Source organism: Spirosoma harenae, from assembly GCF_054776975.1.
On record NZ_BAAHBD010000054.1, the window covers coordinates 115,343 to 230,685 of the forward strand.

95 protein-coding genes, 1 tRNA gene, 1 pseudogene and 1 riboswitch (2 of these 98 running past the window's edge) are annotated in these 115,343 nt (G+C 45.2%); of the genes and pseudogenes, 70 read left to right on the forward strand and 27 right to left on the reverse strand.

The genetic code is table 11. The annotated features are described in order from the left end of the window. Nucleotides 1-319 carry the 5' end (the start) of a RagB/SusD family nutrient uptake outer membrane protein gene (locus ACYVE4_RS32715; protein ID WP_461044637.1) on the reverse strand. 1,172 nt of this gene lie to the left of the window's left edge, so only the first 319 of its 1,491 coding nucleotides appear in the window; its start codon is at nt 317-319; its stop codon lies beyond the left edge, outside the window. A gap of 126 nt (nt 320-445) precedes the next feature. Continuing rightward, the gene (locus ACYVE4_RS32720; protein ID WP_461044638.1) at nt 446-3,565 is read right to left on the reverse strand and encodes a SusC/RagA family TonB-linked outer membrane protein; all 3,120 of its coding nucleotides are present in this window, start codon (nt 3,563-3,565) and stop codon (nt 446-448) included. A gap of 482 nt (nt 3,566-4,047) precedes the next feature. Here ACYVE4_RS32720 and ACYVE4_RS32725 point away from each other — a divergent pair, with 482 nt between their 5' ends. After that, nucleotides 4,048-7,002, forward strand: a complete 2,955-nt coding sequence (locus ACYVE4_RS32725; protein WP_461044639.1) for an FAD-binding and (Fe-S)-binding domain-containing protein — start codon at nt 4,048-4,050, stop codon at nt 7,000-7,002. Nucleotides 7,003-7,227: 225 nt separating this feature from the next. Beyond that, nucleotides 7,228-9,786 (forward strand): GEVED domain-containing protein, encoded by a 2,559-nt coding sequence (locus tag ACYVE4_RS32730; RefSeq protein ID WP_461044640.1) that lies wholly within the window; start codon nt 7,228-7,230, stop codon nt 9,784-9,786. A 15-nt stretch (nt 9,787-9,801) separates the two neighbouring features. On the opposite strand, the gene ACYVE4_RS32735 is transcribed toward ACYVE4_RS32730, so the two are convergent. Together ACYVE4_RS32735 and ACYVE4_RS32740 are read right to left on the reverse strand one after the other, a co-directional pair. Next, complete coding sequence (locus tag ACYVE4_RS32735) at nt 9,802-11,169, reverse strand: APC family permease (protein ID WP_461044641.1); 1,368 nt, start codon at nt 11,167-11,169, stop codon at nt 9,802-9,804. 143 nt (nt 11,170-11,312) lie between these two features. After that, nucleotides 11,313-14,339 (reverse strand): TonB-dependent receptor, encoded by a 3,027-nt coding sequence (locus tag ACYVE4_RS32740; RefSeq protein WP_461044642.1) that lies wholly within the window; start codon nt 14,337-14,339, stop codon nt 11,313-11,315. Between the two features lie 215 nt (nt 14,340-14,554). Between ACYVE4_RS32740 and ACYVE4_RS32745 the strand changes: the two genes are divergently transcribed. Beyond that, complete coding sequence (locus tag ACYVE4_RS32745) at nt 14,555-15,922, forward strand: Gfo/Idh/MocA family protein (RefSeq protein WP_461044643.1); 1,368 nt, start codon at nt 14,555-14,557, stop codon at nt 15,920-15,922. Nucleotides 15,923-16,012: 90 nt separating this feature from the next. Here ACYVE4_RS32745 and ACYVE4_RS32750 read toward each other — a convergent pair. The 3 genes and pseudogenes from ACYVE4_RS32750 to ACYVE4_RS32760 all read right to left on the reverse strand — a co-directional run. After that, nucleotides 16,013-16,819 (reverse strand): annotated as a pseudogene (locus ACYVE4_RS32750) (FAD:protein FMN transferase); the annotation flags it as partial. Between the two features lie 247 nt (nt 16,820-17,066). Continuing rightward, on the reverse strand, nt 17,067-18,146 hold the full coding sequence (gene aroC, locus ACYVE4_RS32755; RefSeq protein ID WP_461044644.1) for a chorismate synthase: 1,080 nt from the start codon (nt 18,144-18,146) through the stop codon (nt 17,067-17,069). 47 nt (nt 18,147-18,193) lie between these two features. Next, on the reverse strand, nt 18,194-19,663 hold the full coding sequence (locus tag ACYVE4_RS32760; RefSeq protein ID WP_461044645.1) for a BatD family protein: 1,470 nt from the start codon (nt 19,661-19,663) through the stop codon (nt 18,194-18,196). A gap of 113 nt (nt 19,664-19,776) precedes the next feature. Between ACYVE4_RS32760 and ACYVE4_RS32765 the strand changes: the two genes are divergently transcribed. Further along, nucleotides 19,777-19,986: a hypothetical protein gene (locus ACYVE4_RS32765; RefSeq protein WP_461044646.1), complete on the forward strand. Its 210-nt coding sequence runs from the start codon at nt 19,777-19,779 to the stop codon at nt 19,984-19,986. A gap of 75 nt (nt 19,987-20,061) precedes the next feature. On the opposite strand, the gene ACYVE4_RS32770 is transcribed toward ACYVE4_RS32765, so the two are convergent. Continuing rightward, the gene (locus ACYVE4_RS32770; RefSeq protein ID WP_461044647.1) at nt 20,062-21,456 is read right to left on the reverse strand and encodes an MBL fold metallo-hydrolase RNA specificity domain-containing protein; all 1,395 of its coding nucleotides are present in this window, start codon (nt 21,454-21,456) and stop codon (nt 20,062-20,064) included. A 150-nt stretch (nt 21,457-21,606) separates the two neighbouring features. Between ACYVE4_RS32770 and pbpC the strand changes: the two genes are divergently transcribed. From pbpC to ACYVE4_RS32785, 3 genes are all read left to right on the forward strand, one after another. Continuing rightward, a complete protein-coding gene (pbpC, locus tag ACYVE4_RS32775) occupies nt 21,607-24,027 on the forward strand; it encodes a penicillin-binding protein 1C (RefSeq protein WP_461044648.1) in 2,421 nt (806 codons plus the stop codon). Nucleotides 24,028-24,090: 63 nt separating this feature from the next. Beyond that, nucleotides 24,091-24,531, forward strand: a complete 441-nt coding sequence (locus tag ACYVE4_RS32780) for a nuclear transport factor 2 family protein (protein WP_461044649.1) — start codon at nt 24,091-24,093, stop codon at nt 24,529-24,531. Between the two features lie 91 nt (nt 24,532-24,622). Next, nucleotides 24,623-30,136 carry an alpha-2-macroglobulin family protein gene (locus ACYVE4_RS32785; RefSeq protein ID WP_461044650.1) on the forward strand — a complete coding sequence of 1,838 codons (5,514 nt, stop codon included), beginning with the start codon at nt 24,623-24,625 and terminating at the stop codon, nt 30,134-30,136. 242 nt (nt 30,137-30,378) lie between these two features. On the opposite strand, the gene ACYVE4_RS32790 is transcribed toward ACYVE4_RS32785, so the two are convergent. Then, entirely contained in the window at nt 30,379-31,332 is a 954-nt protein-coding gene (locus ACYVE4_RS32790) for a DUF4062 domain-containing protein (RefSeq protein WP_461044651.1), read from the reverse strand. Nucleotides 31,333-31,745: 413 nt separating this feature from the next. Between ACYVE4_RS32790 and rplC the strand changes: the two genes are divergently transcribed. The 30 genes from rplC (at nt 31,746) to carA (ending at nt 48,669) form a co-directional block, all read left to right on the forward strand. After that, nucleotides 31,746-32,366, forward strand: coding sequence for a 50S ribosomal protein L3 (gene rplC / locus ACYVE4_RS32795; RefSeq protein WP_461044652.1), 621 nt, complete (start codon nt 31,746-31,748; stop codon nt 32,364-32,366). Between the two features lie 3 nt (nt 32,367-32,369). Next, nucleotides 32,370-32,999: a 50S ribosomal protein L4 gene (gene rplD, locus ACYVE4_RS32800; RefSeq protein ID WP_461044653.1), complete on the forward strand. Its 630-nt coding sequence runs from the start codon at nt 32,370-32,372 to the stop codon at nt 32,997-32,999. Nucleotides 33,000-33,001: 2 nt separating this feature from the next. Further along, nucleotides 33,002-33,289 (forward strand): 50S ribosomal protein L23, encoded by a 288-nt coding sequence (gene rplW, locus ACYVE4_RS32805; RefSeq protein WP_461044654.1) that lies wholly within the window; start codon nt 33,002-33,004, stop codon nt 33,287-33,289. Nucleotides 33,290-33,318: 29 nt separating this feature from the next. Continuing rightward, nucleotides 33,319-34,143: a 50S ribosomal protein L2 gene (gene rplB / locus ACYVE4_RS32810; RefSeq protein ID WP_461044655.1), complete on the forward strand. Its 825-nt coding sequence runs from the start codon at nt 33,319-33,321 to the stop codon at nt 34,141-34,143. A gap of 9 nt (nt 34,144-34,152) precedes the next feature. Next, entirely contained in the window at nt 34,153-34,431 is a 279-nt protein-coding gene (rpsS, locus tag ACYVE4_RS32815; protein ID WP_176568964.1) for a 30S ribosomal protein S19, read from the forward strand. Nucleotides 34,432-34,508: 77 nt separating this feature from the next. Then, entirely contained in the window at nt 34,509-34,901 is a 393-nt protein-coding gene (gene rplV, locus ACYVE4_RS32820; protein WP_461044656.1) for a 50S ribosomal protein L22, read from the forward strand. Nucleotides 34,902-34,907: 6 nt separating this feature from the next. Continuing rightward, nucleotides 34,908-35,777, forward strand: a complete 870-nt coding sequence (gene rpsC / locus ACYVE4_RS32825) for a 30S ribosomal protein S3 (RefSeq protein ID WP_461044657.1) — start codon at nt 34,908-34,910, stop codon at nt 35,775-35,777. A gap of 88 nt (nt 35,778-35,865) precedes the next feature. After that, the gene (gene rplP, locus ACYVE4_RS32830) at nt 35,866-36,297 is read left to right on the forward strand and encodes a 50S ribosomal protein L16 (RefSeq protein ID WP_461044658.1); all 432 of its coding nucleotides are present in this window, start codon (nt 35,866-35,868) and stop codon (nt 36,295-36,297) included. 21 nt (nt 36,298-36,318) lie between these two features. Further along, nucleotides 36,319-36,507, forward strand: a complete 189-nt coding sequence (gene rpmC, locus ACYVE4_RS32835; protein ID WP_461044659.1) for a 50S ribosomal protein L29 — start codon at nt 36,319-36,321, stop codon at nt 36,505-36,507. Between the two features lie 12 nt (nt 36,508-36,519). After that, nucleotides 36,520-36,888, forward strand: coding sequence for a 30S ribosomal protein S17 (rpsQ, locus tag ACYVE4_RS32840; protein ID WP_461044660.1), 369 nt, complete (start codon nt 36,520-36,522; stop codon nt 36,886-36,888). A gap of 3 nt (nt 36,889-36,891) precedes the next feature. Then, nucleotides 36,892-37,260 carry a 50S ribosomal protein L14 gene (rplN, locus tag ACYVE4_RS32845; RefSeq protein ID WP_018618706.1) on the forward strand — a complete coding sequence of 123 codons (369 nt, stop codon included), beginning with the start codon at nt 36,892-36,894 and terminating at the stop codon, nt 37,258-37,260. A gap of 3 nt (nt 37,261-37,263) precedes the next feature. After that, complete coding sequence (gene rplX / locus ACYVE4_RS32850; RefSeq protein WP_461044661.1) at nt 37,264-37,620, forward strand: 50S ribosomal protein L24; 357 nt, start codon at nt 37,264-37,266, stop codon at nt 37,618-37,620. Nucleotides 37,621-37,640: 20 nt separating this feature from the next. Further along, nucleotides 37,641-38,195 (forward strand): 50S ribosomal protein L5, encoded by a 555-nt coding sequence (rplE, locus tag ACYVE4_RS32855; RefSeq protein WP_461044662.1) that lies wholly within the window; start codon nt 37,641-37,643, stop codon nt 38,193-38,195. Nucleotides 38,196-38,220: 25 nt separating this feature from the next. After that, nucleotides 38,221-38,490, forward strand: a complete 270-nt coding sequence (gene rpsN, locus ACYVE4_RS32860) for a 30S ribosomal protein S14 (protein ID WP_020600943.1) — start codon at nt 38,221-38,223, stop codon at nt 38,488-38,490. Nucleotides 38,491-38,580: 90 nt separating this feature from the next. Then, a complete protein-coding gene (gene rpsH, locus ACYVE4_RS32865; RefSeq protein ID WP_461044663.1) occupies nt 38,581-38,979 on the forward strand; it encodes a 30S ribosomal protein S8 in 399 nt (132 codons plus the stop codon). A gap of 13 nt (nt 38,980-38,992) precedes the next feature. Further along, the gene (gene rplF, locus ACYVE4_RS32870; RefSeq protein WP_461044664.1) at nt 38,993-39,550 is read left to right on the forward strand and encodes a 50S ribosomal protein L6; all 558 of its coding nucleotides are present in this window, start codon (nt 38,993-38,995) and stop codon (nt 39,548-39,550) included. 108 nt (nt 39,551-39,658) lie between these two features. Further along, a complete protein-coding gene (gene rplR / locus ACYVE4_RS32875) occupies nt 39,659-40,012 on the forward strand; it encodes a 50S ribosomal protein L18 (protein WP_461044665.1) in 354 nt (117 codons plus the stop codon). A gap of 3 nt (nt 40,013-40,015) precedes the next feature. Then, a complete protein-coding gene (rpsE, locus tag ACYVE4_RS32880; RefSeq protein WP_405517045.1) occupies nt 40,016-40,534 on the forward strand; it encodes a 30S ribosomal protein S5 in 519 nt (172 codons plus the stop codon). Between the two features lie 19 nt (nt 40,535-40,553). Further along, a complete protein-coding gene (rpmD, locus tag ACYVE4_RS32885; RefSeq protein ID WP_461044666.1) occupies nt 40,554-40,733 on the forward strand; it encodes a 50S ribosomal protein L30 in 180 nt (59 codons plus the stop codon). Nucleotides 40,734-40,827: 94 nt separating this feature from the next. Next, entirely contained in the window at nt 40,828-41,304 is a 477-nt protein-coding gene (rplO, locus tag ACYVE4_RS32890) for a 50S ribosomal protein L15 (protein ID WP_461044667.1), read from the forward strand. A gap of 31 nt (nt 41,305-41,335) precedes the next feature. After that, nucleotides 41,336-42,652 carry a preprotein translocase subunit SecY gene (gene secY / locus ACYVE4_RS32895; RefSeq protein WP_461044668.1) on the forward strand — a complete coding sequence of 439 codons (1,317 nt, stop codon included), beginning with the start codon at nt 41,336-41,338 and terminating at the stop codon, nt 42,650-42,652. Between the two features lie 32 nt (nt 42,653-42,684). Then, nucleotides 42,685-43,497, forward strand: a complete 813-nt coding sequence (gene map / locus ACYVE4_RS32900) for a type I methionyl aminopeptidase (protein WP_461044893.1) — start codon at nt 42,685-42,687, stop codon at nt 43,495-43,497. An 8-nt stretch (nt 43,498-43,505) separates the two neighbouring features. Continuing rightward, on the forward strand, nt 43,506-43,724 hold the full coding sequence (infA, locus tag ACYVE4_RS32905) for a translation initiation factor IF-1 (protein ID WP_009284801.1): 219 nt from the start codon (nt 43,506-43,508) through the stop codon (nt 43,722-43,724). A gap of 76 nt (nt 43,725-43,800) precedes the next feature. Continuing rightward, a complete protein-coding gene (gene ykgO, locus ACYVE4_RS32910) occupies nt 43,801-43,917 on the forward strand; it encodes a type B 50S ribosomal protein L36 (RefSeq protein ID WP_018618719.1) in 117 nt (38 codons plus the stop codon). A gap of 2 nt (nt 43,918-43,919) precedes the next feature. Further along, complete coding sequence (gene rpsM, locus ACYVE4_RS32915) at nt 43,920-44,297, forward strand: 30S ribosomal protein S13 (protein ID WP_020600934.1); 378 nt, start codon at nt 43,920-43,922, stop codon at nt 44,295-44,297. Between the two features lie 98 nt (nt 44,298-44,395). Further along, nucleotides 44,396-44,791 (forward strand): 30S ribosomal protein S11, encoded by a 396-nt coding sequence (gene rpsK, locus ACYVE4_RS32920; RefSeq protein ID WP_162388471.1) that lies wholly within the window; start codon nt 44,396-44,398, stop codon nt 44,789-44,791. A 77-nt stretch (nt 44,792-44,868) separates the two neighbouring features. Further along, a complete protein-coding gene (gene rpsD / locus ACYVE4_RS32925; protein WP_461044669.1) occupies nt 44,869-45,474 on the forward strand; it encodes a 30S ribosomal protein S4 in 606 nt (201 codons plus the stop codon). A 139-nt stretch (nt 45,475-45,613) separates the two neighbouring features. Continuing rightward, nucleotides 45,614-46,603, forward strand: coding sequence for a DNA-directed RNA polymerase subunit alpha (locus tag ACYVE4_RS32930; RefSeq protein ID WP_461044670.1), 990 nt, complete (start codon nt 45,614-45,616; stop codon nt 46,601-46,603). Nucleotides 46,604-46,682: 79 nt separating this feature from the next. Then, nucleotides 46,683-47,483 (forward strand): 50S ribosomal protein L17, encoded by an 801-nt coding sequence (gene rplQ / locus ACYVE4_RS32935; RefSeq protein ID WP_461044671.1) that lies wholly within the window; start codon nt 46,683-46,685, stop codon nt 47,481-47,483. Nucleotides 47,484-47,565: 82 nt separating this feature from the next. After that, a complete protein-coding gene (gene carA, locus ACYVE4_RS32940; RefSeq protein ID WP_461044672.1) occupies nt 47,566-48,669 on the forward strand; it encodes a glutamine-hydrolyzing carbamoyl-phosphate synthase small subunit in 1,104 nt (367 codons plus the stop codon). Between the two features lie 32 nt (nt 48,670-48,701). On the opposite strand, the gene ACYVE4_RS32945 is transcribed toward carA, so the two are convergent. From ACYVE4_RS32945 to ACYVE4_RS32960, 4 genes are all read right to left on the reverse strand, one after another. Then, the gene (locus ACYVE4_RS32945) at nt 48,702-52,721 is read right to left on the reverse strand and encodes an AAA domain-containing protein (RefSeq protein WP_461044673.1); all 4,020 of its coding nucleotides are present in this window, start codon (nt 52,719-52,721) and stop codon (nt 48,702-48,704) included. Nucleotides 52,722-52,796: 75 nt separating this feature from the next. After that, entirely contained in the window at nt 52,797-53,993 is a 1,197-nt protein-coding gene (locus tag ACYVE4_RS32950; RefSeq protein ID WP_461044674.1) for a PepSY-associated TM helix domain-containing protein, read from the reverse strand. 7 nt (nt 53,994-54,000) lie between these two features. Beyond that, nucleotides 54,001-56,379, reverse strand: coding sequence for a TonB-dependent siderophore receptor (locus ACYVE4_RS32955; RefSeq protein WP_461044675.1), 2,379 nt, complete (start codon nt 56,377-56,379; stop codon nt 54,001-54,003). Nucleotides 56,380-56,530: 151 nt separating this feature from the next. Beyond that, on the reverse strand, nt 56,531-57,595 hold the full coding sequence (locus ACYVE4_RS32960; protein WP_461044676.1) for a TerC/Alx family metal homeostasis membrane protein: 1,065 nt from the start codon (nt 57,593-57,595) through the stop codon (nt 56,531-56,533). 144 nt (nt 57,596-57,739) lie between these two features. On the opposite strand from ACYVE4_RS32960, the gene ACYVE4_RS32965 reads away from it, so the two are divergent. Then, nucleotides 57,740-58,480: a glycosyltransferase family 2 protein gene (locus ACYVE4_RS32965; protein ID WP_461044677.1), complete on the forward strand. Its 741-nt coding sequence runs from the start codon at nt 57,740-57,742 to the stop codon at nt 58,478-58,480. Between the two features lie 602 nt (nt 58,481-59,082). After that, nucleotides 59,083-59,340 (forward strand): YodC family protein, encoded by a 258-nt coding sequence (locus ACYVE4_RS32970; protein WP_461044678.1) that lies wholly within the window; start codon nt 59,083-59,085, stop codon nt 59,338-59,340. Between the two features lie 688 nt (nt 59,341-60,028). Here the strand turns inward: ACYVE4_RS32970 and ACYVE4_RS32975 are convergent. Continuing rightward, entirely contained in the window at nt 60,029-60,793 is a 765-nt protein-coding gene (locus tag ACYVE4_RS32975; RefSeq protein WP_461044679.1) for a carboxypeptidase-like regulatory domain-containing protein, read from the reverse strand. Between the two features lie 205 nt (nt 60,794-60,998). Between ACYVE4_RS32975 and ACYVE4_RS32980 the strand changes: the two genes are divergently transcribed. Genes ACYVE4_RS32980 through ACYVE4_RS33025 form a run of 10 tightly spaced genes read left to right on the forward strand, consistent with a single transcriptional unit; the run spans nt 60,999 to nt 68,658 of the window. After that, nucleotides 60,999-62,132 carry an NAD(P)/FAD-dependent oxidoreductase gene (locus ACYVE4_RS32980; RefSeq protein WP_461044680.1) on the forward strand — a complete coding sequence of 378 codons (1,134 nt, stop codon included), beginning with the start codon at nt 60,999-61,001 and terminating at the stop codon, nt 62,130-62,132. Between the two features lie 21 nt (nt 62,133-62,153). Continuing rightward, nucleotides 62,154-62,873 carry a methyltransferase domain-containing protein gene (locus ACYVE4_RS32985; protein WP_461044681.1) on the forward strand — a complete coding sequence of 240 codons (720 nt, stop codon included), beginning with the start codon at nt 62,154-62,156 and terminating at the stop codon, nt 62,871-62,873. Nucleotides 62,874-62,926: 53 nt separating this feature from the next. Further along, nucleotides 62,927-63,979, forward strand: a complete 1,053-nt coding sequence (locus tag ACYVE4_RS32990) for a type III polyketide synthase (RefSeq protein WP_461044682.1) — start codon at nt 62,927-62,929, stop codon at nt 63,977-63,979. Further along, nucleotides 63,973-64,770, forward strand: a complete 798-nt coding sequence (locus ACYVE4_RS32995) for an SDR family oxidoreductase (RefSeq protein WP_461044683.1) — start codon at nt 63,973-63,975, stop codon at nt 64,768-64,770. Before ACYVE4_RS32990 ends, ACYVE4_RS32995 begins: the two co-directional genes overlap by 7 nt. 9 nt (nt 64,771-64,779) lie before the next feature. Further along, the gene (locus ACYVE4_RS33000) at nt 64,780-65,226 is read left to right on the forward strand and encodes a 3-hydroxyacyl-ACP dehydratase FabZ family protein (RefSeq protein ID WP_461044684.1); all 447 of its coding nucleotides are present in this window, start codon (nt 64,780-64,782) and stop codon (nt 65,224-65,226) included. Continuing rightward, nucleotides 65,219-66,490 carry a beta-ketoacyl-[acyl-carrier-protein] synthase family protein gene (locus ACYVE4_RS33005; protein WP_461044685.1) on the forward strand — a complete coding sequence of 424 codons (1,272 nt, stop codon included), beginning with the start codon at nt 65,219-65,221 and terminating at the stop codon, nt 66,488-66,490. The genes ACYVE4_RS33000 and ACYVE4_RS33005 overlap by 8 nt, the downstream gene beginning before the upstream one ends. Nucleotides 66,491-66,497: 7 nt before the next feature. Further along, nucleotides 66,498-66,755 carry an acyl carrier protein gene (locus tag ACYVE4_RS33010; RefSeq protein WP_461044686.1) on the forward strand — a complete coding sequence of 86 codons (258 nt, stop codon included), beginning with the start codon at nt 66,498-66,500 and terminating at the stop codon, nt 66,753-66,755. After that, nucleotides 66,752-67,363, forward strand: a complete 612-nt coding sequence (locus ACYVE4_RS33015; RefSeq protein ID WP_461044687.1) for a 4'-phosphopantetheinyl transferase family protein — start codon at nt 66,752-66,754, stop codon at nt 67,361-67,363. Before ACYVE4_RS33010 ends, ACYVE4_RS33015 begins: the two co-directional genes overlap by 4 nt. Nucleotides 67,364-67,418: 55 nt before the next feature. Further along, on the forward strand, nt 67,419-67,928 hold the full coding sequence (locus tag ACYVE4_RS33020) for a gamma carbonic anhydrase family protein (RefSeq protein ID WP_461044688.1): 510 nt from the start codon (nt 67,419-67,421) through the stop codon (nt 67,926-67,928). A 58-nt stretch (nt 67,929-67,986) separates the two neighbouring features. Next, a complete protein-coding gene (locus ACYVE4_RS33025) occupies nt 67,987-68,658 on the forward strand; it encodes a HupE/UreJ family protein (protein WP_461044689.1) in 672 nt (223 codons plus the stop codon). Here ACYVE4_RS33025 and ACYVE4_RS33030 read toward each other — a convergent pair. Then, nucleotides 68,619-69,485, reverse strand: coding sequence for a hypothetical protein (locus ACYVE4_RS33030; RefSeq protein ID WP_461044690.1), 867 nt, complete (start codon nt 69,483-69,485; stop codon nt 68,619-68,621). The two genes, ACYVE4_RS33025 and ACYVE4_RS33030, sit on opposite strands and share 40 nt — an antisense overlap. Continuing rightward, on the reverse strand, nt 69,485-70,894 hold the full coding sequence (locus ACYVE4_RS33035; RefSeq protein WP_461044691.1) for an MBOAT family O-acyltransferase: 1,410 nt from the start codon (nt 70,892-70,894) through the stop codon (nt 69,485-69,487). Before ACYVE4_RS33035 ends, ACYVE4_RS33030 begins: the two co-directional genes overlap by 1 nt. Before the next feature lie 244 nt (nt 70,895-71,138). On the opposite strand from ACYVE4_RS33035, the gene ACYVE4_RS33040 reads away from it, so the two are divergent. The 3 genes from ACYVE4_RS33040 to ACYVE4_RS33050 all read left to right on the forward strand — a co-directional run bounded on the left by ACYVE4_RS33040 (nt 71,139) and on the right by ACYVE4_RS33050 (nt 76,136). Further along, entirely contained in the window at nt 71,139-73,529 is a 2,391-nt protein-coding gene (locus ACYVE4_RS33040; protein WP_461044692.1) for a M1 family metallopeptidase, read from the forward strand. A gap of 26 nt (nt 73,530-73,555) precedes the next feature. Beyond that, complete coding sequence (locus ACYVE4_RS33045; protein WP_461044693.1) at nt 73,556-75,964, forward strand: M1 family metallopeptidase; 2,409 nt, start codon at nt 73,556-73,558, stop codon at nt 75,962-75,964. Nucleotides 75,965-76,062: 98 nt separating this feature from the next. Next, nucleotides 76,063-76,136, forward strand: a tRNA-Pro gene (locus ACYVE4_RS33050). 1,094 nt (nt 76,137-77,230) lie between these two features. Here the strand turns inward: ACYVE4_RS33050 and ACYVE4_RS33055 are convergent. Then, a complete protein-coding gene (locus tag ACYVE4_RS33055) occupies nt 77,231-78,190 on the reverse strand; it encodes a LytTR family DNA-binding domain-containing protein (protein WP_461044694.1) in 960 nt (319 codons plus the stop codon). A gap of 394 nt (nt 78,191-78,584) precedes the next feature. Here ACYVE4_RS33055 and ACYVE4_RS33060 point away from each other — a divergent pair, with 394 nt between their 5' ends. Next, nucleotides 78,585-79,697 carry a lysophospholipid acyltransferase family protein gene (locus ACYVE4_RS33060; protein WP_461044695.1) on the forward strand — a complete coding sequence of 371 codons (1,113 nt, stop codon included), beginning with the start codon at nt 78,585-78,587 and terminating at the stop codon, nt 79,695-79,697. A gap of 91 nt (nt 79,698-79,788) precedes the next feature. On the opposite strand, the gene ACYVE4_RS33065 is transcribed toward ACYVE4_RS33060, so the two are convergent. The 3 genes from ACYVE4_RS33065 to ACYVE4_RS33075 all read right to left on the reverse strand — a co-directional run bounded on the left by ACYVE4_RS33065 (nt 79,789) and on the right by ACYVE4_RS33075 (nt 82,948). Further along, nucleotides 79,789-81,351 carry an Rne/Rng family ribonuclease gene (locus ACYVE4_RS33065; RefSeq protein ID WP_461044696.1) on the reverse strand — a complete coding sequence of 521 codons (1,563 nt, stop codon included), beginning with the start codon at nt 81,349-81,351 and terminating at the stop codon, nt 79,789-79,791. Nucleotides 81,352-81,729: 378 nt separating this feature from the next. Beyond that, nucleotides 81,730-82,572, reverse strand: coding sequence for a tetratricopeptide repeat protein (locus tag ACYVE4_RS33070; RefSeq protein ID WP_461044697.1), 843 nt, complete (start codon nt 82,570-82,572; stop codon nt 81,730-81,732). Nucleotides 82,573-82,645: 73 nt separating this feature from the next. Next, nucleotides 82,646-82,948, reverse strand: a complete 303-nt coding sequence (locus ACYVE4_RS33075) for an HU family DNA-binding protein (protein ID WP_461044698.1) — start codon at nt 82,946-82,948, stop codon at nt 82,646-82,648. 139 nt (nt 82,949-83,087) lie between these two features. Here ACYVE4_RS33075 and mutY point away from each other — a divergent pair, with 139 nt between their 5' ends. From mutY to gldE, 3 genes are all read left to right on the forward strand, one after another. Continuing rightward, on the forward strand, nt 83,088-84,197 hold the full coding sequence (gene mutY / locus ACYVE4_RS33080; protein WP_461044699.1) for an A/G-specific adenine glycosylase: 1,110 nt from the start codon (nt 83,088-83,090) through the stop codon (nt 84,195-84,197). A 74-nt stretch (nt 84,198-84,271) separates the two neighbouring features. After that, nucleotides 84,272-84,787 carry a single-stranded DNA-binding protein gene (locus ACYVE4_RS33085; protein ID WP_461044700.1) on the forward strand — a complete coding sequence of 172 codons (516 nt, stop codon included), beginning with the start codon at nt 84,272-84,274 and terminating at the stop codon, nt 84,785-84,787. A 37-nt stretch (nt 84,788-84,824) separates the two neighbouring features. Next, nucleotides 84,825-86,165: a gliding motility-associated protein GldE gene (gene gldE / locus ACYVE4_RS33090; RefSeq protein ID WP_461044701.1), complete on the forward strand. Its 1,341-nt coding sequence runs from the start codon at nt 84,825-84,827 to the stop codon at nt 86,163-86,165. 18 nt (nt 86,166-86,183) lie between these two features. Here gldE and ACYVE4_RS33095 read toward each other — a convergent pair whose 3' ends face one another. Beyond that, nucleotides 86,184-87,287, reverse strand: a complete 1,104-nt coding sequence (locus tag ACYVE4_RS33095) for an LBF_2804 family protein (protein ID WP_461044702.1) — start codon at nt 87,285-87,287, stop codon at nt 86,184-86,186. Nucleotides 87,288-87,466: 179 nt separating this feature from the next. Between ACYVE4_RS33095 and ACYVE4_RS33100 the strand changes: the two genes are divergently transcribed. Both ACYVE4_RS33100 and ACYVE4_RS33105 read left to right on the forward strand, forming a co-directional pair. Then, on the forward strand, nt 87,467-88,591 hold the full coding sequence (locus ACYVE4_RS33100; protein WP_461044703.1) for a DUF3500 domain-containing protein: 1,125 nt from the start codon (nt 87,467-87,469) through the stop codon (nt 88,589-88,591). Between the two features lie 156 nt (nt 88,592-88,747). Then, a complete protein-coding gene (locus tag ACYVE4_RS33105) occupies nt 88,748-90,352 on the forward strand; it encodes a S8 family peptidase (RefSeq protein WP_461044704.1) in 1,605 nt (534 codons plus the stop codon). A 109-nt stretch (nt 90,353-90,461) separates the two neighbouring features. On the opposite strand, the gene ACYVE4_RS33110 is transcribed toward ACYVE4_RS33105, so the two are convergent. Together ACYVE4_RS33110 and ACYVE4_RS33115 are read right to left on the reverse strand one after the other, a co-directional pair. Continuing rightward, the gene (locus ACYVE4_RS33110; protein WP_461044705.1) at nt 90,462-93,242 is read right to left on the reverse strand and encodes a S8 family serine peptidase; all 2,781 of its coding nucleotides are present in this window, start codon (nt 93,240-93,242) and stop codon (nt 90,462-90,464) included. An 84-nt stretch (nt 93,243-93,326) separates the two neighbouring features. After that, a complete protein-coding gene (locus ACYVE4_RS33115) occupies nt 93,327-97,376 on the reverse strand; it encodes a S8 family serine peptidase (protein ID WP_461044706.1) in 4,050 nt (1,349 codons plus the stop codon). A 222-nt stretch (nt 97,377-97,598) separates the two neighbouring features. Between ACYVE4_RS33115 and ACYVE4_RS33120 the strand changes: the two genes are divergently transcribed. The 3 genes from ACYVE4_RS33120 (at nt 97,599) to ACYVE4_RS33130 (ending at nt 101,461) form a co-directional block, all read left to right on the forward strand. After that, a complete protein-coding gene (locus tag ACYVE4_RS33120) occupies nt 97,599-99,047 on the forward strand; it encodes a DUF1800 domain-containing protein (protein ID WP_461044707.1) in 1,449 nt (482 codons plus the stop codon). Between the two features lie 115 nt (nt 99,048-99,162). Further along, nucleotides 99,163-100,374: a DUF1501 domain-containing protein gene (locus tag ACYVE4_RS33125; protein WP_461044708.1), complete on the forward strand. Its 1,212-nt coding sequence runs from the start codon at nt 99,163-99,165 to the stop codon at nt 100,372-100,374. Between the two features lie 142 nt (nt 100,375-100,516). After that, nucleotides 100,517-101,461, forward strand: a complete 945-nt coding sequence (locus tag ACYVE4_RS33130; RefSeq protein WP_461044709.1) for a sugar phosphate isomerase/epimerase family protein — start codon at nt 100,517-100,519, stop codon at nt 101,459-101,461. Here ACYVE4_RS33130 and ACYVE4_RS33135 read toward each other — a convergent pair. The 3 genes from ACYVE4_RS33135 to ACYVE4_RS33145 all read right to left on the reverse strand — a co-directional run bounded on the left by ACYVE4_RS33135 (nt 101,458) and on the right by ACYVE4_RS33145 (nt 103,252). Continuing rightward, nucleotides 101,458-102,225, reverse strand: a complete 768-nt coding sequence (locus tag ACYVE4_RS33135) for an SDR family oxidoreductase (protein WP_461044710.1) — start codon at nt 102,223-102,225, stop codon at nt 101,458-101,460. The genes ACYVE4_RS33130 and ACYVE4_RS33135 overlap by 4 nt on opposite strands. A gap of 119 nt (nt 102,226-102,344) precedes the next feature. Beyond that, nucleotides 102,345-102,881, reverse strand: coding sequence for a hypothetical protein (locus tag ACYVE4_RS33140; RefSeq protein WP_461044711.1), 537 nt, complete (start codon nt 102,879-102,881; stop codon nt 102,345-102,347). A gap of 17 nt (nt 102,882-102,898) precedes the next feature. Further along, complete coding sequence (locus ACYVE4_RS33145; protein ID WP_461044712.1) at nt 102,899-103,252, reverse strand: PadR family transcriptional regulator; 354 nt, start codon at nt 103,250-103,252, stop codon at nt 102,899-102,901. Between the two features lie 211 nt (nt 103,253-103,463). On the opposite strand from ACYVE4_RS33145, the gene ACYVE4_RS33150 reads away from it, so the two are divergent. The 7 genes from ACYVE4_RS33150 (at nt 103,464) to ACYVE4_RS33180 (ending at nt 113,036) form a co-directional block, all read left to right on the forward strand. Then, a complete protein-coding gene (locus ACYVE4_RS33150; protein ID WP_461044713.1) occupies nt 103,464-104,807 on the forward strand; it encodes a M16 family metallopeptidase in 1,344 nt (447 codons plus the stop codon). 58 nt (nt 104,808-104,865) lie between these two features. Next, nucleotides 104,866-106,242 (forward strand): M16 family metallopeptidase, encoded by a 1,377-nt coding sequence (locus ACYVE4_RS33155; protein ID WP_461044714.1) that lies wholly within the window; start codon nt 104,866-104,868, stop codon nt 106,240-106,242. A 227-nt stretch (nt 106,243-106,469) separates the two neighbouring features. Continuing rightward, nucleotides 106,470-106,678: riboswitch (cobalamin riboswitch) on the forward strand. Between the two features lie 50 nt (nt 106,679-106,728). Beyond that, on the forward strand, nt 106,729-108,708 hold the full coding sequence (locus ACYVE4_RS33160) for a TonB-dependent receptor plug domain-containing protein (RefSeq protein ID WP_461044715.1): 1,980 nt from the start codon (nt 106,729-106,731) through the stop codon (nt 108,706-108,708). Beyond that, a complete protein-coding gene (locus tag ACYVE4_RS33165; RefSeq protein WP_461044716.1) occupies nt 108,705-109,811 on the forward strand; it encodes a YncE family protein in 1,107 nt (368 codons plus the stop codon). Before ACYVE4_RS33160 ends, ACYVE4_RS33165 begins: the two co-directional genes overlap by 4 nt. 17 nt (nt 109,812-109,828) lie before the next feature. After that, the gene (locus tag ACYVE4_RS33170) at nt 109,829-110,539 is read left to right on the forward strand and encodes a Dph6-related ATP pyrophosphatase (RefSeq protein WP_461044894.1); all 711 of its coding nucleotides are present in this window, start codon (nt 109,829-109,831) and stop codon (nt 110,537-110,539) included. A gap of 251 nt (nt 110,540-110,790) precedes the next feature. Then, nucleotides 110,791-111,321 carry a gluconate 2-dehydrogenase subunit 3 family protein gene (locus tag ACYVE4_RS33175; RefSeq protein WP_461044717.1) on the forward strand — a complete coding sequence of 177 codons (531 nt, stop codon included), beginning with the start codon at nt 110,791-110,793 and terminating at the stop codon, nt 111,319-111,321. Nucleotides 111,322-111,323: 2 nt separating this feature from the next. Then, nucleotides 111,324-113,036, forward strand: coding sequence for a GMC oxidoreductase (locus ACYVE4_RS33180; RefSeq protein ID WP_461044718.1), 1,713 nt, complete (start codon nt 111,324-111,326; stop codon nt 113,034-113,036). A gap of 248 nt (nt 113,037-113,284) precedes the next feature. Here ACYVE4_RS33180 and ACYVE4_RS33185 read toward each other — a convergent pair whose 3' ends face one another. Beyond that, a complete protein-coding gene (locus ACYVE4_RS33185; RefSeq protein WP_461044719.1) occupies nt 113,285-113,560 on the reverse strand; it encodes a hypothetical protein in 276 nt (91 codons plus the stop codon). Between the two features lie 404 nt (nt 113,561-113,964). Between ACYVE4_RS33185 and ACYVE4_RS33190 the strand changes: the two genes are divergently transcribed. Continuing rightward, nucleotides 113,965-114,447, forward strand: a complete 483-nt coding sequence (locus ACYVE4_RS33190) for a DUF6252 domain-containing protein (RefSeq protein ID WP_461044720.1) — start codon at nt 113,965-113,967, stop codon at nt 114,445-114,447. A 686-nt stretch (nt 114,448-115,133) separates the two neighbouring features. Then, on the forward strand, nt 115,134-115,343 hold the 5' portion of the coding sequence (locus ACYVE4_RS33195; RefSeq protein WP_461044721.1) for an RNA polymerase sigma factor. The gene runs 363 nt beyond the window's last position; the window shows 210 of its 573 coding nt (coding positions 1-210); its start codon is at nt 115,134-115,136; its stop codon lies beyond the right edge, outside the window.

Consider the following 115,343-nt stretch of genomic DNA (forward strand, 5'->3'; position numbering starts at 1 on the left):
CATTAAACTGACCATTGTCCGTCACTGGATTCCAGGCGTGGGTATACAGACGCACCCATTTATCACCGTCTTTCCAGTCACCACCGCGTGTTGGTACGATTTGCTCGTCTGTTACGGTGTTGAGGTCGGCCAGGTTTCCCCAGTAGTCACCTAGACCATTATAGAGTGGCCCAATCAGGGCCGCTTGCTGTGCAGCTGTCGTACCGAAGTTTGATGTTGGAATTACGTCGTAGGTTGTTTCCGTAAGATCGGTACAAGCCTGACTTCCTAACACCAGCGCGGATAGTCCGAGAAGTGCTTTTATAGTTACTCGTTTCATGTAAGTTTTTGACAATTAATTTGTTACAACGTTCGCAATTCGTTTATACGTACGATGTCTCCATTTCAACTGCGTTCGCCAATCCGATTTTATTTTTTGTTAATCGGGTTGGCGAACGAAGCTGATTTAGAACGTCAGGTTCAGACCTAGTTGGAATGTACGGGTCTTTGGATAGATACCGTTGTAATCAAGACCAACTGTGTTTGGCGCTTGCTGAATAACGCCACCGTTCGTTTGTAAATCCGCTTTTACCTGTAGCTCAGGGTCGATACCTTTATAGCCAGTTAGGATAAAGAGGTTATTACCACCCAGATACACACGAGCATTCGTGATGTATTTGCTAGCTGGTAGTGGTATATTATAACCAATCTGCCAGTTATCGAACCGAACAAATGTACCGCTTTCAATCCATGCCGTCGATAGAACGTTCGTGCCATAGCCCGAAGGTAAAGTCGTTACATCCTTCAACATATTCGTTTCCAGAATTGATCCTGGAAGCATCAGAACTGACCGCAGGTTGTTCAGAATTTTGTTGCCAAACGTGCCACGCATCTGGAAGTACAAATCAAAACCTTTGTACCGGAAGGTATTTACAAACGAACCTGTCATGAACGGCTGTGGATTTCCTTGTTGCAAAGGAGCGCCTGCTTTGATAGCAGCCGCAGCATCCGCTAATGTTACATCGGTTACTGGCGTGTCTCCTGTGGCAGCTTTCAACAGCACCTTACCTGTTGCGTCGTAGCCAACGAAGGTTGGAACGTTGTTAAATTCGCCCAATGGCTGGCCCGGAGTCAGGTATGATGCATACACATCTGATAGACCGCGGCCACTGAATGGGTTAAAACGCACCTGGCCGTTGCTGAACTGATCATTCGAGAGCGATACAATGGTATTTTTGTTGTAAGCCGCTATTAAACGAGAGTTCCAGGAGAAATCACCTTTCTGAATAATATCCCCACCAAACGAAAGTTCGACACCACTGTTCCGCATTGACCCTACGTTCGCCAGAATAGTATTTGTATAGTAGGTAATACCGTCAGCAGGTACTGAGTATGGATACAACATGTCTTTAGTCAACTTGTTGTAGTATTCCAGTGTACCCGAGAAACGACCGCCGATTAATTGAAAATCCAAGCCTACGTTCGCCGTAGTCAGTACTTCCCATTTCAGGTTTGGATTAGCATTCTGTGTAATACCATAGCCAGGTAGGAAGTCGCCAATTGATCCGTCGTAGTAAGTTCCTTTCTTACCATACAATTGAAGCGAATTGTAAGCGCTGATACCTTCAGAGTTACCCGTTTGTCCCCAACCAGCACGCAGTTTCAGGAAGTTAAGCGTATTGCCTTTTGGAAAGAATGATTCGTTCGTAATTGTCCAGCCAAGACCTACTGATGGGAACATACCCCATTTGTTGTTGGCTCCGAATTTCGAACTACCATCCCGACGTAAGGTAGCGGTTACGTTATACTTATCATTCAGATTAACCGTAGCTCGACCGAAGAACGAAATCAGTTTTGCCTGATTGCGATACGATGTAGCATAGTTGTCAGAAGGTAATACCAGTGTACCTGATCCAAGACCTAGGTTGTTGATATTAATGTTCGTTGTCAGGAAACCATTGTTAGCAGCCCCAAAACCATCGTTGTCAAACTGCTGATATGAATAACCGCCCAAAAGACTGAAGTTACTGCTTTGCGTACCAAATCCTTTTGTGTAGTTAACGGTGGTTTCTAACAATTTGCTGTTCGATTCCGTGTAACTACGGCTAGCACGACCGTTATTACCTGCCCATTGTTTAACAGCTGGGTTTGTGTAATAATCGTTAATGGTATTATCGCGTTGCACTTGACCACTTACGCCAACAGTTAAACCGTCCAGAATTTCATAACGCAGGGTAACGCCACCTTGCAAATATTTCTGAACGCCGTTGTTTATAACGTTGTTCTGCATGGCAACCGGGTTAAACAGGTCAAAGCTACCATCCACTTCATAATAGCTGCCATCAGCCTTATAAATAGGCACAGTAGGCAGGAAGGTACTTGCCCGGAATAACACGCCACTATCGTATTTACGGTTCGTTTCTGAATACGATAAGTTGTACTGGATATTCAATCGGTTATCGAACGCCTTCTGATCAAGGTTAATACGGCCAGTCAAGCGATCCAGACCTGTATTTTTTACTGTACCTTGTTGATTGATATAGCTCAGTGAACCCCGATAGCTAAAGGTTGATGATCCACCAGCAACGGCAATATCGTGGTTGTTGATGTAAGCGGTCCGAGTCGTTTCCTTTACCCAATCGGTATTAAAGTTACCAGCAGGGAAACGTACACCGTCAGTTAATGACGATGCTCCTTTGAATTTTGTTACTGCATCCCGATATCCAGGGCCATCCAGTAAGTCTAATCGATTCGAAATTGTTGCCGCACTAACGTAGTTGTTAAAGGTTACAGTCGTTTTGCCCGATTTTCCACGCTTGGTGGTAACCAGAATAACGCCATTAGCAGCCCGCGAACCATAAATAGCTGCTGCCGAAGCATCCTTCAGTACGTCCATCGACTCGATGTCGTTTGGCGAAATCGTCTGGATCGGAACACCGATCATGCCGTCAACGACATATAGCGGATCGCTACCACCGGCAAGCGATGTATAACCACGAAGACGAACTGTTGGCGCCTGGTTTGGGTCGCCAGAAGGAGCAGTAATAACCAGACCGGCTACTTTACCCTGGATGGCTTGTAGTGGGTTTGGGTTTACTCCTGCGTTAAAGTCTTTCGAAGTAACCTGAACCACAGAACCAGTCAGGTCTTTCCGTTTCGCGGTGCCGTAACCAACAACCACAACTTCTTCGAGTGCTTTCGTGTCGTCGGCCATTTTTACGTCTACCGTTGCGCGATTCCCAACAGCAACTTCCTGGCTTGTATAGCCAATAAAGCTCAGCACAAGTGTTGCATTATCAGGCACGTTGGTCAACGAATACTTTCCTTCCGCATCCGTATTTGTACCGCGCTGAGTACCTTTAAGTTGCACACTGACGCCCGGTAATCCGGTACCTGCCGGATCGGTAACTGTTCCTGTTACAGTGCGTCCTTGTGCCCAGGCTGCTGAATTCCCTACCAGCAGCACCATTACCAGCATGGTCAGAAAGCTAACTAGCGCCTTCTGCACAACCTGCTGGGGTTGGGATTTCCCAACCAGACCTACGTACTCCCCGAAGCGGTTAATTTTGTAGGATTTGTCCATCATAGGTTTACAATAAAAATTGAGAGATAGGTAATTTTCCTGGTTTAAGTTAGTATACTATATGTTTACCTTCCAATGAGGAAATATGTGCTCTAAAATCGCTATTTCCCCTACTACTTGTAGGAACTTGACAGGAATTTATAGAATAAAACCTGAACCATTTAGCAAATTACAATAGGCTAGAACTAAAATACAAATGGCGTTAGGTTAAAATTTGATAGGTCATTGTCAAAATCGTATCATAATATTTCTTAAATGTCTGTATTGATTTTGTATTATTTTAATAATGAATAATTGTTGATAATTGATTTGTGGTTATCCATCAGCTATTTAATAATTGGATAGTAAAGACGAAATTGTAAATTTTTTTAGTGATTGAAATCTGGCATTTTTTAAAGGGCAAGGTCAGAAAATGGACAATTTGCTGTTAATTTTGCCAGACTATTTTTACTGATTGACTCTCAAGGTTGAGTCAATATGCTTCTATGAGTGCAGAACATTTCAAAACTCTTGCCAATCAGCTAACTGGCGATCTATTCGTCGATTCTACGCATAGAACGCTGTACGCAACGGACGCGTCGGCCTATCGGGAAATGCCAACGGCCGTAGCTGTGCCGAAAACCATCGATGATTTAAAGGTATTGATCGCATATGCCAGGCAGCATAAAATACCGTTAATTCCGCGTACAGCGGGAACATCTCTGGCTGGTCAGGTTGTCGGAAGCGGTATTGTTGTTGATGTATCGAAGCACTTCACGAAAATTCTGGAAATCAATCCTGAAGAGCGTTGGGTGCGTGTGCAGCCAGGTGTTGTTCGGGACGAGCTCAATCTGTTTTTGAAGCCTTACGGACTTTATTTTGGTCCCGAGACCTCAACGGCTAACCGGGCTATGATTGGGGGCATGGTTGGGAATAATTCCTGCGGATCTAATTCAGTTGTGTACCGGGCTACACGGGAGCATACAATAGCCGTGAAAGCGTTATTGGCCGATGGCTCTGAAGTTGAATTTGGGCCGATGAGTGGCTGGGAGTTGACCAAACAGGTTGGTGAAGCCAGTCGCAAAAATGGGTCGGCAACGCTGTTTGATAAGATCTTACTCAAAACCAATACGATCATATCTGACCCTGATAATCAGGGGGAAATTCGACGAAACTTTCCGAAGAAAACCATTGAACGACGCAACACCGGTTATGCACTGGATGCGCTGCTCGACATGGAGCCATTTACAGAAGGAGGGGAGCCTTTTAATCTGGCAAAATTTATTGCCGGTTCCGAAGGGACACTCTGCTTCCTGACTGAGATTAAGTTGAATATAGTGCCACTGCCACCTAAAGAAAGCGGTCTTGTGTGTGTGCATTGTCACTCAGTAGATGAAGCCTTACGGGCAACGCTTACGGCGCTGAAATACAGTCCTTACGCAGTTGAGTTAATTGACGATATTATTCTGGAACGGGCTGATGAGAATCCAGAGCAGCGAAAAAACAGCTTTTTTGTTCAGAAAACGCCTACCGATCATTTCCCTATTATTCTGGTCGTTGATCTGTCCCGGAATACCCGCGACGAAATCGAACAGGTAGCTTCCGTCATGATTGCGGACATGCAGCAAGCGAGCATGGGGTATCATTATCCGTTGCTCTTTGGTGAGGATACCAAGAAGATTTGGGCATTGCGTAAAGCTGGTTTGGGGTTACTGGGAAATCTGCCCGGTGACGCAAAAGCTGTAGCTGTCATTGAAGATACGGCGGTCGATGTGCAGGATTTGCCCGAATACATTCGTGATTTCAACGAAATTATGCATAAACACCAGATGCATTCGGTGTATTATGCCCACGCTGGTTCTGGTGAGTTGCATTTGCGGCCGATTATTAATCTTAAAACAGCTGAGGGCCACCGTCAATACCGACAAATTGCCGAAGATATTGCTATGTTGGTCAAAAAATACGATGGCTCTCTATCGGGGGAGCACGGTGACGGACGGTTACGGGGTGAATTTATTCCGCAAATGGTAGGCGCTCACAATTACGATCTGATGCGCCAGTTGAAACACACTTGGGACCCGGAGGGTATTTTTAACCCTGGGAAAATCGTTGAAACGCCCCCGATGGATACATATCTTCGGTATGAAGCGGGACAACAAACGCCTAATTTTCAGACCTATTTTCGGTATAAAGATCAGAATGTATTGCAGCATGCCGAGCAATGTAACGGATCGGGCGATTGCCGAAAAACACAGGCATCCGGTGGAACGATGTGTCCCAGCTACATGGCTACTCGAAATGAAAAAGATACGACTCGAGCCCGCGCCAATATCCTGCGCGAAATGCTGACTCGTTCGACCAAGGAAAATCGGTTCGATCACGCTGAAATTAAAGAGGTGTACGACCTCTGCTTGTCTTGCAAGGGTTGTAAGAATGAGTGCCCTTCGAATGTCGATGTTGCGAAACTGAAAGCTGAATTTCTACAACACTATTACGATTCAAACGGCGTACCAATTAGGTCGCGGCTAATTGCGAACTTTGCTCGACTGTCGGGATTGGCCTCTTTTGTTCCCTGGGCGTGGAACGGTGTTCTGGGTACCCATTCTCTCCGGCGAATTGCCAATAAAATGGTCGGTTTCCATCCTGATCGAACCATGCCTCTGATGAGCAACACGACGTTGAAACGTTGGGCAAAGGGAAGGAATCGAAAGGTAGAAGGGTCTAGTAATCAGCGCTCTTTGCTATTTTTCTGTGATGAGTTCACTAATTTCAATGATGTTGAAGTAGGCCAGAAAGCAATTCAATTATTCGAAAAGTTAGGCTACGAAGTTGTTATCCCTGAGCATGGCGAAAGCGGACGGGCAGCTCTCTCGAAAGGGATGCTGAAATACGCGAAGACGCTGGCTGAGAAAAACATCCATTTTCTGAAAGATATCGTAACGGAAGAAATGCCGTTGGTTGGTCTGGAGCCATCCGCGATTCTAACATTCCGTGATGAATATCCTGAACTGGTTGATGAATCACTCGTCGCTGATGCGAAGCAGATTGCTCAATATGCGCTGACATTTGAGGAATTTATCGCTCGAGAGATCGATGCTGGCCGGATTAAAGCAGAGCAGTTTACGGATGAAAAACGGCTGATTAAACTGCATGGCCATTGTCAGCAAAAAGCGGTGTCGTCTTTAGTGCCGGGTAAAAAAGCACTTTCATTACCTAAAAACTATACGGTTCAACTAATTCCATCGGGTTGTTGTGGTATGGCTGGATCGTTCGGTTACGAAGCCGAACATTATGAGGTATCGATGAAAGTTGGGGAATTGGTACTTTTCCCGACCGTTCGTCAGCAACCTGACGACGTTATTATTGCAGCAGCAGGTACATCCTGTCGTCACCAGATTAAAGATGGCACTTCCCGCAAGGCCAAACATCCGGCAGAGATTTTGTTGGAGGCTTTACTATAGACACTTTCGATCGTATAGTACTACCGACTAATAAATTATCTAATTCTCAGATATAATTGGAAAAATATCATATATCTCTATTGGCCTATAAAGGGGTATATCTAAAGATTAAACAATACTTATAGGTAACATAACAGATAATGTACGTTACCTATGAGTGACTTTCGGCATAAATGTTGTCTCTAATGTATACTACTCAACACATACGGCGGTATATACGTTTATATGGGGCACCCTTTACGCTTTTTCGCTCTTTTTCTATTTCTGCTAGTTTATTATCGTGTACAAGCTCAACTGATTGATTCAGTAGCCACAGGTTGTGGTATTCCCGGACTGACGGCTGCTCAACGAAAAGTGCTGGAACAAAAAACCTCCTTTGCATTACGCCGGAAAATGGCTTCTAATGCTGCTTTTGCTGCGATTACTTACGTTCCGATACGACCACATATTCTGCGTAAAAGTGATGGTACTGGAGGTATGTCGATCGCCAATATCAATCAGGTTATTGCCGTCACCAATAGCTATTACCTGCAAAATGGATTTGGCATTCAGTTTTACTTTGCCGGTACGACACCCGATTATGTTGATAATGATGAGCAGTATAGTAGCTTTAGTGATGAGGAAGCTGTCACGCAAGGACACGACGTTACCAATGCGCTTAATCAGTATTATGTTAACGCATTCGCGATTTCTGGCCTGGGTGGATATGCTTATTATCCCGCCGATTCGCTCTACTCGACCCGATCGTTTATCCTGAATGAATACTGGAATTTGGACGATCTAGGCAATCGACTTATTCCACATGAACTTGGTCACACCTTTAACTTGATTCATACGTTCGGCGATAATAACGGTGATGGAACATCAACCGAACTGGTAACCCATGGCGAGGGAGCCAACTGCACGACGGATGGTGATCTGGTTTGTGATACACCCGCCGACCCGTATGGCATTCCGGGCGCAAGATTGATTCGTGACAACAATAATTGCCCTAGTTACGATCCTACGAGTACGGCCCGAGATGCTCGTAATGAGGCATATTCACCTTCTATCTCCAATATCATGTCGTACTATTTCCCCTGTACGCATGATTTTACTCCTGGTCAATATGACCGTATACAGGCAGGGTTAGCCCTTCGTCAGTCGCATACGGCTTACACGCTTAACTATCCACCGACTATTGTAGCTGCACCTACTAATCTGACGGCGTCGATGAACAACGGAACCGTGGTACTTGCTTGGCAGGATAATGCTAATAACGAAATGGGCTATTTCGTTGAGCGTTCGACTTCTCCGAATACTGGATTCCTACCAATTGGAGGTGTTGGCCCGAATCAAACGACATTTGCTGACCCAAAAACAGTCTCGTTCAAAACATACTACTACCGAATTCGTCCGTCAAATGCGACAACAGTTGGTTTAAGTCAGGTCGTTAGTATTCATACACCACCCTGTCGGCCATCTTATACCTATGCCTGCTTATATCCAGTCGGCCTGTCTTCTGTATCGCTCAATAATAAGTTACTAAGCCAAAATTCGGGCTGTTCATCTGGTGGATATGGTACGCTTAGTGGCTCGACTACAGTTCAGCCTGGCTTGTCTTACCCAATATCAGCTACGTTTCTGTATGCATCTTATTATCAAGGTGTAAGTGTGTGGGCTGATTTGAATCGAGATGGTCAGTATGACGCTAATCTGGGCGAGAAACTCTTTCAGACGCCTGTAACCGTGTTGAGGCAGTTTTCTGGCACGATAACCATACCTGCCAATCTGACCAGCGGAGAACTTTCTATACGAATCATGACGATTTATGGTGGGACGCCTACGGATCCTTGTGGGTCTTATTCGTACGGAGAAGCGGAAGATTATTTACTTAACGTGGTTACACCAGCCGATTTGAGTTTAGCGCTTCAAACGAATACACGCATTTCTGAGTTAAATCAACCGGTTAGTTATTCACTCACTATCCACAACGCGGGCCCATTCAAGGCTACGGGAGTGCAGTGGATTAATCGTCTTCCAACCGGTTTGTCCTTTTTCAATGGGGATGCGGACATTGCTGGCTCGGCTACGGCAGTAATGGGTATCAATAGTAGTTCACTGGCCATTGGCGAATCTCGTACGTTTACGTACCAACTCAAGCCAACGTTACCCGGTACGTTTATCAATAGTGCCCAATTGGTAACCAGCGATCAGCTAGACTCCGATAGTCAGCCCAATTCAGGTACGGGCGATGGACAAGACGATCAGGCGTCAGTAGATATTCGCACGACTCTTGCCGGAGAATCAGTCTATACCTCTCCGAACCCTAATCAGACCCCCTTGCCACCGGTATTATCGAATCAACCAGTTCCCGACCCGGCCAAAGCGGATTTGTCGTTGATGATGCAGGTTGATCATCGAATTCTTAATCTAAATCAGCAGATAACCATTCGCATTCTGATTAGTAATCGGGGAGGAGCCTCAGCCTCTGCGATCGTAATAAGGGATACACTGCGGGGGCTAAGGTTTGTGTCATCGCCAACTAACATGAGTGTCGTGAGCAGTGGGGTCGATTATGTTATTCTGGAAGGTACCGTGAATTCCTTAGCCATGAATGAATCGGCGACGTTAATAGTCATAGCAACCCCATCATCGACAGGTGAGCTCATTAATGTGGCCCAAATCTGGTCGTCGGGCACAGCTGACTCGGATTCCAGGCCAGGATCATTAACACCAACCGCCAATAATCTAAACGGAGAAGACGATGTAGCTCAGATCGCTTTTAAAGTAATTGACAATTGACGCAGGGGAAAGTGATTAGATTTTCTCCAATGGCCATTGCTTTCGAATACCTGCCGAAATCAGAAAGGCTACAATACCTAATCCGATGACAGTCAGTCCCGATAGCATAAACGTCAATCCGGTTGAGAAGAAAATAAACAACCAAACGCCAATAGCCAGAATGACAGGTAATGGATAAAGGGGCATTCGGAATGGGAACGACTCTGGTTTTCTGCGTCGATGGAGTAGAAGCAAACCAACAGCCTGCCCAACAAATTGAATAACAATACGCATCGCCAGAATGGCTGTTATCACATCACCCAGCCGAAACAGCAAACTGAATAGGAATCCTAATCCACCTAAAAAAAGCAGGGAAACATACGGAAATTGTCGGGTAGGATGTAATTGAGCGAAAATCTTGAAGAATTGTCCATCGGCGGCTGCGGCATAAGGCACTCTTGAATAGCCAAGCAATACCGCAAATAACGACGAAAAGGCAACGAGCAGTACTAAAACTGTAGCTAGTTGCGCAGCACTATGTCCATAAAGCGTTTCGATAAATGTGCTGACAATGAAGCTGCTATCTTGCGCAATCTGCCAGGGAACGACGCTGACCACACTTATATTCATTAACAAATACAGTATGGCAATTCCTACAATTGAAACGAACATACTGATCGGAATATTCCGGGTAGGTTTCTGGATTTCCCCTCCCAGATGGCATACGTTGTAATAGCCTAAATAGCAGTAAATCGTCTTGACTGACGCATGGCCTAATCCAGCGGCCAGCAAACCACTGCTTCCTGCACCAGCAGCCTGTAAGGTTTCGGCCAGCGGAATCCGGGCATTGCTCAATCCACCAATAATGATCGCTCCTAAGGTGAGGAGAACTGCCCCCCACATCACCAGGCCAATTTTTCCAATCGAGTCTATTTTCCGATACAGGAGAGCAATGATGACCAAGACGACACCACCGGAAACGGCCTTACGCTGCCATTCATCCAAAGGCATTAAAAAGGAGGCATATTGCGCAAACCCAATGGCGCCCGAAGCCACAACCAAAGGAGCCTGAATCAGGGTTTGCCAGACGTACAGAAATGAAAGCAGGCGGCCCCAACGTTGCTCACCATAAGAAATTTTCAGGAAATTATAGCTGCCACCTGCCTGCGGAAAAGCGGCTCCTAACTCACTCCAGACAAAAGCATCGATCAACGAAACCACTGCGCCAAGTACCCAGGCCCACAAAAACTGCGAACCGCCCATTGTTTTGATGATCAGTGGCAACACCACAAATGGCCCAATTCCGACCATGTCGATCATGTTCAGTGCGGTACCTTGCAGGAGCGTTAGACTACGCGGAAGCACTTCGTCCGAAGTTGGGTTTGTAGAAGGTTCGTTTCTCAAAGGAGTAGAGAATCGCGAATTAAGTTAAGAAGCTATCAGTCATTTGATGAAAGGTTAGAACGTGTCTAAAAGTTCGATAACTATCAAACAAAAAGCCCCACACAACGAAGTAATGCAGGGCTTTCTTAAAAGGTGTTTAGCCGTTAGTTCATCAACTGATCAAACGTAAGGCTGAGGTAGAACATGGAACCAACTGTTGGATTGCCCCAACCTGTTGTATATTCTTTCTGAAGGATGTTACTGCCTCCCACTTTCAGAATGGAATGCACCGACGGAATTCGCTTACTGATCTGTGCATCGAGTGTGCCGTAAGCCGGGATAATTGGCCGATTTCTCACGTCAGACGTAATGTTGATCGTCGGATTGCCAATGGATGATTGCCATTCGAAAGCGTCTTGGTGTCGATAAACCACGTTGAAGCCCCAACCACTGCCTTTTATGTTCCGATTGCCGAAGGTAGCATTGTATCGATATTTTGGCGTATTGAAACCAACCTGAAAACCATCCTCCAGCGTATTTTTATTCATTTCGCTGCTGAATAGCCCAACACCGCCCGTATTCAGCGTGTTGTTCGATAGATTAAAGCCGATCAGGAAATTCTCAGGCAATACGTAATCCAGACCAATACCAAAGCCCTGCGTTTTAATTGGGCTCGTGTAATTTTTCGCAACAGAATAGACATTCCGAGTGGTAGCTCCTGTCGGTTGAATCAGGACAACCGAGCCAATAAAGTCGTGATACGTTGTATTGTAGTAATACACATCGATCAAGAGTCGATTGCTGATTAGCCCCTTATAGCCGAGTTCAACAGTAGAAACCCGCTCTGGTTTGAAGGTTGGGAAATCGTATCCTTTAGGCGATCCAGCCAGAATAGACTCATACGTAAATGTATTCGCCGTGGTCAGATTATACTTTTGAATTAATGGCGATAGCGCACCGATCAACCGGGCTTGGGGAGTGAGTAGGTCGATGTATTGATTCTGTAAGGTTGGAATCCGGAAGCCCGTCTGGAAAGAAGCCCGAATGTTGTTGTTGCGATTGACGCTGTAAACCGCCGACAGACGTGGGTTAAACTGACCCGTAAAATTCTGGTTCTTATCGAATCGTAAAGCACCTGTCAACCGCAGCTTGTCGGCAATGCTTTTTTGCAACTGGGCATAAATACCATACTCATTTACAGTAGGCTCCTTACCATTCTGGCTAAAGAAAATCGTACCGTTGGAGTTTAAATCATAAATCCGATAATTTCCACCAACCACAATTTCAACGGTTTTGGGATCAATTACCTTATTGAGATTATACATCGCTTCAAAATGGTAGAGATTTGTCCGGTCAAAGAACTTGGCACCTACACCGTTGGCATCGCCAGGAATAGCTTTGCCCGTAACCTCCTGTAGCTTTTTCTCGAACTCAGGTGTTCCAGGCTTGTAAAGTTGCCCATTTCCAACAGCCGACACAGCCTGGTTAAAATAAGCATCTGCCTTACTTTGGCTGGCTGCAATGGCTGCCTGATAGGCCACAAGCGGGTTTGTTCCGGCTGCCAATCGAGTTTGCAGATCAGCCGCAAAGGCAGGGAAACTTAAACCTGCATATGTACCCGCTAGTGAGCCAAAATAAGTAGCTGTTGGTGATGTGTCGACGATAGGTCCGGCAGCAGTTTGATTGACTACCCATGTGTTATTGAGTCCCAAACCCGCAATACCAACTGCGTAGGCATCACCCGATCGTTCCTGAGTTGTATAAGCTCTTACAAAGAAATTCGACCCACGAACTTCCAGTTTGTATTGGCCAAGTTTGAATTTATTTAAGTAATAGCGGTCAGCACCTGTATATAAAGCGGTTCCGGTTCCCCAGTTAGCCTGTAAAATGGCCTCTGCATTCTCGCTAATCCGGTAATGCAACGAACCATTTAGTTTTATACTTTGCGCGTTATAATCAACCAAATCGCGTTCGCGATAGCCAGTACGCGTATAGTTAAAATTAAGTGGTGACGAATATAGGTCCGTCAGAACGCGTTCATAGGCTTGTGCTGTCGTTAAACCCGCTGCTGGGCCAAACTGAGAAGCCAGTTGCATAATACCTTGATTCAATGGGAGAAGGGGAGAGCCAGAACCCGGTGTAGCGGTTGCCAGAGCGCTACGTAGAATTTGGTATTGTGTAAACCCTGGGTCGATATCGCCATAGATATTAATGCCATCATAACCTCGATTCGTAGCCCGCGTTCCCGACAATCCAGACCCATTGACTAAACTCTGATCCCGATAGTCCGTCGCTTGCCAATCCTGCGCTGATAAAATACCGGCATTGATCTTAAACGCAAACTTGTTGTTAAATGCCTTAGCATAGCGAATCGCAAAATCAGTATAGGGTGTTGCGCCAAGTTTTTCTTCGCTGTAGCGCTGGGTCCGATTGCTGGCGTTCATTACCCCAACTTTTGCGTTGGCGCTCAAACCCTGATATAGAAACGGACTTTTACTGGTCGTTAACAGCAGACCGTTAATGGCATTAGGACCATACAACGCTGAAGCCGCTCCGGGTAACAATTCCACACTTTCAACGTCCAGCTCCGACATCCCCACTATGTTCGCAACGGAGAAATTTAGTCCTGGTGCCTGGTTGTCCATGCCGTCCATCATCTGAACGATACGCGTATTGCCATTCCCCGAAAAACCTCTTGTGTTGAAATTGCTAAACGTGATACTCTGGGTCGACATTTCAACCCCTTTTAGGTTTCGTAAAGCATCGTAAAAACTGGGAGCTGGCGTATTCTGAATGGCTCGGATGTCCATTTTTTCAATGGAAACCGGCGATTGCATCACACTTTCTTCCACTCGGGAAGCTGCTACAACAACTTCCTGCCCCATCATGACCTGCTCTTTCAGTGCTACATTCAGATCATTACGGTTTCCGTTAATAGTGAGTTCCTGTGTTTGAAAGCCTACGCCTGATATGGCAATAACAAATGGTGTTGGGGTATTGGTTGTGAGCGAAAAATTTCCGCTCTGGTCTGTAATCGTACCCGCAACTTTACCTTTTACGGCAATGCTCATACCAGCAAGTCCGTCTTTTTTTACATCGTCGGTCACTTTTCCGGAAATGCGTGTTTGGGCCATTGCTGTAAAGCTAAACAGGCATAAGAAAATGACTGAATAAGTAATTAGTTTTCTCATAAATGAACAATAAAAGGTGATTAGATATAGCCTTAATTCCTTTGACGCTAAACTTACGGATAAGTCTGCGTTTTGTGCAAAAAAATCATGAAATTGATTAATTCATTTAAATCTTGTTTTGCTGTAAAATAGTAATTTAGTTCTCCCGATAGTAAATCCTGATTCATCTTTTCTTTTCTTATGTGGCAACTTTCTCAACCGAAATTTCTCACTATATGACAAACGAATCGAATCAGGATCGCCGGGAGTTTTTAAAAGCCTCGGGTTTACTTACAGGCGGGGCTCTACTAAGCAGCTTGCCATTCAGTACAAAGGCATCAGGACATCCGGGCTACCATTTTTCGGCCAATGATACCATAAAAGTGGCACTGATCGGATGTGGGGGGCGCGGTACGGGCGCGGCTCAACAGGCATTGAGCACCAAACAGAACGTAAAGATTGTCGCAATGGCCGATGCGTTCAAGGATCGTCTGGACGAATCGTATCAGAATATCACCAATTTCCTGAAGGCTAAAAACATAAAGGCCGCCGATGGATCATCCAAACTCGATGTTCCTGAAGATCATAAGTTTGTTGGCTTCGATGCGTACAAACAAGCCATGGCGCTGGCCGATGTAGTCATTCTGGCGACTCCTCCCGGTTTTCGACCCAGCCATTTTGAGGAAGCGGTTAAACAGAGCAAGCAAATTTTCATGGAGAAACCGGTAGCGACAGATGCCCCTGGCGTTCGACGTGTTCTAGCCGCTGCTGAAGAAGCCAAAAAGAAAAAACTGAATGTAGTTGTAGGATTACAGCGCCACTATCAGCCTAGCTATCGCGAAATGATCAAACGCATTCACGATGGAGCGATTGGTGATATCGTTGGCGGACAGGTGTATTGGGTAAGTGGCGGTGTTTGGCACAAGCCTCGCAAACCGAACCAGACCGAAATGGATTACCAGATGCGTAACTGGTATTACTTCAACTGGCTCTGCGGTGATCATATCAACGAGCAGCACATCCACAATATCGACATAGCGAACTGGGTGAAAAAGGGGTATCCTGTTTCGTGTCAGGGTACAGGCGGTCGTCAGGTTCGGAACGGCAAAGATGATGGCGAAATTTTCGACCACCACATTGTTGACTTCACCTACGCTGATGGTACGACGATCAATAGTCAGTGCCGCCATTATGAAGGAACCTACAGCCGGGTCGACGAAATGTTCCTGGGCACGAAGGGCAAAATTGAAGGGATGGAAAAGAAAACCAGTTCTTTAGTAGGTTATAATGGCCAACCGATCTATACATTCACGGCTAAGTCGGATATCAGCCCTTACCAAATTGAACACGACGAACTCTTTGACGCTATTGCCAAAGGAGAGTACAAATTTGCCGATGCTGAAAATGGCGCCAAAAGCACTATGACCGCTATTATGGGCCGGATGGCGACTTACTCTGGTAAAACCGTAAAATGGGATGAAGCGTTGAATTCTCAGATTGATCTCTTCCCGGCAACACTGGCTTGGGATGCGATGCCAAAAAGCGTACCTGATAAGGATGGTTGGTATCAAATTGCCGTTCCAGGCAAAACGATAGCCGTCTAGAGACGCAATCATTTGCCGCTCATAACCAGATGGTGGCAGTCGGCCCCGTTTATTTTCTAAAATCAATAAGTTGGTTTCCGGAAATCGATCCAACAATCGACGACTTTTGCGCAGTCCAGCAACGCTGAACACTTTTGTAAGTGCATCTGCCTGATAGCCATTAGGGGCCAATACCGTTGCGCGAACGAAATGACGCATGCCTAAACCAGAACGCGGATTCATAATATGAGAGTACCGATGACCATTATGTTCTAGAAAGCGGTATGTGTCGCCCGAGGTAGTGATCGCGGCATTTTTAAGGATAATCGTTGCGGTATCTTTGGTTGCTTCTGAACCGATACCGACTCGCCAGCCTTCTGTTCCGGGCGGAGCATCACTCACCAGAATATCACCACCAATATCAACAAGAGCTGAGAAAATTCCGAGACGTTGAAGCACTTGCTTCGCTTCGTCAATAGCAAATCCCTGCCCAATCCCCCCTACATCCAGTCGCATGCCTGACCGACGTAAGAGAATGGAATGGGTTACGCTATCTAATTCCATAAAGCGATATCCTACCACTCGTCTGGCCCGCCTACGCTCCTTCGATGAAGGAAATTCTTTTCGCCGAACCGCCCTCCGCCATAATAGAGATAACGGCCCGACAGTTGGGTCGAAGCGCCCGTTTGACAGCTGAGCAATTGTTTTGGCTTTTTGTAATACGTTAAATAAGTCTGATGAAACCGCTACCCATTTTCCCGATCCGGCCGTGGCTGATAGCCGATTAATTTCAGAACCATCCAGGTAATCACTCATCACCTGATTAAGCGAGTCCATCCGAGCCGATATAGCTGCATTGACTCGCTGAGCAGTTAGGCTATCGGGAGCATAAAAAATGAGATTGAATTGAGTACCCATCAACCCTCTATGGAAGCTGAAGCGAGTTTGAGCTGTTGTTAGAAATGGTACTAACAAGCTCAGGAAGCTATAAAAAAGCCGTTTGCGAATCCACAAACGGCAGTATACTTGATGTAGGGTTGTCAATTTATGCGTTGAATAAATCGTCAATTACAAATTGAAAATCAGGGACGACTGGAGCAGCCGAACAAATATCCTGACCTTTATAAACCTTAATGTCATCGGGTGATGTATAGGCATAAATTTTTTACACCTGCGACGCCTTGTTTCGTAAGTACATATCGACCAGCACTAGCGCAGCCATCGCTTCGACAATAGGCACGGCCCGAGGGACCACGCAGGGATCATGACGGCCTTTCCCCGAAACGGTCACCGGTTGACCATGAACATCTACGCTGTCTTGGTCTTGCATAATAGTTGCGACCGGTTTGAACGCCGTACGGAAATAAATATCTTCCCCATTGCTGATTCCGCCCTGAATGCCTCCTGAATGATTCGTTCGGGTACGAACGCTGCCACTAGCATCCATATAGAATTCATCGTTGTGCTCAGATCCGTATAACTCGGCTCCGGCAAATCCGCTTCCGTATTCAAATCCTTTCACGGCATTGATACTCAGCATGGCTTTTCCCAATTCGGCGTGTAGCTTATCGAAAACGGGCTCACCCCAACCGGCCGGAACACCCGTTATAACACAGTCGACTACGCCCCCAATAGAATCTCCCTGTTTACGCGTCTCGTCGATATAATCAAACATTTGCTGAGCCGTTTCAGGATCAGGGCAACGAACCGCATTTTCTTCCGCTAAAGCCAGCGTTAATTCCTGATAAGGCTTCTGCAATTTCAACTTCCCTACTTGCGATACATACGCCTGAATATGAACGCCTTGCTGAGTTAGTAATAGTTTGGCAACGGCTCCGGCTGCCACTCGTGCGGCTGTTTCGCGAGCCGACGAGCGACCTCCACCCCGATAATCGCGTGAGCCGTATTTGGTCTGGTAGGTATAATCAGCGTGAGAGGGGCGAAACTGCTCGGCAATATGCCCATAATCTTTACTACGCTGATCAGTATTGCGAATCAGTAAGGCAATAGGTGTACCCTGTGTTTTGCCTTCAAAAACGCCCGATAAAACCTCAAACTCATCGGCTTCACGACGTTGGGTCGTAATACGCGATTGACCAGGTTTCCGACGATCTAATTCGTGCTGAATAAACTCCGTGTCGAACGATAAACCGGCCGGGCAACCATCAATAACAACCCCAATGCCTGGTCCGTGCGATTCACCAAAGGTGGAAATTTTAAATAAGCTTCCGTATGTACTACTCATGCGTGTTGGGTAAGATAGATACCAGTCGGTAAAAGAGGCAGACTCTTTTACCGACTGGTATTCTGCTTTTTAAAGAAAACGAAAATCATTCCTAGTAACATAATTAGGATCAGTACATTAGCGATTGCTCGAATAAGTACCGAAATGCTAATTGGCTGACGAGTGCTATCCATTGTCGCAATTCCGGCGTAGATAGAGTTGTCAGTTTGTGGGCTTTGTGCTGTTTCACTGCCCAGACTCGAATTGCTGGTTCCTGCTGAAAGCTGACCATCCTCTTCAGGACTTTTATCGCCTACCAGTAGTCGCAATTTGGATTGAAGTGTGTCATATTTCGCAGTTCGCGGGTCGAAATAAATCCATTGAAAGTGATTTGCCAACGAAAGCTGACCATTTTGCCTGGGAACGATAAAATAAGTGAACGTTTTTCGACCCATAATCTGGTTCCCGATTCGCATCGTTGTGTGTCGTTCTTCGGGTGGGAATACATCCAGTTCGTTGACTTCGTTTAATAAGGTCGGGGTGGGGAGTGTCGCAATATTTCCTTCTCCTGTTATGGTAAATGTGTATCGGATACTCTGGCCAATCGTAACACCCTGTCGCTCTAAACCTTCTTCGAGGTGAAATGATCCTACTGGAGCTCGACCGCGTAAAGGATGTTTTGGTAAGGCGTCGACCCGGATGGTCAATGGTTTGCTGGTGAATAAAGCCTTCTCCAATTGCGCTGAGGGAGGCCCAATAACAGGTCTGGTACGAGTTAATTGAATTGAAACCGGCGGTAATTTTATATCCTGATTCGATAGAGGGAAAAAGATTGATTGATAGAGCCGGATCTCACGAAATTTTTTGCCTCTAATAGAGACTGGAATTGGTTTTAGTTCAGTAATGGGTAAATTTTCTTCCCAGGTATTCGTGGGCCGAATTTTCTTTGTGATCGTTTGTATTTGCTTATCAAGCCCTTTGAAATCAAGGGTGTATGGGTAATTGTCAGCCACGAAAAACGACAGCGCAAGGGTTAATCCTTCACCAGTGAACACATTAGCCTTAGAAGTTCGTATGTCAAGAAAGGCTGCCCCTTTTGTGTCGATATCGAGTGTGTTCAACGTCGTATTGAGCGGAGCCGACACTTTGGCTGATGGCTCTACAATCAATATGGCTCCCTCAGAAGATACTGTTTCCTTATTAACCTCTATGGTAAAAGGAGACAGGCGAAAACGACCAGGTGCTAATGCCTGATATGTTTGCATAATGACTTGACTGGTAACAGTTTTCCCGTTAACTTCACTTGGCGTTACACTCGTTGTTATCCCCTTTTTTGTGAAGCCAGGGATATCGGGGAAAGCAACGGTAGCTCTATCCTCACTATTTGGAATAATGACCGAAATCGTAAATGGCCGGTCGATAGAAAAAGTAGACGCGCTCAATTCAATAAAAGCAACGTTATCAGACACTTGTCCAAAAGCGATCGATACGCTTATAGAAAATAATACAAAAAAATTGCGGAATATTGCAAATGTCATTGTTATTTTGAAGCAACAATTTTGTTTCAAAGCCGTTACCGATATACAAACGAACCTGTTTAGCTATTTCGTCATTATATCAATAAACTTCCCTAACCAAAAAGTTATACCCTATGCTCTCTATGCTCGAATATATCAAAACCATCCTTCAGAAGGTGAGTTTTGATAAATCCCTCTTTGAAAAAGAATTAGCCAAAGCCATTAAATTGCTCATTCCGAAAGAAGTAAAGCAGCTTAGACGGTGGTGTTATTTGCAGTTTGGTAAAGTTTATCGATCTGTTTTAAACAGATGTTTTTCCCGGGCACGTGTCCGATTCACCTGAAGATATTATTGATCGCATAAAAAATGCCCCTGAGAATTGCTTAGGGGCATTTTTTATTTCGGATTCCCATAATAACTATAGTGTAAACTTCTGACGCATCTCCGGGATTTCGATCTGACTAAACCCGGCCTCTTGTAAGTGGGCTTTCCAGATTAGTTGCTTATCATACTCGCCATGAACCAGAAAGACTGTTTTTACTTGAGCGGCATTCTGACAACTTAAAAAGTGTAACATTTCACGATAGTCGCCATGTGCTGAGAACGAATCCATGATAGCGATATGGGCTAAAACAGGATATCGATCTCCAAAGATGGTGACTTCTTTATCTCCGCGTTTTAAGGCCCCCCCAAGACTGCTGGGCGATGCATAGCCAACCAGCAAAATGGTTGTATTCGATTTTGTTATATTGTTTTTGATGTGATGCTTAATCCTTCCTGCTTCGGCCATGCCTGATGCTGAGATGATAATGCAGGGTTCCTTGCTATCGTTAATTGCCTTTGAGTCAATTACATCAGTAATATAATGCAGGTTAGGGAAGTCAAATGCATTGCCATCTTTCTTTATATATGCCAGAATTTCCGGGTTGAAATCTTCTTCATGATCACTCATGACTTTCGTGGCCAGTACAGCCATCGGGCTGTCAATATAGACCGGCAATGTAGGTAATCTTCCTTCGCTCGAGAGCTGATCCAGTGCATAAATTAATTCCTGCGTCCGGTCGACGGCGAAGGCGGGAATGATGAGTTTTCCCCGATTGACAACACAAGTCTGCTCAACAATACGCAGCAGGTGCGATTTCATGTCAGGTTCTTTTTCATGCAATCGATCGCCATAGGTCGACTCACAGATGATGTAATCAGCCTGCGGGAATGTATCGGGCGAACGCAGGATTTTATCGTCAGGCCGACCAATATCGCCACTAAAAAATAGTCGCTTTTCGGTTCCATCATCCTTGATGGTCAGACTAACCGACGCACTCCCCAGCAAATGACCCGCGTCGGTTAATAAACCCGTGACTTCGTCGCAGATAACGAATGGGCTACCATACTGAACTGGCCGCATCTGATCGAGTGCTTGCTGTACATCACGTTCATCATATAACGATTCGAGTTCAGGTTCACCCCGACGTTGCCGTCGCTCATTCACACGTTCGAGATCACGTTCCTGAATTCGAGCACTATCCATCAGCATGATTTCGCAAAGATCAATGGTTGCTGAAGTTGTGTAAATTGGACCACTAAATCCCTGTCTGACTAGCCGGGGAATCAAGCCGGTATGGTCGATGTGCGCGTGCGAAAGCACCATGTAATCAACCTGAGAGGGGTCAAAACCAAATTGCTGATTCAGCTCATCGGTATTAATTCCCTGAAATAATCCGCAATCGAGCAGGATTTGTTTGCCATTGGCGGTAGTGAGCAGGTGCTTACTGCCTGTAACAGTTCGGGCTGCACCAAAAAATTGAATGGTCATGATTTAGGAAATGCTCAATGAATCTGTAGTTATTTTTGTAGTTTTCAGTGTGTAGTTTGAGGATTGATAAAGCATCAGCCAACGTCAAACTATACACTGAAAACTCTTTTTAGAGACGCACAAATAAACAGAGAGTTTCACGGACTTGTCATGTTGGCTGGCCAAAAAGGTAAAATCATCGTAAAACGGCTCTGGCGGTCGCATCTGGTAAAAACAGTCACAGTGGCTGTATTGATTTTTTTTTGTCTGGATTTTTTCTTTCCTCTGCGCCCTAACGTTCGCTATTCAACCCTAATTACAGCGCGTGATGGTTCCATCTTGCACGCTTTTTTGAGCCATGATGATAAATGGCGAATGTATGCTGAATTGCCAGAAATTACGCCTACGCTTCAAGAAGCTATTTTATTTAAAGAAGATAAATACTTCCGTTATCATCCTGGCTTTAACCCAGTTGCGATGGGCAGAGCCGCTGTTCGAAATCTACTGAAGGGTCGCCGAACATCCGGAGCGTCAACAATTACCATGCAGACCGTTCGGCTACTCGAACCCCGCGAACGAACTTACGGAGCCAAACTGATTGAGTTGTTTCGGGCTGTACAACTGGAAGTTCATTATTCGAAAGATGAGATCCTCCAACTGTATTTAAATCTGATTCCGTACGGCGGTAACATAGAAGGGTTGAAATCAGCTTCCTTGTTGTACTTTGGAAAATCTCCTGCACTCCTTAGCTTAGCTGAACTGACGACGTTGACCATTATTCCTAATCGTCCATCTAGTTTACGATTGGGTATTCGGAACCCTCTCGTGATGCAAGAGCGCAATCGCTGGCTGGACCGTTTTTTGAAAGGTGGCCTTTTTGATGCGTCGACCATTAGCGACGCGAAAGCTGAACCGCTTAACGCCTATCGACGCGAGGCTCCTCAAAAAGCACCGCATCTGGCACGTCGACTCAGGGCCGAAAATCCAGATACGCCTATTGTTCGTTCAACCTTAAATCCGTCGGCTCAGGCTACCGTTGAGCAGTTGGTACAGCATTATGCTGCTCGAATTCGAGCGTATAATATTCACAATTCGGCTGTGATGGTTGTGGATAACCAGACAAAGGAGGTCGTGGCGTATGTTGGTTCGTCGGATTTCAATAATGTTTTCGATGGGGGACAAGTTGATGGCGTACGTGCCGTACGATCGCCGGGGAGTGCGCTCAAACCATTATTATACGGGCTCGCTTTCGACGCTGGTATTATTACTCCAAAAACTAAACTGGCCGATGTGCCAGTTAATTTCGCAGGGTATCAACCCGACAATTATGATCGCCGGTTTAATGGACCCGTCACGGCCGAATTCGCCCTGGCAAACTCACTGAATATTCCGGCAGTCGCTCTGTTAAAAGAAATGGGTACACCAACGCTCGTTTCTACGCTTCAGAAAGCTGGTTTTTCGTCCATAAAAAAGCAGGTAAAAGAACTGGGCTTATCAATGATTTTGGGCGGTTGTGGTGTCACTTTGGAAGAAATGACGCGTTTGTACACCGGGCTGGCTAATGGTGGGAGTTTGGAAGCGTTGCGGTATACTGTTCCCTCACCCCCAGCCCCTCTCCCAAAAGGGGAGAGGGGAGCATGGAGGATATTACTCCCCTCTCCCCTTTTGGGAGAGGGGCTGGGGGTGAGGGAAACAAAGTTAATCTCCTCCGAAGCAGCCTATTTAGTTACCCATACTCTCACACAGATTACTCGGCCTGACTTACCAAACAACTTCGATAATAGCTATCATTTACCACGTATCGCCTGGAAAACAGGCACTTCTTACGGTCGACGGGATGCATGGAGTATTGGATATAATCAACGGTATACAATTGGCGTTTGGGTTGGGAATTTCTCAGGGGCGGGCGTTGCCGAACTGAGTGGAGCCAATACAGCTACACCGTTACTCTTTCAGCTTTTTAACGTGCTGGACTACAATTCTGCGACAGGTTGGTTCAAGCCACCGAAAGGCGAAAGTAAATTGTCGATGCGATTAATTTGTCCAGAAACGGGGGATGTGCCCGGTGAATTCTGCCAGAATCCGGTAACCGATTATTGCATTATGGGCGTTTCCCGGTATCGACGTTGTCAACACCAGAAAGCTATTTTTACCAATACTTCCGGGAGAATTTCCTATTGTGCACATTGCTTGCCCGATAGCGGATTCGTTCGAAAACTCTATCCAAATCTATCCCCTGAAATTATTGCGTTTTACCAGAGTCGCCATATTCCATTTGGGGCTGTTCCCCCGCATAATCCGGCTTGTGAACGGGTGTTTGGAAACGAAGGACAGAAAGGACCGCAAATAATTAGTCTAACCAACGGGAATGAGTATTTTATCAACCCGAAACAACCGGCTGAATTGGAATTAAGTTGTCAGGCCACTAATGATGTGCAAACGGTTTTCTGGTATTTGAATGATAAACTTCATAGTCGGGCCAAACCAACCGAAGCTGTCTTTTTCAACGCTCGGCCTGGCGCGTTGAAGATTTCCTGTGCCGATGATAAAGGTCGAAGCAGTGATATCCGGATACTTATCAAAAATGAGTAGTCGTTCGTGGAATTCCCTTTTTACGAGCGAACAAAACCTCCATAGTCTAATCTGAATTTACGTATGAAAACTCTTCTACTGCTCATTGCCAGCTTATTCGTGGCCATAGCTTCTTCTGCGCAACAAACTGCCGACCCGAATCAAGATCCGACAGCCTTAGGTAATGCTTTCTTTAAAGCCATGCTCGATGAAGACGCTACTACGCTGGGGAAATTGCTTGCCAATGACTTCACCATTATTGACTTCAAAGGTAATGCGATCGATGGAGCGCAATTGGTTCAAGGGGTTAGTGGAGGTTATGTGGTTGTCGAAACGAGCGTCGTATCAAATGCTTCGATACGTCAGTACAATACTGATTCTGCTGTTATGACGGGTAGTTGGAAGGCTAAAGGCGCGGTTCAGGGAAATGGATTCGACACCACTGTTATCTTTACAGTTGTCTGTGTGAAACAGAATGGGGCCTGGAAAATTGTTAATGTCCAGTTTACGGCCCAGCGTCAGTAACCGCTCAATAAGTCATCGACTGAAAATCAACCCACTCTACAATTTTCGAGTGGGTTTTTTCGTCTATATTCGGCCTTTCACTATATGTCTCATGCAAACGCATCGATTCCCTCGCCTACTACCGATTTTTACCTTTTTATCTCTGCTCCTTTTTGACTGTTCGCGTCTGTCTTTCAACGAAGTAGCTGTTGTTGGCCGTAACTTCGACGACGAAATTCAGCAGACCCAAAACCTGACGTTTACGTTCAATAAGAACGTTGGACCGACCAATCAATTTGATGAATGGGACTCTACCCAATACGTACGTTTTATTCCGGCTGTTCGGGGTAAATTTAAATGGGCAGCACCCAACGAACTGGTCTTTTCGCCAGCAGTTTCGTTCGATCCTGCCACCGATTACCGCGCTGAACTCACCGACGATATTTTGAAACGTTCGGAAAGTAAAGACCTAAAAGTTTCGGGCGATGATATCGAATTTCATACACCTTATCTGCAACTGACAAGTACTGAAAACTGGTGGTCAAAATCGCGGGAGACGGGTCAGCCTGTGGCGAAAACGCGGTTGAATTTTAACTATCCCGTTTCGTCGGCAGAGATAGCCAGTAAGATTTCGGCGACTTCGGAAGAAAAATCGCTTACCCTGCAAACAACTCAGAGCGATGGGCAAAATTCGATCGCTCTGGCTCTTACCAATGCACCCGTCGAGAAAAATGAACAGCCTCTGTCGGTAAAAATCGATAAAGGCATCAAAGTGTCCAATACGGCCTATGTGAGCAAAGAGGTTATTGAACAGAATAGTACGCTGCCGTCGCGATTTAAAATTGAGATCGCTGATGTACAAACGAGTTTCGAGAATAATAAAGGTCTTGTCCGCGTCATCACTACGCAGGAGTTGCAACCGGGGCAGTTAAGTCAATATTATACCATCCAGCCACAGATCGAAACAACGGCCGAACTGACCGAAAATGGGTTTGTGATTCGAGGGGATTTTAATGAGACAGATACCTATGTACTGACCCTGACTGATCAAATTCGGGGGGTGTTAGGCACAAAACTGGCAGAGCCTATGACGAAGGATTTGTTCTTCGGAAAAATGCCTGCCAGCATTCAGTTCGCAAATAAAAAAGCACTTTATCTGTCGTCGAAAGGATCACGAAACGTTGGCTTGAACATCGTTAACGTGCCGAAAGTACAGGTGAAGATTTCGAAGGTTTATGAGAATAATCTACTGAATTATTTTCGTACAAATCGGTACGAAGAGTATAAGGAAAACGCGAATGGCGAATGGGGACCGTCTGGGTCCTTTAATTATAGCGATGACGAGCAGGGCGACTTGAGTGATGTTATTGTCAAAAAAACGGTTGAAACTGCTGATTTGCCCAAGGTCCGGGGCGTTTCGGCCTTGAATCTTTCCTTGCCTGATGCTGTCCAGCCTGGTCAGAGCAATAATTTCCGTGGAGTGTATCTGGTTTCGGTCAATTCGAACGATGAAGCGTATTTACAGGCTAGTCAGTTAGTATCTATCTCGGATATTGGTCTCGTTGCGCATCAGACTAAAAATGAAGTGCTGGTTTGGGCGAACTCCATCCGAACTGCTGAGCCCCTGCAAGGCATCGAGGTAACGCTGGTGAGTAGCAATAATCAGTCGGTGTATACGCTGAAAACCGACGGAAGTGGATTTATTAAATTCGATAAAGTCACCGAGAAAGCGCCCGGTTTCAAGATTGCCTTGATTACGGCTCGCACGACTGATGATTTCAATTTCCTGTTTTTGCCCGATACGGAAGTCGAAACGTCGCGATTTGAAGTGGAAGGTAAACGCGATAACGAATCCGGTTTCGACGCGTTTGTGTACGGCGATCGGGATATTTATCGACCCGGCGAAACGATTCATTTCAATACGGTAATTCGGTCGCAAACCTGGCAAAGCGTTGGCGAAATTCCGATTCTGATTCGGGTGTTGGCGCCCAATGGTCGTGAAGTAGGATCGTTTCGTAAAACCACTAATGATCAGGGAGCCGTTACGACCGATGTGCCGCTGAATCCGGCTGCTGTAACGGGTACGTATACCGTTGAAGTATTCAACGCCAACAATGTTCTGCTAACGTCGGAGCCTATAAGCATTGAAGAATTTATTCCCGACCGGATCAAAGTTGATGTGTTGACCGATAAAACGGCCTACAAGTCAGGTCAAACCATCACACTTTCGGCCACGGCGATGAATTTGTTTGGTCCGCCGGCGTCGGATCGGGCGTATGAAATGGAGTTGCAACTGAAGCGCAAAGCCTTCTTTCCAAAAGGGTTTGGTGATTACGATTTCTCGATTCCAACGGGCTATTCAGCACCTTCGGGCGAGACGGCTGGTAAACCGGATGTTTTCCCGAAAGAACTCCGGCAAGGGCGCACTAATGCAAACGGTCAGGCTACGGAGAAATTTCCGATTTCGGCAGTGTATCAAGATATTGGGCTACTCGAAGCCAAATTGTTCGTAACAGTTTTCGATGAAAATGGCCGCCCCGTTAACCGACTCCGACGACTAGATATTCTGACACAGGAAACGTTCTACGGTGTACGCTTACCGGATAGCTATGTTGCCACTAATGCACCTGTAGCTGCTGATCTCGTTGCACTTGATCCCGCCGGAACGCTCCGTCCTTCGGCTTCGGCCAATGTAGAAGTTGTTCGATATGATTATCAGACCGTTATTGAAAAAGAAGGCGATGGCGATCAGGCTCGAATAAAGTATACGACCAAACGTCGCGAAAAATCGGTTTATACCAATTCATTGCTCTTCAAAGACGGCAAATCCAGCTTCCGCTACGTACCAACCGTTTCGGGCGAATACGAAATCCGCGTTCGGCGACCAGGTGGAACGAACTATGCTGCTACGAATTTTTATGCATACGGATATGGAAGTACATCCGCGTCGTCATTCGAAGTAAGTCAGGAAGGGCAAGTATTGATGACACTCGACAAGCCAAGCTACCAAACTGGTAATAAAGCGAAAGTACTATTCAAAGCGCCTTTCGAGGGTAAACTGCTAGTGACGGTTGAGCGCAATAACGTACTTGAACAACAGTGGCTAACCACAACGAACAAATCAGCCGAATGGAGTTTCTCAGTCGGCAGTGAGCATTTACCGAATGTGTACATCACTGCTACGCTTATTCGGGCGCTCGATAATACAAATCTACCGCTGACTGTAGCGCACGGTTTTGCTCCGGTCGCGGTGGAAGATAACGGTACCAAACTTCCCGTAACTATTACCGCTGTTGCACAATCTCGCTCAAAAACGAAGCAAACGATTCAGATTAAAACGGCCAGAAATGCACAGGTTACTGTAGCCGTAGTCGATGAAGGGATTCTACAACTGAAAAACTTCAAAACGCCCGATCCGCACGGCTTTTTCTACCAGAAACGCGCCCTCGAAGTAAGTAGTCACGATTTGTATGCGCTACTATATCCTGAGCTTTCGCTTAAATCATCGTCAAGCGTTGGCGGGGATGGCTACGATTTAGAAAAACGCGTAAATCCGTTAAGTAATGGTCGGGTTCGACTGGTGGCGCTGTGGAGCGGTATTTTAGAAACTGGTCTTGACGGAGAAGCGGAATTTACCGTTGATATTCCTCAGTTTTCAGGTGATTTGCGCGTTATGGCCATTGCCTACAAAGACAATGCGTTTGGATCGGCGAATACGAATATGAAAGTGGCTGATCCGATTGTGATCAGTACGGGTGTTCCACGTTTCCTTTCGCCTGGGGACAATCTTGAACTGCCTGTCAATCTGAGCAATACAACGAATAAGCCAGCGATAATTACGGCTAAAGTTAATCTGGCTGGCCCGTTGAGCATAGATAGTCTGAGTACTCAAAAATTGACGATTCAGCCAGGTCGCGAAGGGCGAACGACATTCCGAATTTCGGCTAAGCAAGCCATTGGTACAGGTTCGATTACCATAACGGCCAATGGATTGGGCGAAACGTTTACCGAAAAAACCGATATAACCATCCGACCGGCAGCGTCGTTGCAGAAAACAACGTTGTCGGGTTCAGTTGCTGGCGGTAATTCGCAGACATTGCAATTGGCTAGTAATTTCTTGCCTGGAACGGCAAAAGCCAGCGTAACGTTGAGTCGCTCGCCTGTCGCGCAATATGGACGTGAGCTGTCTTATTTATTAGGGTATCCGCATGGCTGTATTGAGCAAACGATTTCGAAAGCGTTCCCGCAATTGTATTTCGCTGATCTGGCCAAGCAGTTGTCAACAAACGTGTATTTTGTGCGTGCTGGCGAAAACGATTTGAATCCGGCAACCAATATTCGACGTGCTATTCAGACAGTGGAAGGGCAACAAGTCCCCGCTGGTGGATTTACGATGTGGCCTGGTATGCTAGCCGTAGGAAATCGCTCAAATATCGACGATTGGGCTTCAGCTTATGCAGTTCATTTCCTGGCCGAAGCGCAGGAAGCTGGCTATGAAGTTCGATCTTCTGTATTGAGTTCTGCCATCGATTATTTAACTACACTGACGAATAATCCAGCAACCGAAAATACAATTGTTTATGACGAAGCTGGCGTGCAAAAAACTCGTAAAGTTGCTGGTCGAACAGCAATTTATTCGCTATATGCACTCGCTATAGCCGGAAAACCCAATCGGGCAGCAATGAATTATTATAAACAGAATAGTAGCTTATTAACGCCTGATAGCCGCTACTTACTGGCCTCAACGTTCTTCCGTGTGGGCGACACTCGAAGTTTTGCGGCATTGCTTCCTAAACGATTTACAGATAATACGACAGTTCGTCAAACAGGGGATAGTTATGCATCACCCATTCGAAATATAGCTTTAGTGCTTGATGCTTTAGTCGAAACGGATCGCGATAATATTCAGATTCCGACTCTGGCTCGCCAGCTATCGGGTGCATTGAAACAAACTGCCTACCTAAACACGCAGGAGGCCGCTTTCGCATTTTTATCACTGGGTAAACTGGCTCGCCAAACGGCCAATAGTACGGCAACAGCTACGGTTTCTTCAGGCGGCAAATCGTTAGGGACAATGAGCGATGCTTTGTTGAATTTGAAGCGCGTTCCCACGAACGCACCATTGACCTTAAATGCAAAAGGAACAGGTAACGTTTATTACTTCGCGCAAAGTGAAGGAATTCCGGCTAGTGGAACGATTCCAGAAGAAGATAACGGTTTGCGGGTTCGTCGGGAATATTTGAGTCGGGATGGGCAAGCACTCAGCGATATTCGGCAGAATGATTTGGTTGTGGTAAAAGTTACACTTGTTAGTACCAACGGATTATCAGTTAATAACGTTGTCGTTACGGATTTGCTTCCTGCTGGTCTGGAAGTGGAAAACCCCCGATTGACGGAACCTCGCGATATGCCTTGGATTCAAAAACCATCAGTCCCCGATCACTTCGACCTGCGCGACGACCGGATTAATTTTTACACCACAGCCACCGGCAGCGAACAAACGTTTTATTATTTAGCTAGAGCTGTATCGAAAGGTCGATTTGTAGTTGGTCCAGTCTCTGCCGACGCGATGTATAATAGCGAATACAGGAGCTATAATGGGGCAGGTACCATTATAGTAAAATAGGTCGTAGATGGCGGATTTTTAAGATTTGCTCAGATCTTAAAAATCCGCATAGCCAGTCAATGCTGTTACTCTATTCACGTCCATGTTGAATATAACGAATTTGTAAGCGTGGCTGAATATAAAACAGCTCCTATCGTTCAGTCCATTCCAACCGAGGTAGCTGGTAGATGGATAAAGGCAATTTCCTGATAGAGACACTTTCTCTTACCAGCCAGAAACCATTGATTTTACTTGAAATAAAATTAGCCACGGGGTAATTCCCCTATAATCCTAAATGAGTTTTCAGATAGTCCAACTGCCTTCACAACTGATTTAGTTAACCTTTGAAAGCTATCAGGGCTTTGGTGAGTACCTAAGTATATTTTTGTTAATGGTATTTTATAAGGTCGACTTACCTTCTTTTCGTCAAAAGTGAAAAATAATGCTCTCTTGCTGTTTAGAGCGAACAACACATCTGGATCTTTTAATCTTTTATCTTCGGCTAAAATATCCAATACTTTAGTCAACATGTCTCTCCAATGTTCTACGGTGTACATTGTGCCTTCAAACTCAAATTGCTTTAATGAGCGTTTAGACTTTGATCCTGTTGATTTTCTTCTATTAATGTTCTTTAGCTGAAGTTTTAATTCATTATTCTCTTGAGTGAGTAAGTCAATCTGCTTGATTAGGGGTTTCACGTCAATTATTTCGTCGCCTTTGACCCAGCCTTTTAAGTCAAACCTATTCTGTATATCAAACAAGGACTGAATAACGGCTACTTTTATTCCATCATTGTTACTAAAAAACTTTACGGTTTTTGACTTAACAAACTTCTTGAACTTTTCATATTTGTCAGGATACTTTCTCTCAAATACATCCTTACCATCTTTTTTTACCTTCTCGTCTAAAAACTCGTCTGACATTACGACAGCAAAGAAAGGCTTCTTTTTTTCGAGTGCGTATCTATATTCTACTTCAGTATATGATAGTTTCGACTTCGGCTCCAGTGAGCCATACCTTCCTCCAAGAATAAGCATATAGACATCGCAATTGTCAATCCACCTTTTTATTGTTTCAAGCTGGCTCTCGCTTCCAGCGGCAAACAATTCCATACCAGCAGGAATATGTCCTGAACTTAGTATAGTTTCAACACAAGCCTGACGCTCTTCGAGTAAATCACTATATGTCGAGGAAACAAATATTTGTAACTTTTTCATTAATTAGTTAAATCTACGAATAAGGTTACAAGTTAAGTTTATATAAACTATCCATCAAACTAATCTATAATTATAAACTTTCTTTAAAATAATTTTTCATTTCTTCCTGTAATTCACTACTTTTGCACTCCCAAACTCGAAACGCCGAGTTGAACGACATATGTAAGGTGAAGGTCCGCTATACTGGAAACCACATCTGACTTTTCAGCAAACAAGCCTTGCCTTGCATCGTTTTGTCTGCTATTGAAGGTCAGGTGCAGCGCGCCCGACCTTTTTTTATGTTGTTTTCGGAGCTGATTTTTAGATAGATATAGGATTCATCTGATTAATTATCTAATTTTGCGGCCCGATTCGGATGGTCCGGGTTCGGGAATAGGTTCTAATTTTTACCTGCTTACTTTAAACAAACACAAATGTCTGGTTTAATTGGCAAGAAAATCGGGATGACCAGCGTGTACAATGCGGACGGGCAGGCTCTGGCATGTACAGTCATTGAGACGGGTCCCTGTGTCGTAACTCAAGTTCGTAGCGTCGAGAAAGATGGCTACAAAGCTGTGCAGCTGGGTTATGGCGACAAAAAAGAAAAGCACACTAACAAGCCGGAGTTGGGCCACTTCAAAAAAGCGGGTACCACACCTAAGCGTAAACTGGTTGAATTCAAAGAATTCACGCAGGAACTGAACTTAGGCGATACACTTACGGTAGCCGATGTATTTGCTGAAACTGACTTCGTTGACGTAGTCGGAACAGCAAAAGGTCGTGGTTTCCAAGGCGTTGTGAAACGTCATGGATTCGGTGGCGTGGGCGGTCAAACGCACGGTCAGCACAACCGGGGTCGTCACCCAGGTTCGATCGGTGCCTGCTCGTTCCCATCGCGCGTGTTTAAAGGTCTTCGTATGGCCGGTCGTATGGGCGGCAACCGCGTAACGGTGCAAAACCTACGTGTTCTGCGTATTCTGCCTGAGCAAAATCTGATTGTTATCAGCGGTTCAGTTCCCGGAGCTAAAAATTCATACGTTATCATTGAGAAATAGGCCATGGAAGTAATCGTATATAACAGCAAGGGCGTAGACACAGGAAAAAAGGTCACCCTTCCGGAAGAGGTTTTTGGCATCGAGCCAAACCAACACGCGATTTACCTCGACGTGAAACAGTACCTGGCCAACCAACGTCAGGGAACGCACAAAGCGAAAGAACGGGCTGAAGTTGCTCGCTCGACTCGCAAATTGAAGAAGCAAAAAGGTACAGGTGGTGCTCGTGCAGGTAGTGCAAAATCGCCCGTATTTGTTGGTGGTGGTACCATCTTCGGACCTCGCCCCCGCGACTATAGCTTCAAACTGAACAAAAAAGTGAAATCACTGGCTCGCCAGTCGGCTTACGCGGTTAAAGCAAAAGCTGAAAAGATTTCGGTTATTGACAGCATCACGCTGGAAGCTCCTCGTACGAAAGATTACATTCAATTCCTGAGTGATCTGAACTTAACGGGTCGCAAAACTTTGCTGATTCTGCCAGACGTTAACACGAATGTTGTTCTGTCGAGCCGGAATGTTCAGAAAGCAAAGGTGACAACAGCATCGCAGGTAAATACCTACGATCTGATGAACGCCGATCAGCTCCTCATTAGCGAAGAAGCGCTGTCAACCATTCAAACATTGTTCCAACAATAATCATGAGCGTACTAAAACGACCAATCGTCACTGAAAAAATGACGGGCCTTAACAAGCAAGGGAAGTATGCTTTTGAGGTTGATTTGAAAGCCAACAAACTCGAAATTGGCAAAGCCATCGAGAAAATGTATGGCGTAAACGTTGAGTCTGTGAACACGATCCGGGTTTTCGGAAAACGTCGTAGCAAAAACATCAACGGACGCATTGTATCGGGTAAAACCCCTACTACGAAAAAAGCAATCGTTACGGTTGCAGAGGGCGAAGTAATTGATATTTACGCTGACCTGTAAACCGAGCGCTGCTCTACAATTAATCAGTCATGGGAGTTAAAAAACTAAGACCCGTAACACCAAGTACACGCTTCCGCGTGGCACCTGATTTTGCGGAAATCACCACCTCCAAGCCAGAGAAAAGTCTGCTGGAGCCCCTCAGAAAAACCGGTGGCCGGAACAACGAAGGTCACCGCACTATGCGCTACATTGGTGGAGGTCATAAGCGGCATTACCGTATCATTGACTTCAAGCGCGACAAAGTCGGCCAACCTGCCGAAGTTTTGACTGTAGAATACGATCCAAACCGTTCAGCTCGTATTTCCCTGGTGAAATATGCTGATGGTGAAAAACGCTACATCATCGCCCCTCAGGGAATCACCGTTGGTCAGACGATTCAGTCAGGCGAAGGTGTAACTCCAGATGTTGGTAACGCACTGCCACTGGCGTCTATGCCAATCGGTACAATCGTCCACAACATTGAGCTGACACCTGGTAAAGGTGGTTCGATGGCTCGTTCGGCTGGTACTTATGCTCAGTTAGTTGGTCGTGAAGATAAGTACGCGATTCTGCGTCTTCCTTCAGGCGAAACTCGCCGGGTATTGAGCGCTGGTATGGCAACAGTTGGTTCGGTTTCGAACCCTGACCACATGAACGTTGTAACGGGTAAGGCTGGTCGTAACCGTTGGTTAGGTCGCCGTCCTCGTGTTCGTGCGGTTGTTATGAACCCTGTTGATCACCCAATGGGTGGTGGTGAAGGCCGGGCATCTGGTGGTCACCCACGTTCACGCAATGGCCAGTTCGCGAAAGGTCAGAAGACCCGTAATAAGAACAAGGCATCTGAGAGCATGATTATTAGCCGACGCAAAAAGTAACAGATAACAATGGCACGTTCACTTAAAAAAGGCCCATATATTGATTTCCGTCTGGATAACAAAGTACAGACGCAGAATGAATCGGGCAAGAAATCGGTCATCAAAACCTGGTCGCGTCGCTCGATGATTTCGCCAGATTTCGTAGGCCACACGTTCGCCGTTCACAACGGCAACAAGTTTATCCCGGTTTACGTAACGGAAAATATGGTAGGCCATAAGCTTGGCGAATTCTCACCAACGCGCAATTTCCGGGGTCACACAGCTAAAAAAGACAAGGGCAAACGATAAAACTAGTCTGAAGTTTGAGGTTTACAGTTCGACGATGTTGACACTTCAAACCTCAAACAACAAACTTCAAACTTAACATGGAAGCAGTAGCAAGACTTAGAGATGTGCCCACGTCGCCCCGTAAAATGCGGTTGATCGCTGACCTGATTCGTGGTCAGCGCGTCAGCCGGGCGTTGGGTCTGTTAAAATATCAGCCACAGGCTGGTGCCGCCGTATTGCAGAAAGTGCTTTTGTCGGCCGTTGCCAACTGGCAGCAAAAGAATGAGAGTGAGCGTATTGAAGACGCTGACCTCTATGTAAAATTAGTTTTTGTTGATGGCGGTCCAATGCTAAAACGCCTTCGTCCTGCACCACAAGGTCGTGGTCACCGGGTTCGGAAGCGGTCTAATCACATCACATTAGTGGTTGATAGCGCAGCACAAACCCTGCTCCAATCAGCAGAAGCAGAAACTCCTGAAAACGAACAATAATAGGAAATGGGACAAAAAATTAATCCAGTTGGCCTGCGACTTGGTATTGTTCGGGGCTGGGAATCGAGCTGGTACGGCGGAAAAGAGTTTTCGGACAAACTCGTTGAAGACGAGAAAATCCGGAAATACGTTGCCGCTCGTATTCCGAAAGGAGCCATTGCTCGGGTAGTAATCGAGCGCACGCTGAAGCGTGTAACGCTGACGATTCACACGGCTCGTCCGGGTATTGTAATTGGTAAAGGCGGTGGCGAGGTTGACAAGATCAAAGAAGAGCTGAAAAAGATCACGGGCAAAGATGTCCAGATCAATATCTTCGAGATCAAGCGGCCAGAAATCGATGCGAAACTGGTTGGTGAAGCAATCGCTCAACAATTACAGGCTCGTATTTCTTTCCGTCGTGCCATGAAGCAAGCCATTCAATCGGCTCTTCGCGTAGGTGCTCAAGGTATCAAAGTAAAAGTATCAGGTCGTTTAGGTGGTGCTGAAATTGCCCGCTCGGAACAATATAAAGAAGGTCGTGTACCTCTTCATACGCTCCGCGCCGATATCGATTACGCTATCTCTGAAGCCCAAACTGTATACGGTAAAATCGGTATCAAAGTGTGGATTTTCAAAGGCGAAGTTTATGGCAAGCGCGATCTATCGCCAGCTGCTATGATGAGCCAGGCACAAGCCGGTGAGCGTTCTGCTTCTTCGAATGATCGTGGTGATCGTCGTGGCCCTCGTGGTGACCGTGACGGTAATGATCGTGGAGGTCGTGGTGGCCGTAACCGTGGTGGAGATCGCGACGGTAACGATCGTGGTGGTAACCGTGGTGGCGGTGGTCAAGGTGGCAACCGTGGTGGCGGTGGTAACCGTGGAGGTCAGAAACGATAAATAAGTGATAAGTGATGAACGATGAGATATGAGTGTTAATAGCACTGACTTATCACTTATCACTCAACGCTCATAACTTCTAGTAAAGATGTTACAGCCAAAAAGAACAAGATTCCGCAAGCAACATAAAGGAAGGATTCCAGGTATCGCATCGCGTGGCCACGAGATTTCCTTTGGTACGTTCGCTATCAAATCGCTGGAGCCAGGTCGTATTACTGCCCGCCAGATTGAAGCTGCTCGTATTTCCGTAACACGGGCAATGAAACGTGAAGGCCAGGTTTGGATTCGTATTTTCCCAGATAAGCCGATCACGAAAAAACCAGCCGAAGTACGGATGGGTAAAGGTAAAGGAGCTCCCGAATATTGGGTAGCTGTAGTGAAACCCGGCACGATCATGTTCGAAGCGACGGGTGTTCCACTCGAAACGGGTATGGAAGCTCTGCGTCTGGCTGCTCAAAAGCTGCCTGTTCGGACCAAGTTTGTGGTTCGGCGAGATTATCAGGAGCAAGGCGAGGAATAAAATCCCTAAGCGACGAACAAGATGAAAAAAGAAGATTTGAAAGGTTTATCGGTCGATCAGTTGCGTACAGAGATTGGCGCAGAACAGGACCGCCTGCTGAAACTGAAATTTGCGCATGCCGTGTCTCCTATTGAGAACCCAATGCGTATCCGCGAGAGTCGTAAGCGAGTTGCTCGCTTGCAAACAGAACTGACAGCTAAGCAAGCCTAATAAGACACGACGATGGAAGAGCAACAAGCACCAGCACCACAGGAGGAAGTAGCAACCCCAGTGGTCGCAGCGACCCCAGAAGAGCCGAAAGCAGCCGCTCCCGCAACGAGCGAAACCAAGTCGGCATCGGAGCGTAACGCTCGTAAAGAGCGTATTGGACGGGTTACCAGCAATAAAATGCAGAAAACGATTACGGTTGCTATCGACCGTAAAGTGAAACACCCGTTGTACCACAAGTTTCAGACGAAAACGACGAAACTTACGGTTCATGATGAGAAAAATGAGTGTGGTATCGGCGACACCGTTCGCGTAATGGAAACCCGCCCATTGAGCAAAAACAAGCGTTGGAGATTAGTCGAAATCATCGAAAAGGCGAAGTAAGCCATGGTACAGCAAGAATCAAGATTAGGAGTAGCCGATAACAGTGGCGCGAAAGAAGTGCTGGTTATCCGCGTTCTGGGCGGTACAGGCAAGCGGTATGCATCAGTCGGTGACAAGATTGTCGTGACAGTAAAGCAAGCGCTGTCGTCCAGCAGTATGAAAAAAGGTACGGTTTCTAAAGCCGTTGTTGTTCGGACAAAGAAAGAAGTACGCCGGAAAGACGGTTCGTACATTCGCTTTGAAGACAACGCAGCTGTGTTGCTCAACAACAACGATGAGCCACGTGGCACCCGGATCTTTGGGCCAGTAGCCCGTGAATTGCGCGAAAAGCAATTTATGAAAATCGTATCGTTAGCCCCAGAGGTATTGTAAGCAATGGAAAAGAAAATAACGCTACCGAAACATAAATTCCACATCAAGACGGGTGATACAGTCGTCGTGATTGGCGGTAACTCGAAAGGCCAGCGTGGAGTGGTGAAAGAAGTGATCGTAGAAAAAGATCGTGCTCGTGTTGAGGGCGTCGCTATGATTACCAAACACCTGAAGCCGACCGCTTCGAACCCACAGGGGAGCCTGGAAAAAACGGAAGGATCGATTCATATCAGCAATCTGAAACTGGTTGATCCGGCTACTGGCGAACCTACCCGCACGGGTCGTAAGGTGAACGAAAAGGGTAAGCTGCAACGCTTCTCGAAGAAGACGGGCAACTTTATACCAGATGTTCGTAAATAACTTTAAGCAGGTCTAAGAAAATGGCAACGCCAAGACTGAAAGAGAAATATTTAAATGAGGTTGTGCCTCAGTTGAAAGACAAGTTCCAGTATAAGTCGGTAATGCAAGTACCGCGTCTGAGCAAAATTGTCATCAATAAAGGGATCGGAGCCGCTGTCGCTGATAAAAAATTAGTTGACGTAGGTGTCGAAGAACTAACAACGATCACCGGCCAGAAAGCCGTTGCTACGTTATCGAAAAAGGCTGTCTCGAACTTCAAACTTCGGGAGAAAATGCCAATCGGTGCAAAAGTAACGCTGCGTGGTGAGCGGATGTATGAATTCCTGGATCGACTGACGACTGTTTCGTTACCTCGAGTTCGTGACTTCAAAGGCATCAGCGACAAAGGATTTGACGGTCGTGGTAACTACACGTTCGGTGTGCAGGAGCAGATTATCTTCCCTGAAATCAGCATCGATAAAGTAGCGCGTATTTCGGGTATGGACATCACGTTTGTGACAACTGCTAACTCGGATAACGAAAGCTACGAGCTGTTGAAAGCAATGGGAATGCCGTTTGCTAAAAGTGGTAAATAATAACCGACACAAAGGCTAGAACAAAATGGCAAAAGAATCAATCAAAGCACGGGAACGGAAACGCGAAGCGTTAGTTGCCAAATATGCTGCGAAACGCAAGGCACTGAAAGAGGCTGGTGACTACATCGGTCTTGACAAACTGCCTAAAAATGCATCACCAGTTCGTCTGCACAATCGTTGCAAACTAACAGGGCGTCCTCGGGGCTATATGCGCAAATTTGGTATTTCACGGGTAACGTTCCGGGAGATGGCATCGGCGGGTAAAATTCCAGGTGTAACCAAGGCAAGCTGGTAATTCCAGATTCCATTTCTATTTGTAATTCAGTTTCCGTAATTTTGCGAACTTTCTTGGAAACAGGGGTTTGCAAGTAACGCAACGCTAAGAATGAATACAGATCCAATAGCAGATTACCTGACACGAGTCAGAAACGCCATCCGGGCTAAGCACCGGGTTGTGGAGATCCCTGCTTCCAATATAAAGAAAGAAATTACCAAAGTTTTGTACGACAAAGGCTACATCCAGAACTACAAGTTCGATGATAGCACACCACAAGGCATCATCAAAATTGCTTTGAAGTACAATCCAACAACGAAGCAACCAGCTATCGTTGACCTCCAACGCATCAGCCGCCCAGGTCTGCGTCAGTATCGTGGTGCCGATAACCTGCCCCGTATTCTGAACGGCTTAGGTGTTGCCATCATCTCGACCTCAAAAGGTGTAATGACGGATAAAGAAGCGAAGACGCTGAACGTGGGTGGTGAAGTATTATGTTACGTCTATTAATCCGAACTGAACGATGTCACGCATAGGTAAGAAACCAATTGCCCTGCCCAGCAACGTAACGTTGTCCGTCGACGCACAAAATGTTGTGACGGTAAAAGGGCCTAAAGGCACTCTGACTCAGTCGGTTGATCCGGACATTTCGGTAGCGATCGAAGATGGGCAGATTCAAGTAACCCGCCCAACAGAACAGAAGCGTCATAAGGCGTTGCATGGTCTGTATCGTTCCTTAGTGAACAATATGGTAACGGGCGTAAGCGAAGGCTACAAACTCAACCTCGAAATCATTGGGGTTGGTTATAAAGCTTCTGTTGCAAACAATGTTCTTGAACTCCAACTGGGCTACTCGCACAACGTGTATGTAGCGCTTCCAGATGAAGTGAAGGTAACAGCCGTTACGGAAAAAGGACAGAACCCCAAAGTATATCTGGAAGGTACTGATAAACAACTTCTTGGCGATGTAGCGGCTAAAATCCGTTCGCTCCGTAAAGTTGAGCCTTACAAAGGCAAAGGCATCCGCTTCGTTGGTGAGCAAGTTCGCCGGAAAGCTGGTAAAACTTCGTCTAAAAAATAAGGTTTGTGGTTTGAAGTTTGAGGTTCGACGTTTTATTGACGGCAACATCAAACTTCAAACATCAGACTTCAAACTATATAAACGCCTATTTGGTCGGAATCAAATAACATGGCAACGAATAAACAAGAAAGAAGACAACGGATTAAGTTCGGTATCCGGGCGAAAGTATCGGGAACGGCTGAGCGTCCGCGGCTATCGGTTTTTCGCTCTAACAAAGCGATTTACGCACAACTGATTGACGATGCAGCTGGTCGTACACTGGCAGCTGCTTCATCGGTTGAATTGAAAACCGAATCCGAAGGGAATACCATCGAAACGGCGAAGAAAGTGGGCCAGCGCCTGGCCGAGAAAGCAGTTGCTCAGAACATCAGCACAGCTGTGTTCGACCGTAACGGCTACTTATATCACGGTAAAGTAAAAGCACTGGCCGATGCAGCCCGCGAGGGTGGCCTTAAGTTCTAAGCGATGAACATTAATTCAGCAAGACCGACAAAATTCAACGAAGCCGACCTGAAAGAAAAGGTTGTAGCCATCAACCGCGTAGCGAAGGTGGTAAAAGGTGGTCGCCGGTTCAGTTTCTCGGCGATTGTCGTCGTCGGCGATGGTAATGGTGTTGTTGGGTACGGATTGGGCAAAGCCAATGAAGTAACCGACGCAATTGCCAAAGGTGTTGAGGACGCAAAGAAAAACTTGGTTCAGGTTCCCCTTCTGAAGCGTACAGTTCCTCACGAAATGGAAGGTAAATTCAGCGGTGGTTTTGTACTGCTGAAGCCAGCTGCTCCTGGTACAGGTGTAATTGCTGGTGGTGCTATGCGTGCTGTTCTTGAATCGGCAGGTGTACACGACATTCTGGCGAAATCAAAAGGTTCGTCGAACCCACACAACGTGGTAAAAGCTACGCTTGACGCCCTGCTGAAAATGCGTTTACCACACCAAGTGGCATTTCAGCGTCAGGTGAGTTTGGCAAAAGTATTTAACGGTTAATTTAAAAGGAGCAAGAGACATGGCACGAGTACGTATTACGCAGGTCAGCAGCACCATTAAGCGGCCGTTATCCCAGAAAAACGCGATCAAGTCGTTAGGCTTGGGCAAAATCAATCGCAGCGTTGAACTGGAATACAGTGATGCACTGAAAGGTGCTATCAATAAGGTGCAACACTTAGTGAAAGTTGAAGAAATTTAAGTACCTTTGCGATTCTTTTGGTTTTCAGGCTGCTTTGACCTGCTGTTAGAGCCGCATTGAGGAGCCAAAAGAATCACTTTTTACAAATAAACCAATGAATTTAAGCAACCTTAGACCGGCAAAAGGTTCCGTCAGAGAGCGCAAGCGAGTCGGACGCGGGCAAGGATCAGGCATGGGCGGAACGTCTACGCGTGGTCACAAAGGAGCGCAGTCACGCTCAGGTTATAGCCGTAAAACACACTTTGAAGGTGGTCAGATGCCGCTTCAACGTCGTGTTCCGAAATTCGGCTTCAAGAATATCAACCGCGTCGAGTACAAACCTCTCAATCTGGATAGTATCCAGGCACTGGTTGATGAAACCAAGGCTACAGTTGTTAACCTCGAATTTTTGCTTCAGCATGGTCTGGTTAGCAAGAAGGATCTGGTTAAAATCCTGAGCCGTGGCGAATTGACATCAGCGGTTGAAATCCACGCTCATGCCTTCTCAGCTTCGGCTAAAGAAGCGATTGAGAAAGCAGGTGGAAAGGCAATAGTGCCTACAAAAGAAGCGAACGAGGAAGCAGCCAATTAAGTTGTAGCACGGCCACAGCCGACCTAGCTTTATGAACCGACTCATCACCACGTTTAAAAATATTTTTGCAATTGACGAGTTGCGGAGTCGAATCCTCAACACTTTGCTGTTTATCACTGCGTTTCGGCTTGGCTCGGCGATTGTATTGCCGGGCGTTGACCCAAACAAGTTAAACATCAATACGGGAGGTTTACTTGGACTGCTCGATACCTTTTTAGGAGGAGCATTCAGTAAAGCATCGATTTTTGCATTGGGCATCATGCCATATATCTCGGCATCGATTGCTATTCAGCTCCTTACGCTGGCTCTTCCTTACTTCCAGAAAATGCAGAAGGAAGGAGAATCAGGGCGCAAGCGACTGAATCAGATTACGCGGGTACTTACGATTGGCGTAACAGCTGTACAGGCGATTACCTACGTAAGCACGACGATTCCAGCCGAAGCCTTATTAATTGACCGGGCTCTGTTCAGAATTGTATCCGTGTTTGTGTTAACCGCAGGTACTATTTTCTGCATGTGGTTGGGCGAGCGTATTACAGATAAAGGCATTGGTAACGGTATTTCCATGATCATTATGATCGGGATTGTATCACGGCTACCAGGTGCCATTATCGGTGAACAACAGTCGAGAGGTTCAGCAGGTATTCTGCTTTTCGTTCTGGAAATCGTTGCGCTCTATTTTGTTGTGATGGGTGCTGTTGTATTGACTCAGGCCGTCCGTCGGATTCCGATTCAGTATGCTAAGCAAGTCATTGGTAATAAAGTAGTCGGTGGTCAACGGCAGTATCTGCCACTTAAGTTGAATGCTGCTGGGGTAATGCCGATCATTTTCGCACAAGCCCTGATGTTCATTCCAACGTATGTAGCTGGTCTCTTCTCTGAGAAAAGTGATTTTGCCGCTAGCATCCAGAACGCTTTCCAAAGCTATACGACCTGGCAATACAACGTTCTTTTCGGGTTACTGATCATCATCTTTACGTTCTTCTACACTGCTATCTCGGTTAACCCGGTTCAGATTGCTGATGATATGAAACGTAGCGGTGGCTTCATTCCAGGTGTAAAACCAGGTCTTCAGACATCTGAATACATCGGTACAGTGCTTGACCGGATTACGTTACCTGGCGCAGTAATGCTTGCCATTGTAGCGATTCTGCCAGCCATTGCTAACCTGTTAGGTATGACTAGTGGCTTTGCTCAGTTTTTCGGTGGTACGTCGCTGTTAATCATGGTTGGCGTAGTACTCGATACACTTCAACAAGTAGAAAGCTATCTGCTGATGCGTCGATACGAAGGCTTAATGAAGTCAGGTCGAGTACAGGGTCGGACAAACGAGACAGTAGCCGCTTAATTGAGATGGCAAGTTCTGACAAAAAGGACAAAATGATTTATGTCAGAAGTGATGAAGAAATCACTCTGATGAAAATTAGTGCTCAGGTACTAGGGAAAGCACACGCTGAAGTAGCTAAGCTTATCCAGCCCGGTGTTCAAACGAAGGAACTCGACAAGGTAGCAGAAACGTTTATTAAGGATAACGGCGGTACGCCATCATTCTTGGGTTATAATAAGTTTCCTGCTTCGCTCTGTATTTCTGTCAACGACGTAGTTGTACATGGATTTCCAAGTCGCTACGAACTTCGCGACGGTGATATTGTCTCTATTGACTGCGGTGTTAAGTTAAATGGCTACCATAGTGATAGTGCTTATACCTATCCAGTTGGCAATGTCATTCCTGCAGTTCGTCGATTACTGGCCCGTACCAAAGAATCTCTTTACGTTGGTCTGGAAAAGGCAGTAGAGGGAAATCGAGTCGGTGATATTGGATATGCCATTCAGACCTATACAGAGAAATTTGGCTATTCAGTGGTTCGCGAATTAGTAGGTCATGGCGTTGGTCAGAACCTGCATGAAGCTCCGGAAGTACCAAATTATGGTAAACGTGGTCAAGGCCCGAAATTATATGAAGGTATGATTCTGGCTATCGAGCCCATGATCAACTTTGGTAAAAAAGGAGTAGTTCAGGAACGCGATGGATGGACAATTCGAACAGTCGATCGTAAGCCTTCAGCCCATTTTGAACACACAGTAGCGGTTCGGAAGGGAAAAGCCGAGATTTTGACAACGTTTGAATACATCGAAGCAGTCACCGCAAATACAAGCCTGATGGTTGAAACACCTGAATTGATGGCAGCTTAAAAGCGAATATGGCAAAACAGAATTCAATAGAGCAGGACGGTGTGATTTTAGAGGCATTATCGAATGCAATGTTCCGGGTTGAGTTAGCGAACAAGCATGAAGTAATTGCTCACATCTCCGGTAAAATGCGGATGAATTACATCAAGATTTTACCAGGAGATCGCGTAAAGTTGGAAATGTCGCCTTATGATTTGAGTAAGGCAAGGATAGTGTACAGATACAAGTGATTTGTGAATTACGATTTCATCAGAAGTCAAGATTTGTTAAGTCGTAATTCGTAAATCGTAATTCGTAAATCAGAACATGAAAGTTAAGGCGTCTATCAAAAAGCGCAGTGAGGACTGCAAAGTGATCCGGCGGAAAGGGAAGCTGTACGTGATCAACAAAAAGAATCCCCGTTATAAACAAAGACAAGGATAAGAATGGCACGTATTGCAGGTGTTGATATTCCAGATAAGAAGCGTGGTGAAATCGCGCTGACATACATCTTCGGCATTGGTCGGAGCCGGGCAAAGAAAATTCTGACCGACGCAGGTATCAGCGTTGATAAGAAAGCTAGCGAATGGACGGATGCAGAAGCGAGTGCCGTACGTAATGCCATTTCTAACGAATATAAGGTAGAAGGGCAATTACGTTCCGAAGTCCAGTTGAGCATCAAGCGTTTGATGGACATCGGTTGCTACCGTGGTCTTCGCCACCGGAAAGGTCTGCCAGTTCGTGGTCAGCATACGAAAAACAACTCGCGTACCCGTAAAGGGAAACGTAAGACAGTTGCTAACAAGAAAAAAGTAACTAAATAATTAATCGGTCGCTCATCGTCATACGAAGCATTTGTGGTCATTTAGTCTAAATGGCAAGTAATGCAAACCGGTGACACATTGACGATTACCTACAAACAATGGCTCAGGCAAAACGCAAAGACAAAGCGAAAAAGCGGGTAGTAGTTGTTGAATCAGTTGGCCAGGTACATATCCGGGCTACGTTCAACAATATTATCATCTCGATCACCAACATGAATGGTCAGGTTATTTCCTGGGCTTCTGCTGGTAAAATGGGCTTCCGCGGCTCAAAGAAAAATACACCTTACGCTGCTCAGACTGCCGCTCAAAACTGTGCTGCAGTTGCTCACGATCTGGGTATGCGCAAAGCTGAAGTTTTCGTAAAAGGACCAGGTTCAGGACGTGAATCTGCTATCCGTACGATTCAAAACTCGGGTATCGAAGTAACGACTATCCGGGATATTACCCCGCTGCCACACAATGGATGTCGGCCGCCAAAACGTCGTCGCGTATAATACGGATGGCATGAATAGGGGCAGGTGACATTTAGTTGTATCTGTCCAATGTTTCACAATTATTCATTCATTGAAGAATGGCACGTTACGTAGGGCCAAAAGCCAAAATTTCGCGTAAGTTCGGCGAACCTGTGATGGGTCCGAGCAAAGCGCTCCAGAAGAAAAATTACGGACCGGGTATGCACGGTCGGGGCCGCAAACGGAAACAGTCTGAATATGCGCTCCAATTAACTGAAAAGCAGAAAGTTAAATACACCTATGGTATTCTGGAACGTCAGTTCCGGGCCCTTTTCCACCGCGCACAGGTTCGGGAAGGTATTACCGGTGAAAACCTGCTTAAACTTTGCGAAGCTCGATTAGATAACACGGTTTATCGTCTGGGTATCGCTTCTTCTCGTCGGGCTGCTCGTCAGCTGGTATCTCACAAACACATTGTAGTTGATGGCGAGGTAGTAAACATTCCTTCTTATTCGCTAAAACCTGGTCAGTTGATCAGTGTTCGTGAGAAGTCGAAGTCACTCGAAGCGATTACGGCAAGTGTGGCTGCTCGCAATGTAAAGCGTTACAACTGGGTTGAATGGGATGCGCAACAATTAACGGGTAAATTCATTAGCTACCCAGAGCGCGATCAGATCCCTGAAAACTTCAATGAGCAGGCCATCGTCGAATTGTATTCGAAGTAATAAATGGTTTACGGTTTTTGGCTTTTGGTTGGATAACACAGTTCAATTTCGTAATCCCACCGCAAACAATAAACCGAAAACTAATAACTTATTTAGTCTTCACGCCAAGGCAGAGAACTGCTGTTAAATACGAAAACGTATGTCAATATTAGCGTTCCAAATGCCCGACAAAGTCGTAGTGGAGAAAGCTGACGACTTTCACGGGGCGTTTGAATTCAAACCCCTTGAAAAAGGATACGGTGTAACAATCGGCAATGCGCTTCGTCGTATTTTGCTGTCATCGCTGGAAGGATACGCCATTACAAGCGTAAAATTCCCCGGTGTGTTGCACGAGTTTTCTTCGATCGAGGGCGTTGTTGAAGATGTTACCGAAATTATCCTGAACCTAAAAATGGTTCGGTTTAAGAAAATTTCGGACATGGTTGACAACAAAATTACGGTCAACATTAAGAAGCAATCAGTCCTAAAGGCTGGTGATATATCTAAATTCTCTCCATCATTCGAGGTGTTAAACCCCGAACTCGAAATCTGCCATATCGACGATACGCGGGATTTTGAGATGGAAATTTTTGTAGAGAAAGGTCGTGGTTATGTACCGGCTGATGAGCCACGGGCAAACGAGCTTCCTTTTGGACATATCCCCATCGACGCTATCTATACGCCGATTAAGAATGTAAAATACGGTGTTGATAATACTCGTGTTGAGCAGAAAACGGATTATGAGCGTCTGTTGCTTGATATCGAAACGGATGGTTCGGTTCACCCCGAAATCGCTCTGCAAGAAGCGGCTAAGATTCTAATTCAGCACTTTATGCTGTTCTCGGATCAAACCATGACGTTTGAAACGGCGAAACCAGAAGAGGAAAACGTAGTAGACGAAGAAGTACTGCACATGCGCAAACTTCTTAAAACGTCGCTTGCTGACCTCGACCTGTCAGTACGTGCTTACAACTGCTTAAAATCGGCAGATGTGCGTACGCTTGGTGATCTGGTCCGGTTAGAGATTTCGGATATGATGAAGTTCCGCAACTTCGGTAAGAAGTCGCTGACAGAGCTTGAGCAATTAGTTGCTGAGAAAAACCTGACGTTCGGTATGGATGTCGCTAAGTACAGATTAGACGAAGATTAAGATTTGTGTTGGGCATAGGACTCGGGGCATAGGGACAACCACCTAAGCCCCATTCCCCAAGCCCTGAGCCAAAATAACAATGAGACACGGTAAAAAAGATAATCACTTAGGTCGTACGCATTCGCACCGCGAAGCGATGCTGCAGAACCTGGCTTCGTCGCTAATCATGCATAAGCGCATTGAAACGACGGTTGCTAAAGCAAAGGAACTCCGCAAGTTTGTAGAGCCAATCCTGACGCGGGCAAAAGACGATACGTACCAAAATCGTCGGGTTGTGTTTCAATCGCTGCACAACAAAGAAACCATCAAAGAATTATTCGGTACGGTAGCTGACAAAATTGCCAGCCGTCCAGGTGGTTATACTCGGATTATTAAATTAGGTAATCGTTTGGGTGACAACGCCGAAACCTGCCTGATTGAATTAGTCGATTTCAACGAATTGCTGATTGCTGCTGTTGCGGAAAAAGCAGCTGCAACAACAAAAACTCGTCGGAGTCGTCGAGGTACGGGTGCTCGCCAGGCAAATGCCGCAACAACTGAAACCCCTTCTGCTGAAGTTGTTGAAGAAGCTACTCCTGCTGTTGAAGCCGAAGAAGCTCCAGCAGCTAGCGCTGAAGGTTCTGATGATCTGACCAAGATTGAAGGAATCGGTCCGAAGATCGCAGAGTTGCTCAACAACGCAGGGATTACTACCTTTGCACAGTTGGCCGATGCGCAGGACGAAACCGTTCAACAAGTATTGGTTGATGCAGGTCCTCGGTTCAATGTACACGATGCAACAACCTGGAATGAACAAGCAGCTCTGGCCCGCGATGGCAAATGGGATGAACTTGCTGAGTTACAGGATCGTTTAAAAGGTGGTAAAGAAGCAACGGAATAGTGACTAACACACATGTCATATAGAAATGGGTTAACCGTCATGGTTAGCCCTTTTTTTTAGTCTTTCAAGCCAAAACGAATAGATGAAACATACAAAGCAACCTGAAGCATTATTGGTTTTACAGGACGGAACGGTTTATCGAGGTCTGGCACTCGGTAAAATTGGTACAGCCGCAGGAGAAATCTGCTTTAACACCGGGATGACCGGCTATCAGGAAATCTACACTGACCCTTCCTATTATGGCCAGGTAATCATTAACACAACCTCACACATCGGTAATTACGGGGTTCTGAACAATGCAGAGCAAGAGTCGAATAGTGTCAAAATTCGGGGAATGGTCTGTAATTTCTTTTCAAATATCCACTCGCGCTATACAGCTGATGGCTCGTTGCAGGATTATTTTGAAAAGGCAAATATTGTCGGCATTCACGGTGTCGATACGCGGCAATTAGTGCGATATATCCGATCAAAGGGCGTGATGAATTGTATCATTTCGTCTGAGATTCTAGATCCTGCCGCGTTGCTGGTTGAATTAAATAAAGTGCCTGACATGGCCGGACTGGAGCTTTCTTCTGAGGTATCTACTAAAGAGTCCTACGAACAAGGTGATCCAGAATCTGACTTGCGAGTAGCCGTGTTGGATTTAGGTGTAAAGCGGAGCATTATTAGCAACTTCAATCAACGCGGAGTATTCTGTAAAGTATTTCCAGCTCGGACTTCACATGCTGAATTAGATGCCTGGAAACCAAACGGCTACTTTATTGCGAACGGTCCTGGCGATCCAGCTGCTATGCCGTATGCCGTTGAAACAGTTACACAGGCATTAGAAACGGACAAACCGTTATTTGGTATCTGTTTAGGTCATCAGATTCTATCCTTGGCAAGCGGAATTTCGACCTATAAAATGCATAACGGTCACCGTGGACTAAACCACCCGGTTAAAAACCTGATCACGGGCCATTGTGAGGTGACGTCGCAGAACCACGGTTTTGCGGTAAAAGCTGACGAAGTGATGGATCACGCAAACGTCGAATTGACGCATATTAACCTCAACGATAAAACTATTGAGGGGATTCGTCGGAAAGACAAACCTGCTTTTTCGGTTCAATATCACCCCGAATCATCACCAGGTCCGCACGACTCACACTATCTGTTCGATCAGTTCATACAGATGATGAAAGAATAAAACGAAAGCCTGAGTTATCTCAGGCTTTCGTTTTATTCGTCATTTTTTCGCCAAAATTCTCGGCTCCAGATTCGCTCAAATGACCAATGGCGAGAGTTTAATGCAATAGGAAGATAAGCATGCGCCTGTTTCTGCGTTTGAGCATAATACGCATCATCATCTGTCAGAATAAGCGATTCGTATGTCTCGCCAGATTTAACGGTTAAATCAGCGAATGGGAGTTCAGGACGCCAAGTCGGATGCTGAGCCGATAATTTATCTTTTAATAAAGCGCTCGACGGTAAAACCGGATGTTGATGTGGTGTTGGCTGGAATTGATTTTGTGCTACGTTAAGAGCATAGCTTAAATAGGCTTTCAGAAGTTTTGGGCCTTGATTAGCCACTTCTGAAACAGCCAATTGTTCAGGCCACAAGCTTGTAACCACATAGACACGCTCACGTGCCCGTGTAATGGCAACATTCAGGCGATTTTCTCCACCTCGCGCATTCAGGCTCCCAAATTGGGAAGAAATGCGTCCACGTTCGTCGGGCGCATATCCTATTGAGAAAATAATGATGTCGCGTTCGTCGCCTTGCACGTTTTCGATATTTTTGACAAATAAGCCATTGGGTAATTTGACCGTATCGTCTTCTGGCCGTAGGTTTTCAGCGATACTACTTTCCAGCATATCCTGAATTAATTGCTGCTGCGGGTAGTTGAATGTAACGATACCAATCGAATGGCCCGGCATTTCAGTCGACAATTGATCGAGAAGCTCCAGAATGGCTTCAGCCTCCGCGGTATTGGTATTCTGACGCCAAGTACCTTTTACGTTTAAATAACGAATAGCCGGTTCGTGTCGATTGATGTCGTCAAAATGTGGAAGCAGCGACAGTTTACCCTCATAGAAATACTCGTTGGAGAATGTAATCAAATCGAGCGAATGACTGCGATAGTGTTCGGTCAACGACAATTGAGGCAATTGCTGCGAGGCCAGTTCAAGTAGCGACTCTACTTCCAGGGCTATTGGCGTTTCTTCTTCCTGATCTGAATCATCCATACGCGTTCGATACAGATCACTCGGACGAAGTTGTTGATTATCGCCCGTTACGACAACTTGTTTACCTCGAGCCATTGCAGGAACTCCATTTTCTGCAAAGCACTGCGAAGCCTCATCAAAAATGACCAGATCAAATAAATCATCGCGCAGTGGAAACATAGCCGACACAGATTCGGGCGAAGCTAACCAACAGGGAACTAGCTTAAATACCTCATCTGCAAATGATTCCATCAACTTCCGAACTGGCCAGATATTTCGCTTCTTTGTCGTTTGATGTAGCAAATCCCGATACGTTACGACATTATTTAGTCGATTCAGCAGAAGGTTTCGGTATGTCTGTTCGCGCAGTTTAACTAATAGAATATCGCGACTAAGCGTTTGCTTCCGGCTAACACTCTCTTGTAACGTCTGTTCCCACTGCCCCATTTTCAAGGACGAAACACTACGCAGTTGCGGGTAAATGTTTTCGATATGATCAAGCCAGGCTTGCCGTAGACTCGTTTGAAATACGGCTACCCATGTTGCTGAATCACGATCCTTAAGTCGATCAATAACGACTTTTTCATCTTCCGAAAAACCTTCGTGTAATCGATCTGACTCAATCATCAAATCAAAATCTCTACGGAGAATACGTCGAAATTCATTGGCTGCGGCATCGTTGTTCCAGCTTTTTGTAAGTTGATTGGCTGTTAAATACGTCAGGCTGAAATCTTGTTGCTGCGACACGGAAGCTGCCAGCGTCAGGATTGATTTTATCGTTTCAGTAAATTGCTGGTGCGTTTTCCAGGCAGATTCGGGCAGGTCTTGCAGAGATTCGAGCGAACCCAATCTTTCTATAAAATGCTGCGCCCGACGTAATAATTGTAAGCTAGCCGGGGCTTCTATAATCGATAATTCTGCCAGCAATGGGGTAGCCTCATAACGTATAGCTTCCAGTCGGATTCGCTTATCGACTTGTTGAGCTAATTTTTGTAAATCGGTTTCCGATAGTGTTAATCCGTTTGCCGAAACTACGGTTTGCAATTGGCTTTTTCCGGCGTTGGTTAGTTGCCACCAGTTCCAACTTATCCATGATGCTCGGGCAACTAACGCATCCGCTAACAGTGCTTTAAATTCGCGCAAGTCGGTTGTGGATAATGATTGCTCAGGGCCGGGAGTAGCTAGTGTCTCATTCCAAGCACTAGCTAATTGATCAAATCTTGCTTCGTCGATTGTTAATGCTGGATGGCTGGGAGATGCTCGCAACTGTTGAATTACATCCCAAAGAACTGTAGCATCCTGTACTTCAAGTAATGTGAGAAGCGCCGTTAAATCCCAGTCATGAGATTGCCAATCAGTTAGTTGGCTAAGCGAGAGAGTATGGCCTAATAGCTGTATCGTTTGCTCATTCGCCTGATTACGAAGGCCTTGCCATTGTACAATTGTTTGGTCTGCTTTCCCTAAATCAGCATTAGTAAATGAAGCAAAACTCACACGCTCGGCCCATATATGATCACGGCCTAATCGCTGTTGGTAAGCCGCGAAATCCGTAAGCTGTCGAATAAAGTTATCCACATTATCGAAGTGAAACTGTGGATAACTATCATTCATGTGGATATTATCGATAGACGGATCGATAGTCAGGTAAAGCTCTTTCGCTGAAACGCCACAAATACTAGTATCAAAAAGTGCGTCTTTAAACCCCTGTAACTCAGTAACCGTCTCATCAATTCGACGGCTTTCTACATCGAAATCACGCTCTAACAAGACTGCATTCAGACTATTATTTTGCTGCCGATACGTATCGACCTGATTGATCTGACTCGCAATCTGAGTATATAATGATCGGCGGTCGTCTTGAAAATCGTGAATTAAGGCCAGAAACGGACCCATTCCCACCTTTTCCAAACGTTCCTGTACCACATCAAGCGCAGCCCGTTTCTGGCAAACCAGCAATACCCGTTTTCCAGATGCAGCCGCATCAGCCATAAGATTCGCAATCAATTGTGATTTACCCGTACCAGGCGGCCCCTGTACCACCAACGACTGGCCAGCCTTCACCGCCCGCACAGCCGCTTCCTGCGACGCATCCATAGGCAACGGCGTGTGGATAGATTTTTCGGGTAAAGGGCGGAGAGCAGAGGGCATTAGGTTTTGGGCAGAGAGCTTTGGACCAGTTGAGGCAAATAAGTCTTGATCCTCTAGTTCACTAAATTCGGTATCTTGCTCCATTCCCTCTGCCCTCTGCCCTTTTTCCTCTGCCTGAGCTATTAGCTTATCATAATCAGGAACCAGAAATGAACCGGCTTGCGGGAAGATGCCTAATACGGCCTCTGGATATAATTTCAACTCACCAGTGCGTTCGAGTTGGGCGAGATCTTTGGTTGTTTGCTTATTAAAAAAGAGAAGCTTGTCGCCGAATAAATCCTGATTGAAATTGAGCTCAAGCGGTGTCGTTTTTAGCCATTCGTAAAGTTGTGTGCGGAATACGAGCGGATCACGGTCGAATTCATCCATCGTTTTTTCAACGACTTCATCGGGCAATTTTACCTGATTAAATTGACCGTACGCTAGCGCTAGCGTTGGATTTAAAAACGCTAATTCATCTCCTCTACGCGAAATTTTCCAGAATTTACCTTGTTGCTCAATCTGTACCGGAAAAAACAGCAACGGCCCATGAACAACCGTTTCATCCAGAAATTTGCCTTTTACAAACGGCCAGCCGACATATAAATCCTCCGTACCGCGCTCATCTTCAATAAATCGGGCTGTGCGATCAATACGCCGGAGTTTTCGGCTGACTTCGTTGCTGCGCTCCTGTCGAGGATCAATTACTTCACATAGTGGAATCGATTGCTTACGCGCAATCAAGTCAGAAATAATACTGAACGATGGCTTATTCAGCAAGAAATCGGTTTCGTGCAGATCTAGAAATTGGCTGGCAGGCAAATTCGTCAGCAATAACGATCGATTCCGGCTGCTAAGATTGGTTAATCGACGACGATACGTGCGTAGGACGTTTACAGATAACATGGGTGGAATCTACGATTCTATACCCAATAAAACGAAATCGCCCGGTGCAATCTTACTTATGTACTATGTGCTTAGCTATTGAACTTTCGAAACAGCGTCTACTTCCTTATCAAACTTTTTGCGAATAGTTTTTGAAGAACGAGGAACCGCTTTTTTTGATTTTTTCTTCCGTCGCCCCCACCAAATAATAAACCCAGTTACGGGTAAACTGGCGCAAACGAGGCTGGCAAAAAAAGCCAAAATTTTTCCGGGTAAACTCAATATCGCTCCTGTATGAATGTCGTAGTTCATTCGGCGGAGTTTATCACCGAAATTGGCTTTCGCATACGTACCAGCGTAAGGCCCATCGCCAGGGATTTCCTTCAACGTATTCTGATCAAAGGTGTAATAATCAAGTTTATGATATGTGCCGGGTATATAGTTTATGTATGCAAAAAAAGATTCAGAAGCCTTTTCAGGGCATGAGATATAAATGCCTGCTGTTTGTGGCTTGTTCACGGATAGCTTCTGCCAAACTACATCAATTGGATGCGTAAAACGCCGAGCAACTGTTGTATCTGACAAAGGAATTTGAAATTCAGGCGCTGTTTTCCCACCTGTGGTTACCCAGTAAACCGAATTCGCAAACCATTGAACGCCAAATATCATACCCGTCAAAGCCAGAATCAGGGCAAAAACTAAGGCGTAAAAACCAGGGACGTTATGCAGATCGTAGTTCACGCGACGCCATTGAGCTTTCCACTTAACCTTAAAACTCTTATCTCGATTGGCTTTTTTGAGATTTTTGGGCCACCAAAGTACAAGCCCGGTAATGAGCATGACGGTAAATACTAATGTACCATACGCTACCACCGGCTGACCGATTGATTCAGGGAGCCACAAGTAATAATGCCCGTGCAGAATGAAGTGAAAAAAGTCGGTTTCCTCGTCCTTTACATGCAGAATTTTTCCCGAATAGGGATTCATATAGACCTGATAGTAATAATCAGGAGCGGCACCGTAGAATGCGACAATCGCACTCCGTCCTGGATCGCCGTAGGTAACTGATTTCGCAGGTTTCCCTTTTATTTCTTTCTCGGCAATAGCCTGTAATTGAGAAGGCGGAAGTAGAGGTCTGCGCTCGGCTTCCGTAAATTGATAAGGACGCAGTAGAATTTTAATTTCCTGCTCAAAGGCTAAAACACAGCCTGTAATTGCTACGACAAACACCAATAGCCCGGACATCAGTCCGAGCCATAAGTGTAGTTTACCAATCAGTTTTTTTACCATCATTATCAAGCTAGAAACTATAGCCTAAACTTAATCGGAAATTACGCGGAGCTTCATTCTGCCAGTAATAGGCTTTACTCCAGGCATAATACGCACCTGAATAGATATAGGCGTCGAATAAATTATTTACGTTCAGCGCTATGTTAAAGCGATCACCCTGCCACGAAATGGCCCCGTCGGCCCGGAAAGCATTCGGCAAGGTTGGGTTTTTATCAACGGCGTCAGAGAACCAGCCAAATCGGTCAAGCTGCCACTGATAGCCTAGCGAAAATCCTAAGCCTTGTACAGCACCCTGACGAATGCGGTATGATAACCAGGCATTTGTTACATGTTTGCTGAAACCTGGAACGGGTAAACCTACATTCTCCGATTTCGTGTCTTTGGTAATTTTCGAATCCGTGTAAGCGTAGTTGGCTGTCATGTTCAAGCCAGGAAGCAGTTCGCCACGCAAATCCACTTCAACACCGCTCGTTTGGGTTTGCCCTAATTGAATAGAAAAATTCGGGTTCGTTGGGTCAGTAGTTAGTACGTTATTTTTCGTGATTTGGTAAGCCGAAATGGTTGTATTCCAGCGACCATTAGCCCAATCTTTTTTCAGACCGATTTCGGTATTGTTACCCGTTATCGGCTTAAACGCATTGCCCAGTCGGTCAGCGCCAGCCTGCGGTACGAAGGCTTGGTCGTAAAGGGCATAGACCGACGTCTGTTTGTTCAGCGAAACACTTGCACCTACACGAGGAGTAAACTTAGTTTCGTCGGTACCTGAGCCATACTGACTATCACGCGTTGACGTAACACGGCCCGCTAATGTTAATCGGAGCCGATCCTGCCAGAAGCGAAGCTCGTCCTGAACGTAAATGCCGCTATACGACTGACTTTGTACATTCGAACCAGCCCGATTACGCAAACTTGCCGAACGGTCGAATTTAGGTAGCAGGTTCGTAGGGAGGTAATAATTCGGATTGTAGCCATTAAAGACATAGTCCTTGTCATAAAGCGGGAAACTCTGCCCCCAATCAGCTACATAATTTTTGGTACCTAAATCCAGACCAGCCAGAATTCGGTGCGTTACTGAACCTGTCGTTGCATCGCCGTTCACGAACACCTGGGCAAATTTCCCTTCTGTATCCGCATCCCAGATACCGATGTTTCGGTAAATATCGCCGTTCGCTTTTGCCGAATCGGCCCACATCGAACTACCTACTTGTGTCGCGTTGAAATAAGCGAGCTGTCCAGTCAGTTTCCAGTTCGATGACAGTTGATGTTCCAGAATCAGGAAAGAACTATGGTCATGAATGGTTGTCGGGTCGAGATTGGCCGATGATAGAGATATATTGCGTGGGAAAGCAGCAAAGCTTGTCCCAAACACATAAGCCGAACCCATAACCGACATCTGCGAATATTGATACGTATATTCAGCCGTGATCGACGTTTTATCGCTCAGTTTATATTTCAGAACCGGAGCAATAGTATACCGATTGTTATATTCGAAATCGCGGAACGAGCCTTTCGATTGACCCATTACATTCAGACGATATAATAAACTACCATCCTGATTCAGTTTTCCATCCAGATCTAACGTAGCGCGGTATGTATCAAAGCTACCCGTTGTTAGGTTGAAAGCGCCTTTTGTAATACCCGTCGGTTTTTTGGTAACTACGTTGTAAAAACCACTCGGTTCGCCATTCGCCATCATGAAGCTAGCTGGCCCTTTCACAAACTCAATCCGCTCTACCATCGACATATCTTCCGATAACGGCCCCCAGGTCGATTGAACGTTCATGCCATTACGAAACGGTGCTACACGTGATCCACGCATATTCAGACGTGCGTAGTTATCCCAGTGTTCCTGCCGTGTTACACCACTTACGTTACGCGAAACGCCTTCCAGCATGTCAAAAATCTGCTGATCAGCAATCAATTGACGGTTAATTACCTGAACATTCTGCGGCAGTTCAATCAGCGGAGTTTTCACGCGTAGGCTGTAGGAAGGCACATCAGTCTTATAGGAGTTTTTCCCTTCAACCGTAACTTCTTCCAGTGCCTGAGTAGTTTCAGCTAATGTCAAATCGGTCAGACGTGTAGTTTCACCAGCCGCTACGTTAACCGTTTGGCGAAGGCGGATATGTCCAATACGACTGATAATAATTGTTTGCGCTCCAACAGGAACATTATTCAGCGTGAATTCGCCCTGATCATTGGTAACAGCTCCCAAACGGCTATTGGGTAGGCGGACGGTTGCCTGAGGCAACGCTTGTGCGTCAGAGGCAACGATACGTCCGGAAATTGCTCCGGTTGACTGTGCTCGAATCACAGTACTTATAAAAAAGCTTCCCAAAAATAGGATGGCTGACAAGTAGTCTGAAAAGGTAAATTTTCGTACGTGCATTATTATTTAGACTAATTCTAATAACAAAGGTAGAATGTAGATGATATATGCTATCTTTATCCATTAAAAATTTATGCAAATACTTCGTATAGTTAAAAAATAAGCCTCTAGCGACATCACTAAAGGCTTATTAGGTATAACTTCAATAAAATTATATCGTCTCTTCCTTTTTTTCAGGGATGATCCAAGACGCTAACACGCTTATTGCCAGGATGGCAACAATAATGTAAAGTGAATAAACGGGTTTAAAACCATACTCCGCTAGCCAATGTTCAGTTAGCATTTTCACGCCAATAAAGGTCAAAAGCACAGCTAGGCCAACTTTCAGGAAGCGGAATTTTCCCATTATACTCGATAGAAAGAAGAACATCGAACGCAAACCCATAATGGCAAATACGTTCGAGAAAAAGACGATATAAGGATCTTTCGTTATGGAAAAAATAGCCGGAATAGAGTCGACCGCAAAAACAAGATCAGTGAATGCTACGACGATAACGATAATAAACAGGGGCGTAACAAATAGTTTATTATCCGATTTTCGACGGACGAAGAAATTATCAGTTACGTTACGTTGATAAATATTGAGGTATTTGCTGGCAAATCGTACGACAGGGTGCTTAGCCGGTTCAATTTTCTCGTCTTCTTCTTTCTGGAAAAAGAGTTGGAATCCAGTATACACCAGGAACAAACCGAATAGATATAGAATCCATTCAAAGCGCTGAATCAACGCTGAACCGACAAAGATGAAGATAAAGCGAAGTATGATGGCACCTAAAATGCCCCACACCAACACCTTCTTATAATAGCGCTCTTTTACACCAAACGAACTGAAAATCAGGATAAAAACAAATATATTGTCGGCAGATAATGAATACTCAACTAAGTAGCCTGTAATATATTCCAGCGCCATGTTATCCTGGAATTTTGCTAAACTGGCCGCAAAATTGTTAGGAATCAGGTCGACATGTTCAGCATAGCGCTTACTTACCTCCTGAAGTCGAGCAAATGTGTCGATGCCATGGACTAAGTAACCGAAGTTTTTAAGAAAGAAATAGAATATAACTGATAAGGCAACCCAAATGGCGCTCCAAATGGCAGCCTCTTTAAATTCGACAACGTGACTCTGGCGTTTTGAAAATACGCCCAGATCCATTGCCATGATTAAAAGAACAAAAGCGGCAAACGCAAGGAAAAATACAGTTTCGCTGGAAAACATAAGTGAAAAATAGGCAGGCAAATAACGTCCTGATTCAGAAGTACTATCACATAAACAACAAATCTACACTCAATATGGCTAAGGAACGGGTACTACTTAGCAAAATTATTGGTAGAGTAATATTCACCTCTTAATTTTGCCCCCATGTTCAATAACAAAAAAGTAGTTGTGGTGATGCCAGCCTACCGGGCAGCACTGACTCTGGAGCGTACTTACCGCGAAATCCCTCTCGACTTAGTTGATGACGTTATCTTAGTTGATGATGCCAGCCCCGACAACACTGTTGAGGTTGCCCGCAATCTGGGAATTCGGCATGTCATTCGCCACGACAAGAATAAGGGCTATGGAGGCAATCAAAAAACCTGCTATGCGAAGGCGATTGAGTTAGGTGCCGACATTGTCATAATGGTTCACCCTGATTATCAGTATACTCCGTTGCTTATTCCGGCTATGGCCAGCATTATTGGTAATGACCTCTACCCTGTGGTCTTTGCTTCCCGAATTTTAGGAAAAGGGGCGCTAAAGGGAGGGATGCCAATGTATAAGTATATTGCCAACCGTTTTCTAACGTTTTCGCAAAACCTGTTGATGAATCAGAAATTATCGGAATATCATACAGGATATCGAGCCTTTTCGGGCGAAGTACTTCGAAGTCTGAATTTTACCCACAATTCCGACGATTTTATTTTCGATAACGAAATGATCGCCCAGATTTTCTATAAGGGCTACGAAATCGGCGAAGTAACCTGCCCCACCAAGTACTTTGATGAAGCTTCTTCGATCAACTTCCGACGTAGCTCTATCTATGGGTTGGGCGTTCTTAGAACTTCTTTGCTTTATTTCTTTACAAAACTTGGAATTGCTAACTGGAAAGTCCTTAAGTAACCTACAGTTAATAAAGTACTTTTGAGGTATATTTTACAGAGCCTGTTCGTTGAGTTAGCTAACTCAACGAACAGGCTCTGTTGATTAAGGCACTAAAATCACAAGTTGTTGGGTCTTTCTTGAATTAATAGCCTACTAATAGTATCAATAAAGCTGATCGTTGTTCCTGATAAGCGTTTCTGATTAATTCACGAACTTATATTAATTGGTTATCTATCAACATTAAAAAGATTTTATACTATTATTAATTATATATTTCATTAAAAATATGTATTTTGTTTCTATATTATATAGATAGAAAGGATTATTTAAGGGATTATTTCTAATAGAAATTTATTATAAATATCCATATAATGGTTTTTAGGTGATTTCAGACGTAAAATAGGTGATTTCAGACATTTTTACTATCAAATATCTTGCGCAGGTTCGCTCGTAGATATACATTTAGGCAATACATATACATTTAAAACGAAAAATTCTCCATTTGTTTGATAACTAAATGAAGAGTTTAATACTGTTTATAGGGTTATAGTAAATAGTATTTTTACTATAAAACCTTCAATAAGTGTAGCCAGCTAATTTAATAAATTGTACAGCAACATATGGAAACTAAATTTAAAACGGGTGACCTCGTTCAACTTAAATCTGGAGGTCCTATTATGACGATTAATAAATTTATGCATCCCCCTTTAGCAAAAGGCCAATTCGAAAACTTAGAATGTGTATGGTTCGATGCGACAAGCGCAGGGCCTCATTTTGCGCATTTCGCCGAATCTACTTTGGTTCTTGCTCAAATAGATTTCACCGAAGAAGCCTCCGCTAACCATTATTTACAATCGTTATCAGGAGATCCATCCTAATTAAACCATTTATGCATTGCTTCATTCCATTATTTAACAAATACTATCGGAATGAAGCAATAAGAGAACATACCTTGTAAGGACACCCTGATAGGAAAATAGAAGACTGTATTGTCGTAGGGGATTACATAAGCCGTGGAATGGCTATGCTAGGGCTACTGCCAGCAAGTTGAATTTCGTTTGTGCCTCTTTATTCAATTTGTTTAATCGCAAGGTATGGTTCTCCAATTTTTTAATGTTCCATACTGATCTAGATTGTTCGCTTTCTTCAATCTGATCCATTTCTTCGAGTAATTGCTTTAGGGCCAATTCCATCCTGATCTGAAGAGCCAATAACTGTTTATTTGAGCATTGGCCCAAATCAGTACTGCTTTCCAGATAGGAAATACTTCGATTCTGTCTCTTTGTAATACAGGTGGATAACTGATTGTAATTCAGTCGTAAACTGGTTATAGCGTTCAACCATGCGTTGAGCACAGGTTCAGGGCAGACTGTGTCTAATGAATCCGAATAGGGCATTATTGAGGTAAATTACATTTAATGGGTTTGTTTAATTTTAGACATTAAAAGAATGATTAAGTCAAGTTTAGATTTGTTTAATTCTATTTATTGTGAGAATATTTACTATTTGGTAGGTGTACATACGGAATAATTACCGTTCTATCTGTTCTTGAAAGTTTAACTGATTTTATAAACTGTCAATCAACAGAATTAACCTAAACTCGGTACTTCCTTCAAAATTATCGTCTTCAAATAATGCCGTAAGCGAGGACGCGTACTTATTTGCTGTATCCTTGACCTTTACACCGAGTTGTTTTCCGGTCAAGCGGTCTCGAGCAGAAAATTTATAGTAACCCAATGGTATATCCTTCAGGTCTGAACTTGCTTCGTCTAAGGATAGGGTTATTTTCTTCCCTACGCTGCCATCGACAAGTGGACCAACAGGTTCCAGTATAATGTCGACTTGATGAGTTACTACCCGGTCTGGATGGGCATGTACTTCCAGAGTCGCACCTAGGGGAGTAGCATAAGCATCATCATCAGGGCTTCGTGGGCCAGTCAGGCGAAAAACAAAATCCCGAATGGCACCCGTATAGGCTGAAAACACCTTGGTATCTAACTGATAAAGCGCCATTTTAACTTGTTTGCTTTGGTACTTCACGGTTAATACACCACTGACGCTATAAGATCCTGCAGCAACGCCAGTGGGCACATTAAATCGATAATAACCCATAGCATCGGTATATCCGATAGACACTTTGTTGTAATAATCGGTACTACTGGCAGTAATAACCGCGTTACTGATGGGACGGCCTGCTTCATCAACCACACGCCCTTTTACGACTCCACTTTCAATGTCGGAAGAAGCTGAGGGAGTGGATTCAAGGCCGGGCTTATTACAGGCGCAGAGCGTTAACAAAGTAGTTAAATAGAGAAGAAATACTTTTTTCATACTATTGGTTTGATAAGGTTAACTATTTGGTTTAGAATGTACTGGATTAACAAACCAAAAGTCTCTTATAAATGCGTCCAGTCACAGATAACCCTGAACCAATTGTCAGAAACAACGAATGGGTTGAGTAGGTTACTGATTAAACTGTGGCAGGATTAACGCTACTAACAGTCTTGTTTTTCATTCATGACCCAATTCAACGTGCATGACCTATGATGCCGATGTCCTGATTATTGGTGGCGGCCTGGCTGGCTTAACGGCCAGTATTCATCTCGCACAGCAAAATTTACGGGTCATGCTAATCGAAAAGCACGAGTATCCGCATCATAAGGTTTGTGGAGAATATATATCGAATGAGGTTTTCCCCTACCTTGAGCAACTAGGTATTCACATTGATGAAGTAGGGCCCGCCCGAATCCACCATTTTTTACTGAGTACGGTTACTGGCGAAACAATTGAGAGTGATTTACCGCTGGGCGGTTTTGCCATTAGCCGATATACATTTGATAATCATCTGGCGAAGAAAGGGATTCAGTGTGGTGTCAATCTGGTGAAAGATGAAGTGAAAAGTATTCTTTTTCAGGATGATGGCTTTACAATAACTACATCGGAAGGAAAAACATATACGTCGAAACTGGTGATTGGTGCATACGGAAAACGGTCTATTTTGGATAAACAATTAAATCGTCCGTTTATTCAGCATGAGTCGCCCTGGTTGGGGGTTAAAGCACATTATAAAGCCGCATTTCCAAGTGGGTTGGTATCGCTTCATAATTTCGAGGGTGGTTACTGCGGCTTATGCCAGGTGGAAGATGGGATCGTCAATGCCTGTTACCTGGCCAATTATGAAAGCTTTAAGCAATACAAAAATATCGATGCGTTTCAGCAGGCGGTACTTCGTCAGAATCCAATTTTAGATCGTTTTTTCTCGGATGCAGAACCGCTCTTTGATAAACCACTGGTTATTAGTCAGATTTCATTTGCGCAGAAACAACCCATTGAGAATCATGTACTAATGTGTGGCGATACGGCCGGTTTGATTCATCCGTTATGTGGTAACGGCATGGCAATGGCGATTCACAGTGCCAAAATATTGTCGGAGCTAATTTTAGCTTACTATCACTCGGGAAATCTCGATAGGAAGTCTCTGGAAAAAAACTATACATTAGCCTGGAATAAGGAATTTAACCGTAGATTGATGGCAGGTAGAATCTTACAATCGATTTTGCAATCTCCACTGGCAACGTCGGTTCTGTTAAAAGGCTTACAACTGACTCCTGGCATTTTACCGCTTATTATCAAACAGACTCACGGAAAACCGTTGCTAATGGAAGAGTAATCATTTTTATTTCCTGAATCAATGCCATTAGATACGACTCAACGTACTACACAAGAAGAAGCACTTGACGATTTCGATCTGGCTGGATCGGATTTACGCGATGCGCTTGATAAAATTGCCACAATCAACCAATGGTTAGGCGGCAATCGGATTACCTTGAATGGCATCGATAGCCTGATCCGAAATTACCCAAAAGAAAAAACGATCTCCGTTATTGATATTGGTTGTGGTAATGGCGACATGTGCCGGGCCATTGCCGATTTTGCTAAACAAAAAGGCCGTTCGATCACCGTTTTAGGAATTGATGCCAACAGAGATACCATTGATCATGCAAAGGCTTGCTCAAAAGCGTATCCGACTGTTTCTTACGCCGTTATGAATGTATTCGATAAGGAGTTTGCCGGGGTGGAATACGATATTGCCGTGTGCACACTGACTCTGCATCATTTTCCCGATCAGGAAATACGCTCCTTAATGAGTTTACTGGTAAACAAAGCCAAACGGGGCATCGTTATTAATGATTTGCATCGCAGCGCGTTGGCTTATCGATTGTTCCAGCTCATTTGCTTTGTTTTCCGTCTAAGCGATCTTTCCAGAGAAGATGGATTGATTTCTATTTTACGCGGTTTTAAAAAAGATGATCTGGTAGGTTTTTCAGAACTCTTACAGGTAAAAAACTATCGTATTCGATGGAAATGGGCCTTTCGCTATCAATGGATAATAAAAACGAATTACGATTGATTATATAACCGCCTGAAAAACAATTCGTAAATCGCCCTTTGTACTTCCTCTTTATGTCTGTAAGAATTACATCAGTAGCAAAAGCATTACCATCGAATTGGCGAGATACAGCGGATATTTTACCGTTTCTGGATACCTGGCTGGCTGGTCAGGATACGCGATTCCAGCGAAAAGTGAAGAAGATCTTTGAAAATGCGGCTGTCGACAGGCGATATTCCATTATGGGGCCGACGGAAGTGTTTTCGAAAACCTCATTTGAAGAAAAAAATGCGCTGTACATGCGCGAATCCATCAAACTGGCAGAAACGGCTTTGTCGAATGCGTTAGCGAAAACAAACTGGAATGTTACGGATATTGATTTCCTGATTACAGTTAGCTGTACCGGCATTATGATTCCTTCGCTAGACGCTTATTTAATTAATAGTCTGCAAATGAAGCAGAATGTGGTTCGGCTTCCGGTTACTGAAATGGGATGTGTCGCTGGTATATCGGGTATTATTTACGCGAAGAATTTTCTAAAAGCGAATCCGGGAAAACGGGCGGCTCTGTTGGCTGTTGAATCGCCAACAGCTACCTTTCAGCTAGATGATTTTTCGATGGCGAATATTGTCAGTGCCGCTATTTTTGGCGATGGGGCTGCCTGTGTACTATTATCTTCTCACGAAGACGATGCTGGCCCCGAAATTTTAGCCGAAGAAATGTATCATTTTTATGACGCTACGCACCTGATGGGCTTTGATCTTACTAATACAGGCTTACAAATGGTGCTGGATAAATCGGTTACGGACACCATTGCCGCCCATTTTCCTGCTATTATTTATCCGTTTTTAGAGAAGAATCAGCTGACGATCGAACAGATTTCGCACCTTATTTTTCACCCTGGCGGCCGCAAAATTGTCGAAGTTATTCAGGAGCTTTTCGGGCAACTGGGCAAAACAATTGATGATACGAAAGAGGTTTTACGGCTGTACGGGAATATGTCGAGTGCTACGGTTCTTTATGTACTCGAGCGATTTATGGAAAAACAACCCGACAAAGATTCGTATGGACTTATGCTCAGTTTTGGGCCAGGATTTTCAGCTCAGCGGGTTTTACTACAATGGTAACTGAATTTGGCTCGCAACAGTATTGGGCAATTATTCTGGGCGGCAGCAAAGGACTAGGGTTAGCAACGGCCCATAAACTGGCACAGCATGGTATGAATCTGTGTATTGTACACCGCACCAGAAAAGCTGATCTGGTCGAGTTCGCCAATGAATGCGATCGAATGGAAGCAGAAGGCGTTTTGGTTAAATCGTACAACATGGATGCGACCAATTCTGAAAAACGAAATTTGGTCATTGCCGATTTAGCCGAGCAGGTAGGGGAGAAGGGGAAAATTCGTGCTTTGATTCACAGTATAGCCAAAGGGAATTTGAAACCTATGCTTGCAGACAACCAGCCTGATCTTCAGCATGACGATTTTCAATTAACTATTGACGCAATGGCAATCAGTTTATACGATTGGGCGAAGGCCTTGTTGATGTCCTCTCTGTTTGCTGCCGATGCGCGTATCATCAGCTTTACGAGCGAAGGAAGCACCCGAGCCTGGAAAAATTATGCCGCTGTTTCTGCGGCCAAAGCTGCGTTGGAAGCGATTTCAAGAAGTATTGCCTTGGAAATGGCTCCTTCGGGAATTCGGGCCAATTGCATCATGGCGGGCGTTACGGACACGGAGTCGCTGCGTATGATTCCAGATTATAATGCCTTGCTGAACCATAGTCAACAACGGAACCCCTTTTCCCGCCTAACACAGGCAACCGATGTAGCGAATGTTGCGTATTTATTGTGCAAAGATGAAGCCGCCTGGATTAATGGTACGGTTATTCCAGTAACGGGTGGTGAACACCTTCAATAACGAAATCGATTGCAAGACTTCAACTATATCCTCGCTCGACTTCCTTATAGCAAACCGTTTCTGTTTGTCGATCAATTGCATTCGATTGATGAAAATGGTGTGGAAGGTAGCTACACATTTCCAGAAGATTCGGCTTTTTATAACGGTCATTTTGCTGACAAACCCGTAACGCCCGGCGTTATTCTGACCGAAGTAATGGCTCAGATTGGCGTTGTTTGCTTAGGCATTTTTCTGATGGCCGATGCGTCCGTCAATGAGTTTGATATTGCATTAACGTCTACGCAAGTTGATTTTTTTCGTCCCGTTTTCCCTACCGAAACCGTCACGGTTCGATCCACAAGAGACTATTTTCGATTTTATAAGTTGAAGTGTAAGGTTGAAATGCTGAACAGTTCGGGCGAACTGGTTTGCCGAGGCACTATTTCGGGAATGATGAAACCCAAAAATCATGCGTAATCGAGTAATTATTACGGGCCTGGGTGTTGTAGCACCGAATGCGGTGGGTGTGCCTTTATTTTTAGAAGCCATCAAAGCTGGGCAGAGCGGTATTGCGTTTCATCAGGAATTAGCCGATCTGAAATTTTCCTGTCAGGTTGGCGGTATTCCTCCCGTCACCGAAGCGCATAAAACTCAATATTTCAGTGAATTACAATTGCATCAGTTAAACAGCAGTGGTATCATTTACGGCGTAATTGCCGGGATGGAGGCCTGGCAACACGCTGGTCTTCCTATTGCCACTGATGAACCTGACTGGGATAGTGGAATTGTATTTGGAACGGGAATTTTAGGCATTGATAAGATTCGGGAAGCGATCTATAAAGTTGATCAGGGGCAGGTTCGTCGATTGGGCAGTACGGCCGTTGTTCAAACCATGACGAGCGGAGTTAGCGCTTATTTAGCAGGTATGCTAGGATGTGGTAATCAGATTACAGCGAATTCATCGGCTTGCGCTACAGGTACCGAAGCGCTTCTGATAGCGTATGAACGGATCGCTGCCGGAAATGCTCGTATAATGCTGGCCGGTGGTTGTAACGATCACGGCCCTTACGTATGGGGGGGCTTCGATGCCATGCGGGTACTTCCATATCAATACAATCAATCTCCCGAACGAGCATCCAGACCAATGAGCGTCAGTGCCAGCGGTTTTGTTCCAGCCAGTGGGGCCGGTGCTTTGGTACTTGAATCGTTGGAAAGTGCGCTGGAACGAAAGGCGACTATTTATGCCGAAGTGTTAGGAGGCCACGTAAATTCAGGAGGGCAGCGGGGAGGGGGTACGATGACGGCGCCGAACCCGACTGCTGTAGCCCGATGTATTCAAAGAGCTATCGAACAAGCTGGTATTGATGCAACTGATGTCGACGTGATTGATGGACATTTAACCGCTACCATCAAAGATCCTGCTGAAGTAGCTGCCTGGTGCGAAGCTTTAGGTCGGAAAGGGGAGGATTTTCCCTACATTAATTCGTTGAAATCGATGGTAGGGCATTGTTTGAGCGCGGCTGGAAGTGTGGAGAGTGTGGCTGCTGTATTGGAACTATACAATGGATTTATTTACCCCTCCATTAATTCCGAAGATCCGCATCCTGATATTCTGTCTCTGATCGATTCGGCTAAAATTCCGCAGCAACTGATTCAGAAAAACATTCGGGCGATTGCTAAGGCTAATTTTGGTTTTGGTGATGTGAATGCCTGTGTCATTTTAAGGAAATTTCAACCCTAACGACTCTATGCAAACGAACGAAGAATTAATTGCGACGCTAAAAAAAATTGTAAAGCCCTACGTACAGGATGAAACGGCATTCGAGCACCTAACCGAAGGAACAGACTTTATCAAAGATCTGAAAATCAATTCGGCTAATCTGGTTGATATCGCTTTGGATGTCGAAGAAGCGTACAACATTGAGATTGATAATGAGTCGATGGAAAAGATGCTGACGGTAGAGGCTGCCATCACCATTATTCAGCAAAAACTGGCAGAAAAATGATCGGCAATGACATTGTTGATCTGGCTCAGGCAAAACAGGAGAGTAACTGGCAGCGAAAGGGATTTCTGGCTAAACTGTTTACTGACGAAGAGCAACAGTATATTCATACATCGCCCAATCCAGAACGTATGGTCTGGACACTTTGGAGTATGAAAGAAAGTGTCTATAAAGCAATTCTTCGCGAAACTGGAGAACGTGTGTTTGCACCAAAAAAAATACCTTGTCAGCTTACTTCATGGATTGAAAAATCAGCCGAAAGTATTGTCTTTCACGAAAAAACGTATCGAGTAAAAACAAGCGTTACTCAGGATTATATTGCCAGCATTGCTTTGCTAACAGATGGCTCTTCCACTGTCGAATCAGCTGTTTTTTCGCTTACCGATACTGCCTATACGACGCAATCGTCGATGGTTAGAACAAGAATTGTACAGCATTGTGCAGAGTTATTATCTGTTCCAGAACACCTATTTAGTATTCAAAAGAATCTCAATGGGATTCCAACTTTGCACATCAGCAATACTGGTAAAGACCCCTTGCAAATTCCGATTAGTATTAGCCACCATGGCCATTACGGAGCCTACGTCATTGGATTGTCTGTGAATGAATAGTGTTAATCGACAAATTCGCTCGTAAATCGAAAAGCTTGCCATGTATCTTTGTGGCATGGCACTAATTAAAGCGGTTCGGGGTAATCACCCGACATTCGGCGAAAACTGCTGGTTTGCGGATAATGCGACTATCGTTGGCGAGGTAACAATGGGCCGCGATTGTACGGTCTGGTTCAACGCCGTGGTTCGGGGCGATGTCAATTCGATTACGATTGGTGATCGCACCAATATTCAGGATGGCGCCGTTATTCACTGTACGTACCAGCGTTTTAAAACGACTATTGGCAACTATGTTTCGATCGCTCACAACGCCATCGTTCACGGGTGTACGCTCGAAGACAACGTGTTGATCGGGATGGGCGCTATTGTAATGGATGGAGCCGTTGTTGGTGCAGGAAGTATCGTTGCGGCTGGCGCTATTGTTACCCAAAATACGATCATTCCACCAGGTTCTATCTACGCAGGCAATCCTGCCCGATTCCTGAAAGCCGTTTCGCCCGAACAAGCCGAGATTTTTAAGCGAACGGCTAATAATTATGTAATGTATGCTGAGTGGTTCAAATAAAGTCGTTCACTATAGTCTGTTGTGATCCGAAAACAGTCAATCATCCTTCCCTTCAACCATGAACGACTTTCTAATTTACCTCCGTCTGGGTTTCGATCATATTACTGACCCTGGTGGATATGACCACATTCTTTTCGTAATTGCCCTTTGCGCTGTTTATACGATTCAACAGTGGCGACAGGTGTTGATTCTGGTTACAGCTTTTACGATTGGACATTCTATTACGCTCGCACTGGCTACATTGCAATTGATTCATTATCAGACAGATTTGATTGAATTGCTGATTCCTGTGACGATTCTGATTACGGCGGTTTCCAACTTCTTTTTTCACGAACCAAAATATAAGTCAGACAAACAGCTATCCACTCAGGCCTGGCGATATGCGCTCGCTTTATCGTTCGGATTAATACATGGAATGGGTTTTTCGAACTACCTGCGAAGTCTATTAGGCCGGGAAACCAGCATTATTCAACCGCTGCTGGCATTTAATATCGGTTTGGAAATCGGTCAATTAGTGATTGTTGGGGTCATTTTGGGGTTCACCTTTTTTCTACTCGATATTGCCAAAAATCGTCAGTCTCGCTGGGTTTTAATTATATCTGGAATTGTAGCGGGTATGGCGCTTTCTCTTATTATCAACAACGAATATCTACACGAGCTCATGGAGGCAAGTCGGTTCGGTTCTGAACGCTACCTCTGCGAGATGGGCAATCGGGTGTGCAGAAGTTGACTGTATAAATAATGTGAGTATCGGATGCACTCGAATCGGGGTAAATGTACACCGTCTGTTGTCTGATAAAATTCTGATGGGACTTGAATGTATTGATAAGCCGTTTCTGGAAAAGTTGAACGGGTTAATTGGCGAATGATCGATGATAATTTTGCATTCTGAATACGTGGATCGGTTGGCATTTCAAAGAAGACAACCTGGGTTCCAGTTTCCTGAAGACTCCTGATATAATTAGCCGTTATGGCTATTTTTCTTCGTAATTCGTTATTTGTTGGAATTCGATTCATATCGATAAGGCGCTCCTGAATGAGCTTCGACGCAAACGAGGTATCAATAAGTTCTGGTAAGCTACCGATCTGCGATTGTTTTAAATCTCGTAACAACGCTTTTACTACACCCATAGGCTGATATTTTAGTCGCGTTAAGGGAATGTACTCGCGAATTTTTGCCCAGACAGGCTGTCGTAAACTGGCGAAAAAGGCTGTATCAGGCAGCCGATCAAGGCTATTCGTTTCGACTAGTAGTAAGTGAGGACGACGTGATGTCTGTGCAATTAAGGCAATACCGTCGACCGAAGCCAAACCTTCCATCGACAGGTTGTAGTAGTGTCCCGGCAAACTATCCACCAGCAGTCGATTACTCATGGACGACCCCACAATGATCGTATCGGCCAGCTGACCGTTCTCGTAAAGAAATTCTTCGGCTTTAACGAGGTTGTTTTGCTCAACCGTAAGGCCGGTTCGTTGAATCTGTTGTCGAAATACATAAATAAAAACGCTATAGACGAGCAACAGTATGGTCGTAGTTAATAACGCCTTCCGAATCATTAGAATTGAAAATAAATAAATACACCGTTGGATCCGCTATTTGTAATCAGGAGAAACAGCATGATTCCGCAGCCTACAAACTCCCAGGAGGATGGCTTGTAGTAGGCGGCACGAGAGCGCAGTACATAATGATAATGGTATAAAATCACTGGTAATGAATAAAGTATAATTAAACTTAATATGCGGCTATCATGGGGTTTATGCAGGTTATTGATCAATGCCTGACAATAGGCCACTACCTGGCTAAAATCGGGCAATTTGAACAGAAGCCATAAAAACGTCACGTAGCTAAAAACAAACACTCCACGAATAAGCTGACTAATTCGAGTTTCTTGGAATGGAAAATGGTTATCAATGAAACGTTCAAGGGCTAAGGCTAATCCGTGGGCAAATCCCCAGATGGCATAGCTCCAGGCAGCCCCATGCCACAAACCGCCCAGTACCATCGTCACCATCAAATTCAGGTAGGTACGAAAAGGACCTTTGCGGTTGCCACCGAGTGGAATATAAAGGTATTCGCGCAGGAAACTCGACAGTGAAATGTGCCAACGTCGCCAGAAATCGGAGAATGATGTGGCTATGTATGGGAAATTGAAATTTATCGGGAATTCGTAGCCAAATAGCTGGGCTAATCCAATGGCAATAAGTGAATAACCCGCAAAATCAGCGAAAATCTGCATCGAATACCCAAATAATAAACCAAGCAGAGTTAGCGATGACAGACCCTCGAAATAGGGATAAGTGATCGACAATGTATAATCTTTCAGATTATCGGCAATGACCATTTTCAGAAAATAGCCAACTACCATCATTCGAAAACAATTTTCCCACTGAATATCCGACAGCGATTTAGGTCTAATCTGCGGTAGGAAAAAATGCGCTTTAACAATTGGCCCGGAAACGAGCTGCGGGAAAAAAGCTTTGAAAAAGAATACAGTCTGCGCGTGTTGAGCCAGGTTGCGCACGATCAGTGATCGAAATTCGGGCACGTCCCGATAACGGTATGTATCAACAACTAAGCTTGTGCCCTGGAACGTGAAAAATGAAATGCCCACGGGCAATGGCAGGCTAACGAGCAGCTCGGCTAGTGAGCTATCAGACGGCAAAAATGTTCGACCGATCAGTGAGCCATATTTGAAAAAGCAAAGAATACTGATATTCGCCAAAACGCCTGAGATTGCGTACAGCTTACGTCGGTTGTGAGGCCCATAAATGACGCAGTAACTAGCTATAATATTAATTCCTACCGAGAGGATGAGTAGCCATAACAGATTAGCCTGATTAACGGCATAAAATAGTAGACTGGCAACTATTAATATCGGTACCTGCCAACGCCTTAGCAGCGGTAAATAATAGAGGCTGAACGTGATAATTACCAGAATAAAGAATGTAAAGCTGGTAAATAACATCTTATAACGGTTATGGATTATTTGGTTACCTGCAATTTAACACACAATTAACATTTGAAACAAATACCTTATATTAATATTTGGTATAAATTAAATTTTTTTTTGTATTAAACATAGATGATGCTTAATGCTGTACAGCGCGAATTATATTTTCATAGCAAACACCTACAATTGGGTAACTCCTGAACCAATTGTTACTTTTTTCTTAATTTTACCCTCCTTATCAACAACTGAAACCAAAAGAATGCGAAAGATAATTTTGCTTGCAGTAGGTTTAGCCTTTTCAACAAAGCTGGCTTGGTCGCAGGCACCTGCTACGTCTACGCAACGCGCGAATACGCGTTTTGAGCAATTGGGTCCGATGCTACCCACCCCCAATACATTTCGGACAGCTTCTGGCGCTCCTGGAAAAGATTATTTCCAAAACCGTGCCGATTACGATATTAAAGCAACGCTCGACGATGCTATTCAGAAAATAACGGCTTCCGAAATCATTACTTATCACAATAATTCGACCGATGTACTTCCTTATTTGTGGCTGCAATTAGACCAGAACCTGTTTCGTCCCGAAGCCACCGGAAGAACGACCCAAACGAGCAGTATTAATGCCGAGCGGGGAATGTCGTTTCAGCAGCTTAACCCTGGTGCTGATTTAGCTGCTAAAGATTACGGCCACAAAATTACCGCCGTTCGCGATGCCGCCGGAAAGCCACTGAAGTATACCATCAATCAGACCATGATGCGAATCGATTTACCACAACCTGTAGGACCAGGAAAGTCGGTAAGTTTTTCGATTGACTGGAATTTTAAAGTTGTCGACGTGAAAAGTGTGGGTGCACGGGGCGGTTATGAATTTTTTCCGAAAGATGGAAATTACATTTATGAGATTGCGCAGTGGTTTCCAAGGCTTTGTGCTTACAATGATGTTACCGGCTGGCAGAACAAACAGTTTTTGGGCCGGGGTGAATTCACACTGATTTTTGGCAATTACAAAGTCGCCTTAACTGTACCGAACGATCATATCGTTGGCGCCACCGGAGAGCTGCAAAACCCAACGCAGGTTTTAACCGCTACACAGCAAAAACGCTGGGCCGAAGCGAAAGGTCGGGGCGATAAGGCCGGAGAGAATCCAACCGTAATTGTAACGCAAGCCGAAGCTGAAGCCGCCGAAAAAGGTAAACCTACCGGCACAAAAACCTGGATTTTTAAGGCCGATAACGTTCGGGATTTTTCGTTTGCCAGCAGTCGTAAGTTTATTTGGGATGCGCTCCAGCCGAATGTAGAAGGAAAACGCGTTTGGGCCATGTCGCTCTATCCGAAAGAGGCTAATCCGCTCTGGGGGCAATATTCTACTCGGCTTGTCGCTCACACACTGCGTTCATACTCACGCCGAACAATTGCCTATCCCTACCCCGTTGCCTATTCCGTTCATGGCCCTGTAGGTGGGATGGAGTATCCAATGATTAGTTTTAACGGTGCTCGTCCGTTAGAAGACGGTACGTATTCTGAAGGCACAAAAAACTTTTTGATTTCTGTCGTTATTCACGAAGTAGGCCACAATTTCTTCCCGATGATCGTCAACTCCGATGAGCGCCAGTGGTCGTGGATGGATGAAGGCTTGAACACATTCCTGGAAGGATTAGCCTGTCTGGAATGGGATGCGAATTTCCCTGCTCACGGAATTGATCCGCAATACATTGTTCCGTACATGCAACTCGATTCGACCCAGCAGGTGTCGATTATGAGTAGTTCGGATAATATTCCGGGCAACACATTTGGACCGAATGCCTATACGAAGCCTGGAACCGGACTCAATATTCTTCGCGAAACGGTGATGGGTCGCGAGTTATTCGATTATGCATTTAAAGAATACGCTCGGCGTTGGGCATTTAAAAGCCCGGAACCCGCTGACTTCTTCCGCACTATGGAAGATGCCTCGGGTGTTGATCTGGACTGGTTCTGGAAAGGCTGGTTCTATAGTGTACAGCCTGTAGATCAGGCATTAGTGAAAGTAGATTGGTTTCAGGTCAATTCTCAAAATCCCGATATCAGCAAAGCTGAAGCGCGTAAAGAAGCTCAACAGAAACTGAACACCATCAGCAAACAACGCGACGCGCTCAGTAAAGACCAAACGGTTGTTGCGCAGGATAGTACGATGCGCGATTTCTATAATCAATATGATCCTTATGCGGTTACGGAAGCTGATAAGAAGAAATATCAGGATTATCTGGCCTCATTAACGGCTGAAGAACGCTTGCTGGCCGAAGCAGGAACGAACTTTTATACGCTTTCCCTGAAAAATAAAGGCGGTTTGCCAATGCCGGTAATTATCCGGATGGAGTTTGAAGACGGCACCGATTCGATAGCTCGTTTCCCTGCCGAAATCTGGCGTTTCAACGATGTCTCGATTAACAAAGTAATTGCAACGAAGAAGAAGGTAAAACAATGGACGCTCGATCCATTCTATGAAATTGCCGATATCAATACAGAAGATAACGCGTTTCCTCCTGTAGCGAAACCAACTCGATTCCAACTATTTAAACAACGACAAGGACCAGGAGCAACGGCTGGACCAAACCCAATGCAGCAACAACGCCAGTCATCCCCTGCTCGGCAAGGGAGTGGTCGAAATTAACCATCTCTATTAACCTACAACAGACTATGAAAAAAGTATTGGTAATGGTCGGGCTCACCGTTTGGTCAGCATCGCTATTTGCCCAAGCCCCAGGGCCATCGACGCAAAACGCAAATACACGTTTTGAGCAACTTGGGCCTATGCTACCATCACCGAACACGTTTCGGACGGCTTCTGGCGCTCCTGGAAAAGATTATTTCCAGAATCGAGCCGACTACGATATCAAAGTCGAACTCGATGATGCGAATCAGAAAATCATTGGTACCGAAACGGTTACGTATCATAACAATTCGACCGATGAATTACCATTTATCTGGCTCCAGCTCGATCAGAACCTATTTGCAAAAGGATCGATTGGTAGCGTAACCCGGACAGGTGGCGTCAACGAAAGCGGAATGAGCTTCGCTCAATTGCAAAACCTGACTTCTGTGCGGGAGCGTAGTCAGCAACAGGCTACCGATAAATTCGGCTATAAAATCACAGCAGTAAAAGACGCTAAAACAGGTACCACTCTGAAATACACGATTAATCAGACAATGATGCGGATTGATCTGCCAACGGCCATTAAGCCCGGTGGTACCTACTCGTTCAACGTCGACTGGAATTACTTCATCACCGAGTATTACGGTCGAAGCGGTATGGAGTTTTTCCCGAAAGATGGTAACTACAACTATTTTATTGCCCACTGGTTCCCTCGTCTTTGCGCCTATAACGACGTAACGGGTTGGCAGAACAAGCAATTCCTGGGGCAAGGTGAGTTTACCCTGATCTTCGGTAACTATAAAGTAGCTATCACGGCTCCGAATGACCACGTTGTTGGCGCTACGGGCGAATGTCAAAACTATAAGCAGGTCTTAAGCGCTACGCAGCAAAAGCGACTGGCGCAGGCAGCTACCTCAAAAACACCAGTTGTGATTGTTACGCAGGCTGAAGCTGAAGCTGCCGAGAAAGCGAAACCTGGTGCTGCCAGCGGTAAAAAGACCTGGGTGTTTGCTGCTCAAAACGTTCGTGACTTTGCCTTTACCAGCAGCCGCAAATTCATCTGGGATGCCATGCAAACGGATGTGTATGGCGATGGACGTAAAATCTGGAGCATGTCATTTTATTCAAAAGAGGGCAATCCGCTTTGGGGACAGTATTCTACCCGCGTAGTAGAGCATACGCTGAAATCTTACGGTAACCGAACTATTAAATATCCGTATCCGGTGGCTATTTCCTGTCATGCTACAGCAGGTGGTGGGATGGAGTATCCGATGATTTCCTTCAATGGTGGTCGTCCTGAACCAGATGGTACGTATTCGGCACAGACCAAGGCTGGTATGATTGGGGTCATTATCCACGAAGTGGGCCATAACTTCTTCCCAATGATTGTCAATTCAGACGAACGCCAATGGACCTGGATGGATGAAGGTTTGAATACTTTCTGCCAATATCTGGCTGAAAAAGAATGGGATTATGATTTCCCAAGTCGTCGGGGTGAACCTCAGTATATTACTGACTATATGAAGTCGGATAAGTCGGTTCTCTCGCCAATTATGACTTCGTCGGATAACGTAATCAGTCTCGGGCCCAATGCTTATGCTAAACCTGCAACGGCTCTGAATATTCTTCGCGAAACAGTGATGGGGCGCGAGTTATTCGATTATGCGTTTAAAGAATATGCCCGTCGTTGGGCCTTCAAAAGCCCGGAACCCGCCGATTTCTTCCGTACGCTTGAAGACGCTTCTGGCGTTGATCTGGATTGGTTCTGGAAAGGTTGGTTTTATGGTGTTGAGCCCGTCGATCAGGATTTAGTAGAAGTAGATTGGTTCCAGATTGATTCTGGTGATCCTGTTTCGACGAAAGCAGCGGCTAAAACCGAAGCCGAGCGTCGTGCTGGAACGATCAGCAAACAACGCGATGCTGCCACCAAAGCCGAAACCGTTGTAGCCAGGGACTCAACTATGAAAGATTTCTATAATAGTTATGATCCTTACGCAGTTACAGATACCGATAAAAAGAAATACCAGGATTATCTGGCTACGCTGAGCGAATCGGAGCGTGCTACGCTTGAAAAGAGCGCAGGTAATAATTTCTATACCCTGTCCTTAAAGAATAAAGGTGGAGTGCCGATGCCCGTGATTATCCGGATGCAGTTTGAAGACGGAACTGATTCCGTTGCTCGTTTCCCGGCTGAAATATGGCGTTTCAACGATGTGTCGATCAAGAAAGTGATAGCGACCAATAAAAAGGTAACACAGTGGACACTCGACCCTTTCCAGGAAATCGCTGACATTGATGCTGAGAATAATTCATTCCCACGCGTATCACAACCAACACGTTTTCAGTTGTTTAAGCAGCGGCAGAATCCTTTTGCACCACAGGGGTCGAACCCGATGCAACAGCAGCGAGGAACTACTCCACCACCCGCCCGACAGGGAACAGGTAGAAACTAAGGCTTGATAGATTATGAACAATAACTACTAGCATACATATAATTTGTAGAAGTAGTTATTGTTCATAAGTCATTATCCATTACTTTTGCAGTCCCATTCGGGATGTAGCGCAGTCCGGTAGCGTGCTTGCATGGGGTGCAAGAGGTCGTGGGTTCGAATCCCGCCTTCCCGACGTTTATAATCAGCCACTTACAATCCTTGTGAGTGGCTTTTTTGATTTTAGGTACAACAACTTTCTACTATACTCAAAACAAATTTTAAACAGTACTACCTGGTTATACCAGACCAGTGTGCTGACTTCTGGAGATTTCACCTTAACTGCAGGAACGGTTAAGATCACAACCTCGGGTGCTGCGTACTATGTGACTGCTGATGCAGATATTGCAGCTCCGGCGGGGATTTGACAATTACGAGTACAGGAGCAGGAGGGAAGGGTGTTACAGTTGATGGTACGGCTACGATTAGTGATCGAGTGCGCAACTTGCCGCAACGTCAATACTGTATATTGAGACCGCTTCCGGAACAGAAATGGTAACATTTAAGCCCAGGAATGCAGTTTATTATTTACACTTCTCTTCGCCAGATTTAGCTAAGAATACAGGTTATAAAATCTATTTTGGAGGAAGCTACACCGGTGGCAGTTTTGTAAGTAGCTCTTCTGGATGGGGATTGTACACAGGTGGAACCTACTCCAATTTGGGTAGAACATTAAAATCTTCCCCAACGACATCGGCTACTAATACATTCAATACAATATCTTTCTAGATAAGGATAGGTTAGAATCCTTAACTAGGACTTTTGAAAGCTATTATAAATTAATGATATAGGTAACTTATTCTTCTAATGCCAGAGGTCAGACCTTTTCTCAGATTGGGAGAGATCAGACCTCTGGCATTAATAAGGAAGATTACCATAAGTAAGGCCTGAATAGTATTGAGTGTAGGCCTACTATCTAAAACTCAAGTTATTAGATAAGCTAATCAAACCTGATCGGTCTTTGTTGAACAAATTAGATCTAGGAGCCCCTACTTTAAGAAGCAACTTGGTTTGCCTTTAATCACAAAAACTGAACTTTTTAGGTGATTTCACACGCGAAATGTGTGATTTCAGTCAAGAAGCATTTTGTTTATTAAACGGATAGTTGACCTTCGTTTCAGCAATAGGCTACACTTTTCCATAGCAAAGGGTAACTATACATGTAACCTTTACAGGGAGAAATAAATAAGAGCGAATTGCGAAGAGCGTAAAGAGTTACTGAGGGAAGACTCACATTAAATCGGCAGGCTCGGGTTTACCAGCATCTCGCTGTAACCACTCCCGGAACTCCTGCATCCGAACGCGAGGAACCACTATTTCGTACCGAGTCGGATTGTTTAGCGTGACGATGTATTTACCGTTTTCCCAGTAAGAATAATGTAAGACTGCTTGCCGGTTGACTATGTAATCACGCTTGATTCGGAAGAATTGCGTAGGATCTAATTCAGCTTCAAGTTCATTGATGGTCTTGTTGACCATGTATCGTTCTTTGATCGTTTCAGCAAAATAAGATCGGTCTTCCACTGTGAAGTAGTAAGCTTCATTGACAGGGAAGTCCAGTTCGCCTAGATCACTCTTACCTTTTAGATAGCTAAGGTAAGTGGAAGTAGAGACAGTTGGTTTGGGTGAGAACGTTTCTGATAAGGCCAGGTATTTTTGTTCTGCTTCAGTTGCTTTGGCTTCAGCTTTCTCCTGAGCTTCCTTACGTTGTTTTAGATAATCCTTAAGGAGCGAAATATTAAGCGCTATGTACCCGATCAATAAAACAGCAAATAGGTATACTGCATAAATTCTCAGAGAGAATGTCTTCAGAATGTAGCCTTCCCAATAATCCTTTAATACGTAGTTAGGATAACCTTCGAAGAGAAAGCGAACCGTTTGTGTGATTGGATTAAAAAGAAAAAATGAAAAAGCAAGAATTGGTAAGAACCGTAACTCATAATGGCGAATCGCTCGCCAGTTATTTTCTATAGCCTCTAATTTTAACCACGTGTGAGTCTTGTAAAGTAAAAAGATGACAATAGAAAGTGTGACTAGTTCTGGTAACAATATGGTGCCAAGGACTGAACCAATGTATTTAATAGGACCGCCCACTTCCTCCACTCTATGTAGCTTAGTCCCACTACCTACAGCCCAACTAGCTCCTTCAATCAACGCATAGGTGCCTAGCAATATAAAAATGCTATTCATCGGGTTGCGGAGGAAATTTCTAGTTAAGCGAATCTCAGTCATAGGACCCCTTATAAAATCGGAGATTAAATATAGTAGTAATATTTAACTAATTCCAAAAGCTCATTGTGACTTTTTTACGATTGATGCCCCTTTGGATGACAAGTAGCTTTGTATCAACAAAAAAGGCAGGAAAACTGCCATAAAACACAGCTAACATCATCTAAATAAAACTATCGTCATGAAAAGTCAATTCTCTATCAAACCAGCTAAATCATTAAGCAACGTTAAGTCTCCAGTAGCAAAAAAAGAGATATCCAATATACTAGGAATCCCATTTCTTGCGGAGTGCTGCGCTTCTGGTCCAATGGTTGATTTCACAAAAGTTGCTCTTTCTTTATAAGCCGCAAATATCATGCTAACCACTCGACAACTTTATAAAAAGGAGTTGGCGCAGTGCCGCGACCACTTCGATCAAGTTGATTTGCTGAAAGAACGGGGCTATTTGATGAAGTTTACTACGTTTTCGGCAAACGTTGGAAACATTCTTCCATCAATACCCCGGCAGGAGCACCAAACACTCTTTAAGGAGTTGTTGCTGCAGCAAATGTTCACCACGTTCGATCAGAAATGTTTGGCGGCTGGTGATTTAGTGAAATTAAAAGGAGCCGATTATCTCCTTAGTAAAGAGTATAGTCCTCGAATTTATTGCACCTATCACCTAGGTTCCTATCGATTGCTGACAAGTGTACTTTTCCGCAAAGGTGTGGACTGTGTATTGCTTGTAGGTAGTAATATGAATCGCAACCAGGGCGATGGTATGGCTGAGCATATTGAAGGCTTACGTCAGAAATATGGCCTTACCAACGTGTTTAAAGTGGTTGAAGCAGGAAGCCCAACTGCTGGACTAACGGTGTTGCGGGAGTTAAAAGCAGGCCGTTCGCTGATTGTCTACGTAGACGGCAGCCCTGAAACGGGTCCTAAACCGGGCGAAGAATCGCAGTTCCTATCCGTACGTTTTGGCCATCGTCGGCTGCTTACCCGGAAAGGAGTTGGCTATCTATCGCATGCATCTGGTGTACCGATAGTGCCAGTGGTAAGTTATCGCCAGTCGGATATGGCTAACGTACTCTATTGCATGAAGTCAATACGTCCAATTCCCCAAAGTGATCGGGAAATGTATTGTCAGGAGGCTTTGCAACAGCTCTACGATGCGTTCTGGCCTTTTTTGAAGCAATATCCAGGCCAATGGGAAGGATGGAATTACATCCATCTATTTCTACAGCCAGAAGAAGCTAAAAAGACATTGCTGAATCCGTATAAACAGCTAGTGTTCAACGAGGATCGTTACACATTATGCGACTTGGAAGAAGCTCCTATTCTGTTTGATCGGCATAGCTATCAGACGTATGAAATCACCGAAGATTTACGTGATTTACTCATGAATTTGAATGAAGTTGACTCGATAGAAGAGCTGGTTGGTCACGAGGTATATAGTGAATTAATCGATATGGAAGTATTGCATTAAGCATATATAGTTTTTGTACTAAACAAAGAGCCGATCAAATTCATTTGATCGGCTCTTTGTTTAGTAAGTGTAGTAAAATTTTACTACACGGCTAAGCATTATTACTAATCTCGATTTCCTCTCCGGCTTTATTGAAAAACTTAAAGTTAACTATTCCTAGCGAACTATCCTTAATAAGTTTAACCCAAGTCATATATTTAAAATACCATTGCATCTGCTTCGAGTAAATACCCTTCGTGTAATAGGCATATAAAAGTGGGTTAAGCGAAATAGAAATGCCTCGCTCGTTCTGCTTTGTTAGGATATAATCAAGATTGTTCTCAATAATGTCGGTCACCAACACGCTTGCCTGAATCGTTCCCGTGCCGCCACAAGTCGGACAAACTTCCCGCGTAACAACATTCATTTCGGGTCGGACACGCTGACGAGTTATCTGCATCAGGCCGAATTTTGTGAGTGGTAAAATCGTAAACTTCGAGCGCTCGGGTTTCATCTCATCGCGCATGATATCCTGCAGAAGCTTTTTATTCTCTGCTTTCTTCATGTCGATAAAATCGACGACAATAATGCCGCCCATATCACGCAAACGAAGCTGGCGAGCAATTTCTTTAGCGGCTTCCCGGTTTACGCTAATAGCTGTGGCTTCCTGATCTTCTTCAGAATTCGATTTATTACCACTGTTCACGTCAATAACGTGAAGCGCTTCCGTGTGCTCAATAATCAAATAACCTCCCCCCGGTAAGCTTACCGACCGGCCAAACAGGGATTTAAGCTGTTTCTCAAGACCGAGGGCTTCAAATACTTTTGTTTTACCTGTGTATAATTTTACAATTTTTTCTTTCTCAGGGGCAATGGTATGAATATAGTCCCTGAGTTCATCATACGATTCACGCGTATCAACGGTGATGCTCTCAAACGATTCGTTGAGCATATCGCGCAGAATAGAGGATGCTCGATTCATTTCGCCTAATACGCGATCACGAGGTTTGGCGTCGGCCAGGTTTTTGATCGCCTGATCCCATTTGGCTAATGAATTCTGGAGGTCGCGATCAAGCTCTTCAACATCTTTATCCTGAGCAACAGTACGTACGATAATCCCAAAATTCTGAGGCTTAAGCGACGACATGAGCCGGATCAGCCGTGAACGTTCAGCACGATCCGTAATTTTTTTGGAAAGGTTTACGCCATCTGAAAATGGCACCAGCACTAAATAACGGCCGGCAATAGAAATGTCGCAGGAAAGGCGTGGACCTTTGGTTGAGATAGGTTCTTTTACTACCTGAACCAATATGGGAGCGTTTTTCGTCAGTACCTTATCGATTTTCCCGATTTTTTCGATAGGCGGCTCTAGCTTCATGCTACTGAGTCGCCCGGTTGTGACGCGCTTGGCGATTACATCTTTAACCAGTTTATTGAGCGAATTAACATTCGGCCCCAAATCCTGATAATGCAAGAAACCATCTTTCTCGTGCCCAACGTCCACAAAGGCAGCGTTGAGGCCCGATGATAATTTCTTAACTGTTCCTAGGTATAAATCGCCAACGGTGAAGCTACTGTCTAACTCTTCTTCGTGATACTCCAGGAGTCTCTTGTTTTGCAAGAGCGCTATCCGATCACCTTTCTGAGTCGAACTGATGACTAATTCATTACTCACAAGATGAATATGCGGTTAAAAAAATGGCTGTGAAAAAAGAAAAAAGCCACGTTCGGGCTTTCCAGACCGCCGGGGCTTCCAATAAATGAGTTTCAAGTTTCAGGTTTCAGACTTGCTAATGCAAACCTGAAACCTGAAACTTGAAACTATTTCTTCTTATGCCGGTTTTTTCTGAGCCGTTTTTTTCGCTTGTGAGTGGCAATCTTGTGCCGCTTCCGTTTCTTACCGCAAGGCATAATGCTATACAGTTTAAATGGTTAAAATGTCTGTCGGCAAAACCACCCGGTTAAGCCCTTAAATCAATGTATAATGAAAATGAATATCAGCATATGTGCAGACCCTGTTTGCATACTGCATTATTCATTGCACATTCATTACCTACTTCAGCCGTTCTTCGTATTCACGAACAGCTGCCAGGATCTGCGGATCTTTTTCCTGCTTCTTTACCTCGGCCAATATTTGCTTCGCTTCGGCTTTCTGACCCGCTTCAGCTAAACTAACCCCCAAATAAAAGCGAGCTTTGCGGCTCGTTGGGTTATTAACCAGAATTTGCCGGAATCGCTCAATAGCGCGTTCATATTGGTTCGATCGCATGGAGAGCAGGCCTAAATTAAATAAGGCGAGCTCATTGGTCGGATCCTGCTGAATTACCTCACGCAAAAGCATAATGCCCTGCATAGGTGTATCCGTATTCACATAGGTCATGGCCATATTGGCCTTAGCCGACAGTAAATTCGGATTCTTTGCCAAAGCCTGCCCGTAAAAATCACGGGTTTTCTGGCCTAACAACGCCGTTTTCTTCTGATCTACCGCAAACGTATACGCTTCAAAATAATTATCACCAGCGCGTAGCAGATTGCGTTCATTCGGATCAGCTTTAGCCAGCACTTCTGCATAATAGGCAGCGCTATCATAGCGAGTTTCTTCGTGCAGCAGTGTAATTAGCTTAGCGCCAATAGCCTCTTTTTCCGCTGGAGTCGCTTTCGCAAATTCAGTTTGTAAAGTGATCAGGCGTTTGCGTTGTTCGGATGATAATGGCTTTTCGTGAACCGACGAGCTATTATCGCTGGAAGCTACGTTGGAAGAATCTGTACTAGAGGATGGCGTTGCGTGACCTCCAAGCTGCTTGCTATCGTTTCGTACGACCACTTTCGGAAGGGTATACAACCCTACAGTCATGGCCGCAGCCAATACGATAACAAGCAACACGAATTTATTCATAATGGACGGTCGTCACGGACAGTAGCATTACCTGAACTAACGAACAGAGCCACAGTGCGTTTAGCAACGTTGACTACTCAGCTGCTACTTTGGCTTTGTCGCTGGTTTTTACCTGCTCAACAAAAACCTTGGCGGGTTTGAAACTCGGAATGAAGTGCTCTTCAATCACCATAGCGGTGTTTTTCGAGATGTTCCGGGCTACTTTCTTAGCACGTTTCTTATTTATGAAACTGCCAAACCCTCTCACGTAGATATTCTCTCCCTCGGCCAATGAATCCTTAACTACTGAAAAGAACGTTTCCAATGTGTTTGTTACTTCTGCCTTGTCAATACCGGTCTTATCGGCGATCTCGGCGATTACGTCTGCTTTCGTCACGACTTCTTAAACTTTAACGTTTACTGTATTGTTGAAAATTTGGGTCTCAAAATGGGAGCACAAAGGTAGGGGTTTCATATAAATTTAAAAAGCCTACACTTTCGTTTTTCCTGAGAATGATATATTTTTTTGTTTTCCTTTGAATTGGCTATCAGACATTAACAAGATCGAAACTTCCTTTGCTCCTATTTTAGAGCAGTGGTATGAGTATAATAAACGCGACTTGCCATGGCGTCACACACGTGATCCGTATTCCATTTGGCTATCGGAAATTATCCTTCAGCAAACACGTGTTGCTCAGGGAAAACCGTACTACGAACGCTTCATCGATGCCTATCCAACTGTGGTTGATATGGCCAATGCCGACGAACGTGAACTCCTTCGACTCTGGCAGGGACTGGGGTATTACTCCCGCGCCCGAAATCTGCATCAGACTGCTTGTTATGTAACTGTTCAGTTAGATGGTAAGTTCCCCTCTACCTATCAGGAGTTGTTGAAAATGAAGGGGATAGGAACTTATACGGCAGCAGCTATCGCTTCGTTTGCCTTTGGCGAGCGAGTTCCGGTTGTTGATGGAAATGTATATCGAGTGCTGGCTCGGGTGTTTGGTATTGAGGAAGATATCACAACGACGGGTGCCAAAAAAACATTTGCAGCACTAGCGATGAATCTGATTCAGTCGGCGGTTGATCCGGCTACGTATAATCAGGCGATTATGGAGTTTGGCGCCATTCATTGCACGCCCGTTGCGCCTGATTGCTTGTTATGTCCGATTCAACAGCAATGTGCAGCTTATCTGACAGGTCGCCAGAGCCGATTGCCTGTTAAATCGAAAAAAGCGCCGGTACGTGATCGATTCTTTACGTATCTGGTTTTTCGTTATGATGGAAAGCTGGCAATGCGCGAGCGGACGGCTCGTGATATTTGGCAAAACTTACACGATTTTTATTTGATAGAAACAGAATCACCAATAGAAGCCACTGGTGATGTACGTGTACTTTCAGAAGAATTGACTTTATCCGATTCAATGCAAAAAATTGTCGATAAAGGTGTATTAACTACTATTCCAATCGAGTTGACGCAACTACTTTCACACCAAAGGGTCCGTGCCCAATTCTATTTAATTGATATACATAATAGCTCTTTCGCTGACGTACAGGAAGAGTTACATTGGTATTCGCCAGACGAAATAAGTCAACTACCTAAGCCTGTTTTGATTACAAACTATTTGGAAAATCTGTTTGGATAAATGGGTAGTTTTTAGTATCTTTATTCCTCCTAAACGCTACGGTAGTTTACACGTAACTAATTAAAACAACAAGCATGGCAAGTCTTAACAAGATGACAATAATCGGCAACTTAGGTGCTGATCCTGAAGTACGATATCTTGACGGAGGGGCTGTAGTGGCCACTTTTAACGTCGCTACTACCGAAAAATATACCAACCGAAACGGTGAAAAAGTAGAGCAGACGGAGTGGTTTCGAATTGAGTTATGGAACGAGCAGGCTAAAGTAGCCGAGAAATATTTGAAGAAAGGAAATTCCGTTTATGTTGAAGGCCGTTTGCGGACCGAATTGTGGACGGATAAGGAAGGTAAAGAGCGGACATCGTTGCGGGTTCGGGCGAATACAATGCAACTGCTAGGGAGCCCGAATAGCGATCGGGAAGACGTTCCTTATGAGGCACCTCGTCAGCAAGCTGCTCCTCCCCAACCTGCCCCTACTGCTCCCCGCCAGCAGGCAGCACCAGCACCAGCACCTCGCCAGCAGCCCGCCCGTCGAGAACCGGAGCCAGTACCTTTCGAGAGTAATAGTGGTGACGATGATTTACCGTTCTAACACTTGACACTCTATTGTTGAACGAGATTTAACTTACATGGATTCAGGTGATCCCCTTCCTCGACAGGTGCTCCCAGCTATAGATGGCTGGAGCACCTATTTTGATTTATATGCCCCTTATACAGCCCTAATTTTAGGGCTATTGACGTTGGCCGGTTTGGTGTCAGCTTCAGAGGCCGCTTTCTTTTCACTTTCCGCCGACGATCGGGCAATCTGTCGGGAAAGTAACCATGCCGAAGAACAGCGAATTGCTTCATTATTAGAACGCCCTAAACGACTACTGGCTTCGCTAGTTATCTTCAATAATCTATTGAATATCGCCATTGTCGTCATTGTAACCTATCTAACTTGGGAGTTCTCTCAGGCATCGGGTGATACTGGTTGGATATTGTCGGGTGTAGCTCTGATTACAACGCTGGCCATTGTAGTCTTTGGGGAAATTGTTCCGAAAGTATATGCCAGCCAGAACAATTTAAGAGTAGCTCGTCGGACGGCTCCGTTGGCACAGGTTGGGCTAACATTATTCAGACCCTTCGCTATGATGTTGGTGAATCTGAGCAATCAGGTCGATAAGCGAATTGAGCGACGAGGGTATAAGTTATCTGTTGAAGAATTAAGTCATGCCGTTGAGTTGACTGGCGCTAGTGCAACGGTTGAGGAAAAAGAAATTCTCAAAGGCATTGTCAATTTCAGTAATCTGACTGCTCGGCAGGTAATGCAAGCCAGATTAGCAATTTCAGCGGTACATGATGAACTGCCATTTAGTGAATTATTAGCACAAATTAATGCATCAGGTTATTCACGAGTACCGGTCTATGGAGAATCTCTTGATCAAATTGAGGGCATACTGTATATAAAAGACCTTTTACCACATATACATGAATCCGACGGATTTCAATGGCGATCGTTGGTGCGACCAGCGTTTTTTATTCCCGAAAATAAAAAAGTAGACGATCTACTTCAGGATTTCCAGAAACGACGTGTTCACATTGCCATTGTAGTGGATGAATACGGAGGAACCCGTGGTTTGGTAACGCTGGAAGATATTATCGAGGAGATTTTTGGGGATATCAACGATGAATTTGACGAAGAAACACCACTCGGCTATCGACGCGAAGATGACCAAACCGTCGTATTTGAAGGAAAAATGCCAATAACTGATGTTTGCCGAGTTCTGAACGTAGATGCATCTACATTTGATTCTGTTCAGGGAGACAGTGAATCATTAGGGGGATTGCTGCTGGAGTTATTTCACCGGCTGCCAAAAGCGGGAGACGAGACTACCTTTGATAACTTCGTATTCTATGTTTTGTCGGCTGATGATAAGCGTATTAATGAAGTGCGGGTCAGGAAAAATAAAGTGTCTGCCGAACTATAAAAAATGCCCCAATTTCACTTAAACCCATAATCCTCGGCCTTGATTATAATCGGCACCGATACGCTGAATTTCTTTAGCTGTATAGGTCATAAATCCTGCTTTCCGTAATTGGCGTAGGCGGTTTTTTTCAACCCAGGATAACTCCCCATCGATTAGTACGCCAAAGACAATAATGCGTTCCAAGCTCCGTCGTACGCTTGCAGGCGCTTGCTGCACTTTTTCTATAAACTGATTTGTCGGTAACGAATCAGCAGATAAATTGAAACGGTCTATAAGCGTTTCTGTTAGTATGTAATGGGCGTAATTATAAGGCCGATTCAAGATTGAAACATAGTGTAAGGCTTCTATAATGAGTGGTCGGAACTGATCGTTTTTGCCCCATTCCTCATGAAGTTCATGTGCAAACTCTCGTATGGTAGTAGGTGCCATAACACGGACTTGCGCTTCGTGTAATACTTGCCAGGATGCCCAAACATTCCATAATGCATAAACTGGCGCACCAACCATCACTGATATAAGTATGCTGGGCATTAGAAATTGACTTAACAAGAATTGTAACACAAAGACCGTTAGAGCGGCCTGGACTAGATTCGTGAGAAAGAAGATCGTTAATCCCCAGCGCGGCAATGTCAGATAGGGATCAACGCCAAATTGTAGAAAACCGGGTACTGATTTTTTGATGGCCGCATTTGCCAACTCTTGTAAATGACGATCATACTGAGCATCATGAGCACGGGGAAACTGGCAAACAGACATGATGGTCTTTACCCCCCAGGCATTAATGGCCAGCAGCAGATTTACTTCTATATAGATCAGCAATAGACTATATAAAACAAGAGCAATAGGCAATTCAAGAGTCATTTCAAACCATTGAAGACTCGTCGTGCTGAATAATTCTGGCCAATAATATTGGGGTAAATAGATGAGTACAATACCTAAGCCACCCAGCAAAGCCGCTAACGTAAAGGTAGCTGCTTTGGCTCGACCAATGATGCGACTTTCAACCGGATTTAGCACGTAAGGCTCATCAATAGGATGATCCTTATCGAGTGCGTGCCGAAGATAGCGCAGAGATAGGTGATCGAGTGGGCCCATACTATTAGTCGGAGGCCGAGTGGACATGATTTAAGTTAAGTTATACCAGTGAGCTATTTAGTTAACAAGGAAACTGCCAATGTTGTTGGAAGACAGCCGCATATAATAGAATCGATTTGACTAAACGGTAAACATTCCTTCGCGGCTTTATGGGTAAATGCAAGAACCGATCCACTTTACAATCAGTTGGATAAACCGCTTTTCCTATGAGACATGTGCATTTGCTGTGGAGCTGTATGTTAGTCAGTCAATTACAGGCTGTCGGACAAACGGCTACCTTGCCCAGTACCGCGCCCGTTCAGCAACGGGTGAAAGATGATATGACGGATGCCGCAACGATTTTTTTAGCTACGCTGACACCCGAACAACGCCAGAAAGCAACGTTCTCTTTTGATGACGAAGAGCGATTTAACTGGCATTTCGTACCGCGCGAACGGAAGGGTTTGCCTCTGAAACAAATGACGACTCAGCAGCGTGATGCCGCAATGGCGATGCTCAAAACGACCTTGAGCGCACAGGGTTACGAGAAAGTCACGTCCATTATTGATATGGAGAATGTGTTGCGGGTTATCGACAACCGCCCTCCCAATGATACCTATCGCGATCCTGAGAACTATTCGTTTACCATTTTCGGCGATCCTGCCAATAAAAAACCGTGGAGCTGGCGCATAGAAGGTCATCATTTATCCCTACAGTTTGCCTCCTCATCGGGTAAGGTAGTCGCTCAAACCCCTACGTTTTTCGGGAGTAATCCTGGCATTCTTGTATTCGATACAAAAATGGCTGACAAACGAATGGGCGATCCTCGGGTGAACGATCTGCCACAAAAAGGTAAAGCAATTTTAAAACAGGAAACAGAACGGGCGTTTGCCTTACTAAAAACCTTTAGCGACGATCAACGCAGGCAAGCGGTCATTGCTGAAGTTGCTTATCCCGAAATTGTGACCAGTAATAAACGTAAAGCATCGCTGGAAAAAATGGATGGTCTTAAATATGCCGACATGAGTAAGGATCAGCGCAAACTCTTTGTGGATTTATTACAAGCCTATTTGGTCAACTACCGAATTACACTGGCGAAACAGCAGTTTGAAAAACTTGAAAAAGTTGGATTGGATAACTTGCGATTTGCCTGGGCGGGTGATCTTACGCCGGAGTTAGGGGCAGGAAAGGGATGGTATTATCGCATCCACGGGCCAACGATTCTGATTGAGTACGATAACACCCAAACCAACGCTAATCACATTCACACAGTCGTACGCGATTTGACGAACGATTGGGGAGAAGATTTGCTGAAAGAGCATTACGAGAACACCACACATGCAAAACCATAATGATCTGCGTTTGAAGGGGTATGGCTTGTGCTTTACCAAGCTATTTTGTTAATAAATCATAAGCCGTACCTCACCCATCACGGCCATTTAACAACTTTTAAGTGTCTAACTCGTTAGTTTCTTCGTAATTTGTAAAGATTTTTTTGTTATCAATTCATGAAGAAACTCCTCATAAGTGCGTCGGCCTGTCTGTTTTCAGTAGTGGCTCTGGCGCAGGAAACGCAGTGGTATCTGCAAGATAAAACCGATAATAAGGCTGGTATTAGCGTTGAGAAAACCTATCGCGAGCTGCTTAAAGATCGGAAACCAACCCCTGTTGTTGTCGCTGTAATCGATGGTGGAATTGATACCACGCATGAAGATTTGCGTCGTGTATTGTGGGTGAATCCAAAGGAAATTCCCGGAAACGGAAAGGATGATGACAAAAACGGCTATGTCGATGACGTACATGGCTGGAATTTCATTGGCGGGAAAGATGGCCGAAATGTGAGTTACGAAACCACCGAAGTTACCCGGCTTTATGTCCAGTTGAAGCCAAAATACGAAGGGAAAGACCGGAAAACCCTGAAGCCAGAGGAACAGAAAGAGTACGATCTGTATGTAAAAACTAAGGCAGAAGTTGAAAAAAGTCAGGCTAAGTACAAAGCTGAATATCAGGGAATAGGTCAATTCTATGCCCAATTTTCGTCAGCAGTTACGAACCTGAAAAAGATGTTCAATGTAACAAAGCTCGATACATTAACCCTTCGTAAAGCCGCCGACACACTTTCTGATGCTAGTTTGAAGCGACCTGTTTTGGGGGTATTGCGAATGCTACAGCAGCAAGGCGTAGGCGATGCCGATATTGTTGTTAACGAGCTTGAGAAATACAACGAACAACTAAAATCGCGCGCTGAGTACAATTACAATACTGATTTCGATGCTCGCTCCATTGTCGGCGATAATCCAAACGACCTAAATCAGCGTGATTATGGAAATGCTGACATCGCAGGACCACGACCAGATCATGGTACGCACGTAGCCGGTATTATTGGTGGAGATCGGTCGAATAATCTCGGTATCAGAGGTATTGCTGACGCTGTCCAGATTATGGGTGTGCGAGCCGTGCCGGATGGAGATGAGCGCGATAAGGATGTAGCCAACGCGATTCGCTATGCTGTCGATAATGGCGCCCAAATTATCAACATGAGTTTTGGGAAAGATTACTCGCCCCAGCGCAAAGCGGTTGAAGATGCTGAGCGGTACGCCCTGTCGAAGGGAGTTTTACTCGTGCATGCGGCTGGAAACGACGGGAAAGATATCGACACATCTGCCAGCTATCCGGCAGCCCGCTTCATGGATGGTTCGGCTATCCCGAATGTGATTACAGTGGGAGCTAGTGCTGAGCCAACAAATGCGGAATTGATTGCCAGCTTCTCAAACTATGGTAAGAAAAATGTAGATGTATTTGCTCCCGGTAAAGATATCTATTCGACCGTACCAGGTAGTAAATACGAAAATAACAGTGGTACGAGTATGGCGTCGCCAGTTGTTGCGGGTGTAGCGGCTGTGCTGAAATCGTATTTTCCTAAGTTAACGTATGCGGATATTAAGCGAATTATTCTGGAATCGGCAACTCCTTATAGCGTAAAAGTAACCCGGCCAGAATCGAATGATTTGGTTCCGTTCACTTCGTTATCGAAAACGGGTGGTGTGGTCAATCTGTACGATGCCGTGAAAATGGCACTCGCTCAGGAAGCTGCTTCGGGAAAGGGTAAATAATAAGCAGCCTTGTTCGTTAATTGTCAGAGAGCCAGCTAGTGATCATACTAGCTGGCTCTCTACGTTTGGTTAGTTAGATTGGGAAAGAAGCCCCCCTGTTGCCTACAACTTATTTCTTCACAAAAGGAGCAGTCTGCGAAGAAAGCCCGTCAGTAAGTTGGAGAATATATCGGCCGGGGGGAAGTGCCTGAACGGAAATAGCTCCTTCGAACTGGCCATTTTGAGCGGTTAACGAGAGCAGTTGCTGTTGCAAAATGCCCTGAAGGTTAAACACACCAACTTGTATGTGTTTTGCCTGTGGATTAGTGTAACGGATCGACAGCGTGTTCTCCGTGGGATTTGGATAAAACATAAATTGAGCGGTTGGATCGAGGTTAGTAGCGGTTATACGGGATGTTTGAATAATGCGATCAGTTGACCACCCAACACAGGTCTGCTGAGTGACTTGAACTTTGTAAATACCGGCTTGATTGACCGATAAACGATAGTCGCGAGCGTTAGCGATGATAGAATTATTCCGATACCATTGATAGCGGTAAGACGTGTCGTTTGTCGCTTTCAGCGTAACGGTGGCCCCTTGTGGTAGATACAAATCGGTTTCTTCGGGAGTCAATGTAACGCTATTGACAGAGGAGAGCAGGATGGTTGTAGGGTCAGAGAAGGACTGGCAACCGTTTTGAGTAACTCGTACCTGATAAATGCCCGGTTGTGTTGCCGAGAAGGTAGTAGAATGCGCATCATTGACGGCATAACTATTATAAATCCAGTCAATTCGGGCACCAGCCTGGAAGGGTCCACTCTCTGAAAAGGCTTCCAGCCGAATGGCATCACCTGTATCGCAAAGCCATTGTTTTCCCGCCGGTGTTATACGTGCTGAACTTGTGACCGTTTTTAGTTGAACAGCTGAGGAAGTTGCAGTGCAACCATTTTCGTTCGCAATCCGTACGGTATAAGCTCCGGCCTGAGATGCCTGATAAGTTGATGCTGTTGCTCCTGAAATAACACTCCCATCCCGAAACCATTTGTAAGTAAGGTCCTTCGAGGATTGATCAGCTTTTAAGAGCAATGGCGTTCCAGGGCAAATCGTCGTATCCTGATTAGGCGTAATCTTTACTGATAATTGGCAATTGATTCGTTTTAATCCACTTAGTATAATCGAGTAAGGCTGACTTGAGTACGTCATTTTGCCTTTATGCGTAACCGTTAGCGTATAGGTTTTTCCAGGGACTGGATCTGCAATGTAAATCTGCTCGACATTATCCCGCATATTATCCCCCCGTGTGGCCGCCTGAGCCGGTCGGTTCGGATCGAGCACGAACGGTAAGTAGGTTTGTTGACCATCGTTGAGCCGTATATCAAGATCGTTGATCAGCTTGGGCGTGCGGCTGTTCACGGAACTGGCTATAACAGTGGTAGCCGTAGCTTCAGGATCTGTCCAGGATAGAGTAACTACGAGAGGTTCAGACCCTTGCGCAACAATCGATTTTGTGAAACTGCCACCCGACGATAAACTTTGCTCCAGAATCAAATGCGCTAACTCCTGATTGAGGATCAGGCGGGCCGCTGCTTCCGTGTTGAGCAGCCCCCAACCCTGCCTATAATCTGGGCCTGCTTCGGGCACTTGCCGATTTGCGGTATGTATGGCAAGACCTTTTAATGTAGCTGCCCGCATAAATTGTCCACCTGTTGGTAAACCGGGGCCTCGCTGGCGAGCATATAATTCCTGTAGTAAAAACAGCGATCCCGATACATTGGCAGAAGCCATAGATGTACCGCTATAAATGCCATATTCCGTGTTGGATGTACTGATTGACGATAGTACATCGGAGCCAACGCCCAATAAATCGGGTTTGATACGACCGTCGTCTGTTGGCCCCCAACCGCTGAAGGAGGTCGATCCGACTAAAGTAGGCTGATTTGGGGTAGGGTAGGTTAGGTCAGCCGCACCGATGGTCAGCACATTTTTGGCCGTTGCATCGGCTGGAATCACATCGTATGCATCGTTTCGGCTACGAGCTACGGTACTTTGGGTATTTGTATTCTTGAGAAAATAAGGAGTACCCGTTGGGGGGCCTGTTTCACTCCGTTTATTATCCGCCGATCGAACCATCAGGAAATACGGATTATTATAGGCTAGTTGATCGAGATCCTCCGTTTGCGTGGAATAGAAGCCAAATAAGTAATCTTCCGTAGAATTTATGGCCGTATTTCCCCACCATTCCCATTTCAAATCTGGATTCGTACCCGGTCTTGATTCGTTATGAACCCACCCCAAAACAGGCCCATAGGCGTGATTAGAAATCAATAGATTTGGAGCCGCCGTAGCGAGTTCACTAATATCATTGCTGTAATCCCAGACAGACAGTTGGGCTTCGAACGCCATCCCTTTTGCCAGCGGATTAACGCCTTTTCCAACAAGCGTTCCGGCCAGATGAGTTGTATGATCATTGACGCTATTGCCATTGTCTTTATGGGTAATTTTGCCAGAGCCACTGAATTCCTGATGAGAATCTAATACGCGCCCTCCATCCCACAACCCCAATTTCCCCGCCATAATCGCCGAGCCGCCAGAGAGTGTAATCGGGAATGAATTGTTTCCCTGCAACGCCAGCGTTCGAGTGCCGCGAGCGGCTTCAGTATTGTGCAGTGAATAATAAATTGGTTCGCCAACAGCGTCGATTCCCTGCAATTGGAGAACACGTTGATTGGAATAATTTTTGCTTATAAACCAACTGGAGCGCTTTGCTGATTCAAGTGTGTGACGCCAGTTCTGCGCATACCGTTTAATCAAAGTAGCCTGCCATGCCAAAGATGGTTTTTGTAAGGCACGCTGCGCCAAAACGGGAGTATAGACTCCGTTCAGAACTACTAAAATAAAGGACAAAGCCATCCAGGAACCCCTGAAAAAAGCGTTTGAGCGCCTATTTTGAGTAATTAGCGCAGGCTGATTAATATGTACCAGATAGTGTAAGGATTATTGTTTTTGAATCCGTTTTATGCGAACACGTTGCGTCTGTTCGTCTTCAATAACAACAAAAAACATACCGTCCGAAAGGTTAGCTACATCGACGACCGTCGAATAACTTTTTCCTTCTTTTTGCAGGGTTACCATTTTAATAGTTCGGCCTTGCAAATCGATTAGACGGAGATTGGGGGGCTGAAGTAACGAAGACGCAGCCGTAAAGGATACGGTCAATTGCTTCGTGGCTGGATTGGGGTAAACACTAAATTCATCGTCATTCACAATAGGTTCGGTAGCCAGAATGGTTATTACCACTTCAGTGGAAGTAGCGGCCCCGCATCCGTTGACACTCCCGTTTACCGAATACCTACCTGATTTTATAGCGGTGTAGCTCGACGATGTAGCACCCGTAATCGCAACGCCATCCAATAGCCATTGAATCGCAGATATCGCGTTTGTCGTGAGCGCTATTCCATTGGCCGTAATAACAGGAATTTGTGGGGAATTGACGGATAAAGAGATAACCGAAGAACGAATTGGTAAGCAATTGCCTGCTACTGCGACCGAATAATTGCCTGTTATAGCGGCCTGCAAACTACTACTGGTTGCTCCCGTAATCACCTGCCCATTGCGGTACCATTGATACGTAAGTCCCGCTTCTGTGTTAGCCATGAAAGTATTACTCGATCCCTGACAAATACTCACTGAGCCAGTTGGCGTAGTGGTAACCGTTGGATACGTGCCTGTTGAGATATTTACGGGAGAGCGTTGAAGATTAGGGCATTCGAGCGAACGGACTTTGATATTGTAAAAGTAATACCAGGCATTGGTTAATGTATCGGGTGCGCTGAGAGATCCTTTAATGGTTACGACGGGCTGTCCGTTTTGAGTTTTGAGTTGGTAAGGATAGCCCGATACGGCACTGTTGCTTCGGAAAATAGTAGCACCGCCCGAATAGGAAATGGAAATTTTATAATCGCCCGCTGCCGGAATTCGTAAGTTGAGCGGATAGATAGCCCCTTTGTCGTTTGGATCGTCTAATAAATTGCCATTGCTGGTTGTCGCCGTCAAACTTTGGTCACGAGTTGGTGTCACGTCGAGGGTGACGCTGGAAACAATTGTATTGTCGTATTTACTGACAGTGAATGTAATCTGTCCGGGATTACCGATGTAGAGTCGGGCACTTTCGATTAGTAAAGGAACCGTCGTCGAAAAAAGTGGGGCAGGGGCATAGGCACCGAAATACGTACCTCCGCCAAAAGCATTTTTATCAGCAGGGCCAACAATACCTGAAAAATCATTTAAAGAAGCATAAAATTGCCCACTGGTAGGGACTTTAAGCGCATAAGTCTGATTGCCTACGGCCAGCAGATTTCCGCCCGTTAGCGCATCGTACCAGGAAGCGACGCCAGCTCCCGTATTGCGTAACGCAACGGCTGTATCTGAGCCGCAACGAGTCGCTTGAAAGAGACCGCTGCCGGGTGATACGCCAGTTGTACGCGTTGCTGTCATCGTATTATTGGCGATATTCTGGTCAGAAATTAAACCGGTAACAACCATAAAACGATACGTTTGGCCAGCGACTAGTGACGTTGGCTCAGGTTTTGTCAAGGTTAGTAGCCCATCACGGAAGGCAGGTAATTTGAGAAGCGTACTGGTTAAAGTTATCACATCTACATTGTTGGCATCCGTAATTTTTACGCTGATGGGTACATTGGTTTGATCAGCAGAACCATAATTGTGTAAGCGAACCGTTACGGCTAAATCGCTGGTCGTCTGACCGCAGAAATTGGCATCGGGTGAAACGAGAGCTGTAACGCCCACATCATTTATCGTTTGAATGACTTTCAGCGTGTAATCCTGCGTTTCTCCCTGGCTGTATAGTCCACAGGGAGAAATCGCCGAAGGATCATCCGTTTCGGAAGCAAGAATGCGTAGCCGAATAAGCTGCCCATTCTGTACACTAGCTGGAATCGTAACCGTGGTTGAAAATTGGCCTGAATTCGACAGAATACCCGAAGTGGCTATCGTTTCCCCCGCATCATCAAAACGGCCATTCTGATTCCAGTCGGCGAAGGCTTTTAGGGCTGTATTCTTATTCGTTCCACACGTACCGAGCGATATAATCAATGGAAGCTGCTGATTAGCTTGCACGGTCGTTGAGATCTGCGAAAAATCGGTGTACGACGTGCAGCCATCGGCTCCAGCCTGATTGATGGTTCCGAATTGTACATGGCTAATTTTTGTATCTGCCGTCGACGTTGGTTTCGATTCGCAATAAGTGGTTCCGCCAATGCCACTGACAATCAATGCATAATCCTGTTTACTGCCGTTTAGTGTGGCTTTATGGGAAATGATCAGTGTATAAACCTTTCCCGGAATCGTATTGGTAAGCAGAACCTGTTCAACGTTGTCGCGGACATTATCCCCTTGTGTAGCAGCATTGGCCGGATTGTTCGGATCCAGCACCCAGGGTCGAAACGTATCTTTTCCATCGCTAAGGCGAATATCCAGATCATTGACCAGTTTGGGCGTTCGGTCGTTTACAGCATTGGTAGGAGTGCCTACCGGATCAGTCCAGCAAATTGTGGCAACCAGTTGCCCTCGGCCTGAAGCTGTTACCTGAATCGTATCCCGTTGTCCCTGATTCAGCGTTCGTTCGGTTAGCAAGTGATTTTGATCCGTATTGCCAATGACACGGGCGGCCTGTTCCATATTCAGGATACCCCAACCAAATTTGTAATCAGGCCCGGGCGACGAACCAGCTTCGCTGGCCGTATGCAAGACTAATCCCCGGAGCGTAGAGGAGCGCATATAGCTACCTGCCTTTAATTGAGTATAATATTCCTGAAGCAACAACAGTGAGCCCGAAACATTTGGCGTAGCCATTGATGTACCGCTTAGTGTAACGTAGGCACTGTCGCTACTCGAATTTGCCGAAAGGAGATTGACGCCAATACCTACAATATCGGGCTTGATTCGTCCATCGTCGGCTGGACCCCAACTACTAAAACTAGCTATAGAAACCTCCTCGGGGAGATTATAACCATAGGATAGATCGTTTACCGCGCCGACAGTCAGTATATTTTTGGCGACTCCATAGGTAGCAATTTGATCATAGCCAGTTTGCCTGTCGCGAGTCACCGTACTGATTTTATTGTCGTTATTCACTATTACATATGCTTGGCCACCTCCTGGATAGCCATCTCCTCCGTGATCATTTCCCGCCGATTTCACGACTAAATAGTAAGGGGCTGCGATCGCGATTTGATCCCAACTACGAGCCTGGGAGTTGTATTGACCAAATTTATAATCATACGTTTGACTAATGGTCGTATCGCCATACCATTCCCACTGAGTTGATCCAGTTCGGGACGAATTGTACTGATAGCCCGACTGGGGGCCATAGGAGTGGTTAGATATCAGCAGATTGGGGGCTGCTGCGGTCATTTCGGATAAATCATTCGAAAAATCCCAGGCTTGCAGCTTAGCCCCGAACGACATGCCCCGAACGAGCGGATTCACCCCTGCTCCAATCATGGTTGTGGCTACATGAGAAGGATGTTGTTCATCAGCAACGGTTGTACTTGCTTTATCATTCTGCGTAACTCTGCCTGCCAGTTCAATATGCGTAGCTCGAACAGCACCGCCATCCCAAAGCCCTAATTTATTCTGCACCGACGCACTACTACCCGAAAGATTTAACCCCAGACTACCTCCTGCATACAGTGAAGTCGTTCGAGTACTGATACCGGCTTGGGTATTGCCGACAACATTTGTTGCCAGATAAATCAGATTGCCAAGATCATCGATACCTGCTAATTCAACGATTTGCCCATTAGATCGAATTTCCCGAATGGGCCGCCCAAGTTTAGCCGCCAAGGTAAGTGCTTTACTATACGTAGCGTCATGGTTTTTCTGATTAAGTGTTTGTAGCTGAGCTATTCGCTGCTTTTGAGAAGTCGAATAAGGGATTATCTGGGCAGAACTATTAGTGTAGATAACAGATAGATAAAAAGCCATTGATATCCAGCCTACAGACGAACGTAAAGAATGAAGCATAAGAAAAAGCAATGTCAGCTACCGACTCCGAGCATGAATATATGTGTAGATACGGAAAATTCGTATGGAATGTTGCGTATCTTAATCGTATGGCACTTTACTGATTATAAATACGTCTCGTATCAATACATAAAGTAGGCAGATTAACGATAATTTTAATTTAGCCTTGTTAAACCTTAATCCTGATAGACAGTCATATAGATTCAACTGCCTGTCTGACTGATGGATATATCGACAAAACACGCTGAGGCCATTGCCCGGATACGTTACCTGTACAGCAGAGCTGGATTTGGAGCTACGCCTTCTGAACTTGAGGATGCAGCTCATAAATCACTAAAGAAAGTCGTTCGACAACTGGTTAAAGACAGCGATTCCATAGCGGAACTTCAGGTGGTTGAGCCCGATCAGAACGAAACGAAGCGGGAGCTAAAAGGTATGTTTCGTAATGGTCAACTTGATCGCGATATGCTGAAAGAACGCATTCGGGATAATGCCGAAAAAGTGCGCGACCTGAATCTGCAATGGCTCGATCAGATGTCGACTGGAAAGGCCGCTTTGCGCGAAAAAATGGCCCTGTTCTGGCATGGTCATTTTGCTTGCCGGACACAGGGAAGAAATCCGCTGTTTATGCAGCAATATGCCAATGTGCTTCGGCAAAACGCGTTGGGTAAACTCAGTGACTTATTGATGGCTGTGTCGAAATCCCCAGCAATGCTTCAGTTCCTGAATAATCAACAAAACCGCAAAAATGCACCGAACGAAAACTTTGCTCGTGAAGTGATGGAGCTGTTCACGCTAGGGCGCGGGAATTATTCGGAACACGATATCAAAGAAGCCGCTCGGGCATTTACTGGATGGCAATTCACGCCCGATGGGCAATTTATCTTCCGTCAGCAGGTACACGACGATGGTGAGAAAACCATTTTCGGTAAGATTGGGAATTTTAAAGGCGAAGATATCATTGCGATGCTGCTGGATAATAAGCAGACGGCACGCTTCATCACGGCAAAGATTTACCGTTATTTCGTCAACGAAACGGAAGACAAAAAGCAGGTCGAAGAACTAACGGAGCAATTCTTCAAAAGCGGCTACGACATTGCCGGTCTGATGGAGACGATCTTCACCTCCGATTGGTTCTACGACGCCAAAAACGTAGGAGCCCATATTAAATCGCCGGTTGAGTTGCTGGTGGGTATGCGTCGGACGCTCAGTGTGCAGTTTGAGCAACCGCAATCGCAGGTATTTGTGCAGCGAACACTAGGTCAAATACTCTTTTATCCACCAAACGTAGCCGGATGGCCGGGCGGTAAAAATTGGATTGATTCATCGAGTCTGTTGTTCCGAATGCAGTTGCCAAGTTTCGTTCTGAAATCAGCCGAAGTAGCTATCCGCCCTAAAGATGAAGGTGATGTAAATGCCCAACTCCTGGCCCGAAAAGGTGCTAATCGGTTCCAGACGAAAATTGATTGGACCAATTTTGAATCAGCTTTCGCCAAAACGTCTGAAACCGAACTGACCGACGCTATTGCCTCTATCTTGCTGCCCTTTCCGCTTCGTCCCGACCAACGCACTATAATCGAGAAACAAACCAAACCCGAGCTGTCGCGTCCAGAACGAATCCACACAATAACCGCAGCGCTCATGAGCCTGCCTGAGTATCAACTAACATAACCGGGATTTAGCAGATTTAGGGATTAACCAGATTTTGTTGATGATGCGCTTCTTTGAAGTGAAAAAACAAAATCTGATTAATCCCTAAATCTGCTAAATCCCGGTTCAGACAATTATGAACCGTAGAAACTTCCTTAAACAATCGGCTTTTACGACGGCGGGAACGATGCTGATTCCGCATTTTCTGAAAGCTTACGAAGCGCAGATGTTGGGGCAAAGCCTTACATCGAGCGGCAAAATTTTAGTGGTTGTGCAATTGTCGGGCGGGAATGATGGTCTCAATACAGTTGTCCCCTATCGAAACGACATTTATTACCGTGAACGGCCAACGATCGCTATACGACCTGAAAAAGTGCTGACGTTGACTGATGAAATTGGCCTGCATCCTGCCATGACGCCATTGAAGGCACTTTATGACGAGGGGCTGCTGACGGTCATCAATAATGTGGGTTATCCAAATCCAGACCGCTCGCATTTCCGTTCGATGGATATCTGGCAATCGGCCAGCGATTCGGATAAATATGTACGCACGGGCTGGGTAGGCCGATATCTGGACGCAGCCTGTGCGGGGAAAGCGCAGCAACCCTTCCGAACCATCGAAGTTGACGATACGCTTAGTCTGGCTATGAAAGGAGATGCGTTGAATGGATTAGCTGTTTTAGATCCTAAAAAGCTTTATAACCAAACGCGTAGTGGTTTAGTAACGGGCTTGAGTAAAGAACACAGCACGAATAGTCACGAGCCGGAATCGGTCGCTTACCTCTACAAAACATTAGCCGAAACAGTATCTTCAGCCGAGTATGTTTACGATAAGGCAAAAGTACCTAGTACTGTGTCGACCTATCCGGCAAGTGAATTAGGTAATCGACTTAAAACAGTATCACAACTGATACAGTCGGGTGTTGCAACGAGCGTTTACTACGTATCGATCAGTGGATTCGATACGCACATTAACCAGCCTGGACAGCAGGAGCGACTGTTAGGCCAATATGCCGAAGCGGTTGGTGCATTCATGAAAGAGTTGAAAACGGCTGGTCGCCAGAATGATGTATTAATGATGACGTTTTCGGAGTTTGGACGTCGGGTGAAGCAAAATGCCAGCAACGGTACGGATCATGGTACGGCGAACAATGTATTTCTGATCGGGGGCGGATTACCGTCACGTCGGGTACTAAATGAAGCGCCAAATTTGACCAAACTGGACGAAGGTGACCTGATGTATTCTGTCGATTTTCGCCAAATCTACGCGACGCTTCTCCGCGATTATCTGGGTGCTGATGACGTAGCTATTTTAGGCCGGAAATTTGATGGTCTAAAGATTGTTTAAATTGAAGTTTTGATTGAAAATGTGAGCACTTTTAAGCCAGCCCTGAGTTGAATGATTTCAATAGGGGCTGGCTTGTTTCAGTAGGTTTCCGGGCTTTTCGTGTTTAGTAGGCAACGTTCAAAGCCTGAATTCTTTATTGTTCATGACTCAAACTGTAACTCGTCGCCAAACGTTAGCTGCACTGACGGCTTCCGTTGGCGCTACACTGGCTTCACTTTCGTCAGAAGCTACCGCATCGCCAACCGCTCAATCTCCTTTTACGATTTGCCTGAATATGAGTACAATCCGAGGGCATAAACTCGGATTTGTGAAGGAATTGGAAGTCGCTTCTAAAGCGGGTTTTCGATCAGTCGAAATCTGGATTGAGACGTTACAAACCTATTTAAAATCGGGTGCCACAACAGCTGATGCGCGTAAAGTACTGTCTGATAATGGAATAAAAGCTGAAAACGCCATCGGTTTTGCGCCCTGGATTGTGGATGACGAAGCAGCCCGCGCTAAAGGAGTTGATCAGATGAAGCGCGAAATGGAGATGCTGGCTGAAGTTGGTTGTATGCGCGTAGCTACGCCACCCATCGGTGCGCAAACGCCCAATAGCCCTAAAATTGATTTATACAAAGCGGCTGAACGGTATCGCGCTATCCTTGAATTGAGCGATCAAACAAAGGTTATTCCGCAACTGGAATTGTGGGGTTTTTCGCCGAACCTAAGTCGATTGGGCGAAGTCATGTTTGTGGCCATTGAAAGTGGTCACCCATCAGCGCGGGTATTATTGGATATTTATCACCTGTATAAAGGCGGTTCGGGCAATAAAATGCTTCCTCTGGTAGGTAAGCCAGGCATCGAAATCTTCCACGTAAACGACTACACCGCCGATTTCCCAAGGGAAAAAATCACTGATGCCGACCGCGTGTTTCCGGGCGATGGAATTGCGCCAATTAAGGAAACGCTCAAACTCATTAAACGCCCAGATAAACCGATCATTCTTTCCTTAGAAGTATTCAATAAGACTTACTACGCTCAGGAAGCGCAAACCGTCGCCAACACAGCGATGGCGAAAATGAAAGCGATGGTGGCCGGGGTTTAAAACGCCCAGGCCATCAAGCCGCCATCTACCGAAATTGTTTGTCCGGTAACGTAACCCGAAGCGGGCATACTTAAGAAGGAAACAACGGAAGCGACTTCCTCAGGCTCGCCAACACGATTCATCGGCGTTCGTTTTAAAATGCCTGTGAGTTTTTCGGGATTTGTCAGAACGGGCGTAGCTAGTGGTGTTTTGATATACCATGGAGCTACAGCGTTTACTCGAATACCGTCAGGAGCCCACTCAACAGCCAGATTACGAGTTAATTGCAATAAGGCGGCTTTTGTCATCCCGTACAATGAACCACTGCTGGTGTGGGCCAATCCCGATACGGACGAAACGAAAACAATCTTTCCCGAACCCGACGATTTTAGCAAAGGATAGGCGGCCTGAGTAAGTTCGTAAGCCGAGCGAAGATTCGTATTTAAAATATGCTCGTAATCGCTTACACTATAATCGGCAGTTGCTTTTCTGATATTTGTCCCCACATTATTGACCAGAATATCCAGTCCGCCTGTCCTGTTAACGGCGTTGATAAGTTGAGCAGATACTGCCGGCTGACTCAGGTCAGCGGCAAGCCCATCTACTTTGTAGCCTTTTTCTTTGTAAGTAGTGAGGTGTTGTTGAAGCAACTCATTATCCCGAGCCACAATAAATACCGATGCGCCGAGGTCCAGAAATTGCTGAACGATTGCTTCGCCGATGCCTTTAGTTCCGCCCGTAACGAGCGCATGTTGGCCTTCAAGCGACCAGAGAGAAGAAGTCATAATGAGTTTGAGCGGGGCAATCCCCGCCATTCGTAGTTTGAGGTCTGAAGGTAGCTGAAGAAGAGTTATTGCCCTTCTAGCCAACTTCAGACCTCAAACTACGAACTTCAATCAAGAAACTACAAATGCTCTTCACTTTCTGGAACGGTATGCCACCGTTCCTGTTGCAGAAAATACATAATAAACGCTACTGATACGGCTCCCACGCCAATGATCCAGATGAGCCCCCAGGGGCTCCAGTAGGACCAGGTCTTCTGGCTGATCAGATGTAGCAAAGCAATCACCATTAAGCCAAGACCTAAAGCGCCCCCAAAGGCGTAAACTAAGGTCTTCTGATAAGATTGTCGTAAGGCATAAGCTCCGTAAGATTTATTTCGGAACTGAAACAGAATATCGTCGAAGCTGGCTTCTGCCAGTTGGGCATCTGAAAAAGATAGCTCGCGCTGGTATAGTTTGCGGAGCTTTTGAACGGAGTCGGCATTGGCATCCAGCAATGTTTTTTCGACAGCTGCTTTGAAAGGGAGGCCAATCCATAGATAATGCTCTACTTCACAGACTAAATGATCGAGCATTTCAGTTAGCAATTCATCGGACAAGCCGCTTTGAATCAGGTATTTGTGGAGATGGTCTATGTGTTGTGGAGTCAGCTTTTCCATAAACGTAAAGGGTTAAGTTAGTTGCCATAGGCCAACTTGGGTGAAGGTTGAAAAAGTTGCTGCATATACTCGATAAATCGCTCAAACTCAAACGCTTTCTGAATAGCCATTTCAGTACCACTGGGCGTCAGCGAATAATACTTACGAAGGCGCCCATCGACTTCTACCGACTCCGTTGTCAATAAGCCTTCCTGCTCCAGTTTGTGAAGGACCGGATAAAGCGCTCCAAACGTTAGGGTCAACTCGCCTTTCGTTCGGTCTTTAACAGCCTGCGTTATCTGATAACCATACATTTTGGTTTGCTCCGAAAGCAATCGTAACACAATTGTCTTCAAGGTTCCGCGTAAAAACTCACTACCGATTTGTTCCATAATCGTATCTCATTAACTCCATCACTTGGTATGACGAATATATATAAGAAAATTTAATATACAAGAAGATTCCGTTATTTTCCTGTCTATTTTTTATTTTCAGGAAAGAAGAAATTAAGCCAGGAAAATGCAACGCTGAGGCCTTACGTCAATCCTTTTGGCAATCATCTGTTTCGCAGTTAATTTTAGCTTTGCCTATTAACTATTTCTCATGAACAAACGAATCGCGCTACTAGCTGGGCTCACTCTGTCGTTCAGTGTTGCCTTGGCGCAGAATAAGCCAAAACCGGAAGACGTTCAGACGTTTACGCTAAAAAATGGTATGAAATTCATGGTCCTCGAAGACCATTCTATCCCCAACGCCAATTTCTATACATTCTGGAAAGTAGGTTCCCGTAATGAGGTACACGGCATTACGGGGCTGTCGCATTTTTTCGAGCACATGATGTTCAACGGCTCAAAAAAGTACGGTCCTAAACAATTCGACCGGGTGATGGAAGCCAACGGCGGTTCGAATAATGCGTACACCACCGAGAACACAACAGTCTATACCGACTGGTTTCAGAGCGGTGCCCTGGAAACCATTTTTGACCTCGAAGCCGACCGCATTCGTGATCTATCGATCGATCCGAAAATGGTAGAAAGTGAGCGCGGAGTTGTGTTGTCGGAGCGGAGTACAGGCTTGGAGAATAGCAATTATCGGGTTATTAATGAGTTAGTTCAATCGGTGGCTTTTGTGGAGCATCCGTATATGTTTCCCGTGATTGGTTTCGAGTCGGACATTAAAAAGTGGACGCAGGCTGATCTGGAGAAATATTTCAAAACGTACTATTCCCCAAATAACGGCGTAGCTGTGGTAGTTGGCGATGTAACAGCGGCTCAGGTGAAAAAACTGGCCGAGCAATACATCGAACCGATTCCGGCGCAGAAATTGCCCGATAGTCTGCGTACGGTAGAACCTCCCCAAAATGGTGAGCGACGTGCCACAACCTACAAAGACGTTGCCACGCCCAATATTTTGCTGGCTTATCATACGCCAGCAACTCGTCACCCTGACTATTACGCGCTCGATTTGCTTAGTGGCGTATTAAGTTCGGGTAATTCATCGCGCCTGGTTAAGTCGCTGGTGCTGGATTCGACGATTGCGTCGCGCGTGTTTAGCAATATGGATCAATCGTTCGATCCGAGTCTGTTTTCGGTTTATGCCATCGCTGCCAGTGGTATTTCGGCTGAGCAACTGGAGCGGTCCGTTTTGCATCAAATCGATAAAGTGGTTAACGAAGGCATTACCGATACCGAGCTTCAGAAACTGAAGAATCAGAAGCTAATGGAATTCTATCATACGATGGAAAGCATTAATGGAAAGGCAAACTCGCTCGGTACGTACGAACTCTTTTTTGGCGATTATAAGAAGCTGTACGAAGCGCCCTCGCTTTACGAAAAGGTGACGAAAGAAGACGTACAGCGAGTGGCTAAAACTTATCTTACCGTCCGGAATCGAACAGTCGGTTATCTGCTTCCAGAACCAAAAACGAATCCCTCGAAAAATAACTAATTCCCTGACTGTTAACTCAAACTGAAACGATTTATACAAATCGAATTGGTCTTACAATATGAAAATCTTACTCACCTTTATTAGTACGTTGCTACTAACTGGCTTGTCGCTGGCGCAGACGTTTAAAGTGCCACCGTATCAGAAATTCAAGCTGAAAAATGGATTGACGGTTTACCTGATGGAACAGCACGAAGTGCCGCTGATTAACGTATCGGCGGTGTTCGATGCCGGAGCCGTTCAGGATGGGAATCGATATGGTTTATCGAACATGACAGCCGAAGCGCTTCTGTTCGGTAGTTCGAAATATACCAAAGCGCAACTGGAGGAAAAAGCTGAATATGTTGGGGCAAACATCGATGCGTTTGCGGGCAAAGAAGTCGCCAAATTATCTGCGTCGTTTGCCGTAAAAGACCAAGATTTACTGTTCGATATTATTCAGGACGTCATCACGAAACCCACGTTCGATCAGGCCGAATTTGACAAATACAAGCAGCGTCAATTACTGCAATTAACTCAGCAGAAAGAAAGTCCGCGTGGAGTAGTTACGTCCTATTTCAATCGGTTTGTTTTTGAAGGACATCCGTATGCTAATCCTATAACAGGTACGCCAACGGCTGTTTCGGCTATTTCGGCCAACGATGCGCGTCAATTCTATCAGAAGAATTATACGGCTGACCGAGCGGCTATTGCCATTGTTGGAGATTTCGATACGCCTTCGATGAAAAAACGAATTACCGATTTGTTTGGAGGCTGGAAAACAGCAGCAGCAACGTCGCCCAAACTGACCGATCCAACGGTTGCCTTTGATAAAAATCGGGTATTATTGGTCAATAAAGACGATGCTCGCGAAACGACATTTCTGATCGGGGGAAAAGGCATCACTCAAAATAATCCTGACTTTATTCCGGTAACGGTCGTCAATACGATTTTGGGCGGTCGATTTACCTCCTGGCTAAACGATGCCTTACGGGTGAATTCTGGCCTGACCTACGGAGCTAGTAGCCGATTTGCTACGTATCGAAACAGCGGCACATTCGCTATTTCGACGTTTACAAAGGTGAGTACAACAACACAGGCTATTGATATGGCGCTGATGGTACTCGATAGTTTGCACAAAACCGGCATCGATGAAAAGACGCTTTCGTCGGCCAAAAATTACGTAAAAGCTGACTTCCCACCCCGCTATGAATCCGCTGCTGAGTTGGCTAATCTGCTGACTGATATGTTTAGTCTGGGTTTCGATGAGTCGTTCATCAATAACTTCCAGAAAAACGTCGATGGACTGACCGTTGCCAAAACCCGCCAGATTATCGACCAGTATTTCCCCAAATCGAATCTTCAATTTGTTCTTGTCGGAAAAGCGGAAACGATTCGTGATAAGGTAAAAAAATACGGAACCATCACTGAGAAAGAAATCAAAGCCGACGGATTTTAAATTGTAAATTATTAGTCCACAGCTGACTAAATTAAAGGAAATAACCACCGAATTCCCCGTGTCTGTGTCCTCACAGACACCTATGCGTCAGCAAGCCCTACCCTCCGGTCAGGCGTCTGTGAGGACACAGACCTGGGGAATTCGGTGGTTATTTCCTTCAAACCGATCAGCTGTGCGCTAATAGCTTCGTTTTCCACTCTATTACTTGAATTGCATAAATTTCCGTTACCTTTGCCCAAGTTTTCGGTGCCTGATGTCGCTTCATGGCGACTTTCACGGCTTAAAAGGGAAGTTGGTGAAATACCAGCGCTGTCCCCGCAACTGTAAGTCAATCATTACTCGGTTCAATCCACATGACCACTGCGCTGATTTTCAGCGTGGGAAGGTTCGAGCCGACGAGACGAGCCAGGAGACCTGCCGACGACTATTCGCTGTTTTGAGGTTCGGAGGAAATCTCTGATTGCGTACTGATCGATACAATATTCGGTGCACGTACTTACGGTGATGGTGAAAACGCAACCCCCTTATTGGCGGGTATTGAGTCTGCTTGTTTGTCTGATGACTGGGCAACAGGGATTTTCCCAATTGGATTCGCTGAAAAGGGATCGATTTCGGGTAGATTCTGCCGTCTCGTTATCGACTGTAACAGTACGAGCCATTGCGCCGGAGCGATTTCTGGCCGGGCAGAAACTACAGCGTATCGATTCGACAACCTTACTCCAGTTCAGATTCGGTTCATTGACGGATTTGCTGGCTTTGAATACTCCGCTGGCGTTCAAAAATTACGGCTCTGGTCAGTTAGCGACAGTAGCTTTTCGGGGCACGTCGGCGAATCATACGGCTGTCCTTTGGAACGGTATCAATATAAATCAGCCCAATCTGGGCCAGACTGATTTCTCGACTCTGCCGGTTGCTGGCTTTGATCGACTTGCGGTTCAATACGGTTCGTCGGCCAGCGTAGTGGGCTCGGATGCAGTGGGAGGTAGCATTTTGCTCGGTAGTACGCCAATCTGGAAATCAGGTATTCAGGTAACAGTTGGGCAGCAATTAGCTAGTTTCCGAAATAATCAGACACAGGTTGGAGTGCGGTATGCGACACCGTTAGGCCGAAACTGGACATTGTCCGGCAAGACGTATGCTTACCGAAGTCAGTTCAATAATGACTATCCGTATACCGAACGACAGCATTATTTTGTAGACAATTCAACAACGGCGCAACGAGGCTTTTTACAGGATTTATACTTTTTACACAAGAACGGCCGGCAGTTTTCGATTAATACCTGGTTCTCTGACAATGACCTGATTCTGGCTCCTCAGGATACCATTGCGCGTGAGCGCACCCGAACGCAATCAGCTCGGATACTGGCTACGTATGAAGCCAATCGCATGACAGTTCGCGTTGGATGGATTCGCGATGTACTGGACTATGCCAAAGGGAATTTTGATGACCCAAGCCATACCGAAACGGAGCGATTGATTAGTCGAGTTGAACGAGAATTCGCTCTTTTAGCTACGACATCGCGTCAATTGAATTTGCGGGTAGGTGGTGAATGGTCGCATTATCGAACCCGGACGGATGGGTACGGTGGTCAGTTGATTCAGGAAAATCGGGGAGATGTTTATGCCTTGCTTCGTTTTCAGACACTGCGCTGGCTCGTGTCTGCTAACATCCGTCAGGCTTTCGTAACCCGGTTCAATCCACCGCTGACGCCATCGCTGGGCGCTGAATATCAGGTAATACAGCGAGATCGTTTCCGATTGATAGCCAAAGGGAATGTCAGCCGTAATTACCGCGTACCCACGTTGAACGAGCGTTATTGGGTCGAATTAGGCAACCCAAATCTATTACCCGAAAATGGATTCAATCTGGAGGGTGGATTAGCCTCATCCGCAACGGTATCCGATCACCTAAATCTGACAACTGAATTAACAGCGTACCGAAATCGGGTCGATAACTGGACGTACTGGAATCCGGATAATAATTACCATGTCGAAAATCTGCAATTAGTCATCGCTCGCGGAATTGAATTTACGACGGGGCTAACATACGCGCAGAACAACTGGCAAGCTGGTTTAAGGCTAGGCTATGCCCTAACGCGCTCCTCGCAGGAACGGACATACGGTGCCTACTCGCAGGATGTAATTGGGAAGCAGTTAGTGTATGTTCCGATGCATACGGGAACACTCAACGCACATCTGCAACGGAATCGAACGCGGCTCAGTGTACAGATGCAGGCCAATTCGCGTCGATACATCACCTTCGACAACAGCCAATTTTTTAAAGGAACGGTAGTAACCAACATAGTACTCGAACACTCGGCGAAGTTAGGGCCACTAGCGATGCGGGTTCAAGGGCAAGTGAACAACGTGTTTGATGCGCTGATGCTGGGCGTTAAGCGGAACGCATTACCTGGTCGAAACCTGGCCATCAATCTGATTATTAATTTTCCTTCTAATACAAAATGAAAAAGCAATTGACAAAAAGTATTGCACTGAGTCTACTGGCGTTGACCGTCTGGAATTGTAAAACGTCCGATCCAGAACCAACTCCTTACGAATCAGGTGCTTTCATTCTGAATGCAGGCAATTTTCTGGATAATAATGGCACCGTATCATTTATCCCACGCAATTCGACAACGGCGTCAACTGATATTTTCAATACGGTCAATACTCGTACATTGACGGGTAGTGTTCAGGGGTATATTGAAATTAATGGTAAAGGAGTCATTCTGGTCGACAATAGCGATGCCGGGAAAGATAAGGTCGAGATTGTCGAGTCGGGTACGTTCAAATCATTAGCAACTCTGCAAGCCCCCGACGTGGAGAACCCTCGTTATGTAGCGATGGCCGGGCCGAACAAGGCATACATTAGTTGCTGGGGAACGACAGGTACGTATCCCAACTTTTACGTAAATCCTGGCTACGTTCTGGTTGTGGATTTGGCATCAAGAACCATCACGAAAAAAATTACGGTTACAAAAGGAGCTGAACGGATTGTTGTACTAGGTAATGAAGCGTATGTTGGAAGCGCTGGAGGTGAGCGCACCTTAACGGTAATCAATACCGACACCGACGAAATAAAGCAGCCTGGTCTGGATGTTGGCGTAAATACGAGCCCGATTGCGGTTGATGCGAACAATAAATTGTGGGCGTATGCATCGGCAACAACGGAAATGGTTCGTATTAACCCGACTAGCAAAACAATTGAGGCTCGTTTGGGAGTAGGTAGCTCGGGTAAGTCGCCGGGGGCAATTGCGATAAGTGCCGATAAGCTGAGCTTTTACTTCGTCAATTCTTTTTATGATCCGGCCGATAGCTACAAGGAAAAAGGTGAAACCTATACATTTAAAGTTACTGATAATAGCATTTCTACAACCACTCCTTTTATTCGTCGTCTGTTTAGTGGGTTAGGCGTTGATCCACAAACCGGAATTATTTATGCGGGCGTGACTCCATCCTATAAACAGGCTGGTTATGTACTTCGTTATCAGCCTAATGTGGGTGGAACTGCCACGTTGATCGACTCAGTGCGGGCCGAAATTGCACCGTCTAAATTTTATTTCCGTTGATTCGTCGACTAGCCGTCATGAACTGGAGCGGAGGGAAAGATTCCGCCTTGGCTTTGTACCATAGCCTTAACGCAGAACGATGGAACATTCACACCTTGCTGACTTCTGTAAATGATTTGCATGGTCGAGTCAGTATGCACGGCGTTCGGATTGACTTGGTAAAAGCGCAGGCTGAGCAGCTGGGTCTACCGCTGCAACTACTCCGATTGTCGGGTAATGTATCAATGGATGAATACAATATCTGTATGCGCGAAACGCTTCAACCCATTCAGGAGCAAGGCGTTTCGCACGCAATTTTCGGCGATATTTTTCTGGAGGATTTACGACGCTATCGGGAAACTCAATTAGAAACTGTAAACCTGATTGGAGAATTTCCGCTTTGGCAGCGAAACACAACAGAGTTAATGCATGAGTTTGTGGATTTGGGTTTTCGGGCGGTGTTAGTATGTGTGAATGAGAAGCAACTCTCCACCGATTTTATTGGGCGCGAACTTGATCTGGACTTGCTTAAAGACTTGCCCAAAACTGTTGATCCCTGTGGTGAAAATGGTGAATATCATTCGTTTGTCTACGATGGTCCCATTTTTTCAAGCCCAATTCCAATTATCAAAGGTGATGTAGTTCGGCGAACGTATACGTCATCGAACGAGGTACATTCCGATTCGGGTAGTGCTGAGCAAGGCTGGGATACTGGCTTCTGGTATCAGGATTTGTTGTTGCGAGAGTAGAGTTTACTTCACCCCCGGCCCCTCTCCTAAAACAGGAGAGGGGTGCAATTTGGAATATTTTACATAAACGAATACAAGAAAATGAATGCTGGATGTCGGTGTAAATCGGATGTCCAGCATTCTGTTTTTTTAGTGTACGCGCTGTTTGGTTGTTAACAAGTTTCTATTGTCAGTTGCTAAGTGTATTTTGCATTCTGTAAGGATATTCTTTACCAATTATCCTTTTCTTACTAACTGTTTTAATTACTTCTATGAAACGGAGAGAAGCCATACAACAGGCAGCTTTGATGATGGGCGGTATGCTCTCAGCACCCACGCTGGCGGGGGCAATGGGGCGCGTACTGTATACCGGCTCAGGGGTCGATGTGTCGCCGGAGCAGGAAAGTCTGCTAGCCGAAGTTGCCGATGTCATTATTCCAACAACCAGTACGCCGGGAGCGAAAGCGGCTGGTGTTCAGAAGTTTATCATTCGGGTAATGCGTGATTGCTATCCGAAGGAGGATCAGGAAAAGTTCTATGCCGGGTTAGCGAAACTGGATGCCACTAGCAAAACCAAATTCAGTAAAGGCTTTGCTCAGTTAGATAATGCACAGAAAATCGAGATGGTCAAACAGACGATGACGGAGGATAAACCATTCTTCCTTCGCATGAAAGAACTGACGACGACTGGCTATTTCACCTCCGAAATCGGTGCGACCAAAACACTCGAATACTTACCCGTACCCGGCCAATTTAACGGCTGCATGACCCTCAAACCTGGCCAGAAAACCTGGGCATTATAACAATGAACCTCAATATTGACTCAATAAAAGACCAGACATACGACGCCATTGTCATCGGGTCGGGTATATCGGGCGGATGGGCCTCTAAAGAATTGACCGAGAAAGGCTTACGAGTACTGATGCTCGAAAAAGGCCACAAACTCGATCACGTTACGGACTACACATACGCTACCAAAGATCCCTGGCAGACCAAATACAACGGTCGTTTAACCGTCGCGCAGAAAGAGTCGCACCCGAAACTGGCCCGCGATTATCCATATAACGAGATGACCGAAACGTATTGGATGAAAGATACGGATTCGCTGTATAAAGAAGATAAGCGTTTCGACTGGTATCGGCCGAATATTGTTGGCGGTAAATCCATTATGTGGGGTCGTCAGTCGTATCGTCTGAGTGATATCGATTTTGGCGCAAACCTCAAAGACGGTATTGCCATCGACTGGCCAATCCGCTATAAAGACGTTGCGCCCTGGTATTCGTACGTCGAGAAGTTTGTCGGTATTTCGGGCGAAAAACTGAACCTGCCTCAGCTTCCTGACAGCGAGTTTCTACCGCCGATGGAAATGTATTGCGTTGAGAAAGAAGTACGTAAGCGCATCGAGAAAAACTTTCCCGGTCGTACCATGACCATTGGCCGGGTAGCTAACCTGTCGAAAGCGGAACAGGCGCAGATGGGTGTTGGACGTGCTCCGTGCCAATACCGGAACCGATGCTCGCTTGGCTGTCCGTATGGCGCTTATTTCAGTACGCAGTCCTGCACGTTGCCACCAGCCGCTAAAACCGGGCGCTTAACGTTACGGCCTGATACTGTCGTTACGGAAATTCTGTACGACGAAAACAAGAAAAAGGCGACGGGTGTCCGCATTGTCGATGCGGTTACGCTTCAGAGCAAAGAGTATTATGCGAAGCTTATTTTCGTCTGTGGCAGTGCACTTGGCTCAACTGCTATCCTGTTGAATTCCAAATCAAACCGTTTTCCAAATGGCTTTGGTAATGATTCGGGTGAATTAGGTCATAATCTGATGGATCATCACTTCCGTATTGGTGCATCGGGGGTTTGGGAAGGCGATCTGGATAAGTACTATATCGGTCGACGAGCCAATGGTATTTACGTACCTCGCTACCGGAATATCGGCAACGATAAGCGCGACTACATTCGGGGGTTTGGCTATCAGGGTGGTGGAAGTCGAACAGGCTGGCAGCGAAATATTGCTGAAATGAGCTTTGGTGCCGATTATAAAGAGGAATTAACCAAACCCGGCCCCTGGACGATGGGATTGGGCGGATTTGGCGAAACCTTGCCGTATCACGAAAACCGAATGTATCTCGATAAGAATGAGAAGGATAAGTGGGGAATGCCGCTGGTCGTGTTTGATGCCGAACTCAAAGAAAACGAGAAAAAAATGCGGATCGACATGATGAATGATGCAAAGGAAATGCTGGAAACATCGGGTGTGAAAAACGTTAGGGCGTATGACAATGGCTCGTATTTAGGCATGGCCATTCACGAAATGGGCACAGCGCGCATGGGCCGCGATCCTAAAACGTCGATTTTGAATGCTAATAATCAGGTTTGGGATGCGAAAAACGTGTTTGTGACGGATGGCGCCTGTATGGTTTCGGCTTCCTGCGTGAATCCTTCCCTAACCTACATGGCCTTGACCGCGCGAGCTGCGGACTTTGCTGTGAAGGAGATGAAAAAACAGAATATATAGGTGATTTGTCAGGCTGCCGAAGGAAGCATCTTATAGATTCCTAACTCATTAGCAGGGGTATATTAAGATGCTTCCTTTGGCAGCATGACAAAAAACTGCTCAAGAAATGTATAACGGTCCTCTAGAATTACAGAAAAGGTAAGTTGATATACTATTATTTCTAGTGAAAAAATACGTCGAGTATAGATAGCTATATAAAAACTAACAACAGGTATAGTATTTGTAGGTTGGTAGACTAATTAATTAACTCACTTACCAAGTGCATTAATATTCATTTGATGGGCGATCAATTGCCAGCTACTTGCTTGTTTATCAGGCGTTCTCGCGTCGAAAGCTAGCTTTTCAGCGGCTGCTAAGGGGAACACCCAGCCCTGTAATTCTGTACTCCAGATCGTAGAGCAACGAATAACTTCCTCAAATTCAGCTTCTGTCCATTTTTCCAGTCGATTTAGCTCGGCCAGCCGTTTTTTCTGTCGATGTAGAATAAGGGATACTTCTTTTGGCGTTGCCTGCTTGGTCTTCATAATTCCTTCCCACATTATATGGGATAAATTCAAGCAAATCCGAAGCCAAACTGCTAATCTGACTGATTATTAAGGCTTTATTCTTGAATTTATATTGACTAAGTAAGCCAATTTACGCCTTGCGGTGTCAATAAAGGAAAAGTCATAGCTTATGTATCCATGTGGCATCAGAGGCTTTATGCAATAAATAGCCGCATTTTAGGCCAATACCTCCACTTTTAAAGCCAAACCTTCCTCCTGTATAGTCTCGCTTATAGACCCCTTGAGGACGTATTAGTTTTGACCTGTCAAAGGAACACAAGGCCAACCGACGGCTTCCTTTTGTATCGACTTGGCGGATTATTCACCAGTTAAAATAGTGTTATCAAAACTCAATCATTTAGTCAAAAAATTACTTTCTCATCATGAAAACGTTTCAATTAGTTACACTCATTGCCCTGATCGGTTCTATTGGTTTAAGCTCTTGCAGCAAAAAATCAGATGATGTTACACCTAGTAATACACAGAATCAAAATTCGGCGGGTTTTAAAGTGAAGATCGACGGAAAAGATTATGCGCCTGATTTTTCGTATGCATTGGCCGCTTTTCCTGGCAAGGATGGGTACTATGCCATTTATGGTCTTGACAGCAAAACCAGTGATATCGTAGCTATTGCGTTGCCAAATACAATCAGCGAAGGAACGATTACGCTGACCAACGGTAGCTTTGCAACGATGACAATCAACAAAGAAGACTTCTCAACAATTAATGCTGGAACAGGAACGGTGACGATTACGAAGAAGACTGCAACGAATATTGTCGGCACCTTTAGCTTTACGGCCTACGATGCAACCGCTACGAAAAAGCGGGTACTGACTGACGGTTCCTTCAATGTCGCTATACGCTAGAGCATTATAAATCGTCACAAACGAGCTACTTTTTAAGAAATGGTTCGTCTATAAAGCAACTTACCATCAATTCTTCTCGTAGGGGTTGATGGTAAGTAAATAACAGAGCTGCCTGTTGTTGCTTCATTTCTACCAGTTATTCATTTTGAATAGTATCCTGAAAGGGGAAAAATCAATTTAGTAGCGTAAAACACGTTATCGATTTCCGAAAATGGCCTCAGAAAAGTTGAACCGACTCTTTATTTCGCTACTTATTGTTGCTGGATTTCTTGCTGGGTTTCTTGGATATTGTGTTGCCCTGATTCATTGGGTACAAACAATCTCGAGCAGCAATTTGACCAATCAGTCGATTTCAGTTATTGCCGAGACGGTTGTTTTACTATTATATACTTCTCTTGGCATTCGGTTTTGCCGTCGCAAAATCAACCTCTTTTAAGCAGTTACCCGAGTTAATTACATTTCTCATCAACGGAGCCGGGCTGACAAACTAGTTTGTCAGCCCTTTATTTTAATGCCCACTCTCGTTTGAATAGAGGTGTACTTATGTGCTGCTTTGGGTACACCAATGGTAGTATTATTAGCGAGAAGTAACAAGAAAGAGAATTACCACTTAATATATTTTATGTATCCAATCCAATAAGCCACCGTCTTACTCCCACTATTTAACAAACTAGAGTGATTTTAGTATGAGAGTAAGTACTCACGTTACAGTGGATAAGTCTTTAAATGACGAGGAAATTATTCGGCAGTATCTTGATAGCGAACCTACTGCGTGCTTCGAAACCCTGTACAATCGGTATGTCAATAAGGTATATCGACAATGCTTATCCATGACGAAAAGCTCGGAGCAGGCCGAAGATTTTACGCAGGATATTTTCCTGAAAGTATTTGATAAA

Excerpts from the sequence above, each read along its gene's own strand:
- ACYVE4_RS33020 (WP_461044688.1), top strand. The coding sequence starts at position 67,419 with ATGGCACTAATTAAAGCGGTTCGGGGTAATCACCCGACATTCGGCGAA.
- ACYVE4_RS33130 (WP_461044709.1), top strand. The coding sequence starts at position 100,517 with ATGACTCAAACTGTAACTCGTCGCCAAACGTTAGCTGCACTGACGGCT.
- ACYVE4_RS33115 (WP_461044706.1), bottom strand. The coding sequence starts at position 97,376 with ATGCTTCATTCTTTACGTTCGTCTGTAGGCTGGATATCAATGGCTTTT.
- ACYVE4_RS33170 (WP_461044894.1), top strand. The coding sequence starts at position 109,829 with ATGAACTGGAGCGGAGGGAAAGATTCCGCCTTGGCTTTGTACCATAGC.
- rpsN (WP_020600943.1), top strand. The coding sequence starts at position 38,221 with ATGGCAAAAGAATCAATCAAAGCACGGGAACGGAAACGCGAAGCGTTA.
- rplV (WP_461044656.1), top strand. The coding sequence starts at position 34,509 with ATGGAAGCAGTAGCAAGACTTAGAGATGTGCCCACGTCGCCCCGTAAA.
- ACYVE4_RS33025 (WP_461044689.1), top strand. The coding sequence starts at position 67,987 with ATGAACGACTTTCTAATTTACCTCCGTCTGGGTTTCGATCATATTACT.
- ACYVE4_RS32945 (WP_461044673.1), bottom strand. The coding sequence starts at position 52,721 with ATGTTATCTGTAAACGTCCTACGCACGTATCGTCGTCGATTAACCAAT.
- ACYVE4_RS32960 (WP_461044676.1), bottom strand. The coding sequence starts at position 57,595 with ATGTTTTCCAGCGAAACTGTATTTTTCCTTGCGTTTGCCGCTTTTGTT.
- ACYVE4_RS33010 (WP_461044686.1), top strand. The coding sequence starts at position 66,498 with ATGCAAACGAACGAAGAATTAATTGCGACGCTAAAAAAAATTGTAAAG.
- ACYVE4_RS33070 (WP_461044697.1), bottom strand. The coding sequence starts at position 82,572 with ATGAATAAATTCGTGTTGCTTGTTATCGTATTGGCTGCGGCCATGACT.
- ACYVE4_RS32765 (WP_461044646.1), top strand. The coding sequence starts at position 19,777 with ATGCTCTCTATGCTCGAATATATCAAAACCATCCTTCAGAAGGTGAGT.
- ACYVE4_RS32990 (WP_461044682.1), top strand. The coding sequence starts at position 62,927 with ATGTCTGTAAGAATTACATCAGTAGCAAAAGCATTACCATCGAATTGG.
- rplC (WP_461044652.1), top strand. The coding sequence starts at position 31,746 with ATGTCTGGTTTAATTGGCAAGAAAATCGGGATGACCAGCGTGTACAAT.
- rplB (WP_461044655.1), top strand. The coding sequence starts at position 33,319 with ATGGGAGTTAAAAAACTAAGACCCGTAACACCAAGTACACGCTTCCGC.
- ACYVE4_RS32780 (WP_461044649.1), top strand. The coding sequence starts at position 24,091 with ATGAAAACTCTTCTACTGCTCATTGCCAGCTTATTCGTGGCCATAGCT.
- pbpC (WP_461044648.1), top strand. The coding sequence starts at position 21,607 with ATGTTGGCTGGCCAAAAAGGTAAAATCATCGTAAAACGGCTCTGGCGG.
- ACYVE4_RS33035 (WP_461044691.1), bottom strand. The coding sequence starts at position 70,894 with ATGTTATTTACCAGCTTTACATTCTTTATTCTGGTAATTATCACGTTC.
- ACYVE4_RS33040 (WP_461044692.1), top strand. The coding sequence starts at position 71,139 with ATGCGAAAGATAATTTTGCTTGCAGTAGGTTTAGCCTTTTCAACAAAG.
- rplO (WP_461044667.1), top strand. The coding sequence starts at position 40,828 with ATGAATTTAAGCAACCTTAGACCGGCAAAAGGTTCCGTCAGAGAGCGC.
- ACYVE4_RS32740 (WP_461044642.1), bottom strand. The coding sequence starts at position 14,339 with ATGAGAAAACTAATTACTTATTCAGTCATTTTCTTATGCCTGTTTAGC.
- ACYVE4_RS33030 (WP_461044690.1), bottom strand. The coding sequence starts at position 69,485 with ATGATTCGGAAGGCGTTATTAACTACGACCATACTGTTGCTCGTCTAT.
- ACYVE4_RS33180 (WP_461044718.1), top strand. The coding sequence starts at position 111,324 with ATGAACCTCAATATTGACTCAATAAAAGACCAGACATACGACGCCATT.
- ACYVE4_RS33145 (WP_461044712.1), bottom strand. The coding sequence starts at position 103,252 with ATGGAACAAATCGGTAGTGAGTTTTTACGCGGAACCTTGAAGACAATT.
- ACYVE4_RS32785 (WP_461044650.1), top strand. The coding sequence starts at position 24,623 with ATGCAAACGCATCGATTCCCTCGCCTACTACCGATTTTTACCTTTTTA.
- ACYVE4_RS32965 (WP_461044677.1), top strand. The coding sequence starts at position 57,740 with ATGTTCAATAACAAAAAAGTAGTTGTGGTGATGCCAGCCTACCGGGCA.
- rplQ (WP_461044671.1), top strand. The coding sequence starts at position 46,683 with ATGAGACACGGTAAAAAAGATAATCACTTAGGTCGTACGCATTCGCAC.
- ACYVE4_RS32720 (WP_461044638.1), bottom strand. The coding sequence starts at position 3,565 with ATGATGGACAAATCCTACAAAATTAACCGCTTCGGGGAGTACGTAGGT.
- ACYVE4_RS33085 (WP_461044700.1), top strand. The coding sequence starts at position 84,272 with ATGGCAAGTCTTAACAAGATGACAATAATCGGCAACTTAGGTGCTGAT.
- ykgO (WP_018618719.1), top strand. The coding sequence starts at position 43,801 with ATGAAAGTTAAGGCGTCTATCAAAAAGCGCAGTGAGGACTGCAAAGTG.
- ACYVE4_RS33135 (WP_461044710.1), bottom strand. The coding sequence starts at position 102,225 with ATGACTTCTTCTCTCTGGTCGCTTGAAGGCCAACATGCGCTCGTTACG.
- ACYVE4_RS33100 (WP_461044703.1), top strand. The coding sequence starts at position 87,467 with ATGAGACATGTGCATTTGCTGTGGAGCTGTATGTTAGTCAGTCAATTA.
- ACYVE4_RS32970 (WP_461044678.1), top strand. The coding sequence starts at position 59,083 with ATGGAAACTAAATTTAAAACGGGTGACCTCGTTCAACTTAAATCTGGA.
- ACYVE4_RS32995 (WP_461044683.1), top strand. The coding sequence starts at position 63,973 with ATGGTAACTGAATTTGGCTCGCAACAGTATTGGGCAATTATTCTGGGC.
- rplW (WP_461044654.1), top strand. The coding sequence starts at position 33,002 with ATGAGCGTACTAAAACGACCAATCGTCACTGAAAAAATGACGGGCCTT.
- rpsQ (WP_461044660.1), top strand. The coding sequence starts at position 36,520 with ATGGAAGAGCAACAAGCACCAGCACCACAGGAGGAAGTAGCAACCCCA.
- rpsM (WP_020600934.1), top strand. The coding sequence starts at position 43,920 with ATGGCACGTATTGCAGGTGTTGATATTCCAGATAAGAAGCGTGGTGAA.
- ACYVE4_RS33015 (WP_461044687.1), top strand. The coding sequence starts at position 66,752 with ATGATCGGCAATGACATTGTTGATCTGGCTCAGGCAAAACAGGAGAGT.
- carA (WP_461044672.1), top strand. The coding sequence starts at position 47,566 with ATGAAACATACAAAGCAACCTGAAGCATTATTGGTTTTACAGGACGGA.
- ACYVE4_RS32975 (WP_461044679.1), bottom strand. The coding sequence starts at position 60,793 with ATGAAAAAAGTATTTCTTCTCTATTTAACTACTTTGTTAACGCTCTGC.
- ACYVE4_RS32980 (WP_461044680.1), top strand. The coding sequence starts at position 60,999 with ATGACCTATGATGCCGATGTCCTGATTATTGGTGGCGGCCTGGCTGGC.
- ACYVE4_RS32730 (WP_461044640.1), top strand. The coding sequence starts at position 7,228 with ATGGGGCACCCTTTACGCTTTTTCGCTCTTTTTCTATTTCTGCTAGTT.
- ACYVE4_RS32955 (WP_461044675.1), bottom strand. The coding sequence starts at position 56,379 with ATGCACGTACGAAAATTTACCTTTTCAGACTACTTGTCAGCCATCCTA.
- rpsD (WP_461044669.1), top strand. The coding sequence starts at position 44,869 with ATGGCACGTTACGTAGGGCCAAAAGCCAAAATTTCGCGTAAGTTCGGC.
- rpsH (WP_461044663.1), top strand. The coding sequence starts at position 38,581 with ATGAATACAGATCCAATAGCAGATTACCTGACACGAGTCAGAAACGCC.
- ACYVE4_RS33110 (WP_461044705.1), bottom strand. The coding sequence starts at position 93,242 with ATGGCTTTGTCCTTTATTTTAGTAGTTCTGAACGGAGTCTATACTCCC.
- ACYVE4_RS33185 (WP_461044719.1), bottom strand. The coding sequence starts at position 113,560 with ATGAAGACCAAGCAGGCAACGCCAAAAGAAGTATCCCTTATTCTACAT.
- rpsK (WP_162388471.1), top strand. The coding sequence starts at position 44,396 with ATGGCTCAGGCAAAACGCAAAGACAAAGCGAAAAAGCGGGTAGTAGTT.
- map (WP_461044893.1), top strand. The coding sequence starts at position 42,685 with ATGATTTATGTCAGAAGTGATGAAGAAATCACTCTGATGAAAATTAGT.
- ACYVE4_RS33060 (WP_461044695.1), top strand. The coding sequence starts at position 78,585 with ATGCTAACCACTCGACAACTTTATAAAAAGGAGTTGGCGCAGTGCCGC.
- rplR (WP_461044665.1), top strand. The coding sequence starts at position 39,659 with ATGGCAACGAATAAACAAGAAAGAAGACAACGGATTAAGTTCGGTATC.
- rpsC (WP_461044657.1), top strand. The coding sequence starts at position 34,908 with ATGGGACAAAAAATTAATCCAGTTGGCCTGCGACTTGGTATTGTTCGG.
- rplD (WP_461044653.1), top strand. The coding sequence starts at position 32,370 with ATGGAAGTAATCGTATATAACAGCAAGGGCGTAGACACAGGAAAAAAG.
- rplX (WP_461044661.1), top strand. The coding sequence starts at position 37,264 with ATGGAAAAGAAAATAACGCTACCGAAACATAAATTCCACATCAAGACG.
- rpmC (WP_461044659.1), top strand. The coding sequence starts at position 36,319 with ATGAAAAAAGAAGATTTGAAAGGTTTATCGGTCGATCAGTTGCGTACA.
- rpmD (WP_461044666.1), top strand. The coding sequence starts at position 40,554 with ATGGCACGAGTACGTATTACGCAGGTCAGCAGCACCATTAAGCGGCCG.
- ACYVE4_RS33155 (WP_461044714.1), top strand. The coding sequence starts at position 104,866 with ATGAAAATCTTACTCACCTTTATTAGTACGTTGCTACTAACTGGCTTG.
- ACYVE4_RS32745 (WP_461044643.1), top strand. The coding sequence starts at position 14,555 with ATGACAAACGAATCGAATCAGGATCGCCGGGAGTTTTTAAAAGCCTCG.
- ACYVE4_RS33140 (WP_461044711.1), bottom strand. The coding sequence starts at position 102,881 with ATGGAAAAGCTGACTCCACAACACATAGACCATCTCCACAAATACCTG.
- ACYVE4_RS33055 (WP_461044694.1), bottom strand. The coding sequence starts at position 78,190 with ATGAATAGCATTTTTATATTGCTAGGCACCTATGCGTTGATTGAAGGA.
- secY (WP_461044668.1), top strand. The coding sequence starts at position 41,336 with ATGAACCGACTCATCACCACGTTTAAAAATATTTTTGCAATTGACGAG.
- ACYVE4_RS33175 (WP_461044717.1), top strand. The coding sequence starts at position 110,791 with ATGAAACGGAGAGAAGCCATACAACAGGCAGCTTTGATGATGGGCGGT.
- rplP (WP_461044658.1), top strand. The coding sequence starts at position 35,866 with ATGTTACAGCCAAAAAGAACAAGATTCCGCAAGCAACATAAAGGAAGG.
- ACYVE4_RS32930 (WP_461044670.1), top strand. The coding sequence starts at position 45,614 with ATGTCAATATTAGCGTTCCAAATGCCCGACAAAGTCGTAGTGGAGAAA.
- infA (WP_009284801.1), top strand. The coding sequence starts at position 43,506 with ATGGCAAAACAGAATTCAATAGAGCAGGACGGTGTGATTTTAGAGGCA.
- ACYVE4_RS33105 (WP_461044704.1), top strand. The coding sequence starts at position 88,748 with ATGAAGAAACTCCTCATAAGTGCGTCGGCCTGTCTGTTTTCAGTAGTG.
- ACYVE4_RS32770 (WP_461044647.1), bottom strand. The coding sequence starts at position 21,456 with ATGACCATTCAATTTTTTGGTGCAGCCCGAACTGTTACAGGCAGTAAG.
- ACYVE4_RS33125 (WP_461044708.1), top strand. The coding sequence starts at position 99,163 with ATGAACCGTAGAAACTTCCTTAAACAATCGGCTTTTACGACGGCGGGA.
- gldE (WP_461044701.1), top strand. The coding sequence starts at position 84,825 with ATGGATTCAGGTGATCCCCTTCCTCGACAGGTGCTCCCAGCTATAGAT.
- ACYVE4_RS33190 (WP_461044720.1), top strand. The coding sequence starts at position 113,965 with ATGAAAACGTTTCAATTAGTTACACTCATTGCCCTGATCGGTTCTATT.
- ACYVE4_RS32725 (WP_461044639.1), top strand. The coding sequence starts at position 4,048 with ATGAGTGCAGAACATTTCAAAACTCTTGCCAATCAGCTAACTGGCGAT.
- ACYVE4_RS32790 (WP_461044651.1), bottom strand. The coding sequence starts at position 31,332 with ATGAAAAAGTTACAAATATTTGTTTCCTCGACATATAGTGATTTACTC.
- aroC (WP_461044644.1), bottom strand. The coding sequence starts at position 18,146 with ATGAGTAGTACATACGGAAGCTTATTTAAAATTTCCACCTTTGGTGAA.
- ACYVE4_RS33045 (WP_461044693.1), top strand. The coding sequence starts at position 73,556 with ATGAAAAAAGTATTGGTAATGGTCGGGCTCACCGTTTGGTCAGCATCG.
- ACYVE4_RS33095 (WP_461044702.1), bottom strand. The coding sequence starts at position 87,287 with ATGTCCACTCGGCCTCCGACTAATAGTATGGGCCCACTCGATCACCTA.
- ACYVE4_RS32985 (WP_461044681.1), top strand. The coding sequence starts at position 62,154 with ATGCCATTAGATACGACTCAACGTACTACACAAGAAGAAGCACTTGAC.
- rpsE (WP_405517045.1), top strand. The coding sequence starts at position 40,016 with ATGAACATTAATTCAGCAAGACCGACAAAATTCAACGAAGCCGACCTG.
- ACYVE4_RS33005 (WP_461044685.1), top strand. The coding sequence starts at position 65,219 with ATGCGTAATCGAGTAATTATTACGGGCCTGGGTGTTGTAGCACCGAAT.
- ACYVE4_RS33150 (WP_461044713.1), top strand. The coding sequence starts at position 103,464 with ATGAACAAACGAATCGCGCTACTAGCTGGGCTCACTCTGTCGTTCAGT.
- ACYVE4_RS33165 (WP_461044716.1), top strand. The coding sequence starts at position 108,705 with ATGAAAAAGCAATTGACAAAAAGTATTGCACTGAGTCTACTGGCGTTG.
- ACYVE4_RS32760 (WP_461044645.1), bottom strand. The coding sequence starts at position 19,663 with ATGACATTTGCAATATTCCGCAATTTTTTTGTATTATTTTCTATAAGC.
- ACYVE4_RS33120 (WP_461044707.1), top strand. The coding sequence starts at position 97,599 with ATGGATATATCGACAAAACACGCTGAGGCCATTGCCCGGATACGTTAC.
- rplF (WP_461044664.1), top strand. The coding sequence starts at position 38,993 with ATGTCACGCATAGGTAAGAAACCAATTGCCCTGCCCAGCAACGTAACG.
- rplN (WP_018618706.1), top strand. The coding sequence starts at position 36,892 with ATGGTACAGCAAGAATCAAGATTAGGAGTAGCCGATAACAGTGGCGCG.
- ACYVE4_RS32950 (WP_461044674.1), bottom strand. The coding sequence starts at position 53,993 with ATGATGGTAAAAAAACTGATTGGTAAACTACACTTATGGCTCGGACTG.
- rpsS (WP_176568964.1), top strand. The coding sequence starts at position 34,153 with ATGGCACGTTCACTTAAAAAAGGCCCATATATTGATTTCCGTCTGGAT.
- rplE (WP_461044662.1), top strand. The coding sequence starts at position 37,641 with ATGGCAACGCCAAGACTGAAAGAGAAATATTTAAATGAGGTTGTGCCT.